We start from the raw sequence: 115343 nt of genomic DNA, 5'->3' as shown, positions 1-115343 counted from the left end.
TACCCTGCTGTCTTTGGTTGACTCCTCTGTTGGGGGAAAGACCGGCGTTAACCATCCCCTTGGTAAAAATATGATTGGCGCCTTCCACCAGCCCCGCCTTGTCCTTGCGGATACCGATACCCTTGCCACATTGCCTGCACGTGAATTTTCCGCAGGCCTTGCCGAGGTCATTAAATACGGATTGATCTGTGACAGCCCATTCTTCGAATGGATCGAGGAGAATTTACAAAAGTTATTAATGAGGGAGCCCGCAGCACTGGCTTACGCTATTGAGCGCTGCTGCGCCGACAAGGCAGATGTTGTTGCCAGTGATGAGCGCGAGAGTGGTCGTAGGGCGATACTGAATCTTGGCCACACCTTCGGCCACGCCATTGAGGCAGTGCAGGGGTATGGCAGTTGGTTACACGGTGAGGCCGTTGCCGCCGGCATGGTTATGGCGCTGGAGTTATCCAGGTTGCGCGGAGATATCGATGCAGAGCTGGTGGAGCGGTTGCGAGTGATGCTAGAGGCGGCTGATTTGCCGCAGCAGGCACCGCAAGGTATGACAACCGATGAATTCCTCCAAGTAATGCAGGTGGATAAGAAGGTGCTGGACGGAAAATTGCGTTTGGTACTGCTAAAGGCGCTGGGAGAAGCAATTATTGTCGATGATACCCCCAGAAAAATGATTATAAATGCACTGAAAAACTGTGGTGCCGAGTGATAACCCTGCTCTTATTGTCTAAAAAATAGGACTGAGTACCAGAAAGGGTAGCTGCTAGAAGATAAGTTTGGTTTTGTTTGATTTGACAGACTAATACACTGCTAAAAGTTGAAAATGTAGTGTTGGACAAGTAATATTGCGCCCCCCCGAAAGGAAAGGCGGGGCAAAAAACCGCCAATAACAACAAAAAAAGCCCCAGCAGAGGGCTTTTTTTATCTCGGGATCTTTTTCCAAGGGACCGCAGGAGAGCGTAGCGCGAAGCTTAAAGTGACATTCGCCCATAACAGGCACTTCTTTTTTTAAGCGCCAGTGGTCCCCCAATCGATAGCGACGAGGAATTCTATGGGTAGCAGTCTGTATCAGTTGGATGAGTTTAAGGACAACTGCGGTTTTGGTCTGATCGCTCATTTGCACGGTGTGGCAAGTCACAAATTAGTGCAGACGGCCATTGAATCCCTCACTTGCATGACCCACCGGGGTGGTATTGCCGCCGATGGTAAAACCGGTGATGGTTGCGGTCTTTTGCTGCAAAAGCCGGATGCTTTCCTCCGCGCAGAAGCCAAGACCCTGTTTGGTGCTGAGCTGACAGCAACCTACGCAGTGGGATCAATCATGCTCCCACTGGATCAAGCCGAAGCCGATAAAGCCCGCAAAATTATCGAAACTGAGTTGCAAGCTCAGGGCCTAAAGACCGTCGGCTGGCGCACCGTACCGACGAACCCGGAATGCCTGGGCCCTATTGCCCGGGATTGCCTGCCACACTTTGAGCAGTTGCTGATCAACAATGCAGACGAGCCCCTCGGCGAGGCGAAATTCAATGCCCGTCTCTATGTGGCCCGTCGCAAAGCCGAGTTGCGCTTAAGTAGCGAAGTCTATATCGCCAGCCTTTCAACCAGTGTCCTCTCCTACAAGGGTCTGATGATTCCGGCTGATCTGCCCAAGTTTTTCCCAGAACTGGCCGACCCGCGCCTGGAAACCGCGATCTGTGTTTTCCACCAGCGCTTCTCTACCAACACCATGCCCCGCTGGCCCCTGGCCCAGCCATTTCGCTTGCTGGCGCACAATGGTGAGATCAACACTATTACCGGCAACCGCAACTGGTCTGTTGCCCGCACCAGTAAATTTGCCACTGACCTGATTCCAGAGCTGAATGAGCTGGTGCCCCTGGTTAACCGTGAGGGTTCCGACTCCTCCAGCCTGGACAACATGCTGGAGATGCTGTTGGCGGGCGGCATGGAGCTGCACCGGGCCGTGCGCATGCTAGTGCCACCGGCCTGGCAAAATGTTGAAGGAATGGATGCGGACCTGCGCGCTTTTTACGAATATATCTCCATGCATATGGAGCCCTGGGATGGGCCGGCTGGATTGGTGATGACGGATGGCCGCTATGCCGTGTGTACCCTGGACCGCAACGGCTTGCGCCCCTCGCGCTGGGTGATTACCAAGGATGACCTGATCACTGTGGCATCCGAAGTGGGCGTGTACGACTATGCCCCTGAAGATGTTGTGGCTAAGGGCCGCCTTGGACCGGGGCAGATGCTGTCGGTGGACACCCAAGAGGGTAAGCTCTACCACACCGCTGACATCGATAATATGCTCAAGCGGGCACAGCCCTATAAGCGTTGGCTCAAGGATAAAGCACGCCGTATCCGCTCTACTCTGGTTACTGCGCCGGTGGACAACAACTTCTCCCACCAGCAATTCAAGGTTTACCAAAAGCTGTTCAGCTCCTCCCTGGAAGAGCGCGATAAAGTCGTCCGGCCCATGGCTGAGGCGGGCCAGGAAGCGGTCGGTTCAATGGGCGATGATACGCCGATGGCGGTTTTGTCCCGTTACAACCGCTCGCTCTACGACTACTTCCGCCAGCAGTTTGCCCAGGTAACCAACCCGCCAATTGACCCCCTGCGGGAAACCGTGGTGATGTCTCTGGAGACCTGCCTGGGTCGAGAGAAATCAGTATTTGAGGAAACTCCCGAGCACGCGGACCGGGTAATCCTGTCTTCGCCAGTACTTTCCCATATGAAGTACACGGCACTGTTATCCCTTGATCGCCCGGGCTTCGAAGCGGAGATCTTCGATCTGAACTACGACCCCGCTGAACAGGATCTCAAATCGGCGATTGAACAGCTCTGCGCCAAAGTTGAGGCTTCAGTGAGGGCGGGGGCTGTGATTGTAGTGTTGTCCGATCGCGACATTCGCGAGGGGCACCTGCCCATCGATGCTTTGCTGGCGACAGGCGCGGTGCACCACCACCTGGTACATGCGGGCTTGCGCTGTGATTCCAATGTTGTGGTGGATACTGCCAGCGCCCGAGATGCGCATCAGTTGGCCTGTTTGGTCGGCGTCGGTGCCACCGCAGTACACCCGTATTTCTCCTACAGCATTATCAATCACCTGATCGATACCGGTGAATTGCTGCTGGATGCCGCTGAGGCGCAGAAAAATTACCGTAACGGCATTATCAAGGGCCTGTTAAAGATCCTGTCCAAGATGGGCATTTCCACCGTTGCCTCTTATCGCGGCGCACTGCTGTTCGAGCTGGTGGGGATTTCCAAGGATGTGGTGGATCTGTGTTTCCCCGGAGCGCCCACTCGCATCGAAGGTGCCGGCTTCCCTGAACTGCAAGCCGATATGGCGGCCCGTGCCGATATAGCCTGGAAAGCCCGCAAACCTGTTTCCCCCGGCGGCCTGCACAAGTTTGTCTACGGCCAGGAGTATCACGCATTTAACCCGGATGTGGTGACTACCCTGCGGCGCGCTGCCAGTACCGGTGACTATGCCGCGTGGCGGGACTACGCGGAGCTGGTTAACCAGCGCCCCGTGGCGACATTGCGGGATATGCTGGACTTCAAGGAGAACATCGAACCGGTAGCTCTGGAAGACGTGGAGCCGGCAGAGCAGATTTTGCGTCGCTTTGATACGGCGGCCATGTCACTGGGGGCCCTGTCCCCCGAAGCCCATGAGTCTCTGGCCCAAGCGATGAATCGCCTGGGTGGGCGTTCAAACAGTGGCGAGGGCGGTGAAGATCCAGCCCGTTTTGGCACTGATAAAGTTTCCAAGATTAAGCAAATTGCCTCCGGTCGTTTTGGCGTAACACCGCACTACCTGGTAAATGCCGAGGTATTGCAAATTAAGGTAGCCCAGGGCGCCAAGCCCGGTGAAGGCGGTCAGCTGCCCGGTGGCAAGGTCAACGAACTGATCGCGCGGCTGCGCTATTCGGTGCCCGGTGTGACCCTGATTTCCCCGCCGCCCCATCACGATATCTATTCTATCGAGGATTTGGCGCAGCTGATCTACGACCTTAAACAGGTAAATCCCGTTGCCTTGGTATCGGTAAAACTGGTATCGCGGCCTGGGGTTGGCACTATTGCAGCGGGTGTTGCCAAAGCCTATGCGGATTTGATCACCATCTCCGGCTACGACGGCGGCACAGCGGCGAGCCCAATAACCTCGATTCGCTATGCCGGGTCGCCCTGGGAGCTGGGATTGGCGGAAACCCACCAGACCCTGCGTGCCAATGATCTGCGCGGCAAGGTTCGGGTACAAACCGATGGGGGTCTGAAAACCGGCCTCGATGTGATCAAGGCGGCAATTCTCGGTGCCGAGAGCTTCGGCTTTGGTACGGCACCCATGGTGGCGATCGGCTGTAAGTATCTGCGCATCTGCCACTTGAATAACTGTGCCACCGGTATCGCCACCCAGAAGAAGGACCTGCGTGACGAGCACTATATCGGCACCGCAGAAATGGCGATGAACTTCTTCCGTTTTGTCGCCGAGGAGACCCGCGAGTGGATGGCGCGTCTGGGCGTGCGGACCCTGGAGGATCTGGTGGGGCGTGTGGATTTGCTGCGCGTACTGGATGGCGAAACTGACAAACAGAAAAAGCTGGATCTCGCGCCTCTGTTGCATACGGATGAGCTGTTGGACAGCAAGCCGCAAACCTGTCAGTCCGCGACCAATGATCCGTGGGATAAGGGCGAACTGGCGGAGCGGATGGTGGCGGATATCCTGCCGACCATCGAAGGCTTTAAAGGTGGCGAGTTCAGCTACGACGTGACCAACTGTGACCGATCCTTAGGTGCGCGTCTGTCTGGTGAGATCGCCAAGCGCTACGGTAACCAGGGCATGGTTGAAGCTCCGGTGAAACTGCGCCTCAAAGGGGTCGCCGGCCAGTCATTCGGCGTGTGGAATGCCGGTGGTCTGGAAATGTACCTGGATGGCGATGCCAACGACTATGTGGGTAAAGGTATGGCTGGCGGCAAGCTGGTTATACGACCGCCGCAAGGTAGCTCGTTCGCCTCCCAGGAAACCAGTATTGTCGGCAATACCTGTCTCTACGGCGCCACGGGTGGCAAGTTATTTGCGGCGGGCTGTGCCGGTGAGCGCTTCGCTGTGCGCAACTCCGGTGCCTTTGCGGTAGTCGAAGGGGCGGGAGATCACTGCTGTGAATATATGACCGGGGGTATGGTCGCGGTTCTCGGGCGCACCGGATTTAACTTCGGCGCCGGTATGACCGGTGGCTTCGCCTATGTCCTGGATATGGAGCGGGATTTCTTTGATCGCTGCAACCATGAGTTGATCGAGCTGCGCCGAATCAGCAGCGAAATTCTCGAGCCACACCAGAGTCACCTGCGCGAAGTTATCGAAGAGTATGCGGCGGAGACCCAGAGCACCTGGGGCGCCGAGTTATTGGATAACTTCGATGATTACTTGAGCCGTTTCTGGCTGGTTAAACCAAAGGCGGCGAGCCTTGCAGATCTTCTTTCCGACGTGCGCAAGCGCGGCGAATAAAGGCGGGGTGGAGAAACAGTATGAAAGACAGACTGAACAATGACTTCCAGTTTATCGACGTAAGTCGCATCGATCCGCCGAAGAAGGACATCATCACCCGCACCGGCGAGTTTGTTGAAATTTATGAGCCGTTCAGTGAGCGGCAGGTGGCCAGCCAGGCGCACCGCTGCCTGGATTGTGGCAACCCCTATTGCGAATGGAAGTGCCCGGTACACAACTACATTCCCAACTGGTTGAAGTTGATCAGCGAGGGCAATGTTATTGAGGCAGCCGAACTCTGCCACGAAACCAATACCCTGCCGGAAGTCTGTGGCCGGGTTTGTCCTCAGGACCGTCTCTGTGAGGGCGCATGTACCCTCAATGATGGCTTTGGTGCGGTCACCATCGGCAATGCGGAAAAGTACATTACTGATACAGCCTTCGCCCTGGGTTGGCGTCCAGACTTAAGTCATGTTGAGAAAACGGGCAAGCGAGTGGCGGTGATTGGTGCCGGCCCGGCGGGTCTGGGCTGCGCTGATATTTTGGTGCGCAACGGCGTGCAGCCGGTGGTGTTCGACAAGCACCCGGAAATTGGCGGCCTGATTACCTTTGGTATTCCCGAGTTCAAGCTGGAGAAGTCGGTAATGCAGCAGCGCCGGGAAGTGTTTACTGAGATGGGCGTTGAGTTCTGTCTCAATACTGAGGTGGGTAAGGACATCAGTTTTGAGCAGCTGCTCAATGACTACGATGCTGTCTTTATGGGGATGGGCACTTACAACTACATGAGAGGTGGCTTCCCCGGTGAAGATTTGCCCGGTGTTCACGATGCTTTGCCATTCCTGATTGCCAACGTAAATCGCAATATGGGCTGGGAGCGCGATGCTTCCGAATTTGTTTCGGTTGAGGGCAAGCGCGTGGTGGTTCTCGGTGGTGGTGATACCGCCATGGACTGTAACCGTAGCTCGATTCGATTGGGCGCTAAGAGCGTAACCTGTGCCTATCGCCGCGATGAGGAAAATATGCCTGGCTCGCGTCGGGAAGTGGCCAATGCAAAGGAAGAGGGCGTACAGTTCCTGTTCAATCGCCAGCCGGTTGAGATCGTTGGGGATGGCAAGGTGGCCGGGGTTAAAGTGGTCACTACGGAGCTCGGTGAGCCCGATGAAAACGGCCGCCGTCGCCCTCAGGTGGTGCCCGGTTCTGAAGAAATTATCCCGGCGGATATCGTTCTGGTGGCCTTTGGCTTCCGTCCCAGCCCGGCAGAGTGGTTTCCGCAGCACAATATTGAAGTTGCCGACTGGGGTGGTGTCGTCGCTCCAGAAAAACAAAAATACAAATTCCAGACCTCCAATGAGAAGGTTTTTGCCGGCGGCGATATGGTGCGCGGCTCGGACCTGGTAGTGACAGCTATCTGGGAAGGGCGCCAAGCCGGTGAAGGTATTCTCGATTACCTGGATATTTAGTCGTTTCTGATTTGCAGTGGGGGCAGGGTCCCTCACTGCCCAATTATTCCGTGCACATTTGTGCCAGTCCCAATAGGCACCTCGCAATATCTTTGCCACCCTGTGTATAGCGGCCAAGCCCCTGTACAATGCCCGTTTTTTTAGCCCGCTCGGTGTGCCTATGTCTGATACCAAACCGTCCGAATTGAAAAACGACCGCTTTCTTCGCGCCCTGCTGCGCCAGCCAGTGGATCGAACGCCTGTGTGGATGATGCGACAGGCGGGGCGCTACCTGCCGGAATATCGAGCCAGCCGCGCCGAAGCGGGCAGCTTTATGGATTTGTGCCGCAATACCGAACTGGCCTGTGAGGTAACGCTGCAACCCCTGGAGCGCTACCCGCTAGACGCCGCCATTCTGTTTTCCGATATCCTGACTATTCCCGATGCCATGGGCCTGGGCCTCTACTTCTCTGAAGGAGAGGGCCCGAAGTTCCACAAGCCCCTGCGCACGGCGGCCGATATCGAAGCCCTGGAAGTGGTGAACAGCGAAAAGGATTTGGACTATGTGATGAATGCCGTGTCCACCATCCGCCGCGAGTTGAATGGTCGCGTGCCGCTTATCGGCTTCTCCGGCAGCCCCTGGACGCTGGCGACTTATATGGTTGAAGGTGGCTCCAGCAAGGATTTTGCCCGCTGTAAGGAAATGCTCTACAACCGCCCTGAGCTGATGCACCAGTTACTCACGGTGCTGGCCGACTCTATTACCGATTACCTGAACGCCCAGATTCGCGCTGGAGCCCAGGCCGTACAGATCTTTGATACCTGGGGCGGGGCACTCAGCCACAGTGCTTACCGTGAATTCTCCCTGAAATATATGCAGAGAATTCTCCAGGGGCTAATTAAAGAAGTCGACGGTCGTCGAGTGCCGGCCATCCTGTTCACTAAGGGAGGCGGTCAGTGGTTGGAAGCAATGGCTGATACTGGCGCTGACGCCCTGGGCTTGGATTGGACTACAGACATTGGCAGCGCCCGCGCCCGAGTGGGAGACAAGGTGGCTCTGCAAGGCAACTTGGACCCTGCTGTTCTCTATGCGAGTCCCGAACGAATTCGCACAGAAGTGGCGGCTGTTTTGAAGTCTTTTGGTCAAGGTAGTGGCCACGTTTTCAATTTAGGTCACGGAATTACCCCGAAGGTAGATCCCAAACATGCCGGAGCCATGATTGAAGCTGTGGTAGAGCTGTCAGCCCAATATCACGCCTAAACTAGCCACTGATCTCTGAGTCTGTGAATACAGTCTCACTTTGGGCGGGTGAACCTTAATATCTCTCCATGATATAAAGGTGAGCTTGCCCAGAGGACCGAGGATCTTACGCCACGGGGTCTTTCAGGGCAGCGTTTTAGCGTTAACTACAGTTGTCGGCACCTTCCCCAGTGGCAATCGAACAAGCAAAAATTTCTGTCGGTGATTTACAGCGCGGCATGTTCGTCTCCAAGCTTGACCGGCCTTGGACACGAACCCCATTTGCGCTGCAGGGTTTTTATATCCGCGATTTGGAAGAAATCCGCCAGCTACAGAAATACTGCCGGTTTGTTTATGTCGATATACACAAAACTGTCGGTAGTGCCGGTGTTACCCTGCGTCGATTGCTCGGAGGCAGCGACACTTCCGCAAGGGGTCGTTCTTCTGGCCGCACAGCGGTCACTATCCCTTGTAAGCCTGTCACTGTTTCCCATAAAAAATACCCCCCTCCGCAGCCGGCGCAGCGAGAAGCCAGTAACGCGCGCAAGCTTCACGGCCAGATCCTCTATGGTATGAGTGAAGTGATGGGGCTTGTTGCTAACAACAGGCCCATACCGGTACAGCAGGTCAACCAAGTCGTTGAGGATTTAGTAGAAAGTGTGCTGCGCAGTCCCGATGCGTTTGCCTGGCTGGCCCGTGTACGAGATAAGGATGAGCACACTTATAGTCACTCGGTACGTGCCAGTATTTGGGCGGTGCTATTCGGCCGCCATATCGGTCTTTCACGCAGTGATTTACTAAAGCTCGGGGTGGCTACTCTGCTGAAGGATGTAGGCAAGCTGGCTATCGACGGGGAAGTGCTGCAGATGAAGCAGCGCGATCCGCGCAGTGAATTAGAGTATCGAAAGTTTGTGCAGCATAGCGTCAAGATGCTGTCGGCAGACCCACAAATAGATCCGAAGGTTATCGAAGTCATTAGTGCCCACTGCGAGCGTCATGATGGTAGTGGTTACCCTGAGGGCTTGCGCGGTGACAGGATTTCAGTGTTGGCGCGCATGTGCGGAATAGTGACTTTCTATGATGAAGCCACTAACCCAAGAGGTTCCAGTGAGCCGGTAGCGCCATCCCGGGCAGTTGCCAAGTTATATGACCTGCGGGGTATTGCCTACCAGGAACAGTTGGTAGTGGAGTTCATTCAGGCTATTGGCCTCTATCCCACGGGTACTCAGGTAGAGTTGTCCACCGGAGAAGTCGGCGTGGTCGTGGAACAGACCTACGACCGGCGCTTGCGACCAAAGGTAATGATTGTTCTCGATGGGCAAAAACAGACGCTCAGCAAGCCTCGCCTGTGTGACTTAGCTGAAGTTGAGGATCGAGAACAGAAGCTTATCGAGCGTGGCAAGATGAGTGTCGAGGAAAAGGTCAGTATCCTCAGGGATATAGAACCCGGAGCTTACCCCCAGGTGGATGCGGCGAATATTCGCGACAATTATTTATTCCGCGGTGGCCGACTGGGGCAGCTGCTGACGCGCCTGACAAAATAACCTCCCTTTTTCAGAGGTGGCAGTTAAAACTGCCGCCTCTCCTTACTAATATCAGTCCTTGCCGGATAACAAATTACCGAAATGCTCACCCATGCGCACGGGCGACTCGGCTTCCAGCTGGTCGAGCCAGCTCACCTGGTCTGCGCCAAATAGCATGATGACGGTAGAGCCCAGCTTAAAGCGTCCCATCTCCTCACCTTTCTCCAGGTGGACAGGTGCCTTTTCCAGATAATCTGTGTTGATGACTTTACGCTGGATAGGAGCGACTTGTCCGGCCCAAACGGTTTCGATACCGGCGACAATCATCGCACCCACCAGGATCATTGCCATAGGGCCGGCTTCTGTATCGAATACGCAGACCAGACGCTCATTGCGCGCGAACAGGCGCGGAACGTTTTCTGCAGTTACCGTATTTACAGAGAAGAGTTGTCCGGGCACATAGGTCATGCTGCGCAGGGTGCCGGCCATGGGCATATGCACACGGTGATAATCCTTCGGTGACAGATACACAGTGGCGAAGTGCCCGTCATTAAATTGCGCCGCTACCTTGGGATCACCGCCCACCAGTTCCACCAAGCTGTAGTCGTGACCTTTAGCCTGGAAAATACGGCCGTTATGGATCTGGCCCAGCTGGCTGATGGCGCCGTCGGCAGGGCTGGCGAGGGTGTGTTGCCCTTCGATAATGGGGCGGGCTCCGTCTACCAGCTCGCGGGTAAAGAATTCATTGAAGGTGCGGTAGGCAGTGCAGTCGCTCTCTTTGGCCTCCTGCATATCCACGCCGTACTTCTCAACAAACCAGCGGGTGAAAGGATCTTTGATCCACTTGAGCTCTGTATTCGCCAACCAGCCGGCAGCGCGGGAGAGTGCGTGTTGCGGCGTTAGGTATTGCAGGGCGGCAAAAAGTTTAGGGTTCATAAATCTACGTCTTTTCTCAATGTATCTACTGCTGTACCGGAGTATTGGGCAAATTGCCCCACTCACTCCAGGAGCCTGGATAAGCGCGAATATCCAAGCCCAGGGACTTGCCCACTAACCAGGTAAAAGCGGAGCGGTGATGGCTCTGGCAGTGGGTGACAATCTTGTGTGAGCTATCAATTCCCTGTGCAGCGAGGAATTCGCGGGCATCCGATCTAATGCGCAGATCTTTTTGCGGATCCATCAATTGGGTCCACTCGCAATTGATTGCTCCCGGTATATGACCGCCCTTCATGGCCAGGACCCGCTCACCGCGATATTCCTGGGGTGAGCGAGCATCCCAAACTAGGAATTCATCATTGCCCAGTTGATCCTGGATTTGCTGGGCGTCCATTGCAGCTGTGCTGTTGACTGTGATTTGAATATCACTTGGCTCGATATCTGGAGCCTCGGTAGTGAGAGGAAGGCCGGCACCTCGCCAGGCCAACATGCCACCATTCAAGTAGCTGTAATTGCGGTGGCCTATCATTTCCAGGGTCCACAAAAAGCGCCCAGCCCAACCACCGCCCTCGTCGTCACAGGCGACCACATGTTGTTCCGGCTTCAAGCCAATAGCTTGAAACACTTGGGTCAGCTGTTCGATACCGGGCAGTTTTCCCGGTGCGGGCGCGGTGCCAGCCACCAGCGCCTGGAACGGCATGTGAACGGCTCCTGGGATATGGCCGTTGAGGTAATTGTGGGGTGAGCTGAGGTCTACAATCAGCAGTTCTTCGCGCTCAAGCTGAGTCGCGAGCTCATCCGCTTCGATGATCAGTTTCAAAACTTGTTCTCCGATTCCAGGCTGTTGCGCAAATGCAGAAAACTATTCATGCGGCGCTCGCTAATTTTTCCATCGGTCAGTGCCTCTTGGATAGCGCAACCGGGTTCGCCCTGATGGCGGCAGTCGCGAAAGCGGCAGTGCCCGATAAATGGTCGGAATTCGACAAAACCTTCCAATAGGGCGGACTCCTCCATATGCCAGAGTCCAAACTCGCGAATCCCGGGGGAGTCTATCAGATCACCCCCACTGGGCAGGTGAAACAGTTCCGCCGCAGTGGTGGTGTGAGTCCCCTTTTGGGTTGCCTCTGACAGAGCACCGGTGCGGGCGCCGGCACTGGGAAGCAGTGCGTTGACCAGGGATGACTTGCCTACTCCGGACTGCCCTACAAAAACGCTACATCCTTGCGCAAGGGTTTCCAGCAGCTCCGGCAGGCCCTCGCCAGTTTTGGTGGATAACCGTAAAACCGGATAGCCGAGCTCCGGGTAGGGGGCGAGTAGCTCCTCCAATGAATCGTGATTGCGTTCATCAATCAGGTCGGTTTTGTTGAGCAGCAGCATGGGTGCTATGCCGGTGGTCTCTGCGGCTACCAGGTAGCGGTCGATGGCATTGGCAAAAGGTTCGGGGTAAGGGGCGATAACGATCAATATGCGATCGATATTGGCTGCGACAGTTTTGAGGTCGCCGTAGCGATCGGGTCTTTGCAGCTCGGAATTGCGCGGCAGGCGCGCGCCGATAACACCAATGCCCCCATCGCTGTCTTCGCTGGCAGGGTGCCAGGCAACGCGATCGCCGGTCACCAGGGTTTCGATATTGGCGCGCAAATGGCAGCGCTGGCGCAGGCTCGGATCACTCTCGCTCTCCACTAAAACCTGTGTGCCATAGTTGGCGATAACCAGGCCGATCTGTTCCTGCTCCAGTTGCCCCTCTTCCAGGGCCTCTTCGGCAGATTGCTCGCGCTTGCGGGCGCGGGCTTCGCGTTCCTGCTGGATTTTGTTGATACGCCACTGTTGGCGGCGATTTAATTTGCGTTTACTCATGCACTAGCACCTGGAGACTAGCGGCGGATTATAGCTATTGCAGGGTAGTTGCGGTAACTTGCGCGGAAAGTTTGAGGAGACCCGTTGTGGATCAGAACAACCTGATCTGGATTGACCTGGAGATGACAGGCCTGAATCCGGACAAAGAGCGCATTATTGAAATTGCCACAATCGTGACGGATTCACGCCTGGAGATTCTCGCCGAGGGTCCCTCAATGGTCATCCACCAAAGCGATGCCTTGCTAGATGCAATGGATGAATGGAATACGGAACAGCACGGTGGTTCCGGGCTGGTAACGCGGGTTAAAGAGTCCAGTATTTCCGAACGGGATGCGGAAAGGGAGACCCTGGAGTTCTTGCGGCAGTGGGTCCCTGAGGGAGCATCTCCCATGTGTGGCAACTCTATCGGCCAGGATCGCCGCTTCCTGGTGAAATATATGCCGGAGTTGGAATCCTATTTCCACTATCGCAACCTGGATGTCAGCTCGGTGAAGGAATTGGCTCGTCGCTGGCGCCCAGAGGTTTTGGATGGAGTTAAAAAACACAGCAGCCATTTGGCGCTCGACGATATCCGCGATTCTATTGAGGAATTGCGCCACTACCGCGAGACTTTTTTCCGCCTCTGACCCCCACTCCCGATTAGCCAGCGGGCTTGCGTTTGATTTTACGCTTGCGCCTGCGCCCGCTGCGCAACCGCTCCAGCGCCCAATCGATATGCTCCAGAACCAGGGGCGTGGCGTCGACGCGCGCACTCTCCAGGGTGTTGATGACTTCGGGCGTGGCCTCCCCATTGCCCAGGGCTACAGCTAGGTTGCGCAGCCAGCGCTCGTGGCCGATTCGGCGAATCGCCGAACCTTCAGTCTTGCGCAGGAACTCCTCTTCGCTCCAGGTAAACAACTTCAATAGCTCACCATTGTCCAGTCCGTGTCGGGGATGAAAATCTTTTTCCTTGGTGGGCTTGGCGAACTTATTCCAAGGACACACTATTTGGCAGTCGTCGCAGCCGTATATTCGGTTGCCGATGGGCTCGCGAAATTCCTCAGGGATTGGGCCTTTGTTTTCAATGGTGAGGTAGGAGATGCAGCGCCGCGCATCCAGGGTGCGGTCATCGATAAAGGCATCGGTGGGGCAAACCCTGAGGCAGGCGACACAGTCGCCACACTGATCATGCTCCTCGCTGATATCTATGGGGAGTGGCAAGTTGGTGTAGATTTCGCCGAGGAAAAAGTAAGAGCCGGCGGTCGAATTCAGTACCAGCGTATTTTTACCAATCCAGCCCAGGCCGGCCTTGGCTGCCAGGGCCTTCTCCATTACCGGGGCGCTGTCGGTAAAAGCCCGACCTTTCGATTCAATGCCCCGCTCGGCGCAATAGGTATCAATTTGCTTTGATAGATTGGCCAGGCGTTTGCGGATCAACTTATGGTAATCGCGGCCATTCGCATAGCGGGATACATAGGCCTTACTCGAATCCTTCAACACTTTAATCGGCTGGGTGTCCGGCGGCAGGTAGTCCAGACGCACGCTGATTACCCGCAGTGTTCCCGGCTCCAATAATTCGGGGCGCCAGCGTTTCTCACCGTGAGCGCCCATCCAGTCCATATCAGCCTGATAGCCCGCATCAATCCAGGCGCGCAGGCGTTCCCCTTCCTCCTCCAGCTGGCAATCGGTAATACCCACTTGTTGGAAGCCCAGTTCTCTGCCCCAAATTTTGATCTGTTGGGCTAAGTCGGCGAGCAGTGATTCGGTCATAGATAAAGCGGCTCGATATTCCCTGCAAGCACAATGCCTGGCCGGGGCGGTATACTTTGCGGTTGGCGCAAACGATGGCGATGTAATTGCCTATTTTGCCACAGATGAATTCTTGACCACATCGCGGGAGCTGCATGGACACGCCTCAACCTCTATACAGTGCCGAGTCGGTACGTGAGCTGGATCGACAGACGATTGCTGCACTGGAAATCCCCTCCATTCAACTGATGAAGCGCGCCGGTCGCGCGGCTTTTTCACATCTACGCAGGCACTGGCCGGAGATCGGCCGCCTCCAGGTTTTCTGCGGTGGTGGGAACAACGGTGGGGATGGCTATGTGATTGCCGCCCTCGCCGCGCAAAAGAAAATCCCGGTCACCGTCTATGCGTGTACCGATCCTCAGCACCTGAGCGGCGATGCCCGGGAGGCCTATGAGTACGCCTGCCGGGAAGGTGTCCAGGTGGTGAACTCTCTCGCAGAACTGGATACGGCGGATGCCAATACACTGATTGTGGATGCATTGCTGGGAACGGGCTTTAGCGGTGAGCTGCGCTCCGGCGTGGCGCATGCGGTTGAGCGAATCCGCAAAAGCCCCGGCCCGGTGTTGGCTGTGGATATCCCCTCCGGTCTGAGTGCCGATACCGGCAGTGCCGGCGAGGCGGTCAGTGCCGATATAACGGTGACTTTTATCGGCCGCAAAATGGGGCTCTACTGCGGTCGCGGCCCGGCGCTCTGCGGAGAGGTAATTTTCGAAGGCTTGGGGGCACCTGAGGCTGCCTACCGAGCAGTTGAGCCTTTGGCTATGCGTTACGAGGCTGATGCCATCCGTCGCCTGCCAGCGCGTGCCGCCGATAGCTTTAAAAACCAGTTTGGCCATATTTTGGTTGTCGGCGGTGATACCGGATTTGGCGGTGCTGCATTGATGGCTGCGCAATCCTCAGCGCGCTGTGGAGCCGGGCTGATTTCCCTGGCGACCCGCCCTGAGCATTTGTCCGCAGCGTTAACTCGCAGTCCAGAAGTGATGGCCCATCCGGTGATTTCCGGGCAGGAGCTGGAACCGCTGCTCGAAGGCCCCAGCGTAATTGCAGTGGGCCCCGGTTTGGGACGCTCCCCCTGGAGTGAGCAGCTGCTGGCGCGAGCCGGCCGAGCTGAGGCGCCCTTGGTTGTAGATGCCGATGCATTGAATATTCTCGCCGAGGGCCGGGTTCTGGCCGGGGTCCGGCGGGATGACTGGGTGTTGACCCCACATGTGGGGGAGGCCGCCCGCCTCCTGGGTTGTGATACCGCCGAGGTGCTCGCCGATCCTCGCGCCGCTGCTATTGCAGTTCAGCAAAAATTCAGTGGCGTGGTGATATTAAAAGGCGCCGGTACCCTGATTGCACATGATGGTGGTGTTGACCTTATCAACAGCGGTAACCCGGGTATGGCTTCCGGTGGTATGGGAGACCTCCTCACCGGTATTGTTGCAGCATTGATTGGCCAGCACTTGCCGCTGGTGGAGGCTGCCCGACTGGCGGTGTGGTTACACGGAGAGGCGGGTAATCGCGCTGCCGAAGAGGGTATGCGGGGATTACTCGCTACGGATTTATTGCCCTGGATTAGACGTTTGGTAGATTGATGGCGAGTGAATTGAAATTACATTTGGCCGATGAAGCAGCCACCGTATCCGGCGGCAGCTCGCTCGGGCAGGCCTGTCTCGCGGCGGGCCTGCAACAGGGACTGACGCTGTATTTAAATGGTCAGCTGGGCGCGGGAAAGACAACTTTTTGCCGGGGGGTACTGAGGGCCTTTGGGCACGAGGGTGCGGTAAAGAGCCCCACCTACACCCTGGTGGAACCCTACGAACTTGAGGCTCACCGGGTTTACCACTTCGATCTTTATCGTCTGGGTGACCCGGAAGAGTTGGAGTTTATGGGGGTGCGGGATTATTTTTCTGCGCAGAGCTTGAGCCTTGTAGAGTGGCCCGAGCGGGGTGAGGGCATATTGCCGGCTCCAGACTTGGAAGTTGAGTTGGAAGTACCGGAAAGTGGCCGCCAGCTCAGGTTAATTGCGCACTCGCCCCAGGGTGAGCGCGTAATAGACCTGCTGCAAAAGCTGCTGCGAGCATCCTGAAAACGCCTGAACACAGGGAAATACTGATACCAATAAGCAAAGGGGCTGGGAAGTAATGAGTTTTATGTGGCGGTCTCTGTTAGTTGTCGCGCTGTGGCTGGCAGTTTTCCTGCCAGCTTCTGCGACGCAAGTGGAAGGTGTGCGCGTCTGGCGAGCACCCGACCATACGCGTCTGGTTTTTGATTTGAGCGGCCCGGCAGAGCACAAGTTATTCACCCTCAAGAGTCCCCACCGGGTGGTTGTCGACCTCTCTGATACCGAGTTGAAGGCCGAGCTGGACAAGCTGGACCTGGATAAGACGCCGATCGCGCGGGTGCGCCACGCCCGTCAGAATAAAAAAGATCTACGGGTTGTATTGGACCTAAAGCAGCAGGCCAATCCGCGCAGCTTTGCTTTGCGGCGCCATGAAAACCTGCCGGATCGATTGGTGATTGACCTTTACGACGAGGTTAAAGGCAGCGAAAAGACGCTGGAGCAGGTCAGTAGTGAACGCAATATCATTGTCGCTATTGATGCAGGGCACGGCGGGGAAGACCCTGGGGCTTCCGGTCCCGGTCGCTTGCGGGAAAAGGATGTGGTGCTGGCGATTGCCAAACAGCTGCACAAAAAGATAAACGGTGAGAAGGGCTTTACCGCCAAACTGGTGCGCACAGGGGATTACTATATTCCTTTGCGGGAACGGGTAAAAATTGGGCGAAATATGCGTGCGGACCTTTTTGTGTCGATCCACGCCGATGCCTTTACCCGTAAAGATGCCCGTGGCGCCGGCGTCTACGCGGTCTCCTCCCGGGGCGCAACCAGTGAAACCGCCCGCTTTTTGGCCGCGCGGGAAAACGAGTCCGATCTTATCGGTGGTGCCGGCAGTTTGAGCCTGGGCGATAAAGATGACACCCTGGCTGGCGTATTGCTCGACCTCTCCATGACTGCCACCATGAATGCCAGCCTGGATATTGGCGCCAGTGTGCTGTCACAGATTGGCACTGTCACTCATCTGCACAAAAAACAGGTGGAGCAGGCCAATTTCTCGGTGCTGCGTTCGCCGGATGTGCCTTCAATTTTGGTGGAGACGGGTTTTATTACCAATCCCCAGGAAGCGAAACGCCTGCGCGATCCCAGTTTCCAGCGCAAGCTGGCGCAAAAGCTCAGTGACGGTATAGTGGCGCACTTTAAGAGCCGCCCCCCGGCGGATACCTGGCTCGCCGCCAACCAGAGCGATAAGTCTCGCAACCACGTTATCGCCCGCGGGGAGACCCTGTCGGGTATCGCTGCGCGATATAATATCTCCGTCGCCGCCCTGATGAGAGCGAATGGCATCAAGAACTCCGTGATTCGAGTGGGGCAGACCCTGAGTATTCCTTCCGGCTGAGACCTCAGTGTCGAGCGGTCCTTGCAGCATTAACAGGCCAGATTCATGCACGATAAAATCCAGCAACTCTCTCCCCGCCTCGCCAACCAGATTGCAGCTGGTGAGGTAGTTGAGCGCCCGGCATCAGTAATCAAGGAGTTGCTGGAAAACAGCCTGGATGCGGGCGCTACACGGCTAGAGGTCGATGTGGACGGCGGTGGTAGCAAGCGCATGAAAGTGCGCGATAACGGCAAGGGCATAGAGCGGGAAGACCTGCCAATGGCCCTGGCCCGCCACGCGACTTCCAAGATTCATGCATTGGAAGATCTGGAGGCGGTGGCCACCCTGGGCTTTCGCGGTGAGGCCCTCGCCAGTATTTCCTCGGTGGCGCGCCTGGCATTGACCAGCAGCCGCGATGAAAGTGGCAAGGGTTGGCAGGTAAGTGCGGAGGGCCGCGACATGCAGGCGCAGCTCGCGCCCTCGGCTCACCCCCGTGGCACCACGGTGGATGTGCGCGACCTGTTCTTCAATACGCCTGCTCGGCGGAAATTCCTGCGCACAGAAAAAACAGAATTCAATCGCATTGACGAGACGATTAAGCGCTTGGCGCTGTCCCGATTTGATGTCTCTATCAGCCTGCGCCACAACGGCAAGGGTGTCCACAACCTGCGCGCGGGCACCGGGCGGGTGGAAATGGAGCGCCGTGTGGCCCAGGTGTGTGGGCCGGCATTTATGCAGAATGCGCTGCATATCGATGTGGAGCGCAGCGGCCTTCGCCTGTGGGGGTGGGTTGCGGAGCCCGCATTCTCGCGCTCCCAGGCCGACTTACAATTCTTTTACGTCAATGGTCGTGCTATTCGCGACAAGGTGGTCAGCCATGCGGTGCGCCGGGCGTTCGCCGATGTTTTGTACCACGGTCGCCATCCGGCATTTGTACTTTATCTGGAGCTGGACCCGGCTTCCGTCGATGTGAATGTGCACCCGACCAAACACGAAGTGCGTTTTCGCGATAGTCGCCTGGTACACGACTTCCTGTTTGGCAGTTTGCACCGGGCCCTGGCGGATGTGCGCCCGGGGCAGAAAGAGGAAACAGAAAGCGAGCCAGAGCAGGAGCGCCAGGAACAGGTCACGGGTTTGCAGGTCGGTGAATTTGCCGGGCAGCATAAAATGCCACTCAGCAATCGCCCCTCGCCCTCAAATTTGCGCGAGCAGATGAATGCTTACGGCGCTCTGCACCAACCGTATCAGGACTCATCCCCGGCGACACAACAGCCGCAGGATGCCCCTACCAGCCGGCCAGTGCCCGTGCCCCAAGCATCTTCCGGCACGACCATAGGGGCCGGTGCGGGCATTGAAAGCGAATCCGAAGTGCCGCCGCTGGGCTTTGCTCTGGCGCAGTTGCATGGAATCTATATTCTCGCGCAAAACGAGCACGGGATGGTTGTTGTCGATATGCACGCTGCCCATGAGCGCATTGTCTATGAGCAGATGAAAGTGGCTTATGCGGCCGGTGGAATTCAGGCTCAGCCCCTCCTGGTTCCAGTGAGTCTGGCTGTCAGCCAGCGGGAAGCGGACTGCTTCGAGGAGCGCAGCGAGGTGTTTACCGCGCTTGGTTTCGTATTGCAGCGGGCTGGCCCGGAGACTTTGCTGGTGCGCCAGGTACCCACAATGCTACACGGCGCTGAAGTGGAACAGCTGGTGCGCGATGTACTCTCGGATCTGCTCGGCGAGGGCGACAGCGCCCGTATTGGTGAGCGTATCAACGAAGTGCTGGGGACAATGGCTTGTCACGGTTCTGTTCGCGCAAATCGACGTCTGACAATCCCGGAAATGAATGCTCTGTTGCGGGACATGGAACGCACGGAGCGCAGTGGCCAGTGCAACCACGGTCGCCCGACCTGGACCCAGGTTAAACTGGCAGATATGGATAAGTGGTTTATGCGCGGCCAATAGGTACGCGGCAGAAGTGGGTGGTAGTTTGAATAACAGCTTGCCGGGTGATAAGCCCCGTGTAATTTTCTTGATGGGTCCAACGGCCTCCGGCAAAACGGATCTGGCCATGGCGCTCGCCGATCGTTTGCCTGTGGAATTAATTAGTGTTGATTCTGCTCTCGTATATCGAGGCCTTGATATCGGCTCGGCCAAGCCCTCAGTGGAAGAGCTAGCTGCATACCCTCACCGTTTGATCGATATCTGTGACCCGTCTGAGTCTTATTCGGCAGGTCGTTTCCGCAAAGATGCGCTGGAAGCTATGGCAGAAATTACCGCTGCTGGTAAAGTGCCATTACTGGTTGGCGGAACTATGTTGTATTTCCGCGCTCTGTTGGAAGGCATGGCAAAATTGCCTGAGGCAGACGCAGCGGTGAGAGCAGAAATTGAAGCTCGCGCAGAGCGTGAAGGGTGGCCTGCATTGCATGCGGAGCTGGCCCAGGTGGACCCGCAGTTGGCGGCTGAGCTACATCCCAACCATTCGGTACGTATCGAAAGGGGGCTGGAAGTTTACCGCCTCACCGGTGTTCCGCTTTCGCAGTTGCGTCGCGAGCAGGAAGCTGGGGGAATACAGGAGCAGTACCAAGTGTGCCAGATGGCCATTATGCCCCGCGATCGATCCCTGCTTCACCAGCGTATTGAACTGCGTTTTCGCAAGATGCTCGCGGCGGGCTTTATTGATGAAGTCCAGGGCCTGCTGGACCGGGGAGACCTGCACGAGGACTTACCGGCAATTCGCGCGGTGGGATACCGGCAAGTTTGGCAACACTTGCAAGGCCAAACCGATTACGATGATATGGTGGCCGCTGGAATTGCGGCGACGAGGCAGCTTGCCAAGCGCCAGTTAACCTGGCTGCGGCGCTGGCCAGACCTGCTAACTTTGTATACTCAGGATGAGCAAGGTGGGGTGCGTGAGAATGACGAAATATTGGCTGAAGCCTTGAAATTTCTCGCTTAAGCATCCATAACGTGGTTGGGCTATTAAACGACAAGCCCGTTCAGTCAGTTTTCACAGAGTCCGGCCTTTTCCGGCTCGCTACTACACTACTTATACGCGTATTCAACCTCAGTCGTTTTTTGATCCGCGCTCTTCGCGGGTGCGATTGCGGCCTGCATACCGCATTCAGCTTTTTGACAAGGAGAAAAAAGATGTCAAAAGGGCACAGCTTACAAGACCCTTACCTCAACGTATTGCGCAAAGAGCGTATTCCGGTTTCTATCTATCTGGTAAACGGCATCAAGCTCCAAGGGCAAATTGAATCCTTCGACCAGTTCGTGGTGTTACTCAAAAATACTGTGAGCCAAATGGTGTATAAGCACGCCATTTCTACGGTTGTTCCGTCGCGTGCAGTGCGCGTACCGCTATTGAATCCCGCAGCCCAGCACGGCGGCGAGGGTAATGGTGAAGGCGGTGAGCGCGAATCCTTTAGCTAAAAGATCCGTATCAATTTCACCTGCACCCCGTTTTGCCGGGGCGCCAGCAGCTCGGTGAGCCCCTTGCAGGGCTTGCCGGTTGTCACCTCAGTCAGGGCTTATCGCGCCCTTTTCGCAATAGAGAATTCCCATTGTTTTTCGATCGACCGGAATCCGGTGAGCTCGCAGTACTGGTACACCTAGAACTCTCCGCTATCGACAGTCCCGACGACCCTCGTGAATTTGAGGAGTTGGCCCTATCTGCCGGAGCAGATCCTGTCAGTTTTATTTTCGGCCAGCGCGCCACTCCAGACCCAAAGACCTTTGTTGGCCGAGGTAAGTTGGAGGAGATTCGCCAGGTGGTCAAAGATCAGGAAGCCGCCCTGGTTATCTTTGATCACATCCTGTCTCCGAGTCAGGAGCGCAATATTGAGCGCGAATTAAAGTGCCGGGTGCTGGATCGCACAGGACTTATTCTGGATATTTTTGCCCAGCGTGCGCGAACTCACGAGGGTAAGCTTCAGGTGGAATTGGCCCAGCTGCGCCATATGGCAACGCGGCTGGTGCGAGGTTGGACCCACCTGGAGAGGCAAAAGGGTGGTATCGGCTTGCGTGGGCCCGGAGAAACCCAGTTGGAGACAGACCGGCGATTGCTGCGCGCGCGCATAGACTCCATCGAGAAGCGGCTGGAAAAGGTACGCCGCCAGCGGGAGCAGGGGCGCCGCGCGCGTTCCCGGGCAGAAATGGCCACAGTATCTCTGGTTGGCTACACCAACGCGGGCAAGTCGACCCTGTTTAATCGCCTGACCGATGCAGATGTCTATGTCAGGGACCAATTGTTTGCCACCCTCGACCCGACCATGCGCAGGGTTGAATTACCCAATGTTGGCGCCATGGTATTGGCTGATACGGTGGGATTTGTCTCTCACTTGCCGCATAAACTGGTAGAGGCATTCCGCGCAACCCTGGAAGAGGCCGCCAGTGCGACGTTGCTTCTACATGTGGTGGACGCTGCTGCAGATGACCGATTACACCTGATGGAAGAGGTGCAAACGGTTCTGGAGGAAATTGATGCTTCGGAACTGCCGCAACTGGTGGTTTATAACAAAATTGATCTGCTGGCAGATTTTGAACCGCGTATAGACCGGGATGATCAGGGTGTACCCCGGGCAGTTTGGCTCTCTGCGGTAACAGGTGCGGGTTGTGAACTTTTGATTGAGGCTATTGCCGAGCGCCTGGGCGAGCAAATGGTGCGCGGGCAACTGGTAGTGAAGCCTCATCAGTCCAGGCTGCGAGCGCAGCTATTTGAAATTAATGCGGTGCAGTCGGAAGTCTACCGCGACAATGGTGACTGCGAATTACAAATATTATTGCCGCGTAGTGATTTCCAGCGTCTGCTGGCGCCACATATTGCTGGCAATGACGCGCCGGAATGGGTTTTGGAAGAACCCATTGCTGAGTAGTTGTCGTATAAACATTGATTTTAAAATTCAGGTCATATTACGACCTTTAGTCGAATTTGTTCGGGGTTGGTCTCCGCAGACTGCCCACTTGCCTCAGGCTAGGGCCTGTCGGCAATATTTTGTCGGCAATGGATGCTAGAATCCGCCGAAGTAAAAGATTAAGTGATCATAGTTGGAGTAAGTTAAATGGCCTGGAATGAGCCGGGTGGTAACAATAAAGACCCCTGGGGTGGTGGCGGTAACCGCAATAACGGAGGCCCGCCCGATCTCGATGAACTACTGCGAAAAATTCAGCAGAAACTAGGTGGCCTGTTTGGTGGTGGCAGCGGCAGCCCAAGTGGCGACTCTGTCAAATTTCCCTGGGTACTGGTTATTGGTCTCGCCGTATTGATTTATGGCGGCCTGGGGATTTACCAGGTCAACGCCAACGAACAGGCGGTTGTTTTGCGCCTGGGCAAATACCACTCCACGGAATCTGCCGGCCTGCACTGGAATCCGCCGCTTATCGATAACGTCACCAAGGTCAATATGACTGAGGTGCGTACCGAGCGCACTACCGGTCAGATGCTGACCGAAGACGCCAATATCGTAGAAGTGGTACTCACTGTGCAGTGGCAGGTTGGGGATGCTGAGTCTTTTGTACTGCGTGTTCGCGATCCGGTGAAGAGCTTGCAGGAAGCCACCGACAGCGCCCTTCGTCACGTGGTGGGCTCTCTCACTTTAAACGGTGTGATTTCCCAGAACCGGACCCAAGTATCTGCCGATACGCAGGAGCGATTACAGGAATACTTGGACCTGTACCAGACCGGTATACGCATTGATGTGGTTAACCTCACTGATGCTAAGGCGCCGCGCGAAGTGCAGGATGCGTTTGACGATGTGACTAAAGCCCGTGAGGACGAGGTGCGTCTGCAAAATGAAGCTCAGGCTGATGCTAACCAGATAATCCCGGTTGCCCGTGGTCAGGCTCAGCGCATTATCGAAGAGGCCGAGGCATACAAAGCCCGCGTCATCGAGAGTGCCCGAGGTGAAGCTGTACGCTTTGAGAAACTGCTGGCTGAATATGAGCGTGCCCCGGAAGTTACCCGCGAGCGTCTCTACCTGGATGCGGTACAGGATGTGATGGCCAACACCTCCAAGGTGATGGTGGATGTAGAGGGTGGCAATAACATGATGTACCTGCCGCTAGATAAATTGGCGCAAGGCGGCGCTGGAGCAGCGCGAGCAGCCCAAAGCCAGGACACCTCGCCTGTAATGATTGAGGAAGTCTATCAGCGTGTTATTGAGCGCCTTCGTCGGGATGACGCCAGCACCCGTCGCAGTCAGACTATTCGCTAGGAGGGGATGATATGAATAACAAAACACTGGGTATCATTGTTGTCATCCTGGTTGGAGTATTGGTACTTTCTTCCAGCGCCTTTGTAGTGAAAGAGACTGAAAAAGCCGTGTTACTGCGCTTTGGTGAGCTGGTGCGCACCTACACCGAGCCGGGTCTCTACTTCAAAATCCCTTTTGCGGAAAGGTTGCGCAAGTTTGATGCGCGTATTCAGACGGTGGATTCCAGCCCCGTTCGTATGCTCAACAGTGAAAACAAATTCATGATGGTTGATTCGTATGCCAAATACCGAATCTCTGATGTGGATAAGTTTTATATCGCCACTCGTGGTGACGATCGCAATGCGGTGCGCCTGCTGTCGGAGCGGATCAATGATCAGCTCCGGAACGAGTTTGGTGTGCGTGATCTGCATGAGGTAGTCAGTGGCGAGCGCGATGAGTTGATGGCGGAGATCACTAAAAACCTGAATAAGGTGGCTCAGGATGACCTGGGAGTGCATGTGATTGATGTGCGCGTCAAGCGGATTGACCTGCCGCCGGAAGTCTCCGAGTCTGTGTTCCAGCGTATGCGCGCTGGTCGTGAGCTGGAGGCGCGGGATCATCGCGCCAAGGGTCAGGAGGCCAGTGAGCGTATCAAGGCTAATGCCAATCGCCAAAGAGTGGTGATTGAGTCTGAGGCCTACCGCCAGGCGGAAGAGTTACGCGGTGCGGGTGATGCAGAGGCGGCAGCTATTTACGCTGCGGCCTACAGCAAGAATCCGGAGTTTTACCGCTTTACCCGCAGTTTGCAGGCTTACAAGGAGTCCTTCCGGAGCAAGTCAGATATGATGCTGGTCGATCCAGATAGCGAATTCTTCCGCTACCTGAAAGACCCGAAAGGAGAGTAGGGCTGAAAATGCTATGTAGCACTGGGCAATTGGTGCTACAGGCGCCGGGTTAGATTCGATAACCCTACCTTCCTGTTAGCACTTGATGCTAAAATCACGCAAACCGGGCCCAGCCCGGTTTTTTTGTGGGAAGTGCTGCGGCTTGTTTGTGGCAAGCGCTGTGGCACCGCAATTTCTTCGCTGACGAATTCATTTCATCATGACTCAAGCCGATCGCTGGATGTTACCGGATGGCATTGCAGAAATTCTGCCTGCGGATGCCGTGCAATTGGAGACTCTGCGCCGCCAACTACTGGACCTCTACCACTGCTGGGGGTACGAGTTGGTGATACCGCCGATGTTGGAATTCACCGAGTCCCTCCTGATCGGGATGGGCCATGATGTAGATCTGAGCACCTTTAAGGTCACCGACCAGATATCTGGACGCACTTTAGGTATACGCGCGGATATGACTCCGCAGACTGCCCGGATTGATGCCCACAGTTTTCCCCGCAGAGGCGCCAACCGCCTCTGCTACGCCGGTCAGGTGGTGTACACCAAGCCGCGAACCCCGATGGGCTCGCGAGCGCCGATACAGGTTGGTGCGGAGCTGTTTGGAGTGGACAACCTCGGTGCAGACCTCGAGGTGATCTCGCTGATGCTGCAAAGCCTTCAGGTAGCGGGTGTCAGCCAAGTGCACCTGGACCTGGGCCACGTCGCGATTTACCAGAGTCTGGTTGAAGCGGCGGGCCTCAATGACGAGCAGCGCAGCGCCCTGTTGGCAATGTTACAGAGCAAGGCGACTGCTGATCTGTGCGAGTGGGTTGAGGAGAATGTTGGCGACCAGAAGGCTGCCGAGTGGCTGAAGGCGCTCCCGGGGCTGGTTGGGGGACGGGAATGCCTGGATAAGGCCCGCGAACTCTTTTCTGGAGCCCCGCAAAATTTGCTGGCGGCAGTTTCCGATTTGAGGCAGGTAGCTGAGGCTCTGAATGAGCGCTATCCAGAGGTGACACTGTTCTTCGATTTGAGTGAAGTACGCGGCTACGACTATGAAACAGGTCTGGTATTCGCCGCCTACACACCGGGCCACGGCCAGGCATTGGCCAACGGTGGACGCTACAACGGTATCGGGGCCGTGTTTGGGCGCGATCGCCCAGCAACAGGCTTTAGTAGTGACCTGGTGGCATTGAGTAATCTGGGCAGCGCCGCCGTTGAAGAGGGTGCTGCGATATTGGCACCAGATGTCAGAGGCTCCCAGGGCGCTGAACTGTGGAAGGCGATTCACGAGCTGCGGGCTCAAGGCGAAGTGGTCATCACAGCCCTCGCTGGTGGTGCCGATAGTGAACTGGATTCCCGCTGTGACCGCGAGTTGGTTGCTGAGGGTGATTCGTGGGTAGTAAAACCACGAGACTGATTTTTCGGGCGCAGTGGATGTGCCTATTATCGCGCGGGCCTACCCGCAGACATCCATTTATGTGGGGCCCCGGCTCCCGCAGAGAAAAACCTGAGTTTAGAGATTTATACAGATGGGCAAGAACGTAGTAGTACTGGGTACCCAGTGGGGCGATGAGGGCAAGGGCAAGATTGTCGATTTGCTAACCGAGAAGGTCTCGCTGGTAGTGCGTTTCCAGGGTGGTCACAATGCGGGCCACACCCTGGTTATCGATGGCGAAAAAACCGTACTGCACCTGATTCCCTCCGGTATCCTGCGCCCCAGCGTAACCTGCTTGATCGGCAATGGTGTGGTGCTCTCCCCGGAGGCGCTGCTGAAAGAGATGGCTGAGCTGGAAGAGCGCGAAGTTCCTGTGCGCGAGCGCCTGCGTCTTTCCCCGGCGTGTCCGCTGATCTTGCCTGTGCATGTTGCCCTCGACCAGGCCCGTGAAAAAGCACGCGGCGCCAAAGCGATCGGTACTACAGGTCGCGGTATTGGTCCTGCTTACGAAGATAAAGTTGCTCGTCGCGGTCTTCGCCTGGGTGATCTGTGCAACTGGGATAACTTCTGCCACCAGCTGAAAGAGCTGATTGATTACCACAACTTCGCTCTGACCGAATACTACAAAGTTGACCCGGTCAGTTATGAGGACACCGTTGAGCAGGCCAAGATCTGGCGCGAGCAACTGGTGCCGATGATCACCGACGTTGCCGATCACCTGCACAAAGCGCGCGAGAACGGAGAGCATATCCTGTTCGAAGGCGCCCAGGGTTCCCTGCTGGATATTGACCACGGTACCTACCCGTTCGTAACTTCCTCTAATACCACTGCTGGCGGTACTGCAACTGGTTCTGGTTTTGGTCCTCTGTACCTGGATTATGTATTGGGCATTACCAAGGCCTACACCACCCGCGTTGGCGGTGGTCCTTTCCCAACTGAGCTGGACTGCGAAGTTGGTCGTCACCTGGGTGAAAAAGGTCACGAGTTTGGCGCTACCACTGGGCGCCAGCGCCGCACCGGTTGGTTTGACGCTGTTGCTGTGCGCCACGCGATCCGAATCAACAGTATTTCTGGCCTGTGCCTGACCAAACTGGATGTTCTCGATGGCCTCGAGGAGGTAAAGGTTTGTGTGGGCTACCGCAACAGCGCTGGTGAAGAAGTCCCAGTACCATTTGATGCTGCAGGTTGGGAAGGTGTCGAGCCGGTTTATGAGTCTATGCCCGGTTGGACAGAGAACACTGTCGGTGTGCGTCGTGAAGCGGATTTGCCGGCCAATGCACGCGCCTATATCGCTCGAATCGAAGAGCTGGTGGGCGCTCCGGTAGACATTGTTTCTACAGGCCCAGATCGCAACGAAACTATTGTTCGCGAATCTTCCGCTTTGTGCGAAATGGGTATTCACAACGCTAGCGTTTAAGCCCTAACCGCCCGGTTGTGAATGTGCAGTCTGGTGATGGCCTTGCTATTTTAAGTGAGGCCTCTGATCATTAGACCTGTTCCAAGTTATTGGTCGTGCACTACACGCAGGCTTATGACCTGAATTTAACCGGGCTAATTTATGTCATCTTCCGTTTCCGTTGCCAGTCGTTACAGTTTTGCTGAAGAGATCGCCAACAGTGTGACACATGGTGTTGGAGCTCTTCTGGCGATTGCCGGTCTGGGTGTATTGACCGGATTTGCTGCCCTGCGCGGGGACGCTTGGCATATTGTCAGCTCCAGCGTCTATGCCTCCACCCTGATACTCTGTTTCCTAGCCTCCACGCTGTACCACGCAGTCAGCCATATCGGCGCCAAAGCGATACTGCGGACCCTGGACCACTCGTCAATCTTTCTATTGATTGCTGGAACCTATACTCCCTTCACTCTGGTTACCCTGAGGGGCCCTTGGGGTTGGTGGCTGTTCGGTATTATTTGGGGGCTCGCGCTGATCGGGTTGATTATTCAGTTCACCCCGCTGAAGAAGATTCGAGCTCTGTCTATCACTCTCAGTGCCTTGATGGGATGGGTCGTGGTGGCTGCTATCAAGCCGCTGTCGGATAGCCTGGAAACTGGCGGTTTGTGGCTGTTGGTTCTCGGTGGTCTCTGCTACACCGGCGGAATCGCTTTTTACCTCTGGCGCAGCCTGCGCTTCCACCATGCAATTTGGCATCTCTTTGTGCTGGCGGGCGGTATATTGCACTTCTTTGCGGTGCTGTTTTACGTCATTCCCTAATCTTCCCGTTTTGCGGCAGAGCTCACCCTAAAGGTGAGCAGCACGAACTTCCCTCTCATGTGACTGTCCAGTTTAATAGCAGGTGGGAAGTTCAACGGTTACCGGCCAATCCACCTTTCGGATAAGAGTGGCTCGTTCTACCCTTGAGCGAGCAAAAGTTGTGTCGAAGGTAACTCCATGCCCAAATTGCAATGGTTTCAATATCTGTCTGCCATCCTCGCGATAAGCGCGGTTCTCCTGGTTTCCAGTACCCATGCACAAGAGAAGGCCGATCCGGCCTTCGAACAGTGGGTAAAGGAGTTCCGTAAAACCGCGATCAAGAGTGGAATCTCTGCGGAGGTTTACGACCAAGCCTTTAAAGGAATCACTTCTCCAGACCAATGGGTTCTGGATCGCGCAGCCTATCAGCCCGAATTCAAAGCACCGGTGTGGCAGTACTTTGATAATCGGGTGCAAAAGAGAGCGATTGAACGAGGCAAGCGGGAAAAAGAAAAAATGAAGCCCTGGTTGGACAAGATCCAGAAGCGCTTTGGGGTGGACCCCAATATCCTGCTTGCGATCTGGTCTGTGGAATCCAGTTTTGGCGGCATCCTCGGTAATGACAAGGTAATGCGCAGTGTCATTCGCTCACTGGCAACACTCGCCTACGCGGATCCCCAGCGTAAAAAGTTTGGCCGTCAGCAACTGCTGGCCGCGCTAAAAATATTACAGGCAGGAGATATCGAGGGTGAGCACTTGTTGGGCTCATGGGCTGGAGCTATGGGGCATACCCAATTTATTCCCACCAGTTATCAAGCCTATGCGGTGGATATCGATGGTGATGGTAAACGGGATATCTGGAACTCCATTCCGGATGCGCTCGCGACTGCCGCCAACCTGCTATCCAGTAACGGTTGGCAGCGAGGAAAACCCTGGGGTTATGAGGTCAATATTCCCGCTCGTAAAATGCCTGCGGGAAAGATGTCGGTAGCCGAATGGGAAAAGCTTGGTGTCAAACGGGCTAATGGTGAGCCCTTTCCCAGCAAGAAAGCCATTGCCGAATTAAAGTTACCAGACGGCCGCAATGGCCCGGCATTTTTAGTGTTCAAGAACTTCTTTGTCCTCAAGCGTTACAACAATTCAGATCGCTATGCGATAGCTATAGGCCTGCTGGCAGACCGGATTGGCGGCGGTGCGCCTTTGGTAAATGATTGGAAGCGTCCATTTACTCCACTGGATAGTGTTCAAGTGGAAGAGTTGCAGAAGTTACTCAAACAGAAAGGGTTTTACACCGGAGAAATTGATGGCAAGGCAGGTCCGGGTACCCGCAAAGCGGTAAGTGAATTTGAAAAGAGTGCCGGCGTTGAAGTTCAGGGCTACCCGAGCAAGGAAGTTCTGGAGTTGTTGAAGAAACAATAGGGAGTCCCTAAAAGTTCTCATCTGGTAGGAGCGTATCCTGGAGTAGTTCCAGGTTCTCGACAACACCCTCGGGTTCACGGAAGTAGGCGATGTGGTACATCGCCTCGCCTTCCTGGACCAGGGGGATATTCTGTCGCCCAATAATGATTCCATCCTCATTACAGATCAGCTGGTCCAGTTCCTGGCCGTATGGATCTGCAATGGTCGCCAGCAGGTCGCCCCGGTAGACTTGATCCCCGAGTGCCTTAAGATGATTGGCGATGCCGCTATCCCCCGCGCGAAGCCAACCGCTGCGTCGAGCAACAAATGGCTCTATCACATTTGTCTTTCGGGTTTGCGGCAACATCTCCAGGTGTTTCATCACATTGATCACACCTTTAACACCCGCGCGGATACTGAGTTCATCAAAGCGCAGGGCTTCACCAGCTTCATACAGTAATACTCTTACCCCAAGATCCGCGGCTGCTTGGCGCAGGGATCCATCGCGAATAGAAGCGTTGAGTAGCACGGGAACACCAAAGGCCTTGGCGAGTTTTCGGGTTTGCTCATCGTCCAAGTTAGCGCGAATTTGGGGGAGGTTACTGCGATGTACGGCTCCTGTGTGTAAGTCGATGCCATAGTCGCATTTGGTGACTATTTCCTTGAGGAAGACGTGAGCCATACGTGCGGCGAGAGACCCCTTTGCCGAACCTGGGAATGAGCGGTTTAGGTCGCGCCTGTCAGGTAGATAGCGAGTGTGCTGCAGTACCCCGTAAACATTAACCATTGGAACTGCAACCAGGGTCCCGCGCAATGACTTCAGGCGGCCGCTTTGGATAAGCCGGCTTATTATTTCAATGCCGTTGAGTTCGTCACCGTGTATGGCGGCACAAACGAACATCTTGGGGCCATCTTTTTTACCGCGCTGCACATAAACTGGGATTGCCATTTCTGTGCTTGTGTACAGCCTTACAACAGGTAGGTCGATATGGCAGGACTCGCCCCTGGCGACATGGACCCCTCCGATCTCAAAATCCGAGCGCTCTTCCATAACACTCACGGGCAAATAGATATACCCATAGTGTATAGGCAGATAAGAGTTGACCAGGGCAGCAAATGTTGATGCAGCTGCCCGAGTATTTCGTTACAGCTGCCCGATTGATTGGGCAGAAGTCGTCAGGTTATGAGAGCGGTCCCCGTTTAGCCAGATACCGAGGGCAGGGCTCCAGTAGCCTGAGGGGTGGTACCACAGCCCAGTCTCTACATCCGCGAGCAAGTTAGTTCCCCGCCAGGCACTCGGCCCTTGATTGTGGGGGTCTTTTCCTTTTTCTCCAGCCTCCCCACCTTGTGACCACTGAGCGGCACCTTGAGTATCAAAAATCGCGAGTGGCTTGCCGTCGGGGTTGGAAAGGTAATGCTCGATATTGTCGGCAGTCCATTGGCAGAGAATGGCATTGGTTTGGGGTTGGTGAATCCAATGGCTTAAACCTCGGGACTTGCCGTCAATATTGTGAATTTCCCCCCAGATACCCAGGCTGCTCCAAATAGTGACAACGCGGCGTTGCCGGGTTGATTTTCGGTGGGTACATGTCTTGCTTAACCGCCGACCGAAGGGGTCGTAGCGGAAATGGGTTTTAAATTCTCCGCACTCCGCGTGGCTCATCAGGCCCCAGCCGTCGTACTGGTATTGATAATCCTTGCGGCCTGGTATGTTGCTTTCGCTAATAATATTGCCGCGCTTGTCACTTTTTGTTTGAGGTTGAGTCGGACTTTGCTGTGCCCGCAGCGGGTTGGTCATTTGCAGGGGAGGGGATTTATCAAAGTGCCAGGAAAGTGCTTGACCGGACTCCATGCCTACCAGGCGCCCAAATAAATATTTGTGATTACTGCGAACCTCTCCTTGAACCTGGAGGATATCTTGGCCTTTGGATTCGGTGCGAACAATGGCTTCACCATTGGCATCGATTCCATACAGGGCTCCACAAGGAGCGAATGTATAAGACAAGTCGAGATTGTCGGAGCTGGCACTCTTTAACCAGCCGCGTTTGTCATATTGATACTGAAGACTGAAATCCCGGATATCTGCACTGTCGTGATGCTCTGCGGTTACCCGACCGCGGCTGTCGTATTTAAATCGCACCGAAGAAAGGGCATTGTCTGCCTGTACTAGCCTGTTATGTTGGTCGTAGTGGAACTCACTATTTTGGCCACTGTTATTGCGAATACCGGTTAATACACCGCTGTCGTTATAATTGAAGTACCAGCGAGAGTCATTATCACAATATTCATGCAGGCTGCCGTCTATATTGTAATGCCAACGCCAAGTTCGATCCTGTGGTGCCTTGTGGCTAACTAATTGCCCGAAGCAGTCATATCCCCAAGTGTAGTTTCCTGCGGGACATTCCAGGCAGACTAGCTCACCGATTGGGTTATAGCTGAGGTCCCAATTGTTGCCGTCGGCAAAATTGATATGACAGAGTCTACCGGCGTTATCATGGTCGCAAAGAATACTTTGGCCGCTATCTCCGTGAATAGCGTTGGTAAGGCCTCGTTCGGAATAGTCCAGGCCGTATTGGTGAATGCCTAGGCGAGCTTCTCGTAGTTCACCGGCACTACCATAGCTCCATTCACGCCACAGTTCGCCATTCATTTTCAGCGAAATGACTCGTTGCCAGTGGTCGTATTCCAGGCCTAGGAGCTTTTTATCTCTACATATCGATTGCAGCTGCCCCTGCCCATCCCAGCTGAAGTCTACCTTGCCACCTTCGGGGTCCCGGATCTGTGTGAGCTGACCCCGATCCGTATAGAGAAATTTCCAGACTTGTTTTGCTGGATCAATGATACGTTCTGGGCGGCCTTTTGCATTGAACTGGAATTGCCACAGAGTCTCATCGTTGATAGATGCCGCACGCAGGTAACCTCGGTCATCGTAAAAGTATCGATTACTCACATCGTGAGAAGTGGTGCGAACCAGTCGGCCGAATTCATCGTGTCGAAAGAAAAGTCTACGGCCATCAGCCTTAATCTCTTCGCAGAGGTTGCCGTAGGAGTCATACAGCCAAGTACAGATACGTGATTCTTGCTGTTCAGAGACTCTCTGACCGAACTTGTTAAAGCGTATATGAATCGGGCCGGATAATTCTGATTCGACTGTGCAGCTATTGTTACTCGCAAGCCAACTTAAGCTAGTGAATAACTCATTTGAATTTAATGAGCAGCATCGATTGTGTTCATCATATATAAATTGATAGCTTCCAGACTCGCTGCTGTGCAGATGAGCCAGTTGAGAATTGTCATATTGATATTTTTCCCTTTTAAGCCCACAGCAGCTTTCGACTAATTGCCCTTCCTTATAGTTGTAAGCGCAGAGGTTATTTTGCCCTTCTACAGCGTGACCGTTCACTAGATTGAAGATATGACCATCTTGGCAGTTAAATTCAATAACCCGGCCCCAAGAGCTGACTATTTTTTTAGGTAAACCTTCTTGATAATCGATAGTTAAGGCGTTTCCAAATTGATCCCTAATTTCTGCAAGTGGTAAAGCGCTGTTCACGCCGTCGGCGCGAAAAATCTTATGATATTGATCGAATGTCGTTAAACGATAACTGTGTAGGCTTTGCCGAAATAACATTAACCGTTCAAAACGATTGTAACAACCATGACCTATAGCGGGTAAATTAAAGGTTACAGATCTGCCCTCGGCAGTGAATAGCTTGACGAAGTGGTCGTGTACAACAAGTTTTTCACTTAAGGAGTGTCGCCAGCCCGCGCCAATGCCAGTGTCCTCGTTGAGGGAAGAGCGGAAATACCTTTTCCATTCAAATGGCAATGGCCCTGGAATAATGACGTCTGTTCGCTCAAAAGCGACTTCCCCTGTATTGCTGACGACGTGTTCAGCGATCTGATGGCTGCGTTCCAGAGCTGGAATTACCTTATTTGCTGGATTGACCCCTGGGAGGTTAGTCAGTTGGGTTGGGCTGCCGTCTACCTCATGCAAGAGGGGAACCATAGGTGCCGAATCGATACTATATCGATTGGCTTCAATGCCTGGCAGCTTTGGCCAAAAATCTTCTCTCCGTAAATTGAGAGAGATGTCTTCTGGTGTTCGCTCAATTTGGGAAAGCCAGCGTATAACTGATGCGGGGTTCTCGTGAGAGAGTTTAATTGTTGGGGGGGTAAGCTTATTGAGTAAGTCGGGTATTAGCTGGGTAAGACGTTCCGGTGTCATTTTGTAGTGTCCGATAAATCAAATCAGCGGTGTAACTTTCGGATTGTTACGTCGGGGGAGCTGGGACGTTCGGTAACACTTTGTTCGTGGGGTAGAATTTGACGCAATGATTGTGAAGAATATTCCAATATTCCTGCAGTAATATTGTCGCGCCCTCCTAGGCGATTAGCATCGTCAATAAAACGATATACACACTCTAATGCCGGACGATGAGTGGCCAGTACGCGCTCTATCGCATGATCATCAAGATATTCAGTGAGCCCGTCGCTACATAACAAAAGGAGTGCGTTTTGCGTGAGTTTCCAGCTATTTATATCCGCCTCTACACAGCTGGAAACCCCCAAGGCACGGGTAATATGGTTGCGAACATTGGACTCTTTGGCTTGCTCGGGGGTTAATTGACCTGAATCAATCATCTCCTGTACAACGCTGTGATCTCGTGTAAGGCGCTGCAATCCATAATTGTTCCACAGGTATGCGCGAGAATCGCCAATATGTGCAACGATTAAAAAGTCGCGCCACATGACCGCGGCAACCAAAGTTGTTCCCATATTGGAAAACTGGGGGTTCAGGTTTTTGGTGTTGATTAGAGCTGTATTTGCGCTGTTGACTGCGTCGATAAGGGTGGCGCGCAATATAAGCTGTTGCTGTTCAGACGTGCAGGAGAAAAAAGTGTGTTTCAGCAGGTCATCGAGGTGGGCTTGAACCGTCTCAGCTGCAATTTTACTGGCGGTTGCGCCACCGGTGTAACCGCCCATGCCGTCGGCCACCACTATATAGGCAAAAGGCTGTTCCGCAGATGCGTACCAGCGAATACTATCTTCGTTTTCCTCACGAACCTGACCAATGTCAGTACGCCCGTTGACCGCCAGACTAATTTGATCCATGTCTGGTGCAACTCCCCTTTAATAAAAAGCAATACAATGCGGCGCAATATTATTACAACCGATCACCGAAGGTAATGTTAACTTGCTCGCATGCCAAGTTTGAAATACTTTTCACTGATTTGCGATAATAAGAGCTTTACCTCTCTACAGAAAAGGCTTTTAGCCAGCTAAAAAAGGACCCATAGGCAAAATGCCCCGTTTGCCCAGGCTCAATTTGATAAACGTTCCTCAACATATTGTGCAGGTAGGTCACAATAATCTGCCCTGTTTCTTTGATGAGGAAGATTACCAATATTATTTGATTAGTTTGCGTAACGCGTCAGACCAATATGGCGTTGACGTTCACGCATATGTTTTATTACCCAATATGATTCAGATCATAGCTACGCCCACGATACCGGATGGGATATCATCTATGATGCAATCCCTTGGACGTCGCTATGTTCAATTTGTTAATCACCGTTACAAGCGCTCAGGAACACTATGGCGGGGGCGTTATAAGTCCAGCTTAATTGATTCTGATGCGTACTTACTGACGTGTTACCGGTATGTGGAGTTACGTCCCCTCTATTTGGGGTTAGCTGATTCTCTTGAAGACTATGAATGGTCAAGTTTTAACCATCACACAAACATTAAGAAAGATAATTTGATTAAGGATCACCGTTTGTATCTTTCTTTAGGGAATACCGTGATGGAGAGGGCACAATCTTACAGGAAGTTATTTCAGTATAGCTTTGATCGAAAGTTGCTCGACTATATCGCTGAAACGATTAAGTTAGGCCATGTGCTTGGCGGGGATGCGTTTAAAGAGAAAATTGAGCAGATTGTTAACCAAAGAGTGCGACCGCTTAAGCGTGGTCGCCCTAAAAAAGCAAATAAAGTCGAAAAAGAACCAAAAGAAACTGCCTAGCTAAAACCTAATGTCGGGTTGAGGGCGTTAAAAGGCCATAAGAAGTAGGGTAATTAAGCCCTGTCAGCAGGTGACAAATTGTGAGTAGGCCCAGCATTTCAACGGGATTTCAGATCCTTGGCGATAACAATAAGGAAAAACCAGTTATGGATTTTGGCACTGATAGATTGAAAGTTGCGATCCTGGGTGATTTCAGCGGGAGAGCGAGTCGCCGCCAGTGTGAACCCGAAACGATTTCCAGTCGAAGGGTATACCTGTTGAACCGCGATACCTTTGAGGGCGTTTTTTCTGATCTAGGTGTGAGTTTGCAGTTACCCGTACTGGATCGCCCGCTGGGATTACCATGCTTTGATGATTTGCACCCAGATTACCTTTATAGCCGTTTGCCACTGTTTAAGAAGTTTATTGAGCTGGAGCGCAGGCTGCTCGATCCGCGTCAGTTCCAGCAGGCTGCTGAGGAAATTCAACAGTGGAAACCAGAGTTAGCCACTCAGCAGGGCTTGGCTCAGCGCGATAGCGAGCAGTCGATATTGGATGAAATCCTGGCTGCAGGTCGAGAGCGTAATGCAAAGGAAGGTCAAAATACTTTCCAGGTTGACCAGCTAATCAAAGATATTGTCGCTCCTTACGTGCAGAAAAGTGAGGACCCTCGCCAGGGTGAATATCTAAATGCCCTGGCTGAAGCTACGTCTGATGCGATGCGTAAACTGATGCATCACAGTGATTTTCGTCAGTTAGAGGCTAGTTGGCTGAGTCTGCAACTTTTACTGAGACGTGTCGAAGAGCACGGGAACCTGGATTTTTACTTAATAGACGTTAGTAAAGAAGAGCTTCTAGCTGATTTTGCTGAAGCCGAAAGCGACTTGGAAAAGTCGCAGACATTTAAGTTACTGGTTGAGCGTGAAACAGCTTCTGGAAATATCCCCTATAACTTAGTCATAGGGGATTACTTTGTTACTGATGAGGAGCGAGACCTTCACCTGCTGATAGATTTATCCACGATTGCAGAAGCTGCGGGAAGTGCACTTTTATTGGGTGGGGATCCAAAATTAGCAGGCTGTCCAAACTTGTCAGGTTCAGTAGATCCTGATGATTGGTACTATCCGTTGAGCGATCAGTTTGCGGAAAGTTGGCAGGCGGTCCGTGAATACTCTGCTAGTGAGCATGTTGCGTTGGCTGCTCCCAGATTTATGCTCAGACTCCCCTTTGGGAAAAATACCTCTACAACAGAGTATTTCAATTTTGAAGAATTAACCCCAGAGCAGGGTCATGAATATTATCTTTGGGGTAATAGTGTTTATTTGTTGGGTTTAGCTGTTTGCCAAGGTTTTTCTCAAACTGGAAAATTACAGCCGCCTTCGTCTGCAAGCTATGAAGACCTACCCCTTCATTTACGCAAGTTACCCAATGGCGAATTATTGACGCCCTGTGCAGAAGCGCTCCTGACAGATAGGGCAGCTGCAAAATTTATGCAGGCTGGCATTAGCACTATGCGTTCGGTGCAAGGGCGGGATCAAGTCATTCTTCCGAGCTTTAGTTCTCTGAGTGGCGGTACACTCAAAGGCCCTTGGGTGTAAGTGTAGGGGTTGGATCTTTACAGGAATATGCAGGCAAAAATCTACCTGAAGACTATGAATAAACCACTATTGTGAGTCAGGAATAAATGGATCTAATTCTATCAGTATTGGCCGACCCTTCTGGCGCCAATATGCTTAAACATACAAAACTGTTCACGAAAGCTGGTGGCAGTTTGGGTCGCTCTGCCGATAATTATTGGGTTTTACCCGATCCAGATCGAGTGGTTTCCTCAAAACACGCACAGATTTCCTTTACCGATAATCAGTTTTTTCTGGTAGATACTAGTACTAATGGAACCTATTACAATGATTCAGAAAATCCGTTAGGAAAGGGAAATCAAGTCCCATTAAAAGAGGGCGACATGATCGTTCTCGGGGAATATAAATTAAAAGTTTCACTGCGACAGCCTAAGGAAGAGGGAGATCTTCCCAAAGGTCTGGGAAGTGCAGATTTTCTCGATACCTCGGATCGAACAACATTCAGCGCGGATGCCATGGCAAAAATGCAAAGCCAGGCAGAAGCGAAAGAATTGGATAGTTGGCTTGAGCCGGGTTCCAGCCCGCAGCCAGATGTGGCTCAAACTGGGGAGTGGGGCTCGATTGGGCTGGGTAATCAGGCTAATACCCCAACTAGCGATAGTCTTCTCACCTCGGAATCGGGCCCTCTGGACCCACTTGCAGCCTTTGGCCAATCTGACCCGTCTGGTCTTGTTGGTGCTGCTCCTGAGATGTCACCCGTCGGTGGCTTAGTGGGTTCTACGGGTCAGCAGCAATCCAGTAATCAATGGTCTGATGATGAGTGGTGGAAAGATGGTAGTGACGATGATCATGTGCCAGCTGACCAGCACTCAATGCAAATAAATCCCCAGCCGGTACCGGAACCTGTCGTTGAGACGGTTGCGGTGCCTGAATCTCAAGTGGTATCTCCGCAGCCGCAAGTTCCTATGGGTGCTTTCCAGGGGATTTCACAGCAACCTGTCGCAACTCCGATACCACAACCTCAGGCTATGCAGCCACAGCCACAGCCACAGCCACAGGCAATGCAATCTCAGCCGTTAGGGCAGCCCCAGGGATTTAATCAGCAGCCAATTTCTCCGCCTGCTCAAGATAACCCCTTTGCAGACTCTTTCGCTGCTATGCAGGGGCAACAAGTTGATGGCGCTCCAGGGTTTGGTTCCGGGCAATCGTCCTCGCAACCGCAACCGCAACCGCAACCGCAACCGCAACTACAGCCAAAACCAAATCCACAACCGGATTTGGCTGCCCAAGCTCAGCAGTTTTCGCATTTACAGCAATCCCCAGTAACTCAGCCCACAGGTTCTTCAGGGGGGAGCGTTTTTGCATCTACTCTCGGCCTGAATATGAACCCGGTCCAGTTGCAACAGGCGGACCAGCAAGCAGCTGAAATTGTCCGGGAAACAGTAGCTCGTCTTATTGACCTTTTGCGCGCAAGAAACAGCATTAAGAATGAGCTGCGTGTGCAGCGAACCATGATTCAAACGGAAGCTAATAATCCGCTGAAATTTAGTGCTACGGAACGGGATGCATTGGAAGCCATGTTTGCGGGTACCGGTGCTTTTATGAATCCCGCTGAGGCAGTGAAGGATAGTTTTGATGATTTGTCAGATCATCAAGTTGCAGTTTTGGCTGGAATGAGAGCAGGTTACAACGCCATGCTCAAATTCTTTAGCCCGGAAAATATTGAGCGCAGACTGGGGAATACTTCCGGCGTTTTTGGAAACAAAAATGCAAAAAAATGGGAAGGATTTACTGCAATTTACAGGGAGCTAGTTGGTGATCCGGATAATTGCTATCGCAAATTGTTTGGTGATGAATTTGCAGTTACTTATGAAAATCAATTATCAGAGTTAAAAAATGCGCGAAGCATTAAAAATTAATAAGTTGACGGAAAAGAAGGAATTGCTTGTGTCGATTAAAAAATTATTTCAGGTCAGTTTAATCACTGTTTTGGCAGTTGCAGTTGTTGGTTGTCAAACAACGAGGCGGACTCTAAATCTGGATACCAGTCTCGAGTTGGTTGTAGAGACACAGAATGACGTGAACCCAGATGATGATGGTCGAGCTTCTCCCGTTGTTATACGAGTGTTTATGCTCGCGGACGAGCGCCAGTTTGCCCGTGAAGATTTTCTTAACCTTTACGAGAATGCTCAATCCCGCCTCGGCAAGGATTTGATTGATACTGTAATCCTTAAAGAGTTTGCTCCAGGGGAACAGCGTATAGAAGAGCTGGCTTTAACGCCGGACGTAAAATATATCGGGCTTCTAGCTGAGTTTGTACAGTATCAGGATGCAGAGGCACTAATGGTGCTGCCAATTACAGACCACAAAAAAAATGAATATGAAGTATCGCTGGCCGATGTGCGAATTGGTTCGCCAGATGATATTGCCAAGCGTCGTCGAGCAAAATTGACTACTCGTGGCAGTGAAGATGATAGTGGGGAAACAGTAACAATCTCCAAAGAAGATTATGAAAGAATGAAAAAAACGCTCCCGGATATGCAGCGGTCTCAATAGGGCAGAAATTATTGCCCAGGCATTAAAAATTGCTGCCCTGGAAATATTACGAGAGCTTTTTAAGGAACATTTATGTCGGCAAACAATAAAGTGATCTGGAGCGAGGGCATGTTTTTACGCCCTCAGCATTTTCAACAGCAGGATCGCTATCTCGAACAGCTTGTCGAAGCGCGCACAGCTCCGCTCGGGCCTTATACCTGGGGGATTGTAGAGCTGGCGATCGATAGTGAGCCATTATCGATGGGAAAAATTTCTCTATCGAGAGTGAAAGCTGTTTTTCCCGATGGTACCCCGATACTTGCCCCTGAAAATGAGCATTTGCCGGATGTTCTGGATGTTCCGGTTAATACTCGTGATGAAATAGTCTACCTATGTGTGCCGATGAAGCGCCCAGGTAGTCAGGAGTCGATTCGAGATCAAGAGGATTTCCCGCAGGCACGTTATCAGGCTTCGAACTTTGATGCCCGTAATAGTGCGGCGTCTTCTGGTGAGTCTGCGCGTATCCAAGTCGGAAAGTTAAGAGCTTGTCTCAAATTAGGTAGTGATGATTTGAGTGGCTATGCTGCGGTTGGGGTTGCTCGAATTAAAGAGCGCCAACCGGAAAAGCCGGTAGAGCTTGATTCTGACTATATCCCACCGCTGTTAAATGCGGAGACTTCTGCAGTTATCAATGCATATATTGAAGAAGTAAAAGGATTGCTCGACCATCGAGGCTCGGCTTTGGGTCATCGTTTGAGCGACAGCGGAAGAAGCGGATCTGCAGAAATTGCTGATTATTTGTTACTGCAGGTTATTAACCGCTTTGAACCCTTATTAAAGCAGATCACGGCTCAGCCCCGATTACATCCGCACAACTTATTTCTTGAATTATTGCAGTTGGCAGGCGAACTTTCGACGTTTACTGCTCAGTCTAAGCGCCCTCCAGAAATTCCAGTGTATGCACATGAAGACCTGCAAGTAAGCTTTGCTGGGCTGTTTTCAGCGCTTAGGCAGTCGCTCTCCACAGTGCTGGAGCAAACAGCGATTGCAATGGAATTGGTGCAGCGCAAATTTGGGATATATGTTGCGCCGGTTACTGATCCTTCATTATTAAAATCAGCCAGTTTTATTATGGCCGCAAAAGCGGATATGCCTGGCGATCTATTGCGCAGCCGCTTCCCCACGCAGGCAAAAGTTGCCCCTGTCGAGGCGATTAGAGAACTTATCTCTGCACAGTTACCCGGCTTGACTCTGCGCCCCCTTCCCGTGGCTCCTCGACAAATCCCCTATCACGCAGGGTTTACTTACTTTGAGGTGGAGCGTAGTGGAGAGTTATGGCAGGCCATGACTCGCTCGGGTGGTTTTGCAGTGCATCTGGGCGCAGAGTTCCCTGGATTAACTATGGAACTCTGGGCCATAAGGAATAATTAATATGAGTAATGACAGCTTTACTCCTCCACGGGCCCCTAATGCTGGGGATAGAACGGTTTTGATACCGACACCCGGTGCCGCAGCGGCACCGGCAGCAGCTCAGGCTCAGCCACAGTTCTTTGCCAGCCAAGATGCCCCGGTCGAGGCTCAAGTCCGCAACAGTCTTAATCCATTGGTGTCTGCGGCTTCGAAATTGTTAGGCGTAATTATCAAATTGCGCACAACGATGAATCACGCCAACGTACCTGATTTGCACAAGCGACTTACTACGGAAATCCAAAGCTTCGAGCGTGAGGCAAAGCAACTGGCTTTAACACCTGAATCAGTGCTAACAGCCCGTTACTTACTATGTACTGTCGTGGACGAGGTTGTTTTGACCACGCCTTGGGGTACAGCTAGCGGTTGGAGCCAGCACTCTCTACTTAGCCTATTTCACAAAGAGACTTTTGGAGGGGAGAAGTGTTTTGTCATTTTGCAGCGCATGCTGGAAACTCCCGCAAGTCATTTGGAACTCCTTGAGCTTTTTTACCTGTGTTTGAGCTTGGGCTTTCAGGGTAAGTATCGGCTCGTACAGCGTGGACACGAACAAATAGAACAGATTCGTGATGAGCTCTACAGAACAATTGAACAGCATAAGCAGCCAATGGACCGAGATCTTTCGCCGCGTTGGCAAGGATGCGTAGAGCGAAAATCCCGGCTGATTCACTATATACCCCTCTGGGTGATTATGAGTGTTGTCCTGGGATTGTTACTTGCAACTTATAGTGGTTATCGCTGGTGGCTCTATGAAACGACGACACCGGTCGCAGACCAGATTTTAGATTTGTCCAAAAGTGATGATGAGTCTCCGCAAGGAGAAGGGTAACACTCGGGCTGATATTGATCCTGGGTATGGTCGATACCCTGGAAGACGGAGCAATTCATGAAACGCTTGCGTAACTTTTTTACCAATAAGTGGGTGTTGGGGCTCATAGGGCTCTCAGCTCTTTCCCTCCTCATTTGGTTTGCGGCTGATTACATTAAGTTTGGTAGTGATAATGCCACGCTTTCTCACTCTGTCCGACTAACTATTATTGTTTTTATTTTTGCTATTTGGCTTGTGTGGAATATCAGCCAATGGTTGGTAGAGAGACGCCAAAACCAGGCTTTAATGAAAGGCATTGAGGAATCACAAGAAGCCGATTCTACAGATCCAGACGAAGAACGCTCGCTGGAAGAGTTGAATGCTCTTTCTGGTCGCTTCCGTGAAGCGATGGGTGTATTACGTAGTGCTCGGTTTAAATCTGACAAGGGACAAGTTTCCCTTTATCAGCTTCCCTGGTACATCATTATTGGGCCTCCCGGTTGTGGTAAAACAACAGCCCTGGTGAACTCCGGGTTGGAATTTCCTCTGGCGCAGAGTCATGGGAAGGAAGCCCTGGGTGGGGTAGGGGGCACCCGTAACTGTGATTGGTGGTTTACCAATGATGCAGTTTTAATTGATACCGCAGGGCGTTATACGACTCAGGACAGTCACCGGGTTTACGATAATAGCGCTTGGAAAGCTTTTCTGAGCTTATTGAAAAGATACCGCCGCCGCCGCCCGATCAATGGTGCTCTGGTTGCAATTAGCTTGCAAGATTTAATGGTGCAAACTGAAGAGCAGCGCCAACACCAGGCAAAAATTATCCGCCAGCGTGTAAATGAACTGCAACAAGAGTTGGGTATTCGCTTCCCGATTTATCTCACTTTCACAAAATGTGACTTAGTTGCAGGGTTTACAGAGTTTTTCGACAACCTCTCTCAAGCTGAGCGTGAGCAAGTTTGGGGAATGAGTTTTCCCCGTGAAGCTAACGCCACTGTAGGGGCCCCTCTCGATAATTTCAAAGCAGAATTTGAGCAGCTGATAGAGCGTTTGAACCAACGCGTATTGTGGCGTGTTCATCAGGAGAGGAATGTAGAGAAGCGGGCGTTGTTGCAAGGTTTTCCTGCCCGAATGGAAAGCCTTACAGATATTTTGACAGATTTTGTAAAGCAGACTTTCGGTCCAAATCGTTACGAAACCGTCCCTATGGTCAGAGGGGTCTACTTTACTAGTGGCACTCAGGAGGGCAGTCCTGTTGACCGTATGATGTCCTCCGTAACTGCTGATTTTGGACTAGAGCGTAGCGTCGGGCCAAAATTCCAGGGTGTTGGTAAGAGCTTTTTCTTGCATCGACTATTGAAGGATGTCGTTTTCCCTGAGGCTGAATTAGTGGGCGTTAATCGCCGGATTGAGTCAGCTAACCTTTGGTTACGCCGGGGAGTTTTTGCTACTTTGGCGGGAGGCTTTGTCGGAGCTATTTTCTTATGGAGTGGCAGTCTCGCACAGAATAAATTATCCATGGGAGAGGTTAGCGATAATCTCAGCGCATACCAAGGAGCAGAGAGTGAGCTGAAAGGCAAAAATATTACGCCCATCAGTGCCTTAAATTTGTTAGAGCCTTTAAAGCGGGCTAGTGCGGTCTACGACCGTGAGGAACATCCGTGGATTGGCAATTTGGGGCTTTATGACACCAGAATTGATACTGCGGCAAATGATCTCTATCGCCATAAATTAGAAACTATTTATCTTCCCGCTTTACTTCGTGATATAGAGAGTGACTTAAGTCGTCTCGGAAGTAATGATCCCGCTTTGGTAAGTACTCTCAAAACCTATTTGATGTTTTTTAATCCAGATAAAATGGATTTGAAAACCATAGAGGCTTATTACACTGCTCGCTGGGAGCGTCAGTTACCCGGTGAAGCCGGGAGGCAGGAAGAGCTGCGCTACCACCTGGATCAACTATTTATTCAGCCTCTCCCCAATTCAATTGAAGAGAATGAGAGGGTGGTAGCTCGCGCGCGACAGCAACTGCGTCGTATCCCTGTACCTCAGCGGTTATTTGCTCAACTACAAAATAGTGACTTCGGATTGACCCCTGTAGATCTCTACCAGGAAATTGGTGGAGACACTCAGCAAATTTTTGGTATGGGAGCCAATAATCCAAACTTCACGATTCCCTTCCTTTATACAAAGGCGGGTTATAAAGAACTGGACTTTGGAGCGGACTCTCAGCTGATGACAAATATGGCTGAAGAGCGCTGGATTTATGGTGGAGATCTGAGTGGCGAGGACTTTACCGAAGCCGATCGTGAAAAGCTTGGTGAGGAAGTAAAACGAATCTATCTTGGGGAGTACTTACAGCGTTGGCAGGGTTTCCTTGGCGGGTTCAAAATTCAGAGATTTGGTAGCACTTCACAGGCATTGGATGTGTTGTCAAAGTTGTCTGATCCTATTTACTCACCCCTGCTTGCGATTACTGAGATAACTTCAGATAACACTCGTCTGACTCTTCGTCCTGAGGTTCCAGTCGATGCTTCTGGGGTACCGCTACCTGTATCCAGTACTACTCGAAAGTTGGGACAAGCCGCACTGGGTAGTGCAACCAGTGCCTTGCAGGATCATTACAAGCCAAACATTGTTGATGTTAGGTTTGAGGAGGTCCAGCGAATCACTCAGAGTGAGAAGGGGCGACCAGCGCGTATCCAAGAATACCTGGATACTATTAATAAAATTCAGGAATACCTCACCGAGATCGACAGCGCTCCCGATTCGAATCAAGCGGCCTTTGGACGTGCCAAAGCGCGTTTTGCCGGCGGTAGCGATGCGATTAAACAGTTAAGGGTTAAGGCTGCTAATGCGCCAGCACCTTTTGACCAGTGGCTGACAGATATTGCTGACAGCGCTTGGGGGCTGGTAATGGCCAAGACTAAGGCGCATATCAACCGTGTCTGGCGTGAAGAGGTGTATCAAAGCTATAGCAATAGCCTGGCAAACCGGTACCCACTGCGTAGCGACCGTGATCAGGAAGTGCCGGTGATGGAGTTTAACCAGTACTTCAAGCCAGGTGGTATTGAGGAGAAATTTGTCAATCAGTATCTGAAGCCATTTGTGGATACCAGAAATTGGAAAATCAAATACGTTGAAGGGCAGGGCATTAGCCTTTCAAGGGAAGCTCTTTCCCAGTTGCGTCGAGCTGAACGTATTCGCAAAACTTTCTTCAGTGCTGGCGAAGGAGCTTCTTACTCCTTCCGTATTGAGCCTACGAAACTGGATTCCAGTGTTCGTTTGTTTGAACTTGAACTTGGAGAGCAGCGAGTTCCATACTCCCATGGCCCTAAAACCACTAAAAAGCTGACTTGGCGTGGTGGTGAAAGTAATCGTGTCCGCATTATCTTTGAAGATCTGAATGAGACTGTTCATCGCAAGCATTTTGAAGGGGACTGGGCATGGTACAGACTGCTAGCGAGCTCAGATTTGGAAGCCGGGCGAAGTAATGCAGAGCACTTTGTCACTTTCTCTGAGGAAGGGCGAAAGGCTCAATTTAAATTGATTGCATCTAATGTAAACAATCCGTTCGACCGCAGTTTACTGCGCGGATATCGATGCCCTGAGACCCTGTAGACGGAGTAGATGATTTGCAAAATACAGTTGGTATTTTTGGTAAGTTGCCGGGTCACGGGGACTTTGTTCAGCGGCAGCTGCCGGGTAGTTTTGTCACTGTATGGGATGGCTGGTTACAACGAGCGGTATTTGGTTCTCGTGAACTCGTAGGTCAAGAGTGGTTGGACTACTACTTGACCAGTCCTGTTTGGAGGTTTGTCCACAGCAAAGGCATCATTGATGCCAATGCGTGGGCCGGAATTTTAGTGCCTAGTGTGGATAGTGTTGGGCGCTATTTTCCGTTGACATTTGCTGCTCCTCTATCCCCGGTAGTGGATGCATTTGCTTTTATGTCTGATGCTAAGAGCTGGTTCCAGAGCTTGTCGGAATTAGCAATTACATCGCTACAAAATATGCTACATGCAGACCAATTATGTGAGGCGTTTAGTGCTCCCCCTGACAGAGCGGGCATTATCTCTCTGCCTCCAGCACAGGGGGACTTTGTCGTCTCCACAGGCCAATCGAATAGTCTGGAAAGAGGCTTTGCAGGTCTTTTAGGGCAGATGAGCAAAAGTAGCTACTCCGCATATAGTCTGTGGTGGAGCGAGGGGTCACAGCACTTGGCCCCGACAACTTTGTTATGCCCGTCATTGCCGAGCCCAGAACTGTACAGTTCAATGCTTGGTGTACGATTGCAGCAAAATATGAATTAGGGTGTGGGGGCGCAATGTGAAACAGTGGGTCGTGTTGGATAAGAAAAAGCATCGTAATGTTAGATTACTTAAAAGCGATCTTTCCCACAGTAAAAATTTACATGTTTGTTCAATTCTTTTGACTGAGTTTACACCGGTAGCGCATGCATGCCCTATCATATTTGCTAAGTCAAAAGACTCTGGGAAGCTTGAAAGTAGTGCATTGCTTGGTGTGAAACCAGGTGAAAATCTTTTCTGGCAAGAAGAGCAGTGGCAAGGGGAATATGTTCCTGAATCTGTTCGTAATTATCCTTTTTGTTTGAAGTATAAACAAAATGATTTTTCCAGTGCATATATTTGTATCGAATCTTCGCTCCTATCCGCCGGTAAATGCACTTCTCCTAGTGTTAGTTTATTTGAGGTAGATGGAAAGGCAAGCAAAGACCTCTTAGAAATACAGCGCCGGCTAAAAAAAAGCCACTTTAATAGGATGCAGGTCTGGAAATTTGTTGATATTTTGCAGAAGTTCAATTTGCTAGAAGAAAAGATAATTAATATAGATTTGGCTGATGGCCTTAAACATAAATTTACAGGGGTATATTGCATTTCTGAATCGAGGCTACAAAAGCTTGAAGCGGAAAAATTTTTAAAGTTACGAGAGTTGGGTTACCTCCCATTTATTTATTCTCATTTATTTTCCTTACAGAAAGCATCAGCTTTAAGTGCGTTGTACCAGAAGTATAAAGTAAAAGTGCTTCATTGATTTAGAAGAAAACAACCTACATCTAATTAAGTGTTATTGCCTCAGAGCGTCAGTTTAATGAAGCGAAAGGGCAGAATGAAACCAGAAGGAAGGAGCAAAGGCTCTGGTTTGTCAAGAAGGTATCAGAGCAGGAAGCGAAGGTTGCTGATATGTCTTACGGAATAATTTTTACTGGGGAGAAAAGAAGTTCTGTGGAGCGACGCTATGCAATAGCTGCATTAGGACGCGAATTTGGCTTGAATTTTAGTCAGATAAAGGGGCTTCTGACAGGTGTAAAATCACAAATCAAATCTACGGATGATAGAGGGGAAGCCCGCCAGTTAGTGAATAAATTCTGGTTGGCTGGCTGGCACACTCAGCTCTATCAGAATGATCAGTTGATACACTGTACTGCAAAGTCTAGTAATTATGGTGAATCTCCTTTGCCCCCGACTCTTACCTTCTTAGAAGATAAAGAGGGAACGATTTCTATAGGGGTTCCTTCGGGGTGGCAAAAGTTTGATAGCTTGAATCGGGAAGCGGTAATTCAGGCGGGAAGTCCAGAGTTGAGTCGCTACTTGATTGTATTGAGACAGGAACGAAGTCAGCTCCCCCAAGGTTTGTTACTTGACCATTTTGGAAAAGCCCAAATACAGCAATGCCTGACCAGAGTGGAGAATGGTGTTCTTATATCAGGACCAGAAGTGTTGAGAGGGGGTAACCATAGTGGACATATTTATGAGATGTCTGCTGATATTACAGAAACGCCAGTTCACTACTTAGTCACATTTTTTCAATGTCAGGACAGTTTCTATTCCGTGTTTTTGTGGTCATCTATTCAAGATTCTGAGAGAAGTAGAACTGAATTTTTGCATATTTTTACCACATTTACACTTGTAGCTAATACGGCCAGTTGCGATCCAACATTAGTTCCGATGTAATAGCTTGGAATAAGAAGCCAAAATCTAACAAAAATAAATAGCGTAAAATTGTCAACTGAACATGTTTTTTAAAGTAATAGGTACCAAGCGCATTATTTGCCTTGATTAGATATCTACAACGTGTACTCTTCTCAGAATTCTGATTAAAGGATTTGATTCGGTATAAGGGCCTTTTTTGATGGCATTCCCAAACACGATAAATATCGATGAATTAGTTGCTCCAATCTCAGAGGATAATCCCGTAGGGGAAGATATCCGAGAGGATCGTTCGCCAACTTCTGATTATTACTCGATCAAAGATGCTCGCAACAGTGCAAGGGCTGCTGAACGCTCCGCAATGTTCGATGATGCAGACACAGACCTACTCGCACCTTGGAGGGATGTAGCAAAAGCTGCAGAAAATATCCTAGGGAAAAAGAGTAAGGACTTGGAGGTTGCCAGCTGGTATACCGAGGCCTTGATTCGCTTACATGGCTTTATTGGCTTGAGAGATGGCCTGCAGGTGATCGACTCGTTAGTAGAGCAATATTGGGAAGGTCTGTATCCCTTACCAGACGAAGATGGCCTTGAGACAAAAGTAGCACCCCTGACAGGTTTGAATGGTGATGGTGGTGATGGCACCTTGCTAATGCCTATTCGCAGTGCCGGTATTACTCCCGAAGGGGATTATGGGGACTATTCATTCTTCCAATTCCAACAGGCTCGGGATGCTGACAGAATTGCAGATGACGATGCCAAGGCTGCTCGAATAGAAACGCTGGGTTACAACCTTGAGCAGATTGATCAATGTGTAAACAGTGCGAGCGGTGAATGGGCTCAAAACCTCGTCCAGACAATCGAGGCAGCGCTGGGGCACTTTAAGACCATAAATGATAGCCTGCGACAAAGCTGCGGCCATGATGCCCCCCCATCCACGAATATTTCATCTCTATTGGATGAGGTGTTGCGGACAAGCCGCTTTATTTATAAGACGCACTTGGAGTCTATGGAGCAGACTCAAGAAGATGTGGCGTCTGAATCATCAAAAGAGTCTGCTGGGGAAGTTCAAGCTGGAAATGCAGCTGCAGCAGCGGTTACTTCTGTGGCTGCCTCTGCTGTAGCTGTCCCTACCGGTCCGGTAGTGTCCAGAGAAGATGCCTTAAAATTGCTTGAGCAGGCGGCAAAGTATTTTCGTACCTATGAGCCGCATACGCCGCTGGCGCCCGGCCTGGAGAGGCTGATAGGCTGGGGACGAATGACCGTTTCACAATTGATGTCTGAATTGCTACCTGATGATCAGTCGAAGGCGCTTTACTCCCAGTTGACGGGAGTTCGTCTCGATGGCACGGATACACAAAAATATATAACCCCACCAGTGACTACAAGTGGCACGTCATCAGCTCCTGCGGTTGCCGCAGATACACCTACTGAAAGTGTATCCGCGCCAGTCTCTGATGAAGGTTGGGGTGAGCAACCGCAAGAAGAAGCCAGCACTGGTTGGTAATTAACTGAGAACAGCAGTCCCTAAAGTCGGAAAGGAGACCTTAGATGTCTGAAAGCATCCACAACAAACTTAAGCGCGTGCGTAAGCCGCGTGTACATATCACTTACGATGTTGAAACTAACGGAGCCGAAGTCAAAAAGGAGCTTCCTTTTGTGGCGGGTGTTATGGGTGATTACTCTGGTGATAATGCCGAGAATCGCAAAGCTCTGAAAGATCGTAAGTTTATCCAAATTGACCGCGATAACTTCAACGACGTAATGGGTAAAGTAAACCCAAAGTTGAACTTGCAGGTTGAAAACACCCTGACTGGTGACGGTAGCAAGATGGCTGTTGATCTCGACTTCAACAACATGGACGCCTTCTCGCCGGAGCAGATTGTTGAGCAGGTTGAGCCACTAAAGCAATTGCTTGAAGCCCGTAGCAAGCTGCGTGATCTGCTGAGTAAAGCTGATCGCTCTGAGGAGCTTGAAAAAGTACTTGAGGATATTCTCAAGAGCACAGAAAACGTCAGCGCTATCTCTGACCAGTTGGGCTTGAATGAGGATAAAGGAGAGGACTCAGAATGAGCACTGAAGTAGAAAATGTTGCAGGAAGTGAAGCTGAAGAGCAATCGGCGAGTCTCCTAGACCAGGCGATTGCGGCAACTAAACAAACTGAGCCTCAAGAAGCACAAGACTTGCTTGCGAATTTGACAGAGCAAGTAATGAAAGGGACGGTCACCTGGGATCGCAACCTGACCCAGACCATCAAGAAAGCTGTTAGCGCGATTGATAAGGCCATGTCCCAGCAGCTGTCTGCGATTTTGCATGACGAGAAATTCCAGAAACTGGAAGGATCATGGCGTGGTCTGAATCACCTGGTCATGAACTCGGAAACTGGCGCTACCATGAAAATCCGCATGCTCAATTTGAGCAAGCGTGAGCTCTTCCGCGACCTGGATAAGGCAGTTGAGTTCGACCAGAGCCAGACCTTCAAAAAAATCTATGAAGAAGAGTTTGGTACTGCGGGTGGTGAGCCCTACGGCGTAATGATCGGGGATTTCGAGTTCACCAGCCACCCTGAGGATATCGAGCTTCTGAGCAAGATGTCTAATGTTGCTGCGGCTGGCTTCTGTCCGTTTGTTGCAGCTGCCGGTGCCGGCATGTTTGGTTTTGATGACTACACGGAGCTTTCCAAACCGAGAGATCTGGGCGGTATTTTTGAATCCGCCGAGTACATCAAGTGGCGCAGTTTCCGTGACAGTGACGACTCCCGTTTTGTCACCTTGGTAATGCCGCGTACCCTGGCCCGTACCCCTTATGGTGCTAACACCAAGCCGATTGAAGCTTTTGACTTCGAAGAATTTGAAGTGGATGAAGACGGCGTTTCCCGTCCAGCAGAGCACGATCAATACTGCTGGATGAATGCTTCTTATGTTATGGGCACCACCATGACTCAAGCATTCGCTGAGAATTCCTGGTGTACTGCAATTCGCGGTGCTGAGGGTGGTGGTAAAGTAGAAGGGCTACCATCTCACGTGTTCAAGAGTGACGATGGGGATCTCGATCAGAAATGCCCCACAGAGATTGGTATTACCGATCGCCGTGAAGCGGAGTTAAGCGCTCAAGGCTTCTTGCCTCTGTGTCACTACAAGAATACGGATTACTCGGTATTCTTTGGTGCTCAAAGTGCGCAAAAGGCAAAGGCATACGATGACCCTGACGCCACTGCTAACGCAGCTATTTCTGCCCGCTTGCCTTATTTAATGGCGACTTCCCGTATTGCACATTACCTCAAGGTAATGGCGCGCGATAAAGTGGGTTCCTTTATGGAAGCCGGTGATTGTGAGCGTTGGTTGAACAAGTGGATCTCCCAGTACACTAACTCCAATCCTGATGCGAGCCCTGAAATGAAAGCGAAGTACCCGCTTTCTGAAGCGCGTGTAGAAGTAAAAGAGATTCCGGGTCAGCCTGGATGTTACAGTGCGATTGCCTATCTGAAACCCTGGTTACAGATGGAAGAATTGACGACATCCTTGCGTATGGTGGCAAATATCCCATCTGCGGGATAAGGCTCCGGGCCCGCTCTTAGGGGCGGGTTCTCTCTTCACATGGCCTTGTTCAAGGCCAGCGTTTCACCATTATTTATTCAAATAATAATTCTTGTTGGAGTATACCGGTGCCCCGTGCAGCACATGACCAAATATCGGAAGATCAACCAGATGTTCTACCGGAGAAATTGGCGAGAGGGCAGCAGAGAGAGCTACATAAATTTCTGCAGGAACCGGATGACCTTTTTGCATTTGAATATTGGCTCACAGAATTATCCCCTCGTACAAATAGGGATAATTATTCCGTTCGCCAATATCTTGGTCGAATTGTCGCCGAGTTGGATGAACTAATCTGTGACCAGCTGAATTGCATAATTCATCACCAGAAGTTTCAGAGACTTGAAGCGAGCTGGCGGGGGCTATCCCTCTTAGTGTTTGATACGCCCCACGCTGAAAATATTAAAATAAAACTCTTGGATGCCAGCTGGAAAGAGCTGGCGAAGGATATGGAGAGGGCCCCGGATTTTGACCAATCTGGCCTGTTTCATCTTATATACAATGAAGAGTTCGGTACTCCAGGCGGTGAGCCATTTGGTTTGTTACTTGGAGATTACTATGTATCTCATCGGCCACTGCCTGATCACCCTTATGATGATGTCTTTACTTTGCAGGGCATCGCACATACTGCAGCCGCAGCCTTTGCACCGTTTGTTTGTGCATCAGCCCCACAACTTTTTGGCGTAGACAACTTTTCGGATCTAGCAAAGCCTATCAATTTTTCAGAAGTATTCCGTCAAAAGGAATACATTCGATGGAATGGCCTTCGGGACCTGGAAGACAGCCGATTTATTGCTTTAACACTTCCTCAAGTTTTAATGAGAGAACCCTATAATCAGGAGTTTTCATCCTATCGTGGTTTGAGGTTTCAGGAACAGGTACGGGCACCCCATAGCCAGAATTATTTATGGGGGAACGCCTGCTTTGCATTGGGTACCGTGCTATTAAGAGAATTTAGTGAAGTTGGCTGGTTTTCACATATTAGAGGAGTTGCTCGTGATCATTTGGGGGGAGGGTTGGTAACCCAGCTACCAATGGTGCCTTATAGGCCAGATAGTACTCCTGGCATGATCCGAATGGCCACTTCAATTTTGGTAACTGATTTTGCTGAGCGGGATTTAAGTGACTTAGGGTATGTATGCTTGAGTCATTGTTACGATACTCCTTACAGCGCCTTTAATAGTGTTCCATCACTTCAAAGGCCGAAGCAATTCACTTCTAAAGCAGCCACGGCTAATGCGCGTATTAGCTCCATGTTACAACAAATACTTTGCGCATCTCGATTTGCTCATTATATCAAGGTAATGATAAGGGATAAGGTGGGTGCTTATATGAATGCTGCAGATTGCGAGCGGCAGTTGCAGCATTGGCTGGATGAATATACAACGGGAAGGGATGACCTTTCCTGGGAAATGCAGGCTCGATACCCTCTACGGGAGTCCCGGGTGCAAGTAACGGATGAGCCAGGTAAAGCGGGTAGCTATCAAAGTGTGATTCATCTCAAGAGTCATTACACCGTTGACCATCTTGTATCCGAGCTAAAACTTACAACCGCATTGGCAACAATCGGCGTCGGAGCTACCTAATTATTATGGTTAGAGAAAAGCGACTATTGGCACCGGTATTGGATCGATTATTACAATCATCTAGTAAATTGGATGTACATCAATCCCATCAAGTGTTGAGACAGTTGCGTGAAGGGGTGCGTCGTGATTTGGAATACTTGTTCAATACAAGATTCAAATGTATTTCCGCACCTTCAACTCATGAAAGTTTAGAACAGTCGAATATTAACTATGGGTTGCCAGACCTATCAACAGTCAATCTTTCTTCTGCCGCTAGCCGAAAACAGTTTTGTCGAGATATTGAAAAAACAATTTTAAATTTTGAGCCCAGAATACGTTCGGTAAAAGTAACCACCCAAGACAAAGTGGATGTCGAAGATCCTAGTATACGCTTTCGTGTAGAAGCTGTATTACATGTAAATCCAGCATCGGAAGTTATTGTATTTGATTCGGCACTCAACCCAGTTACCCAGCTGGTGGATGTCTCTGAGATTATGTGATGAGTGAAAAGTTAATAGATCTCTACGAGCGCGAGCTCGCATTCATTCAGCAAACTTCTGCTGAATTTGCAAAGATGCACCCAGCTGCCGCATCCCGACTTCAGCTGGATGCAGACACAGTTGATGATCCTTTAGTAGGGCGACTGTTGTCCGGCTTCGCTTACATGAATGCTCGGGTGCAGCAAAAGCTGAGTGATGATTTTCCGGAGTTAACGGATGCAATGCTGGAAACTCTGTATCCTCATTATCTTCGTCCAATTCCCTCTTGTGCCATTGTTCAGTTTGAACCGGAAAAGGATTTGGATGCGATAACCCGGGTAGAAACGAAGACTTTACTCGAAAGTGACAGCTTTCAAGGGCAAACCTGCCGCTTTACAACTTGTTATCCAGCAGAAATTTGCCCATTTCAGGCGGTGAGTGCCACCCTGATGCCAAGGCCATTTATCGCTCCGGGCTGTAATGACATTCAGGGCGCTAATGCAGTTTTAAAATTATCCCTTAAAACTTTTAGCCCAAGCATAAAATTTTCTGAGCTAAACCCTGAGAGTCTCCGCTTTTTCCTTCGTGGCCAACCATCTCATATCTATAGTTTATATGACTTGCTACTAAGTAAGTGTGTCAGGTTGGTTGTTGCCAATGGGGAGAGTGATCCAAAGCCAACTTTTCTCTCTCCGGATGAAATATGTCAAGTGGGGCTAAGTCCAGATGAGGGTTTATTGCCATATCCTGATACCGCATTCGTAGGATATCGACTCCTAACTGAATATTTTGCTTTTCCGGAAAAGTTCCTTTTCTTGGATATATTAAAAGTTGGTGAAGCGTTAAACGAGAGCTTTGACGACACGTTAAATCTGTATTTTTATTTATCCGAAACTCATGAAGAGTTAGAAAAACAGATTTCTCCAAGTATGTTTGCTCTGGGCTGTGCTCCGGTCGTTAATTTATTTAAGCAAAGTGCAGATCCTATTCCACTTAATCACTCGCAGTATAGTTACCATGTGGTCCCTGATGCTCGTAGAAGTGATGGCTTGGAAATATACTCAGTGGATGAAGTTGCGGCAACTAATGGTGATGGAGAGACAACCAGTTACCGGCCTTTCTATGGAATTCGACACAGTCAACATCATGCTGATCAATCTGCATTTTGGTTTAGTCGTCGCAGAGATGTGATCGAAGGAGAGCATCGGAATGAACAAGCATCTGAGATTGATATAAGCTTAGTCGATCTGGACTTTAACCCGCATAGAATTAGTGATCAGACATTAGATATTAAGTTAACCTGCTGTAATCGAAATCTAGCCAAAAAATTACCTAGTGGTAGCGCCCAGCCTTATTTAGAGGTTGTTGACGGTGATTTGCCAGTTAGCCGAATTAGTTGTGTGGTTTCCCCAACGGCAACTATACGACCGCCTCGACGAGAGCGAGGGTATTGGAGGTTAATTTCCCACCTTAACTTAAATCATCTTTCTCTATCAGGTGCAGAGGGATGTAATGCGTTAAAAGAAATTTTTAGGCTTTATGACTTCCGTGACTCTGCTAGTACGCGTAATTTAATCGAGTCATTATTAAAGCTTAATACTAAACCGGTTACTGCTCCGATTCAGATTGATCAAAGTGTAGTTTTATGTCGCGGCACAGAAGTTGAGATTGAGCTTGATTCCATGATGTTAACAGGAACAAGTCCATTGTTATTTGCTAGCATCATAGAGCGTTTCCTGGGCTTATACTGTTCAATTAATTCATTTACAAAACTGATTGCCACTATGAGTGGTCGAGATGGGGAGTTGAAGCGATGGCCACCTCGCGCCGGCGAAAAAGCTTTACTGTAATTGAGCGTTTACGCCGAGAGCCTTATAACTTTGATTTTTTTCAAGCGGTAAGGCTGGTAGAGCGTGCAGTACATCTGGCAGGTACAGGTTTCAGTAAAGAACCTATAGCGAGCGCTGCCCCTCCGACTAAAGAGCTGATTCGGTTTAGTGCTCAATCTGGGTTGTCTTTTGTCAGCTCGGATGTTTTACGTCTAGAGAAGAAAAGCGTTGAACATGAAGAGCCCGATGAAAATGAGACTCATCAGTGGCATATGGAGGTGGGTTTTACAGGGTTAATCGGTAGTCAGGGGGTGATGCCCTATTACCTGACAGAGTTAGTGCAGAGGGAGCTTAGGGAGAACAATACGGCACTGCGTGATTTTCTGGATATGTTTAATCACCGAAGTATTTCCCTTTTTTATCAAGCTTGGCATAAATACCAGTTGCCTGTGAATTATGAGCGGCAACGCCTGCAGAATTCTCGAGAGCCAGACAAGTTTACCCAGGCTCTTGCATCCCTTGCAGGGCTTGGTACAAATGAAATGCGCTATCGAATGCCGATACCGGATGAAGCACTAGTTGGAATGGGAGGGCACCTTTCCAGTGGACGTTGTTCTGCTACCGCTTTATCCAGCATGATCAAGCATTATTTTGATTTAACGGTAAGTATTGAACAATTCCAGGGACAGTGGGATGAGTTACCGGATGATATCTTGTGCCGACTGCCCAGTGCTCAGGTGCCGAAGGGTATTAATAATTGCTTGGGAGTAAATACCATTCTGGGTACGCACTGCTTCCAAGCCCAGAATAAATTTCAGGTAATTATTGAGTCAATGCCTTATGAGCAATTTATGACTATTGCTCCGGGTACGAAAAAGTTGGAATCGCTTAAGGAGTTTATTCGCTTTAGTGCTGGTATTGAATTGGATTTTGAGTTGTCGGTGACACTTTCAACCAGCCAGGTGGTACCTATCCAGCTAAATAGAAAAGCTGAGAATGAACCTTTACTGGGATGGAATACTCACATGGCTAGTGAACAAGATGGTGAAAGGTTAGTACAAATAACTTTAAGTGCGGACAATATTTCACCTGATGAAGCTTTACCTGCTGCATAAGTAAAATTAACAACATTATTATTTAGGAAAGGATATTCAACGTGATCAATATCGATTTGAAGCGATTGGTTGATACCATGACTCCGCATATGCGTGACTCACTAGAGGGCGCTGCTGGGCTTTGTCTGTCACAGAACCAGTACAATGTTGAATTAGAGCATTGGTTACTGAAACTTTTGGATCAGTCTGATACTGACCTTTACCATCTGTTGGAAAAACACGACTGTAATCCAGCAAATTTTGCCAAGCAGCTGGCTACAGCGATTGCTGGATTTCGGGCCGGCAGCAGCCGTCCACCAGCCCTGTCCCCAACTATCGTAGAAGCAGCGAAGAATGCTTGGATGCTGGCTTCTATTGATTATGGACATAGAGCAATCAGTTCCGGACACTTTTTGACTGCGCTTTTACTGGAAGAAACTTCTCGTCGCCAGATTTTAGAATCCTGCCCAGAACTGAAAGAGATAGCTCCAGAATCGATTCGCGAAACTGCTCGTGCAATGTTTGGACAAAGTGGAGAGTCTAGCCATATTAGCGCTACGGCGGATATGGATGATGGCGCAGCTGCAGTTGCTGCAGCTGCTTCTAAAGCTCCAGCTTTGGACAAATATACAATCAACCTAACTGAAAGAGCGAAGAAGGGAGAGATTGACCCTGTACTTGGTCGTGATGAGGAAATACGCCAATGTATCGATATCTTAACTCGCCGGCGTCAAAATAATCCGATCCTGACTGGTGAAGCAGGTGTTGGTAAAACTGCCGTCGTTGAAGGCTTTGCTCTTCGAATAGCTAGTGGTGATGTACCTGAGCCATTGCGCGGTGTAGCCGTACGCACGCTTGACTTGGGACTTCTTCAGGCTGGCGCCAGTGTAAAAGGTGAGTTTGAAAACCGCTTAAAGTCTGTAATTTCAGAAGTGCGAGCATCTGCAACGCCAATTATTCTATTTATTGATGAAGCGCACACCATGATTGGCGCGGGCGGTAAAGAGGGGCAGGGGGATGCGGCTAATCTCCTGAAACCTGCACTGGCTCGTGGTGAATTGCGTACTTTAGCTGCCACAACCTGGGCGGAATATAAGAAGTATTTTGAACGCGATCCTGCTTTGACCCGTAGATTCCAGGTAGTAAAAGTGGAAGAGCCTGATGAGAGCAACGCGATTGATATGATGCGTGGTATCGCAACCTCGCTGGAGGAGCACCATAAAGTACGCATTCTGGATGAAGCTATCATAGCTTCGGTCAAGTTATCTCATCGTTATATTCCCGGGCGCCAATTGCCAGATAAGTCTGTTAGCTTACTGGATACGGCCTGCGCGCGCGTCGCTCTTAGCCAGTCTGCTACTCCTGGGGCGATTGAAGATGCTCGTATCAATATTGATCGCACTAATACTACCCTGGCTAAACTTGAACGTGAAAACGCAGCAATGGGTGAGCATGAGGAGCAACTGGCAGAGCTAAAAGAGTTTAAAGCTTCCGAAGAAAAGCGTTTGGAAGTGCTCGAACAGCAATTGCTTAAAGAAAATGAGCTAATCGGACAGATTCAACAACTCCGCGATCAGATCGATGTAGAGTTTATGAAGGCCCAAGGTGGTGAAGGTGAAGATACACCCGACGAGGCCTTATTAGCCGACTATCAGCAACAGCTCAAAACATTAACTGCGGACTTGGAGGTTATCCAGGGGGATACCCCGTTAATGCAGCCAGCTGTTGATGAACAGGCTATTGCCGCAGTAGTTGCCAACTGGACTGGAATTCCTGTCGGCAAGATGGTTAGCGATGAAATTATTGCTGTGAAAACTTTGGCAGAGCGCCTGAATAAACGTGTTATTGGTCAGCCCCATGCTATCGAGGCTGTAGCTCAGGCAATTCGCACTTCTCGAGCAGGCTTGACAGACCCGCGTAAACCGGTGGGTGTGTTTATGTTCTGTGGTACTAGCGGTGTAGGTAAAACAGAGACTGCCCTTGCCTTGGCTGATGAGCTGTTTGGTGGTGAGCAAAATATCACGACCATCAATATGGCTGAATTCAAGGAAGAGCATAAAGTATCTATGCTGTTGGGCTCTCCTCCCGGCTATGTAGGCTACGGAGAGGGCGGTGTTCTTACCGAAGCTGCACGCCGTAAGCCTTATTCGGTAATCTTATTGGATGAGATGGAAAAAGCTCACCCAGGTGTACAAGATGTTTTCTATAACCTGTTTGACAAGGGGACCATTAAAGACGGTGAAGGAAGGGATATCGACTTCAAGAACACCGTAATAATTATGACCTCCAATGCAGGGGAGGATGCAATTAGAGCTATCTTCAGTCAAGTAGAAGAAAAGCCTGAGCCAGACGTATTGATGGATAATATCCGCCCACATCTGCTACAAAAATTCAAGCCTGCTTTCCTCGGTCGAGCAAATGTGATTGCTTATTACCCTCTCGATGATGAGAATCTGGTAGAGATTTGCAGAATCAATATGCGTAAGATTGAAAAGCGCGTTCACGAGCATTACGGAGCTTCCTTTAGCTATGACGAGGATGTTTTGATTAATATCGTTGCTCGTTGTCACGAAGCTGATACAGGTGCTCGTAATATTGAAGTTATTCTGAACAAAACATTATTGCCGGAGTTGGCTAGTGAATGTTTGGATAAAATGGCGCGCGGTGAAGAGGTGAAAGCAATTAAAGTCTCCGCTGCTGAGGATGGGGGGTTTGCATATAGCGTAGTTTAATAATAGTGAAGGCTAGGTGGTGTAAAAGCCACCAAGCCTTCACTAGTATAAGTGTTGATTAAATTCTTTATTTTTAAATAAAAATATATTGTAAGTTTTCGCTCTAGTGACTTATAAGTTTATTCGTCTCTAAATATTGATCTTGCTGCTTTTTCGACAAGAAGATCAATTTTTTGCTTTAATGAGGTCAGAATGTATCGAATAAACTGATATGTTAGATTGATATCTTTTTTAACCTTCATTCCTAGCATAATCATTATCTTCTTGATCAAGTTATAAACCCAAGAAGATAGACTTTTAGAGAAATCAATCCCTTGTTGTAAAACATAAGCTAGCATGTCTAACAGTGTTACACCGGTGGCTATGCCGAATTGTATAGCTATTCCGGTTAGCTTAAGAATCTTCAAGATCACATAAGATATGGCCTTATTGATCATTTCCATTGTGTTAATTGTGAAGCTTATTGGACTATCAGATTTTAGCCAATTTTCAATTTCTGATGGAGAGGTGGGTGGCTCTAGTTCATACATGGTATCCCAAGAGCTAGCTTTATTTACACTCTCTATATATCTAAACATTTTATGATATTCACCTGAAGGTGAGTTACCCGGGCTGTTCAGACAATATACTTTCTCCCCATATGGTAAATGATAAAAGGGCCACATTGGCACCATAGGAACAACATCAGTTTTATGATACACTCGATATATATCTTTACCTTTATTTAATTCGCTGGTAACAAGTTTAACAAAACTTAAAGCCCCAACTCTTGGGCTGCCGAAAGTATATAGTTTTATGTTGTTAGTCGGAGATAGCCCTGATTTTTTTAACCATTCACTGGTAAGTGTTGCTAGAGCCCCTCCAAGGCTGTGTCCAACACAGTGGATTGTTCTAACATTATGACCTAGGGAAGAGATTTTTTCTTTTAACTCTGGCAAGATGCTACCAAAGCATTTATTGAAGCCAGTATGCACAAGCCTATTTGTTTCTGAAGGAGAAAATCCAACAGTTGCATCCGTTGCCCAGTCAAAGTAATTGTCTGTTCCTCTCAGGAGGACGAGTACATCATTTTCAAACTCTCCCTTGCCGTTTGCTACGATACCAAAACCGGTTCTTTTCTTTATAACCCATAATGTCCCTGAATTGCCGTCAATGACATCGTCGTGATTTGAAAAATCCCATTGGTTTTTAAAACGATCAATAGTTGGCGGGGTGAATTTATCGCTTTGAATTTCGTAAACTGAGCTTGCTAATAATGCAGCATCTTTATGCGTAATTGTACTTCCCATCCTAATCCTCCTAACCGTGATATGAAATACCTCGGTGGTTTGTTGCTAATTAACTCCGATAAATAAGTATGAAATACAACATATCTTAACCAGATGGTTTTCTGATCATGATTAAGTGTTAATACGTAGCACACGTGCTGATTATTAGGCCTTTATTGTTAAAGGCTTATTATTTTTATGAGTGGTAGATGTTATGTGGGTAATTGATTAATACTTTAGGGTTGTTAACTGTCTTGTGTTTTAAGTTTGCAGTTGGTGCCCACAGAATTGAATGTCAAATGAATAAATTTGTATTCATCTGTTATTTCGCATTGGAAATCTAGTTTTTTACCCTCAAGTTCAGAGTTCAGTTCTTCGCTTCTCTTTACTGTTTCCCAAATTAAATAATCTTTTCCATTATGGTTAACTATTATTTTTTGATGAGAAACGAACTCTTTGGGAAGCAAATTTCTCTCTAGTTTTGTGAGTGGTTCAAAAGAAAAGTGGCCGTAACTATCAGTTATAGTAATATCTTCATAAGTTTTTCCATCACATTCCACTACTCTTTTTACTGATGTATTTTGAGTTGGGGAGTTTTCATATGTTAAATAGCCATTAACGGGAGAAAAAAGGAAAACCTCATCTTTTGTGAAAATTGACATAGATACTCCGCTAGTGGATGAAAGTATTATTACAATAAATAAAAGAAATCTAGACATTTTCAGCCGCCAATTAATACCGTCGGGCAACCAATAACTATTTTTCCACCATGCCCTGTGGTGTCTCCCATTCTTGCTGCGGGTTTCTTTTGCAACATTACCGTTGTACTTCCCATGGCGACCGTATCGGGCGGTCCAACACAGGTACAAGTGCTACCAACGGTTGCTGAAGGCATCCCACCGATGATAACGGTGGGTGCTCCTGGGCTTACTACTGGGCCACCCACATGAGGTACTGTGCCGGTGACCATTGGGCATACATGCATATCACCAATACGGGAAGCTGGCTTACCCATAGTTTATCCCTCAACCCTACCGTTTCCGCCTCGTGCTAGATCGAGACCTTGCTCCATATAGCGCATGAACCTTTTATTTGGATCGACTGGGTCAGATAGCACGGCAGCAAGGGTAACACTGCCTGCGACTGCATGAGCATAAAGGTGTTCTGGCGGCTCTACTACCGGCTCGCCTTCGGCTGCTAAGCTCCCATGACACCAACTCGCTGCCGTAGCCGCCCAGCTCGCTGGAGTTTTATGTTTTGTTTTATCGCCGAATAGTTTGCAGCGTAAGCGGGCTTCCTCACTGGGCTTTTTTGCCCAAGTCTCAGCTGCATTAAGCGCATTCACATTGTCATCGTCAGTTTGAGGGCCTTGGATATCTCGGGCCGCGAGGCAAGCCCACCACACGGCTTCCCGCTTTGGTAGGCCATGAGCAAGCAACTTGATCGCATCTGGAAATAGGCCTGCTTCCACAAGGCGGTTTATGCTGACTTCTGGTGCTGTATCCGGTACCAGATGATCTTCTGCCTCGTCACTAACTTCAAAATTCTTAAGTAGCTCATCTGCGGTGAGAGCTTCTACTTTAATGAGGTCTGTCATTGATATATCCCCATCAGTTAATCATGGTTACGCCGCCTTTCAGGGTCAGCATTCCGCCACCTTTAACTTCTGCAGTAGCGTCGCCCTTACAGGAAAGCATTGTTCCTTTGATGGTGATACCAGCTGGAGTCAGTTTAATACTGCTACCGCCGACTTTTAATTCAATGGATGCTTTGGAGGAAATCTTAATTGCGCCCATTGCATCAGTAGTTTGAGAACCTTTACTGACCTTGAGTGTGTGATTTCCTGACCCGATAGTGACAACTTGATTGCCTTTACTGACATTGAGTTTCTGATCACCTTTTGAGATGGTGACAACTTCACTGCCATCGGTAACCGTAATAGTCCGGTCTTGTTTAACCTCAAGGGTTTGTTTGTTTTCTATCTTTCCTGTTTGATCATTATGGACGACAAAGTTATGGTCTTTGCCGGCTTCCATATAAAGCTCTTCGCTTCCGCCTTTATCATCAAACCGAAGTTCGTTAAAGGCGCTACCTTCATATTCAGTTTTCCAGCCACTTTGGGTCGCAGTGTAATTGGGGCCCGGATTATCACCGTTATATACGGCTCCGGTTATCAGCGGTCTATCCGGATCACCATTAATATAAGTAACAATAACTTCTTGATTGACTCTGGGGACAAAGTTCGCACCCCAGTTTTTTCCGGCAAATGACTGCATCACCCGTACCCAACAGCTGTTCTGTTGCGAATTCCATGGGAATTTCACTTTGATTTGGGTGTAGGGGTCTTGTGAACTATCAGAAGTGGTTGCTTTAACTTCAAGAACGCGTGCGACTTGCGGAGAGTGTACTTTCTTCGCAAAAATATTTGGCTCAGGTCTTGGAGTTACTGATGATGGGATACAACTGAAAGTATTGTGGAAATGTGTTTCCGCACTATTGCCGTCTGTAGCAGAGATATGTACGGAAGTAATCAGGTACTTCCCTTTCTCTGACGATAATGTGTGGTCAAAATTAAAACGGCCGCCAGCTGTGAATGAGGGGCAGTCACTGCGCCCATGGCTCACATCAAATAAAGCTTCTTGTGCTTCCATTGAGCGCTCGGCTAGTGCCTTGTGGTAGCTATCTGTAAATTTATGCTTATTTTCACCGTCAGCCTGGAAATGATTTAGCCCATAAAGGCCGCGCATGTAATTGCTGACATCATTTAGTTGGCTGGTGGTTTTAACTTGCTGCTTATTATCTTTTGTTGCGGTGAACTCACAATAATCTTTCAGTTCAAAGCCGCCACCATGATAATTGAAATTTCGCTGCCAGCTACTTACGGTATTTTTTGTCGGATAACTGCCGCTCCCATCGTATTCTATCTGTTCGCTTTCGCAGTCATAGAAATCCTGGCTATCATCACAAAGTACAAGTTCGTGTTGCCCATTTGAGTGCTTGAAGTAATAGGAGATACCCTCTTCAGCCATAAGGCGATTGATGAATTCAAAATCACTTTCATCAAACTGCACACAATATTCACGAGTTATATATTCAGCATTTAATTTAACGCTTAGCTTTACAACTTTGCTGTACTCGCCCAAAACTTCTTCAAGAATCTGTTTAGCAGATTTCTTTTCAAAAATTCTGTTGGAGCCCCCGAGGCTGGTAAACCAAAGGCCAGGTTGAATTGTGGCGCTATAACTTCGCACTCCCTCAGCGTTAACATCGCGCAGAGACAGTTGAGTAACGTAACCATTGATATAGCGAGGAGTTTCTGAGTGGTGTACAGAAACGGTAACAGCCTTGCCGACGATATCTTTCTGGCTTATTGCATGGTCATCGGACAGGAGCTGAAGTTCATAGCGGAAGAGTTTGGATATGTGCTCTTCGCCTTGCAGGCTGGTAGCGATTACCGCATCCGTGCCGAGCGGGCTGTCGACTTTAATCAGTCTTCTATCTTGATTTAATGTAGTCATGGGCAGCCCCTACTATCCCTACGGTGCCTTGGAGAATAGTACTAGTTATTATACATTCAGTTATTTAGCTGAAAACTCAATAAGCGCTCAGCTAAATAACTGCAAAATAATGGTCTGCAGAAATTCCTGCAGACCATTGTATATGCAGATCAGATTCTGCTGGCTTACAGCGGCTTGGCTGTTTCCAGGTCGTATCCAACACGCATATTTTTGGGGTTCTTATTGGTCTTGTCTGCGTGGTTGAGATCTGCTTCGATTTTAGCGTAGCTCAGGGATACAGACTCAGCCGGAGCGCCACCAGCGGAAGCCCCGATGCTGTAGGAGGAAATCAGGGTGTTTTCCAGTTTGTAAACAGCGTACTTCTCTACAGAGTTAGCACCGGTTTGTACTACGTGGATCTCAACGGTAACACCTTCGTCACCGGTTACAGAAGATTTGAACAGACCGCCGGAAGCAGCGTCGATGCGCTTGGTGAAGCTTACTTCGCTCAGGCTTGGACGAGAAGCTTCGCGGTTTGACATGGCGCCAGCTTCCATGGTAATGCCGCGGCCAACGCCGAAGTTGAAGCTGTCAATTTCGATCCAGTCCTCGTAGCCGGAAGCAGTAACATTGCCTTTGATGGCTTTGTTGTTGTAGTTCATGTAGATAGCCATGGGATGTCCCTCATTAGTTGGCGTGTGATGTTGGTGGTTAATCCCTTACCACCGCGATTCGCAGTAGTTCAGGTGGTCGTCGCGGTGGCAACTGTGATGATTTAAACAAAGAGAAAGCTAAAAACAAACTAATTTTCGAGTTATTTAATCGACTCTGGCACTAATTTCGAGAGGCAATTTTATGCTGTTACGATTTATGCCTGTTTGCCCTAATTGACTCTGACACTAATTTAATATTGCTAAAAAGTAATAAATCTCTAACGGGGATAAATAAGTGGTTTGAGTCATGGATATTGATTGACAGTTAAATATCTATTTGAAAGCATTTACTGGTATTTTTTTGATAAGCTTGCTTTGTAATAATATGTAATTCAGCCTTATATCGGAGCGATACTCAGTGTTTTCGGGGGCTGGATCAAAATAATAGTTTGATGGCGTGTTAAGGCAAATTTATTTGAATATTGATTCATTGTTGCCACATAGGCTGTTCGATATACTTCGCACCCTACTTTATTGCCTTGCCCATTAGATCAATAACAAAGTTTTTGCGGATTTGGATGTGTCGTAATGGTTTCCCATGGAGGCGGAATTGAACGATAAGACGCGTATTGTTCGGCCGAGTGGCACTCCGCCGGGCTCAGGCCAATCAACCAGCGGGCTGACAGAAGATGGTGATATCACCGTTGTTGTACAGCAGGATAAGACTGGAGCAAATGATCACCCCCCGGTTAAAGGTGCCCAACCGGTAATCCCTTCAGCTGCTGCCAGCTTTAGCTCAGATGCTACTGTCTTTGCGCCTTCCCCTAATCCCAATCGGGTGGGAAGTGGGGCTGGGGGCAATGAGGTTTTGGGTGGGGTTTCCGCCGATTCGGCAGTAATGCCTGAGCCCTTTGAAGCTTCCGGCTCAAATGCAGTGACTAAAACTGTAATCAAAGGTCGATTTGAGCTTGACAAGCTCCTGGGCGTTGGGGGGATGGGGGCAGTTTACAAAGCTCTTGACCGCCGTAAATTGGAAGCCAGTGACAGCGAGCCCTATGTCGCTATCAAGCTGCTTAATGATGATTTTCAAAAGCATCCCGATGCTTTTATTTCCCTCCAGCGGGAAGCGCGCAAGTCACAAACGCTTGCACACCCTAATATCGTAACGGTATACGATTTTGACCGTGATGGTGATCGCGTATTTATGACAATGGAGTTCCTTGAGGGTGCTCCATTGGACAAGTTGTTGCGTGACCATGCCGATGTTGGGTTGGAGCCCGAGCGTGCCCGCTCGGTATTTTGGGATATCTCCCAAGCCCTGATATATGCCCACTCCCACAAAATTGTTCACTCGGACTTTAAGCCAGGCAATATCTTTGTCACCAATAAGAAAGGTGCAAAAGTATTTGACTTTGGTATTGCCCGAGCTGTTTCTGAAGGGGGGATCGCAAATAAAGCTGGCGAAACGACAGTATTTGACGCGGGCACTCTTGGAGCCCTGACTCCGGCATATGCGAGCCTTGAGATGCTCAAGGGAGCTGAACCGGCACCGAGTGACGATGTGTTTGCGTTGGGGTGTGTTGCCTATGAGCTCTTCTGCGGGCGTCATCCTTATGACAAGACCCCCGCCGATAAAGCCATGGAGCAGGGCCTACGCCCCAAGCGGATCAAAGGGCTTAATCGCAGGCAGTGGCGCGCACTTGAGTCAGCACTCGAACTAAAGCGCGAAAACCGCACTAGTACCGTAGAGAAGTTTGTACAGGCGTTCTTTGTTAGCCATACGTGGAAGTGGGCCCTGGGAAGCGCGTTTGTGTTGGTCTTAGGTGGAGCTGTAGTGGGCTATAGCCACTTGCAGCAGCAGAATGCAGTAGAGCAGGAGCGAGTCAGGATAGAGCTTGAACGCAAACATGAGCAGGAGTTGTTGGAGCGCCGTACTGCGGACAAAAAAGAGGCAATATCTAGGCTAATCGCACTGAGTATTCTGACTCCTGCCTGGGAGGAGGATCTCAGGCTTGAATTGGCAGAGTACGCTGAGTTGAACCCTGCTGATAAAGAGTTTCAAGATACTTCGCGTCGCCAGATATCAGAGCTATTTTTGGCAGCCGCTACAGGTCAATTGAATCTAGGCAATCTTGATCAGGCAGATGTGATGCTCAAGGGCGTGGCTAATTGGTATGGTGATTCCAGTGAAGCGGCGGCGATCAAGTCGCAGCTAGCTGCAGATAGAGAAAGCTTGCGGGAGAGGCTAGAAGCTGAGCGAGTAGCAGCAGAACGAGAGGCTGAGCAACTTCGTCTGGCTGAGGAGAGGGCCGAGCGCCGTCGTGTAGCCGCCGCTAAGCAAAAAGAAATTGATGCGGTGCTCGATGATATGGAGGTTGCACTGACTTGCAGCTTTGAAATGAGCGTTCCAGGTGTTGGTGCACAGCTTTCCCGGCTTGCGCGCCTTGATGCGGTAAAAGCGAGAAAAATTAGACCTGTCGTCGGCGCTGAGTTGGCGAAATGTGCGTCAACCTTGGGTGCGAGGGACCCAGTTCAAACGGAGTCCTTAGTCGATCAGTTCAGAGCTCTTGTACCTACTTATCAACCTTTGAAGGAGTTTCGCTTGGATTTCTGCGGCCACCTCCCGCCGGGCAGTGGTGGGCGAGGTGAGCGATACAGTTGTCGTGATCGCTTGGCAGATGGAACTCAAGGCCCGGCGATGGTCGTTATCAAGGGAGAAGGTGGGCGCCATTTGGCTGTAGGGAAATATGAGGTGAGTAATGGAGACCTCCAAATTTATTGTGACACCATTGGCGGTTGTGGGACATTGCAGCTGGGTTTATCAGCGTTGCCAGCAAATAATTTACCCATTGAGATAGCTGAGGCTTATCTGAACTGGTTGAGCGATGAAACCGGGTATGAATACCGCTTGCCCACTGAGCAGGAATGGTTCGCGGCTGCGAGTGCTAATGGGCAGGGTGAAGTTGCAGACCGCAACTGTCACTTGAAGTATGGGGGTATTGAAAAAGGTGCTGAGCTAGTACCGGTGAGCTCTGGTTCCGCAAACGGGTTTGGTCTGGTAAACCCTGTGGGGAATGTTCAAGAGTGGGTTCGTGGCACTGGCGAAGAGATAATGGCACTTGGCGGTAGCCGAGAGGACCCTATGAGTCGTTGTTTGGCAATAACCAAGAAGCACCATACTGGCGAGCCAGATCGATTAACAGGGTTTCGTATTGTTAGGGATGTAAATTAATAATCTGTTTTTGACCGAGACTGAAATAAGTACACAACAGCTTGGCATACTGAAATTTCTTAAATTAATTGTCTGGGGGAAAAATGCTCGGGCTTAAAAAAAATAAGCTGGCATTCGCGGTGGCTGCTAGCTTTTTACTGTTTCAATGTCCTGGTTATGCTCAGGATGAAGGTTCGAGTTTTAGAAGTCAGGTTAGAGAGGCTTTTGATCAAGATACAGCCACAGTTAATGAGGCTGATGTAACTAAGGATTTTTTGCAGCGCACTTACGAAGCAAAAGCCCCTAATCTGGATACTGAAATTCCAGAAGTATCTCAAAGGAATCAAGGACCGCGAATTACAATCAAAAAATTTCATTTCCACCGTCTGGAAGAGTACCCAGAATTTGGTATTGATCGTGAAACGGTCGAGAAGATGGCTGAGGATCTGCGTATTAAGTTCATGAAGGAGGACAAAATCCTTTCTAGTGGCTATACAGTGGAGAATCTGGAAGAACTAGCAGTATTGCTGGATGGTATGGATGCCCAGTTCAATCCAGGCGGATTGGGTCCTTCGGAATTGCGAAAATTAATTAGTGTTATCGAAAAGCAAAATAAAGAACGTGGTATTAGTTATGCGGACCTTGAAGAAATAGCCGCGGAACTCACTAATTTCTATCGTCGCCAAGGCTTATTTCTTGCGCAAGTTCAAATTCCTGCACAGGAAGTTGAAAACGGTGTGGTTACTCTCACGGTTCAAGAAGGTTTGTTAGGGCAGGTTGTTGCGGAAGACAATAAGGGATATGCATTAGAGCAGTTAGCAGAGCCTTTTGAGGGGCAGCGTGGAAAATTAGTTAATCATGAGAGTATTGAGGAGGGGCTTTATCTACTAAATGACTTGCCGGGCTTAAATGTTACTGGCTATTTTAGTGCAGGAGAAAATCCAGGCGAAACACGGCTTAACTTAAAGGTTCGAGATGCAAAAGGTTGGAAAGCCACCTTCAGAACCGATAACCATGGCTCAGCTTACACAGGCGACCAACGTTTCTATACAACCATTGACTGGCTAAATCCCTTAGGGATCGGTGATGCTCTTTCCGTTGGATATTTAAAATCGACTAGCTTAACTAATTATGAATCAAATTTTGGTTCAGATTTGGGGCAGTTTAAGTATAGTTTTCCAATTTTTGGTCCCCGCACTCGAGTTCAATTCTCGGCTGCTCACAATGAATTTATTTTAAAAGACGTAGAAGACCCAGATAATACAGTAAATAAGCTGGATATACATGGTGATAACAAAAGTTATGCGATTACTTTAGATCATAAATTCCGAAGATCTAGGGATTTTAACCTTACCGGTTCTTTCAGTTTAACAGAGAAAAAGTCTAATCTTTTGGCCATCACTTCTTTTGATGAGCCGGGCGATCACGTATATGGTGGAGAGCTGGGCCTTTACTTTGATCATCTCTCTAGTGGTGTGATTCCCATGCTTAATATATTGAGTACAAATGTTCAATATGGAGAGCATCGAAGAGAGCTAGAGGAGTCTCTGCAAGAGGACCGCGGTGATAATTTTGCTAAGTTTTCTTTGAGTGGCAGTTCCCTCCTGTTTTTACCTATGCCATTTAGCGATGATCAATCACGTCTGATACTCAAGGCCCGAGCACAATATAGTGATAGTGCTTTACCAGCTTTTGAACAGTTGTCGCTCGGTGGGGCCAATGGGGTGCGGGCGTTTGATGTAAGGGATTTTTCAGCTGATACCGCAGGACTATTATCTGCTGAATGGTATATGACTTTTCCAGATATGATAAATCCGATCCTATTTGATCAGCGTCTAAATGATATGTTTCAAATGGCGTTATTTACTGATTTTGGCTATGGCATCGTAAATAACTATAAAGAAGGCAAACAAGATGATTGGGCGAGATTTGCCGGTGGAGGTTTACTCTTTAAGTTTAATTGGAATGAATTTTTTGCCAGTAAACTATCGGTAGCCTGGCCGATTAAGACTGCCTCATCAATTGAAGGCACGGGGCTCGATATGGATGAGCCGACGGTATATGCGGATTTTTCTGTATTTTATAACTAATTAGTTAAAATTATTTATTAGCTGAAGTCGAGCAGGAGCTCTACGAAAGGTGCTGGTATGAAAAGCAATAAACATTCTCTGAAGTTAACTAAGCTGGCCTCAGCAATCAGAATGTCAAATCTGACATGTTTTGGAATGGTAGCTGGAATACTAAGCCCTTTGGTTCATGCTGCGCCACAGAATGGTGTAATTACCGTCGGCGCTGAAGATAGCAGTATAACTACGGTTGGTAATGTAACCACCATTACTCAAGGCCAAGATCTTTTAGCGATTGATTGGGATTCGTTTGATGTTGAGGAAGATGAGATAGTTAGTTTTCTGCAGTCAGAAAGCGATATTGCTATCAATAGAATTCTTGACGAAAGCGCAAGTACGATTCACGGGTCAATACAGGCAGATGGTCATGTTATTTTGGTGAACCCTCGGGGGGTTCTCTTCACGGAAACAGCGACAGTAAATGTAGGCGCACTCACTGTTTCTGGGCTTGCTATTGACCCGAGTGAATACTCGGATGATGAATTTTTAAACTCGGACTTCGTACTTGAAAGTGCCGGCGTTGATGGTCAAGCGGGCTTTGTTATTAATAGAGGCGTTATTAACGCATCTAGTGCAGTCCTCGTAGGTAAGTACGTAGAGAACAGCCTTGGAGATACCTCTCTCGCTGACACAACCGGACTGATTCAAGCTGAGTTAGTGGTTTTAGCAGCAGGGGATGCAGCTGCTTTAACCTTTGACTCCGATGGGTTGATCGGAGTTGAGGTGACATCTGCTGTAGCGGAAAATACGCTAGGTGTTGAAAGTGCGGTGCTTAATAGTGGTTCTATTGAGTCTGCAACTGTCTTAATGGAAGCGAATGTATCTAGTGATTTATTCACTGCTGCCGTAAATAATGAAGGCTCTATTCAGGCTAGAGGTATTGATACCAGTGATGGAAAAATTCGTCTTTTTGGTTCTGGTGGGAGTGTTATTAACAGTGGAGATCTAGAGGTTTCTCTTCTATCTGACGGAGTAATTGAAGATGTCAATGCGCAACTTGAGGTTAACACGACAGATTCATTTGTTAATACTGGTTCTATCGAGGCTACTAATTTTTCATTCTTAGTGGGGCAGTCTGGCGAGGGCTCAGAAAACGAACTTGGTGATATAGAATTTTCTGGAACTGCGGTAATCACCGGTGGTGAAGGAGAAGATAAATATACGCTTTCATCCGAAGCTGAATATATTAGCTCCGGGGCTGTAGAGCATAGTTTTAGTGTTTCCAAGAGTGAGGATGATTCCGCCACTAGTATATCTTTTAGCGATATAGAAGTAGTAGATGCCGGCTCTAATAGTGGCGTTACTGATAAGTTAATTACCGCCACCCAGGCAGATTTAACCGGTGCTGAAAAAGAGCTTGTTAATAATGGGACTACTTTTCAGAATTTGGATGCGGTAGATTTTAGTAATACCACAACCGGCATTATTGCGGGTTCCAGCAGTAGTGATACTTTCGAGATCGTCAGCAGCTCGGAACTTATTGCTAACGATATCACTTTTACCGACTTTAAAAGCACCATCGATGCGGGCGTCGAGTCGGATGCCAGTGATGCGGATATCCTGACTACCGCAACACAAGTAAATCTCACCGGTACTGCCAAAGAACTAATTAATACCGGTATCACTTTCCAAAATATGGATAGTGTGACGTTTACTGATAGCATAACAGGGGTAATCGTTGGTTCTGAGGAGAGTGATACCTTTACTCTGGTGAGTGACAGTGAAATCACTGCGAATGAGATTGCGTTTACCGGCTTTAATCGCGCTATTGATGCTAATAGCAAAGGGGATGGTTCAGATACCGATATCCTACTGGGCACCGATGGAGTAGATGAGTTTGCCATTACCGATAGCGGTGATCTAGAAGTTGGTGGCAACCTTGTCTTTAGCAACCTGGAAATTGTTGATGCCGGTGCTGATAGCGGTGTTATAGATACTTTAACTACCGCAACACAAGTGGACCTCACCGGCACCGCCAAAGAGTTGATTAATACCGGCATTACTTTCCAAAACTTGGACAGTGTGGCGTTTAGCGATGCCACAACGGGCATTATTGCGGGCTCCAGTAACAGTGACACTTTCGAAATCGTCAGCAGCTCGGAACTTATTGCTAACGACATCACTTTTACCGACTTTAATAGCACCATCGATGCGGGCGTCGAGTCGGATGCCAGTGATGCGGATATCCTGGCTACCGCAACACAAGTAGATCTCACCGGTACTGCCAAAGAACTAATTAATACCGGTATCACTTTCCAAAATATGGATAGTGTGACGTTTACTGATAGCATAACAGGGGTAATTGTTGGTTCTGAGGAGAGTGATACCTTTACTCTGGTGAGTGACAGTGAAATCACTGCGAATGAGATTGCGTTTACCGGCTTTAATCGCGCTATTGATGCTAATAGCAAAGGGGATGGTTCAGATACCGATATCCTACTGGGCACCGATGGAGTAGATGAGTTTGCCATTACTGATAGCGGTGATCTAGAAGTTGGTGGCAGCCTTGTCTTTAGCAACCTGGAAATTGTTGATGCCGGTGCTGATAGCGGTGTTATAGATACTTTAACTACCGCAACACAAGTAGATCTCACCGGCACCGCCAAAGAGTTGATTAATACCGGCATTACTTTCCAAAACTTGGACAGTGTGGCGTTTAGCGATGCCACAACGGGCATTATTGCAGGTTCCAGTAACAGTGATACTTTCGAGGTCGTCAGCAGCTCGGAACTTATTGCTAACGACATCACTTTTACCGACTTTAATAGCACCATCGACGCGGGCGTCGAGTCGGATGCTAGTGATGCGGATATCCTGACTACCGCAACACAAGTAGATCTCACCGGTACTGCCAAAGAGCTAATTAATACCGGTATCACTTTCCAGAATATGGATAGTGTGACGTTTACTGATAGCACAACAGGGGTAATCGTTGGTTCTGAGGAGAGTGATACCTTTGCTCTGGTGAGTGACAGTGAAATCACTGCGAATGAGATTGCATTTACCGGCTTTAATCGCACTATTGATGCTAATAGCAAAGGGGATGGTTCAGATACTGATGTCTTACTGGGCACCGATGGAGTAGATGAGTTTGCCATTACTGATAGTGGTGATCTAGAAGTTGGTGGCAGCCTTGTCTTTAGCAACCTGGAAATTGTTGATGCCGGTGCTGATAGCGGTGTTATAGATACTTTAACTACTGCAACACAAGTTGATCTCACCGGTACCGCCAAAGAGCTAATTAATACCGGCATTACTTTCCAAAACTTGGACAGTGTGGCGTTTAGCGATGCCACAACCGGCATTATTGCGGGCTCCAGTAACAGTGATACTTTCGAGATCGTCAGCAGCTCGGAAATCACTGCAAACGAGATTAGCTTTACGGGCTTTAACAGCACCATCGACGCGGGCATCGAGTCCGATGCCAGTGATGCGGATACCCTGATTACCGCTTCTCAGGTAGATCTTACCGGTACTGCCAAAGAGCTAATTAATACCGGCATCACTTTCCAGAATATGGACAGTGTGGCGTTTAGCGATGCCACAACCGGCATTATTGCAGGTTCCAGCAACAGTGATACTTTTGAGGTCGTCAGCAGCTCGGAACTTATTGCTAACGACATCACTTTTACTGACTTTAACAGCACTATCGATGCGGGTACCGAATCCGATGCCAGTGATGCGGACACCTTGATTACCGCAACACAAGTAGATCTCACCGGTACTGCCAAAGAGCTAATTAATACCGGTATCACTTTCCAGAATATGGATAGTGTGACGTTTACTGATAGCACAACAGGGGTAATCGTTGGTTCTGAGGAGAGTGATACCTTTGCTCTGGTGAGTGACAGTGAAATCACTGCGAATGAGATTGCATTTACCGGCTTTAATCGCACTATTGATGCTAATAGCAAAGGGGATGGTTCAGATATCGATGTCTTACTGGGCACCGATGGAGTAGATGAGTTTGCCATTACTGATAGCGGTGATCTAGAAGTTGGTGGCAGCCTTGTCTTTAGCAACCTGGAAATTGTTGATGCCGGTGCTGATAGCGGTGTTATAGATACTTTAACTACCGCAACACAAGTTGATCTCACCGGTACTGCCAAGGAGCTAATTAATACCGGCATCACTTTCCAAAATATGGACAGTGTGGCGTTTAGCGATGCCACAACCGGCATAATTGCGGGCTCCAGTAACAGTGATACTTTCGAGATCGTCAGCAGCTCGGAAATTACCGCAAACGAGATTAGCTTTACGGGCTTTAACAGCACCATCGACGCGGGTATCGAGTCGGATGCCAGTGATGCGGATACCCTGATTACCGCAACACAAGTAGATCTCACCGGTACTGCCAAAGAACTAATTAATACCGGCATCACTTTCCAGAATATGGACAGTGTGGCGTTTACTGATAGCACAACAGGGGTAATCGTTGGTTCTGAGGAGAGTGATACCTTTGCTCTGATGAGTGACAGTGAAATCACTGCGAATGAGATTGCATTTACCGGCTTTAATCGCACTATTGATGCTAATAGCAAAGGGGATGGTTCAGATACCGATATCCTACTGGGTACCGATGGCGTAGATGAGTTTGCCATTACTGATAGCGGTGATCTAGAAGTTGGTGGCAGCCTTGTCTTTAGCAACCTGGAAATTGTTGATGCCGGTGCTGATAGCGGTGTTATAGATACTTTAACTACTGCAACACAAGTAGATCTCACCGGTACTGCCAAAGAGCTAATTAATACCGGCATCACTTTCCAAAATATGGACAGTGTGGCGTTTAGCGATGCCACAACCGGCATTATTGCGGGCTCCAGTAACAGTGATACTTTCGAGATCGTCAGCAGCTCGGAAATCACTGCAAACGAGATTAGCTTTACGGGCTTTAACAGCACCATCGACGCGGGTATCGAGTCCGATGCCAGTGATGCGGATACCCTGATTACCGCAACACAAGTAGATCTCACCGGTACTGCCAAAGAACTAATTAATACCGGCATCACTTTCCAGAATATGGACAGTGTGGCGTTTAGTGATGCCACAACCGGCATTATTGCGGGCTCCAGTAACAGTGATACTTTCGAGATCGTCAGCAGCTCGGAAATCACTGCAAACGAGATTAGCTTTACGGGCTTTAACAGCACCATCGACGCGGGCGTCGAGTCCGATGCCAGTGATGCGGATACCCTGATTACCGCAACACAAGTAGATCTCACCGGTACTGCCAAAGAGCTAATTAATACCGGCATCACTTTCCAAAATATGGACAGTGTGGCGTTTAGCGATGCCACAACCGGCATAATTGCGGGCTCCAGTAACAGTGATACTTTCGAGATCGTCAGTAGCTCGGAAATCACTGCAAACGAGATTAGCTTTACGGGCTTTAACAGCACCATCGACGCGGGCGTCGAGTCCGATGCCAGTGATGCGGATACCCTGATTACCGCAACACAAGTAGATCTCACCGGTACTGCCAAAGAGCTAATTAATACCGGCATCACTTTCCAGAATATGGACAGTGTGGCGTTTAGTGATGCCACAACCGGCATTATTGCGGGCTCCAGTAACAGTGATACTTTCGAGATCGTCAGCAGCTCGGAAATCACTGCAAACGAGATTAGCTTTACGGGCTTTAACAGCACCATCGACGCGGGCGTCGAGTCCGATGCCAGTGATGCGGATACCCTGATTACCGCAACACAAGTAGATCTCACCGGTACTGCCAAAGAGCTAATTAATACCGGCATCACTTTCCAAAATATGGACAGTGTGGCGTTTAGCGATGCCACAACCGGCATAATTGCGGGCTCCAGTAACAGTGATACTTTCGAGATCGTCAGCAGCTCGGAAATTACCGCAAACGAGATTAGCTTTACGGGCTTTAACAGCACCATCGACGCGGGTATCGAGTCGGATGCCAGTGATGCGGATACCCTGATTACCGCAACACAAGTAGATCTCACCGGTACTGCCAAAGAACTAATTAATACCGGCATCACTTTCCAGAATATGGACAGTGTGGCGTTTAGTGATGCCACAACCGGCATTATTGCGGGCTCCAGTAACAGTGATACTTTCGAGATCGTCAGTAGCTCGGAAATTACCGCAAACGAGATTAGCTTTACGGGCTTTAACAGCACCATCGACGCGGGCGTCGAGTCCGATGCCAGTGATGCGGATACCCTGATTACCGCAACACAAGTAGATCTCACCGGTACTGCCAAAGAGCTAATTAATACCGGCATCACTTTCCAGAATATGGACAGTGTGGCGTTTAGTGATGCCACAACCGGCATTATTGCGGGCTCCAGTAACAGTGATACTTTCGAGATCGTCAGCAGCTCGGAAATCACTGCAAACGAGATTAGCTTTACGGGCTTTAACAGCACCATCGACGCGGGCGTCGAGTCCGATGCCAGTGATGCGGATACCCTGATTACCGCAACACAAGTAGATCTCACCGGTACTGCCAAAGAGCTAATTAATACCGGCATCACTTTCCAAAATATGGACAGTGTGGCGTTTAGCGATGCCACAACCGGCATAATTGCGGGCTCCAGTAACAGTGATACTTTCGAGATCGTCAGCAGCTCGGAAATTACCGCAAACGAGATTAGCTTTACGGGCTTTAACAGCACCATCGACGCGGGTATCGAGTCGGATGCCAGTGATGCGGATACCCTGATTACCGCAACACAAGTAGATCTCACCGGTACTGCCAAAGAACTAATTAATACCGGCATCACTTTCCAGAATATGGACAGTGTGGCGTTTAGTGATGCCACAACCGGCATTATTGCGGGCTCCAGTAACAGTGATACTTTCGAGATCGTCAGTAGCTCGGAAATTACCGCAAACGAGATTAGCTTTACGGGCTTTAACAGCACCATCGACGCGGGCGTCGAGTCGAATGCCAGTGATGCGGATACCCTGATTACCGCAACACAAGTAGATCTCACCGGTACTGCCAAAGAGCTGATTAATACCGGCATCACTTTCCAAAATATGGACAGTGTGGCGTTTAGCGATGCCACAACCGGCACAATTGCGGGCTCCAGTAACAGTGATACTTTCGAGATCGTCAGCAGCTCGGAAATCACTGCAAACGAGATTAGCTTTACGGGCTTTAACAGCACCATCGACGCGGGTATCGAGTCGGATGCCAGTGATGCGGATACCCTGATTACCGCAACACAAGTAGATCTCACCGGTACTGCCAAAGAACTAATTAATACCGGCATCACTTTCCAGAATATGGATAGTGTGACGTTTACTGATAGCACAACAGGGGTAATCGTTGGTTCTGAGGAGAGTGATACCTTTGCTCTGGTGAGTGACAGTGAAATCACTGCGAATGAGATTGCATTTACCGGCTTTAATCGCACTATTGATGCTAATAGCAAAGGGGATGGTTCAGATACCGATATCTTACTGGGCACCGATGGAGTAGATGAGTTTGCCATTACTGATAGCGGTGATCTAGAAGTTGGTGGCAGCCTTGTCTTTAGCAACCTGGAAATTGTTGATGCCGGTGCTGATAGCGGTGTTATAGATACTTTAACTACTGCAACACAAGTTGATCTCACCGGTACTGCCAAAGAGCTAATTAATACCGGCATCACTTTCCAAAATATGGACAGTGTGGCGTTTAGCGATGCCACAACGGGCATTATTGCGGGCTCCAGTAACAGTGATACTTTCGAGATCGTCAGCAGCTCGGAAATCACTGCAAACGAGATTAGCTTTACGGGCTTTAACAGCACCATCGACGCGGGTATCGAGTCCGATGCCAGTGATGCGGATACCCTGATTACCGCTTCTCAGGTAGATCTCACCGGTACTGCTAAAGAGCTGATTAATACCGGTATCACTTTCCAGAATATGGATAGTGTGACGTTTACTGATAGCACAACAGGGGTAATCGTTGGTTCTGAGGAGAGTGATACCTTTGCTCTGGTGAGTGACAGTGAAATCACTGCGAATGAGATTGCATTTACCGGCTTTAATCGCACTATTGATGCTAATAGCAAAGGGGATGGTTCAGATACCGATATCCTACTGGGTACCGATGGCGTAGATGAGTTTGCCATTACTGATAGCGGTGATCTAGAAGTTGGTGGCAGCCTTGTCTTTAGCAACCTGGAAATTGTTGATGCCGGTGCTGATAGCGGTGTTATAGATACTTTAACTACTGCAACACAAGTAGATCTCACCGGTACTGCCAAAGAGCTAATTAATACCGGCATCACTTTCCAAAATATGGACAGTGTGGCGTTTAGCGATGCCACAACCGGCATTATTGCGGGCTCCAGTAACAGTGATACTTTCGAGATCGTCAGCAGCTCGGAAATCACTGCAAACGAGATTAGCTTTACGGGCTTTAACAGCACCATCGACGCGGGTATCGAGTCCGATGCCAGTGATGCGGATACCCTGATTACCGCAACACAAGTAGATCTCACCGGTACTGCCAAAGAACTAATTAATACCGGCATCACTTTCCAGAATATGGACAGTGTGGCGTTTAGTGATGCCACAACCGGCATTATTGCGGGCTCCAGTAACAGTGATACTTTCGAGATCGTCAGCAGCTCGGAAATCACTGCAAACGAGATTAGCTTTACGGGCTTTAACAGCACCATCGACGCGGGCGTCGAGTCCGATGCCAGTGATGCGGATACCCTGATTACCGCAACACAAGTAGATCTCACCGGTACTGCCAAAGAGCTAATTAATACCGGCATCACTTTCCAAAATATGGACAGTGTGGCGTTTAGCGATGCCACAACCGGCATAATTGCGGGCTCCAGTAACAGTGATACTTTCGAGATCGTCAGTAGCTCGGAAATCACTGCAAACGAGATTAGCTTTACGGGCTTTAACAGCACCATCGACGCGGGCGTCGAGTCCGATGCCAGTGATGCGGATACCCTGATTACCGCAACACAAGTAGATCTCACCGGTACTGCCAAAGAGCTAATTAATACCGGCATCACTTTCCAGAATATGGACAGTGTGGCGTTTAGTGATGCCACAACCGGCATTATTGCGGGCTCCAGTAACAGTGATACTTTCGAGATCGTCAGCAGCTCGGAAATCACTGCAAACGAGATTAGCTTTACGGGCTTTAACAGCACCATCGACGCGGGCGTCGAGTCCGATGCCAGTGATGCGGATACCCTGATTACCGCAACACAAGTAGATCTCACCGGTACTGCCAAAGAGCTAATTAATACCGGCATCACTTTCCAAAATATGGACAGTGTGGCGTTTAGCGATGCCACAACCGGCATAATTGCGGGCTCCAGTAACAGTGATACTTTCGAGATCGTCAGCAGCTCGGAAATTACCGCAAACGAGATTAGCTTTACGGGCTTTAACAGCACCATCGACGCGGGTATCGAGTCGGATGCCAGTGATGCGGATACCCTGATTACCGCAACACAAGTAGATCTCACCGGTACTGCCAAAGAACTAATTAATACCGGCATCACTTTCCAGAATATGGACAGTGTGGCGTTTAGTGATGCCACAACCGGCATTATTGCGGGCTCCAGTAACAGTGATACTTTCGAGATCGTCAGTAGCTCGGAAATTACCGCAAACGAGATTAGCTTTACGGGCTTTAACAGCACCATCGACGCGGGCGTCGAGTCGGATGCCAGTGATGCGGATACCCTGATTACCGCAACACAAGTAGATCTCACCGGTACTGCCAAAGAACTAATTAATACCGGCATCACTTTCCAGAATATGGACAGTGTGGCGTTTAGTGATGCCACAACCGGCATTATTGCGGGCTCCAGTAACAGTGATACTTTCGAGATCGTCAGCAGCTCGGAAATCACTGCAAACGAGATTAGCTTTACGGGCTTTAACAGCACCATCGACGCGGGCGTCGAGTCCGATGCCAGTGATGCGGATACCCTGATTACCGCAACACAAGTAGATCTCACCGGTACTGCCAAAGAGCTAATTAATACCGGCATCACTTTCCAAAATATGGACAGTGTGGCGTTTAGCGATGCCACAACCGGCATAATTGCGGGCTCCAGTAACAGTGATATTTTCGAGATCGTCAGTAGCTCGGAAATCACTGCAAACGAGATTAGCTTTACGGGCTTTAACAGCACCATCGACGCGGGCGTCGAGTCCGATGCCAGTGATGCGGATACCCTGATTACCGCAACACAAGTAGATCTCACCGGTACTGCCAAAGAGCTAATTAATACCGGCATCACTTTCCAGAATATGGACAGTGTGGCGTTTAGTGATGCCACAACCGGCATTATTGCGGGCTCCAGTAACAGTGATACTTTCGAGATCGTCAGCAGCTCGGAAATCACTGCAAACGAGATTAGCTTTACGGGCTTTAACAGCACCATCGACGCGGGCGTCGAGTCCGATGCCAGTGATGCGGATACCCTGATTACCGCAACACAAGTAGATCTCACCGGTACTGCCAAAGAGCTAATTAATACCGGCATCACTTTCCAAAATATGGACAGTGTGGCGTTTAGCGATGCCACAACCGGCATAATTGCGGGCTCCAGTAACAGTGATACTTTCGAGATCGTCAGCAGCTCGGAAATTACCGCAAACGAGATTAGCTTTACGGGCTTTAACAGCACCATCGACGCGGGTATCGAGTCGGATGCCAGTGATGCGGATACCCTGATTACCGCAACACAAGTAGATCTCACCGGTACTGCCAAAGAGCTAATTAATACCGGCATCACTTTCCAGAATATGGACAGTGTGGCGTTTACTGATAGCACAACAGGGGTAATCGTTGGTTCTGAGGAGAGTGATACCTTTGCTCTGATGAGTGACAGTGAAATCACTGCGAATGAGATTGCATTTACCGGCTTTAATCGCACTATTGATGCTAATAGCAAAGGGGATGGTTCAGATACCGATATCCTACTGGGCACCGATGGAGTAGATGAGTTTGTTCTTACTGATAGCGGTGATCTAGAAGTTGGTGGCAGCCTTGTCTTTAGCAACCTGGAAACTGTTGATGCGCTTGGCGGAGCAGATACGCTCGAAGTCGATGAAGCTTATATAGACGACGGTGAAATTAATGGCATTCTATTCCTTAATTTAAGTGACATCGCTGCGAGCTACCTGTCGATTGGAGCAGATCAGTCAGGTGACTTTCATGTTCTTGGGAGTGGTCATATCGCATCAGATACCGATGGTGATCTGAGCAATGGATATGAATACAACTTCACGAGTGTGGAAAATGTAATAACTAATGGGTTTGCAAATAGTGTTACAGGCTATACAGGTGAGGATTGGATTGTTACAGCAGAAAATGCAGCAACCAATTACGAGATAAATTTTGAAGGTGTAACCCTTCTAATTGCTGACGATGCTGGAGTAATAGGCTTAGATGGTTATGGCTGGGCGCTGGCAAGTAGTGATAATCAGGTGGTCCATGCTGGAATTACTATTGCTGATGCCGGCACTGTGAGTGGCGGCAATGGTGCCCTCAGCAGTATCTATGATGACCACTACATCTTTAATGATGACGCCGACGAAGTGACCGTCGACAGCATGGTCTTCGCCGACCTCAGCAGCATCGCCGCCAGCGGCAGTGCCGACAGTGTCAGCGGCGGCGCCAACTACGGCTGGAGCCTGACCGCCACCGACAACCAAGTGGTGCACAACGGCGTCACCATCACCGGCGCCGAAGCCCTGAGCGGTGGCGACGGCAGCCTGAGCAGCAGCGAAACCGACAGCTACAGCTTTAATGATGACGCCGACGAAGTGACCGTCGACAGCATGGTCTTCGCCGACCTCAGCAGCATCGCCGCCAGCGGCAGTGCCGACAGTGTCAGCGGCGGCGCCAACTACGGCTGGAGCCTGACCGCCACCGACAACCAAGTGGTGCACAACGGCGTCACCATCACCGGCGCCGAAGCCCTGAGCGGTGGCGACGGCAGCCTGAGCAGCAGTGAAACCGACAGCTACAGCTTTAATGATGACGCCGACGAAGTGACCGTCGACAGCATGGTCTTCGCCGACCTCAGCAGCATCGCCGCCAGCGGCAGTGCCGACAGTGTCAGCGGCGGCGCCAACTACGGCTGGAGCCTGACCGCCACCGACAACCAAGTGGTGCACAACGGCGTCACCATCACCGGCGCCGAAGCCCTGAGCGGTGGCGACGGCAGCCTGAGCAGCAGCGAAACCGACAGCTACAGCTTTAATGATGACGCCGACGAAGTGACCGTCGACAGCATGGTCTTCGCCGACCTCAGCAGCATCGCCGCCAGCGGCAGTGCCGACAGTGTCAGCGGCGGCGCCAACTACGGCTGGAGCCTGACTGCCACCGACAACCAAGTGGTGCACAACGGCGTCACCATCACCGGCGCCGAAGCCCTGAGCGGTGGCGACGGCAGCCTGAGCAGCAGTGAAACCGACAGCTACAGCTTTAATGATGACGCCGACGAAGTGACCGTCGACAGCATGGTCTTCGCCGACCTCAGCAGCATCGCCGCCAGCGGCAGTGCCGACAGTGTCAGCGGCGGCGCCAACTACGGCTGGAGCCTGACCGCCACCGACAACCAAGTGGTGCACAACGGCGTCACCATCACCGGCGCCGAAGCCCTGAGCGGTGGCGACGGCAGCCTGAGCAGCAGCGAAACCGACAGCTACAGCTTTAATGATGACGCCGACGAAGTGACCGTCGACAGCATGGTCTTCGCCGGCCTCAGCAGCATCGCCGCCAGCGGCAGTGCCGACAGTGTCAGCGGCGGCGCCAACTACGGCTGGAGCCTGACCGCCACCGACAACCAAGTGGTGCACAACGGCGTCACCATCACCGGCGCCGAAGCCCTGAGCGGTGGCGACGGCAGCCTGAGCAGCAGTGAAACCGACAGCTACAGCTTTAATGATGACGCCGACGAAGTGACCGTCGACAGCATGGTCTTCGCCGACCTCAGCAGCATCGCCGCCAGCGGCAGTGCCGACAGTGTCAGCGGCGGCGCCAACTACGGCTGGAGCCTGACCGCCACCGACAACCAAGTGGTGCACAACGGCGTCACCATCACCGGCGCCGAAGCCCTGAGCGGTGGCGACGGCAGCCTGAGCAGCAGCGAAACCGACAGCTACAGCTTTAATGATGACGCCGACGAAGTGACCGTCGACAGCATGGTCTTCGCCGACCTCAGCAGCATCGCCGCCAGCGGCAGTGCCGACAGTGTCAGCGGCGGCGCCAACTACGGCTGGAGCCTGACTGCCACCGACAACCAAGTGGTGCACAACGGCGTCACCATCACCGGCGCCGAAGCCCTGAGCGGTGGCGACGGCAGCCTGAGCAGCAGTGAAACCGACAGCTACAGCTTTAATGATGACGCCGACGAAGTGACCGTCGACAGCATGGTCTTCGCCGACCTCAGCAGCATCGCCGCCAGCGGCAGTGCCGACAGTGTCAGCGGCGGCGCCAACTACGGCTGGAGCCTGACCGCCACCGACAACCAAGTGGTGCACAACGGCGTCACCATCACCGGCGCCGAAGCCCTGAGCGGTGGCGACGGCAGCCTGAGCAGCAGCGAAACCGACAGCTACAGCTTTAATGATGACGCCGACGAAGTGACCGTCGACAGCATGGTCTTCGCCGGCCTCAGCAGCATCGCCGCCAGCGGCAGTGCCGACAGTGTCAGCGGCGGCGCCAACTACGGCTGGAGCCTGACCGCCACCGACAACCAAGTGGTGCACAACGGCGTCACCATCACCGGCGCCGAAGCCCTGAGCGGTGGCGACGGCAGCCTGAGCAGCAGTGAAACCGACAGCTACAGCTTTAATGATGACGCCGACGAAGTGACCGTCGACAGCATGGTCTTCGCCGGCCTCAGCAGCATCGCCGCCAGCGGCAGTGCCGACAGTGTCAGCGGCGGCGCCAACTACGGCTGGAGCCTGACCGCCACCGACAACCAAGTGGTGCACAACGGCGTCACCATCACCGGCGCCGAAGCCCTGAGCGGTGGCGACGGCAGCCTGAGCAGCAGTGAAACCGACAGCTACAGCTTTAATGATGACGCCGACGAAGTGACCGTCGACAGCATGGTCTTCGCCGACCTCAGCAGCATCGCCGCCAGCGGCAGTGCCGACAGTGTCAGCGGCGGCGCCAACTACGGCTGGAGCCTGACCGCCACCGACAACCAAGTGGTGCACAACGGCGTCACCATCACCGGCGCCGAAGCCCTGAGCGGTGGCGACGGCAGCCTGAGCAGCAGCGAAACCGACAGCTACAGCTTTAATGATGACGCCGACGAAGTGACCGTCGACAGCATGGTCTTCGCCGGCCTCAGCAGCATCGCCGCCAGCGGCAGTGCCGACAGTGTCAGCGGCGGCGCCAACTACGGCTGGAGCCTGACCGCCACCGACAACCAAGTGGTGCACAACGGCGTCACCATCACCGGCGCCGAAGCCCTGAGCGGTGGCGACGGCAGCCTGAGCAGCAGCGAAACCGACAGCTACAGCTTTAATGATGACGCCGACGAAGTGACCGTCGACAGCATGGTCTTCGCCGACCTCAGCAGCATCGCCGCCAGCGGCAGTGCCGACAGTGTCAGCGGCGGCGCCAACTACGGCTGGAGCCTGACTGCCACCGACAACCAAGTGGTGCACAACGGCGTCACCATCACCGGCGCCGAAGCCCTGAGCGGTGGCGACGGCAGCCTGAGCAGCAGCGAAACCGACAGCTACAGCTTTAATGATGACGCCGACGAAGTGACCGTCGACAGCATGGTCTTCGCCGACCTCAGCAGCATCGCCGCCAGCGGCAGTGCCGACAGTGTCAGCGGCGGCGCCAACTACGGCTGGAGCCTGACCGCCACCGACAACCAAGTGGTGCACAACGGCGTCACCATCACCGGCGCCGAAGCCCTGAGCGGTGGCGACGGCAGCCTGAGCAGCAGCGAAACCGACAGCTACAGCTTTAATGATGACGCCGACGAAGTGACCGTCGACAGCATGGTCTTCGCCGGCCTCAGCAGCATCGCCGCCAGCGGCAGTGCCGACAGTGTCAGCGGCGGCGCCAACTACGGCTGGAGCCTGACCGCCACCGACAACCAAGTGGTGCACAACGGCGTCACCATCACCGGCGCCGAAGCCCTGAGCGGTGGCGACGGCAGCCTGAGCAGCAGTGAAACCGACAGCTACAGCTTTAATGATGACGCCGACGAAGTGACCGTCGACAGCATGGTCTTCGCCGGCCTCAGCAGCATCGCCGCCAGCGGCAGTGCCGACAGTGTCAGCGGCGGCGCCAACTACGGCTGGAGCCTGACCGCCACCGACAACCAAGTGGTGCACAACGGCGTCACCATCACCGGCGCCGAAGCCCTGAGCGGTGGCGACGGCAGCCTGAGCAGCAGTGAAACCGACAGCTACAGCTTTAATGATGACGCCGACGAAGTGACCGTCGACAGCATGGTCTTCGCCGACCTCAGCAGCATCGCCGCCAGCGGCAGTGCCGACAGTGTCAGCGGCGGCGCCAACTACGGCTGGAGCCTGACCGCCACCGACAACCAAGTGGTGCACAACGGCGTCACCATCACCGGCGCCGAAGCCCTGAGCGGTGGCGACGGCAGCCTGAGCAGCAGCGAAACCGACAGCTACAGCTTTAATGATGACGCCGACGAAGTGACCGTCGACAGCATGGTCTTCGCCGGCCTCAGCAGCATCGCCGCCAGCGGCAGTGCCGACAGTGTCAGCGGCGGCGCCAACTACGGCTGGAGCCTGACCGCCACCGACAACCAAGTGGTGCACAACGGCGTCACCATCACCGGCGCCGAAGCCCTGAGCGGTGGCGACGGCAGCCTGAGCAGCAGCGAAACCGACAGCTACAGCTTTAATGATGACGCCGACGAAGTGACCGTCGACAGCATGGTCTTCGCCGACCTCAGCAGCATCGCCGCCAGCGGCAGTGCCGACAGTGTCAGCGGCGGCGCCAACTACGGCTGGAGCCTGACCGCCACCGACAACCAAGTGGTGCACAACGGCGTCACCATCACCGGCGCCGAAGCCCTGAGCGGTGGCGACGGCAGCCTGAGCAGCAGCGAAACCGACAGCTACAGCTTTAATGATGACGCCGACGAAGTGACCGTCGACAGCATGGTCTTCGCCGGCCTCAGCAGCATCGCCGCCAGTGGCAGTGCCGACAGTGTCAGCGGCGGCGCCAACTACGGCTGGAGCCTGACCGCCACCGACAACCAAGTGGTGCACAACGGCGTCACCATCACCGGCGCCGAAGCCCTGAGCGGTGGCGACGGCAGCCTGAGCAGCAGTGAAACCGACAGCTACAGCTTTAATGATGACGCCGACGAAGTGACCGTCGACAGCATGGTCTTCGCCGGCCTCAGCAGCATCGCCGCCAGCGGCAGTGCCGACAGTGTCAGCGGCGGCGCCAACTACGGCTGGAGCCTGACCGCCACCGACAACCAAGTGGTGCACAACGGCGTCACCATCACCGGCGCCGAAGCCCTGAGCGGTGGCGACGGCAGCCTGAGCAGCAGTGAAACCGACAGCTACAGCTTTAATGATGACGCCGACGAAGTGACCGTCGACAGCATGGTCTTCGCCGACCTCAGCAGCATCGCCGCCAGCGGCAGTGCCGACAGTGTCAGCGGCGGCGCCAACTACGGCTGGAGCCTGACCGCCACCGACAACCAAGTGGTGCACAACGGCGTCACCATCACCGGCGCCGAAGCCCTGAGCGGTGGCGACGGCAGCCTGAGCAGCAGTGAAACCGACAGCTACAGCTTTAATGATGACGCCGACGAAGTGACCGTCGACAGCATGGTCTTCGCCGACCTCAGCAGCATCGCCGCCAGCGGCAGTGCCGACAGTGTCAGCGGCGGCGCCAACTACGGCTGGAGCCTGACTGCCACCGACAACCAAGTGGTGCACAACGGCGTCACCATCACCGGCGCCGAAGCCCTGAGCGGTGGCGACGGCAGCCTGAGCAGCAGTGAAACCGACAGCTACAGCTTTAATGATGACGCCGACGAAGTGACCGTCGACAGCATGGTCTTCGCCGACCTCAGCAGCATCGCCGCCAGCGGCAGTGCCGACAGTGTCAGCGGCGGCGCCAACTACGGCTGGAGCCTGACTGCCACCGACAACCAAGTGGTGCACAACGGCGTCACCATCACCGGCGCCGAAGCCCTGAGCGGTGGCGACGGCAGCCTGAGCAGCAGTGAAACCGACAGCTACAGCTTTAATGATGACGCCGACGAAGTGACCGTCGACAGCATGGTCTTCGCCGACCTCAGCAGCATCGCCGCCAGCGGCAGTGCCGACAGTGTCAGCGGCGGCGCCAACTACGGCTGGAGCCTGACCGCCACCGACAACCAAGTGGTGCACAACGGCGTCACCATCACCGGCGCCGAAGCCCTGAGCGGTGGCGACGGCAGCCTGAGCAGCAGCGAAACCGACAGCTACAGCTTTAATGATGACGCCGACGAAGTGACCGTCGACAGCATGGTCTTCGCCGACCTCAGCAGCATCGCCGCCAGCGGCAGTGCCGACAGTGTCAGCGGCGGCGCCAACTACGGCTGGAGCCTGACCGCCACCGACAACCAAGTGGTGCACAACGGCGTCACCATCACCGGCGCCGAAGCCCTGAGCGGTGGCGACGGCAGCCTGAGCAGCAGTGAAACCGACAGCTACAGCTTTAATGATGACGCCGACGAAGTGACCGTCGACAGCATGGTCTTCGCCGACCTCAGCAGCATCGCCGCCAGCGGCAGTGCCGACAGTGTCAGCGGCGGCGCCAACTACGGCTGGAGCCTGACCGCCACCGACAACCAAGTGGTGCACAACGGCGTCACCATCACCGGCGCCGAAGCCCTGAGCGGTGGCGACGGCAGCCTGAGCAGCAGTGAAACCGACAGCTACAGCTTTAATGATGACGCCGACGAAGTGACCGTCGACAGCATGGTCTTCGCCGACCTCAGCAGCATCGCCGCCAGCGGCAGTGCCGACAGTGTCAGCGGCGGCGCCAACTACGGCTGGAGCCTGACCGCCACCGACAACCAAGTGGTGCACAACGGCGTCACCATCACCGGCGCCGAAGCCCTGAGCGGTGGCGACGGCAGCCTGAGCAGCAGCGAAACCGACAGCTACAGCTTTAATGATGACGCCGACGAAGTGACCGTCGACAGCATGGTCTTCGCCGACCTCAGCAGCATCGCCGCCAGCGGCAGTGCCGACAGTGTCAGCGGCGGCGCCAACTACGGCTGGAGCCTGACTGCCACCGACAACCAAGTGGTGCACAACGGCGTCACCATCACCGGCGCCGAAGCCCTGAGCGGTGGCGACGGCAGCCTGAGCAGCAGTGAAACCGACAGCTACAGCTTTAATGATGACGCCGACGAAGTGACCGTCGACAGCATGGTCTTCGCCGACCTCAGCAGCATCGCCGCCAGCGGCAGTGCCGACAGTGTCAGCGGCGGCGCCAACTACGGCTGGAGCCTGACCGCCACCGACAACCAAGTGGTGCACAACGGCGTCACCATCACCGGCGCCGAAGCCCTGAGCGGTGGCGACGGCAGCCTGAGCAGCAGCGAAACCGACAGCTACAGCTTTAATGATGACGCCGACGAAGTGACCGTCGACAGCATGGTCTTCGCCGGCCTCAGCAGCATCGCCGCCAGCGGCAGTGCCGACAGTGTCAGCGGCGGCGCCAACTACGGCTGGAGCCTGACCGCCACCGACAACCAAGTGGTGCACAACGGCGTCACCATCACCGGCGCCGAAGCCCTGAGCGGTGGCGACGGCAGCCTGAGCAGCAGTGAAACCGACAGCTACAGCTTTAATGATGACGCCGACGAAGTGACCGTCGACAGCATGGTCTTCGCCGGCCTCAGCAGCATCGCCGCCAGCGGCAGTGCCGACAGTGTCAGCGGCGGCGCCAACTACGGCTGGAGCCTGACCGCCACCGACAACCAAGTGGTGCACAACGGCGTCACCATCACCGGCGCCGAAGCCCTGAGCGGTGGCGACGGCAGCCTGAGCAGCAGTGAAACCGACAGCTACAGCTTTAATGATGACGCCGACGAAGTGACCGTCGACAGCATGGTCTTCGCCGACCTCAGCAGCATCGCCGCCAGCGGCAGTGCCGACAGTGTCAGCGGCGGCGCCAACTACGGCTGGAGCCTGACCGCCACCGACAACCAAGTGGTGCACAACGGCGTCACCATCACCGGCGCCGAAGCCCTGAGCGGTGGCGACGGCAGCCTGAGCAGCAGTGAAACCGACAGCTACAGCTTTAATGATGACGCCGACGAAGTGACCGTCGACAGCATGGTCTTCGCCGGCCTCAGCAGCATCGCCGCCAGCGGCAGTGCCGACAGTGTCAGCGGCGGCGCCAACTACGGCTGGAGCCTGACCGCCACCGACAACCAAGTGGTGCACAACGGCGTCACCATCACCGGCGCCGAAGCCCTGAGCGGTGGCGACGGCAGCCTGAGCAGCAGTGAAACCGACAGCTACAGCTTTAATGATGACGCCGACGAAGTGACCGTCGACAGCATGGTCTTCGCCGACCTCAGCAGCATCGCCGCCAGCGGCAGTGCCGACAGTGTCAGCGGCGGCGCCAACTACGGCTGGAGCCTGACCGCCACCGACAACCAAGTGGTGCACAACGGCGTCACCATCACCGGCGCCGAAGCCCTGAGCGGTGGCGACGGCAGCCTGAGCAGCAGCGAAACCGACAGCTACAGCTTTAATGATGACGCCGACGAAGTGACCGTCGACAGCATGGTCTTCGCCGGCCTCAGCAGCATCGCCGCCAGCGGCAGTGCCGACAGTGTCAGCGGCGGCGCCAACTACGGCTGGAGCCTGACCGCCACCGACAACCAAGTGGTGCACAACGGCGTCACCATCACCGGCGCCGAAGCCCTGAGCGGTGGCGACGGCAGCCTGAGCAGCAGCGAAACCGACAGCTACAGCTTTAATGATGACGCCGACGAAGTGACCGTCGACAGCATGGTCTTCGCCGACCTCAGCAGCATCGCCGCCAGCGGCAGTGCCGACAGTGTCAGCGGCGGCGCCAACTACGGCTGGAGCCTGACCGCCACCGACAACCAAGTGGTGCACAACGGCGTCACCATCACCGGCGCCGAAGCCCTGAGCGGTGGCGACGGCAGCCTGAGCAGCAGTAATAGTGACGACTTCACTATTAGTAGTGAGGGTGGCGCTGCTTTGGTTACAGTCGACAATATGGAGTTTTCTGCGCTGTTTAGCATTGCAGCATCGGGAACCTCAGACTCGATTATTGGCACAGAAAGTATTAGTAGTGAGAGTTGGACCTTAGGTCAAAATCAGGGCGATATCGCTATCACGGGTATCGACTTCAGCGGCATTGAAATGGTGGATGCTGACAACGCAATTGTTGATGCAGCAACCTATGACCAGTCGGATGTATTTGAGCTAAGTAAGTTAGGGCAAGAACTGAAGGTTCGCGGAATTACTTTCAGCTCGGTTTCCCAAGTAGCTGCTGGCACAAGTGTTGGCGACCAAATTTCAAGTGATGCAACTAGTTGGCAACTCAGCGGTGTGAATGGCGAAGTCACAGTTAACGATGTTGAGTTTAGTGGTATAGATGCAGTTGCAACTAATAATGCTCAATTACTTGGTACTGGGGCTGATGACACTTTTGAGCTAACTGATAATGGGCTTGAGTCAGCGGGTATTTCTTTTACCGGAATTAATTTAGTTACAAGTTATGATGGTGCGGATAAGTTAATTGGTACTTCAGGTAATGATCAATTTACCCTCTCTTCTGAGGGGGATATCAGCGTTGCAGGTATCAATTTTACAGGCCTGGAAATACTTGATGCCGGGACTGGAGATGACACGGTAATCGCGGATGGAGCAACCTGGACTTCTAGCGTCAATGATAATTCGCTAGTAAGCGGCGGCGCTGTGGCTACGGTTAATAGTATTTCTGTCGAGTTTGATAATCTAGAACTTGTTGAGGGCGCCGGTGTTTATGTTGGCCAAGATGTTGCTAGTGAGTACGTATTTAGCAGCTTGGATACGATGACTGTAGGCGGGGTAACCTTTGCTGGTTTGGAGAGTTTATCTGCTGGTAGTGCTGAAGATTCGCTTTATGGCGCTAATGTGGATGCAAACTGGGATATAACGGCCTCGCAAAATAGTGTGTCGACAAGCGAGAAGTCACTTTCATTTAGCGGTATAGAATTTATTTATGCTGGTACTGGAGTGGATATCTTCAATTTGTCTGGGGGGCAGCTTAACGGTATAGACAGTGGAGAAGGCGACGATGCAGTAACGCTTTCTGGCACTACTATCGATAGTATTTCGCTAGGTGACGGTGACGACTATTTACAGGTGGATACTGCGGGAGATCGTGCTGTTGCACTTTCCGGTGGCTCTGGAAACGATTCCTTCCAGTACAATATGTCGGACGATGTTTGGCAGATTTTCTCTACAGGAAATAGTGTAGGTAATTACGATTTCTCTGAATTTGAGCTGCTTGATAACACCGCGAGTAATTTATCTCTGGAAACAGACTTGAGTTTTGATTTTGTCGATGGTGGCGATTACTCTGGTCCATTTAATAGTGACGGGGCGGGATTATCTTTCCATTCTAGTGGCATACGATTGGGCTACGATGGCACTGGAGATATTAGTGTGGTGAGCAGTTCGAGCGGCACTATCGGAGGTGTGCTGAAAGCAAATCGTGCAGAGCTTACCGTTGCTGGAGATGTAGATATTGAATCTGATGTTGGTGTTCTTGGGATAGCGACCTCTGGTCCTGATGTTGATATAACTGTACTGGCTCAAGAGGACCTGGTAATTGATGAAATCGATGCTGGGCGAGGTAACGTACAGCTGGCGAGCTTAGGCTTTGGGGCACTTACTGCTGAAACCTACGGAGATACACATATTACGGCAGCCAATGTCACTCTGGGAACGGATACAGAACTTTGGAGTGTGATTGGTAGTGAGTTGATACCTCTGCGTATGGATGCAACTCAGAACGTTGAAATCGTTTCTATTTCTTATTACGAACCGGAATTTATAAGCCAGGTGCCTAGCTTTACGAGTAAGGGTGATGAACTCCAATCTATCGCTGGCGCCCAAGCGGCTCAAGGCCTCAGGTCTGCGGTGCAAAATAGTGTGGAGGACTTCACGCAATTAGATCCTGCAATTTTCAGTGCTGTTAACCCATATACGAGTGGCGTGGATGCGGTAAATTCCCCGGAGATGCGATTGAAATCTGGGGAGCTGCAACCGGCGGCGGCAGCAGTAGAGGGTGTACCTGAAGCGAACTCTGATTTTGATGCGGTGCTAGATGAAGGAGCTTCAGACTCAACAGCAGATCAATCTGATCACATAGGGCTTTCGGGCAATGCGGGCATGTAATAAGGTTAATTGAGTTTAACTTTATTTAGAAAAAGCCGGCCCACGGGGCCGGCTTTTTTACATCGGGTGTTTTATCTTTTGAAGTAATCGAAAAGAAGCGGAGTGATCTTGGCAACTGTAAAATCCACAAACAAAAAAGGCCGACTCTTGCGAGTCAGCCTTTTTGGAATTGGTGCCCAGGAGAGGACTTGAACCTCCACGACCGTAAGGTCACTAGCACCTGAAGCTAGCGCGTCTACCAATTCCGCCACCTGGGCAATTCAACGTGTGCTCCGTTGAGGACGCGAACTATAGAGATCTGCCCCCCCTGTGTCAACGGCTGCGTTGCGCTTTTTTCAACATTTCTTTCTTGGGTCGGGAAAATCGGCGAAATCGCTTATAATGCGTGCAATAGCGGCGAATTATTGACCAGGAATCCACCATCGGCGCCGCCTTTCTTTATGGCCGGATAATCTCCGGAGGTTGCCAACCCTGGCAACTGCCCAACAACGGATGCTGTTTTGACTCAAAAAAATACCTCAGACCCCTTCAATGTTGACCCTCATGCCCAGCGCGAGGCGGAGAAATATGAAAAGCCCGTGCCCAGTCGGGAGTACTTGTTACAAGTCCTTGAGAAGCAGGCGGAACCTGTGCCCTGGGAAGCGGTGGCCGATTTACTGGAAATAACCGATGAGGATCGCCGCGAAGGGGTGCGCCGCCGCTTGATCGCCATGTCCCGGGATGGGCAGATTGCCAGCAACCGCGCCGGTGATTTTGGTGTTCTGGATAAAATGAGCCTGATACGCGGCCGGGTTATGGGGCACCGGGACGGTTTTGGTTTTGTTATCCCCAGCGATGGCGGCACCGATCTTTTTTTATCCCACCGACAGATGCGCAAAGTCTTTGATGGTGACGAAGTATTAGTGCGGGAAACGCCCGGAGGTTTTCGCGGTAAACGCGAGGGCGCTGTTGTTCGGGTGATCAAGCACAATACCGAGCAGCTGGCTGGGCGCCTGTACCGGGAAAACGGTATTTGTTTTGTGCGCCCGGACAATCCTCGTATTAACCTGGATATTATGGTGGCCTCTGAGGATACCGCCGGAGCCAATCACGGCCAGTATGTCGTAGTAAAAATTGTTACCCAACCGGGCCGGGATAAAGTGCCGCAAGGTGAGGTTAGCGAAGTTCTCGGTGACCACCTTGCCCCGGGTATGGAGATTGACGTTGCGATTCGCAATTACGGAATTCCCCACACCTGGCCCAGTGCACTGACGGCGGAGGTCAATGAAATCGCCGATGAAGTGCTTGAGGATCACAAAAAATCCCGGGTGGATCTGCGCCAGCTGCCGCTGATTACTATTGATGGTGAAGACGCGCGGGATTTTGATGATGCGGTCTATTGCGAACTTTTACTCGATGGCAATTGGAAATTGCTGGTAGCCATTGCCGATGTTTCCCACTATGTACGTCCGGGTAGTGCGTTGGATGAGGAAGCGCACGGCCGTGGAAACTCGGTTTATTTTCCGGATTTCGTTGTACCCATGCTGCCGGAGAAATTGTCCAACGGCCTTTGCTCCCTGAACCCCGATGTCGATCGGTTGTGTATGGTGTGCGAAATGCACATCAACCGAAGCGGTGAAATTCAGGATTATCGTTTCTTTGAGGCGGTTATGCGCAGCCACGCGCGCCTGACTTATACCCAGGTAGGGCAAATACTCGATGAGCGGGATAACCGCGACAGTGGTGCCCGCAAGCAATTTGCGACCCTGATTCCACACTTGGATAACCTGCACGATCTCTACCTGGCATTGCGAGGAGCGCGGGAGCGCCGTGGGGCCATTGATTTTGAAACGACTGAGACGAGGATAATATTTGACGCCCAGCGAAAAATTGAGCGGATTATCCCGGTGGTGCGCAACGATGCTCACAAGCTGATCGAAGAGTGTATGCTCGCGGCCAATGTCTGCGCGGCGAGTCTGATGGAGCTATCGGAACTGCCCGCACTCTACCGGGTACACGATGCGCCCAAAGAGGAAAAACTCAGTAATTTGCGCGAATACCTGGGTGAATTGGGATTGCGCCTTCCCGGTGGTGGTGAGCCCCAGCCCAAAGACTTCCAGGACCTGATGGAGCAGATCGAGGGCCGTGCAGATGCGCATATTATTCAGGTGATGCTGCTGCGCTCTATGAACCAAGCGGTTTACCAGCCGGAGAATCGCGGACACTTCGGTTTGGATTACCCAGCCTATGCCCATTTCACCTCCCCGATTCGCCGCTATCCGGATTTGCTCCTGCATCGAGCGCTGCGCTGGTTGATACGCAACGGCAGCGCCAACCAAGCTGCGGTGGCAAAAAAAGTTCACTCTGTGCCCGGTGCCAAACCGATAGCTCGCGAGCAGATTTTGCCCTACGACATGCCGGCCATGTTGCAACTTGGGGAGCAGTGTTCCCTGACCGAGCGGCGTGCCGATGATGCGACCCGGGATGTGCTCAGCTGGCTAAAATGTGAATACCTGCAGGATCATGTGGGCGAAACCTATTCCGGTGTTATCAGTGCGGTAACCGGCTTTGGATTATTTGTGGAGTTGGATGATCTCTACGTGGAGGGGCTGATTCATGTCACCGCCCTACCCAAAGACTATTACCGCTTTGAGCAGGCGCACCAGCGTCTTATCGGGGAGCGCAGTGGCAAGCGTTATCATTTGGGTGACTCTGTCACCGTGCAGGTTGCACGGGTGGATCTCGAAGAGCGCAAGGTGGATTTCACCTTGAATGAACTGGTCCCACGCGCAAAGCGTGAGTCGAAGAAAAAGAAAGAGAGTACGCGGGTGAGTGCCCGCGCTATGGAAATGGCAGTAGAACATCAGTTGGAACGCGAGCGCCGGGGCCGCGATAAAAAAGAAAAAACCAGCAATACCAGTGCTAACCCCTGGGCCAAGCATACCGAGACCACAGCCAAGTCCTCGCCTTTCCGCAAGCGCAAGGTGGGATCAGATGAGGCTGTGCCAGTGGAGGCCAGTGTTGAAGCCCCTGTAGCAAAACCGGAAAAAGAGCCGCTCAATAGGCGAGGTGAAGGCAGGCAAGGCGAAGATGCCCAGCCCAAACGCAAGATTAAAAAGCGTACCCCGACACGCAAGGGCGGAAAGCGGCCTGCAGTGGCTGCCCGTAAAGCCGCGCAAAAGGCTGAAAACGCCAAAACCCGTTCGGGTAAACTAAAAAAGAAGAAAAAGATTTCTTCTAGCAGTAAAAAGAAAAAGTGATCGAGGAATAAATTGAGTCAGGAAGTTATCTATGGCCTGCACGCGGTGCAGGCCCTCCTAAAAGGTTCTCCGCAGAATGTATCGGAGCTTCTGTTACTGCGTGGCCGCAAGGATCAGCGCCTGCAAAAAATAATCCAGCAGGCGGAAAAAAATGATATTGCCGTGCGCTTTATCGACCGGCGAGCGCTGGATGAGAAAGTAGAGGATGGCGCTAATCACCAGGGTGTCGTTGCCATCTGTTCTGGCAAAACAAAAGTCCACGATGAGAAATTCCTGTTCGACCTGCTGAAAAAACTGGATCAGCGCGGGGAAGCACCTTTCTTATTAGTGCTGGATGGAGTGACTGATCCCCACAACCTGGGTGCCTGCCTGCGCTCGGCAGAGGCTGCCGGAGTACATGCGGTGATTGCGCCGAAAGATAAATCTGCCGGGCTGACGCCAACAGCCCGCAAAGTGGCCTGCGGCGCTGCCGAAGTATTGCCCTTTGTCACCGTGACTAACCTGGCTCGCGCGTTACAGCAGCTGCAGCAGGCGGGAGTGTGGATTTATGGTGCAGCCGGTGAGGCGAAACAGGATGTATACCAAAGCCAATTAACCGGCCCCTTGGCACTAGTCATGGGGGCCGAGGGCAGCGGCTTGCGGCGTCTGACTAGGGAACATTGCGATCATCTGATCAAAATTCCTATGGCGGGAGAGGTAAGTAGCTTAAATGTTTCTGTTGCCACAGGTGTTTGCTTGTTTGAGGCCGTGCGTCAGCGCAACGGCTAATAGTTGATCTATTCTGCGCGTGCTAGGGATGATCTTCACTGGCCGTGCAATCTAGTGGTTATAACAAATCTGGCCTCTATAAAGCTTTCCAAATAACCTCTGGATGGTGATGAAAGTATCTACCATGACTTTTATTGTTAATTGGATTCTCGAATCGCTTAGTTATTCGGAGCCCCTTAGGGCTTTCTTATTAATATTTGCTGAGATAAAAAGCAGCAATTTGACACTGCTCTAAAAGTTAAAGTGTCATGGCACTTATATCAGAGGCATAGAATGATACTAGGAAAATAATATATTTCTGAGAATGAAAAGTATTTGTGGGTGGCTGATAGTAGTACCATTTGTTGTTCTGGTAGATGTTGCTAAGTGGGCAGGTTGGCAATCGAAATAAATAATGGTAACTGGCTCTTACCTAATAGAGTAATGGTTTCTTTAAACTCATCAGTTGGGTCGTATAAATATCTACAGCTAATTTTTCCCAATTTAAGATTTAGAGAATTGCTCAATATTTAAACTTGCGGTGTTCCCATATTAGGTTGGTGAGCGGAGATTTATTTAGTTCTTTCGAAACTTTGATCCACGGGGTTACTGCAAGTCCTTACAAGCCGGGTATAGAAATACTCGGACATAAAACTTCTTTCCACATCCTTTAAGTAAATGCAGAGTTCATAGTGCCGTAGTCCAACGCCTTACTAAACAAATTAGTGTCACTTTTAACCGCTGCCAGCTGTTTTAATGATTCGCTTAAATGGCCATAGACAGATTGGAATAAAGCTGGCCCGGTACTAAAGCGCTTTATGCCTGCGGCAAAAAACTCTGATATAGGAGCAATTCCCGGAAGCAGCATAATATTGATTGGCAGGTCGATACCCGCTGCCAAACTCCTTGCCTCCTCAACTGAAGAGAGCCCAGGCACAAAGCCGCAGTCAGCACCGGAACTCTTATAAAGCTCTAACCTCTCTATGCACATATTTACCGCTTTATCACCGCTTGCGAGTGCATTGAGATAAACATCGCTACGGGCATTAATAAAAAGCGGGCGGCCGTTCAGTGCATTACGAATAGCGCCGAGCTTTTCACTGAGAGATTCGGGCGTGCCGTTACCATCTTCAATATTGATACCCACTACGCCCAGCTCCACCATTTTACAGGCCAGCTCAGCTACCTGTTTGGGGTTTTGGGAATATCCATCTTCAATATCCACACTCAGAGGTAATGAGGTCACCCGGGCAATCCGTGCGATAGCGTTCAAGTGTTCCTCAACGGGTAGCGCGCCGCCATCGGCATAACTCAGTGACCAGGCGACGGCGGCACTGCTGGTACCTACCGCTTGGGCGCCTGTGTTTTGGCAGATTAAAGCGCTGGCAGCATCCCACGCATTTGGCAGGATCAATGGGGCTGCGGCACGATGCAATTGGGTGAAGGTATTGAATGGGCTGTTGTTCATCGGGATAACCTACTTTAGCGATGTCGTTTGAGTGGTGAATTTACCGCTCAAGAGATTGGTTCACTGGCCACAATCGGAACTGAACCGTGAAAACCGGAAAGACAAATAAGATTGTTGGCTGCGATGTGGGAGGGAGGTGGAGCGGGCAGTTTTTATTAATACATGGCTAAGAAAGCTGTGAATTGCTTTCTTGGCCATGCAGGAAAGACAGAAAAAAGGAATCAGTTGAGAGCGGGATCTTTGTGTAGCCACTGCTGTACTGCCTCAACTACGGGGGCGGGATTCTTGATCCAGCTGAGGTGAGGGTTGCCCTTGGGATAAGTGGGTTTCATCTCCCGGGTTTCGCCGCCGACGATCGCCGCTAATTTACGGGCGGCCTGAATAGGGGCGAAGGGGTCGCCGTCCAGCGCAATATGCAGGGTGGGCTGGCTTGTCTTTTCCATTTGCCCAAAGCGATCCTCTGGAGCAAAGCGGCCGCTAAATATGGATCGGGCCCAGTCTTTCATTAGCCTGCGCGCTTCGCGCCAGCCGAATCCCATGCGCGCACCGGGGAAATAACCCAGCAGGCTTGAGGTCACACTGGCAATTGAGGCGAAGAGCAGGATGGCGTATTTGTGCAGACCACTCCAGCTGCGATGGTCCACATGGCCGGAGGCGATGCTGACAACCTTGGCGTTGCCAGTGAGGCCGGCGCGGGCTGCCAGGGTGCTGGTTTGACCGCCGATACTGTGGCCGAGAATCAGTGCTGGCCCCTGAGGGAATTGCTGTTCCAGCAGTTGGATTAACTGTGGGATAAACGAAAACACCAGATCGTTGTAACCGTAGTCGGCATTTCGGTGGGGGCGCGGCAGGCTCTCCCCGGTGCCGGGCAATTCGCTGATGGCGGTGTTGTAACCGAGCTTTTGCAGCTCTTCCAGAAGCAGGCGGTAGCGGTTGGCCGGTACGCCCATCGCGGGAAGTACCAATACCAGGGGGCCTTCGCCGTTGTGTACTGTGGTTACTGGTACCTGGAAGGCGCCAAATTCTAATTGGTGGGTTTGTTGGGGCATGGTACTTCTCCCTTTAACAGTCCGGCATCATAGGCGAAGCCAGCTTGCCAAACCCATGACCAGACCGAGCAGTGCTGTGTCCCAATCCGCCAAATCTCAGAGACAAGGCGAGTGGCAGGGTAGTCATTTTGATCAGCTTGCAACCGGGTGGGCGAAGGCACAGGGCCTGATGCAACTGGTTAACTTGCAACCAACCCCACAACTGCCTAGAATACGCCGCCCGCAATGGGCCCGGTTTATCCGTGCCCGTTGTACTCCTTGCCTCATCGGACTGTCCGAGAGGCTGATTAACCCGTAAGGAGCTAAAATGCGTCATTACGAAATTGTATTCCTGGTTCACCCGGACCAGAGCGAGCAGGTACCTGGCATGGTGGAGCGCTACACTGCGTCCATCAAGGAGAGCGGTGGACAGGTTCACCGTCTGGAAGACTGGGGCCGTCGCCGTCTGGCTTACCCGATCAACAAGATCCACAAGGCTCACTACATTCTGATGAACGTAGAATGTTCTGAAGAAGCCCTTGAGGAACTGACTACCAACTTCCGTTACAACGATGCGGTTATCCGTAATCTGGTAATTCGTGAAGACGAGGCGATCACTGAAGAGAGCCCGATCATGAAAGCGGAAAAAGAAAGCCGTGAGCGCAAAGCTGCCCGTGCAGAGCGCACCGAGCGTCGCGAGCGCGCCGGAGAAGAGAAAGCTTCTTCCGACGCTGCAGAAGCTTCTTCCGATAACGCTGAAAGCGAAGAGTAAGGGGATTATCAGATGGCACGTTTTTTCCGTCGTCGCAAGTTCTGCCGTTTCACCGCTGAAGGTGTTAAGCGTATCGACTACAAAGATCTCGATACCCTGAAAGCCTACATCTCCGAGACTGGCAAAATTGTTCCTAGCCGTATTACCGGTACCAAAGCCAAGTATCAGCGTCAGCTGGCCTCTGCGGTCAAGCGCGCTCGCTACCTGGCCCTGCTGCCGTACACGGACAGCCACGAAGCCTAAGCCGCAGTTTGCTTAGACTCATTAATAGAGAAGCTATCTAGATATGCGCGCCGTAGCTGAATTTATTATGCGCGGACGCGTCAGGGCGGTAATCCTCACCATGTTGGGGATTCCGCTGATAAGCCCGGCAATTCTCGCTCTGGTGAGTTTGCGCCGAGGCAGCAGTGACGGCCTGATGGTTTTGGCCTGGGCTCTGTTGCCGATTGTCGTTATGGGTATGAGTGGTCATGTACCACCACTGGTGACTGGTATATCCGCAGGCCATTTTGTTGCAGTTTTTTGCGGCGCCATGGCATTGCGCAGCAGTCGCTCCTGGGCCGCTGGCCTGGTGGCTGTAACGGCGGCATCGGCAGCAGGCATATTGCTGACCTCTCTCTTCAGTGGAGGACTGATGCAAGGGTTCTTGCAGGCAGTCGAGAATGCAGCGGAACAGCCCAATACTGTTCCAATGGATGAACTGAAGCAGATATTTTCGGGTGAATTGCAAATTACCGGTTACCTGGGCCTGATATCGGCGATGAGCGCCACATTGGCTCTGGTACTGGGGCGTTACTGGCAGGCCCTGCTGTACAACCCCGGCGGTTTCCGCCAGGAGTTCCACCAGCTGCGCCTGCCCCTGTGGCTATCAGCGACAAGCATGTTGTTGTGGGTAGTCAGCTTGGTAACCCCAGGCTACGCATTTTGGGGAGCTGTGATTGCGTTCCCGATGGTGGTAGCTGGTATTGCCCTGGTCCACTGGCTGGTTGCCAGTCGCGGTTGGGGAGTAGGTCCCCTGGTGGCGATGTACATCATGCTGGTGATTGGAGGGCTGCCCCTGGCGGGCTTCCTCTGCGGCCTGGCCCTGGTAGATAGCTGGATAGATATTCGCGGACGCTCTTCCAAATAAGCGCGCCCGCACAATACAGAAATTGAGGAAACCGAGATGGAAGTTATTCTGCTCGATAAAGTAGGCAAACTGGGCAACGTGGGTGACCGCGTTGATGTTAAAGCCGGTTTTGGCCGCAATTTCCTGCTGCCGACTGGTAAGGCAATTGCTGCTACCGCCGCAAACATTGCTGAGTTCGAAGCTAAGCGCGCTGAACTGGAAGCCGCTGCTGCCGCTAAGCTGGCTGAAGCTGAGAGCCGCGCTACCAAGCTGGCCGATCTGGTTGTTACCATCGCTGCTAACGCTGGCGACGAAGGCAAGCTGTTCGGTTCTATCGGCACTCGCGACATCGCTGAAGCGATCTCCGCTGGTGGCGTTGAAGTAGCTAAAGCTGAAGTTAAGCTGCCGGAAGGCGCGCTGCGCGAAGTGGGCGAGTACGACGTAGACGTACAGCTGCACTCCGACGTAATTGCTGCAGTTAAAGTCGTTATCGAAGCCGAGTAAGGTTTTGTTGACGAACGGTTGGTGCTTCGGGCGCCAGCCGCGCTACAATCGGGCGCTGCACCCTATCGGGTCCAGCGCCTGTTTTGTTTTTACTATCCAGTAAAGTCCCATGATCGACGAATACGCCGCCCCTGAAGAAGAGATCCACAGCGAAGAGAGTTCACCCCTGCCGCATTCGGTAGAGGCGGAGCAGTCTGTGCTCGGCGGCCTGATGCTGGACCCGGGCCGTATTGATGCCGTTGCCGAACAGCTGAGTGAAGAGGACTTCTTCAGTGCCAGCCACCGCAAGATCTTTGCGGTTATGGGCGAGCTGAGCAATGGCGAACAGCCCCTGGATATCGTTACTCTCGCCGAAGGCCTCGCCAGCCGCGACTTGCTCGGTGAAGTGGGTGGCCCTGCCTACCTGGCGGAATTGGCCGAAAATACCCCCTCCGCAGCGAATATCGTCGCCTACGCCAAGATCGTGCGTGAGCGCTCTATGCTGCGCCAGTTGATCGCCGCCGCCGGTGAGATCAGCCGCACCAGTTTTAATCCCGGTGGCCTCGCTTCCGCCGATCTGCTGCAGATGGCCGAGCGCCGCGTGGCGGAAATTGCCGAGGGGCGCGCCAAAGAGGGCGGCTTTGTCGGCGTGGATACCCTGCTGAAAAAGACCGTCGAGCGCATCGATGAGCTGTTCAAGACCGAGGGTGATATCACCGGTATCAGCACCGGTCTGAGCGAACTGGACCAGCGCACCTCCGGCTGGCAGCCGGGCGAACTGGTTATTCTCGCCGCACGTCCCTCCATGGGTAAGACCGCACTGGCATTGAATTTTATCGAGAGCGCCATGCTCTGCCAGGAGAGCCCGACTCTGGTCTTCAGTATGGAGATGCCCTCGGACAGCCTGGTGATGCGGATGTTGTCCTCTATTGGTCGTATCGACCAGGGGCGCATCAGGAACGGCAAGCTGCAGGAAGAGGATTGGCCCAAGCTATCCAGCGCCGTGCAGAAGATGAAAGGCAAGTCCCTGTATATCGACGATACGCCGGCACTGAGTCCCAGCGAGGTGCGCGCCCGTACCAAGCGCACGGTGCGCGATCACATCAACAAATTGATGCGCGAGAACCCCAAGTTAAGCCGCGAAGACGCCGAGGCCAAGAGTATGCCCGCCATGATTATGGTGGACTACCTGCAGCTGATGCAGGTGAAGGGGTCTACTGAGGGCCGCACCCAGGAGATCTCCGAGATCTCCCGCTCTCTCAAGGCGCTGGCGAAAGAATACGAGTGCCCGGTGATTGCCCTGTCGCAGCTCAACCGGGGAGTAGAGCAGCGCCCCAACAAACGGCCGATGAACTCGGACCTGCGGGAATCCGGGGCGATCGAGCAGGACGCTGACGTGATCCTGTTTATCTACCGCGATGAATACTACAACGAGGACAGCCCGGATAAAGGGATGGCCGAGTTGATTATCGGCAAGCAGCGTAACGGTGAGATCGGCACCTGCCGCGCAGCCTTTGTGGGCAAATACACTCGCTTCGACAATCTGGCGCCAGAATACTACCAGGGCGAATAAGCCTTTCTGCTAGGTTCGCGGCTGTCGAATATCCGAGCCTAGGGGAGCCACTTCTTGTTATCCGAGCAAAAGATCCGCGCACTGGTGCTGCAACGCCAATTTATCCACAGCTCTTGGACTGAAGGATTGTCGGGGTTGTTGCAACATCTTGGCGCCCTACAGTTGGATGCTATCCAGCGAATTACCCGGGCCCACCACCACCAGCTCTACAATCGCCTGCCCCGTTACCGCGAGTCACACCTGGCTGAAGCTGAAGAGCACCGCGAAATTTTCGAGTACTGGTCCCACGCCGCTGCCTACCTGCCAATGGCCCACTACCCCTATGCGCGGGTGCGTATGGATCGTATCCGCGCCGGTCAGCGCCACTGGTTTGAGAAGAATGCCAAGCTGTGTCGCTATGTTCTTGATCGTGTGCGAGAGGAGGGCGCTCTGCGGGCCAGTGATTTTGTGCGCACCAAGAGTGGATGGTGGGAGTGGTCCGATGAAAAGAAAGCCCTGGAGCAGTTGTTTCATGAAGGTGAGCTGATGGTCAGCCACCGGGAGGGCTTTCAAAAAGTCTTCGATCTCCCGGAGCGGATACTGCCAGCAAGAATCTCGACCAATGCCGCCTCGGAAATTGAGTACGGCAGCCATCTGGTGCGAACTTTTCTGGGGTGCCAGGGGATTGGCCGAGTGGAGGAAATTGCTTACCTGCGCAGGGACGACAAACCCCTTATCCAGCTGGCAATTAAGCGCATGTTGGCAACCGGTGAACTCACTCAGTGGGGGAAAGAGCTGATGCTCACCGAGCATCTGGATTGGGGGCCGGTACGACCATCGCGCAAAGTGCGCCTGTTATCCCCATTCGACCCAGTGATATTGCAGCGCAAACGCCTGCGCCGGCTGTTTGATTTTGAATATCAATTGGAGTGCTATGTACCGGCGGCCAAGCGCCGCTATGGCTATTTTTGCCTGCCGATTTTATACGGCGATCAATTCGTGGGGCAGGTGGATTTGAAGGCTGATCGGGATGCGGGTGTATTGCGGGTAGAGGCCCTGCACTGGGACAAGAAACCCGGTGTCTCGCTGGAGGCGAGTTACCACCGGGCTCTGGGGCAGTTTGCCCGTTTTCACGGGCTGGAAAGCGAAGCCGCGCTTACAGCTTGACGACTACGTAGACTTCCTGGCCATCGCGCTGGGTCGGCATAAAGTAATTGCCGCCATAGCGGTAGTACTGGATGCCATTGATAATTTCAGCGGCGTAGCCATTGGGTAGGGTTTCCACCACTTGTCCGGGCTGGAAACCCTCAGGGCCCGGGTTCGGGGTTGCAGGCACAGTAGCGGGAGCTGCTGCCGTTGCAACAGGAACGGCGACAGCCGGCGCAGGCGCTGGAACAACGGCTACGGGTGCTGGAGCTACAGCCACTGCAGGTGGTGCTACTACGACATAAGTTCGAGTAGCCGGGTGCCACTGATAGTAGGCATCGGCGTACTGGTAATAAGTAATTCCGCCTACATGGACTCTGACAGCACTAGTTGGCAGGGTGACTACCGAGGCGCCCAGAGGGGCAGCGACAACGACGTAACCACGGGGACCGTGGCGGTAGAAGTGCCCGCCATGGTAGTAAAAAGGACGTCCGCCAACTGCGACACGCACATGGCCAACGGGTAGTACGGGCGCAACAAATCCGATCGAAACACGTGGTCCGCGATAAACACCGCCACGGTGGTGGTGGCGATGATCTCCCCCGCGCTCATAACCGCGCGCATCGGCCGGTGGGCTAAAGGCAAAAGCGGCCAGCGCCAGGAACGCACTGGCGCCAATTACGACATTCAGTTTATTCACAGTCTCTCCAGCGAAGTGATTACTCACATTTGACATACTAACCCTTATCCTGACATTAAAGACAGGTTAATTGGTTAAGAATTGTCAAAGTGCCGGAGGCTGGATCAGTGGTCAGCGGTTGCGCTGAATGATTCCCATCAGCTTATACATCAGCTGTGCGGCGGCAAAATCATAGGCGTGAAAGCCCTCGATCGGTGCAAATTCCAGCAGATCGAAGCCGATAATCTCTCTTTGTCGCGCAACGGATTCGAATAAGTTGAGGGTCTGGTACCAGCCGAGACCACCGGGTACCGGGGTGCCGGTGGAAGGGAAGACCGATGGGTCCATACCGTCCACATCCAGTGTAAAGAAGACTTTCTTGGGGAAATTCTCCGGTAACTGGAATTCCTGCACATTGTTGGGCACCAGTTGGTGGGCATCCAGATAGCCCACGTTGTGGTCCTTGCGGGCCTGCACTTCCTCTTCGCAATAGGCGCGGATACCCAGCTGGAACAAGGGGACACCGGCTTCTACCACTAGACGCATCACGCTGGCGTGGCTGTGTTTGTGGCCCTCATAGCGATCGCGAAGGTCGGCGTGGGCATCGATCTGCACCACGCCAAAATCGGTTTCGCCGGCGTCCAGTAGCCCCTTGATAATACCCCAGGTCACCGAATGCTCACCGCCGATACCCACCGGCATCTTGCCAAGCGCCAACACATCTTTGGTGGCGGCGGCGATATTCTCCATCACCTGTTCTGCAGGGCCGGAAACCGAGACCGGCGAGCGGGTGTAGATGCCCAGGTCACAGGGGTTGGAGAAGTTGTCAAAAGTTTCCAGTTGCCAGGATGCCTCCAGGATGGAGGCCGGGCCCTTGCCGGTGCCGCCACCGTAGGAGACGGTTTCCTCATAGGGGATGGGGATAATGTGAAAGAGGGCGTCTTCCGGCTTCGGCTGCTCGATTTCGGAGCCGAGAAAAATGGGGTATTCGTTTTCTGACAACATCTACTGGTCCTCTGGCGGAGGCAATAACTCATTGCCTGCCGCATCTATCTCTATCGGCACTGTTTAGGAGAGGCGTTCCTTAAAATCTTCGTAGCCGAAAGTTTTGATCATCTTCAGGTCGTCGGTATCCGAATTCCACAGGGCGATAGCCGGTAGGGGGATACCGTTAAAAGTATTGGTTTTCACCATGGTGTAGTAGGCCATTTCCTCGAACACCAGTCGCTCGCCAATCCGCAGTGGTTGACTGAAGCTGTATTCGCCGATGCTGTCGCCGGCCAGGCAACTCTGTCCGCCCAGGCGATAGGTGTGGGGTAAGTCACCGGGGCGAGCGGCACCGGTAATTTCCGGTCGGTAGGGCATTTCCAGCACATCAGGCATATGGCAGGTGGCAGAGGCGTCTAGGATGGCTTGGTTTTCACCGTTCCAGGCGATATCCACTACCTCAGCCACAAGGACTCCGGCGAACAGGGAGATGGCCTCACCGGGTTCCAGGTAGACCTGTACATTGTGCTTGTCGGAAAAGCTACGCACTGCTTCGACCAGCTCATCCACCTGGTAATCCCGGCGAGTAATATGGTGGCCGCCGCCGAAATTAATCCACTCCATTTGTGGTATCAGATCGCCAAACTTCTCCTCCACGGCAGCGATCGTGCGCTGCAGAGGTTTGAAATCCTGTTCACATAACGTGTGGAAGTGCAGGCCGCTGATGCCTTCGAGGGACTCCCCTTCAAACAGCGAGCGCACGATGCCCAGGCGCGAACAAGGGGCGCAGGGGTCGTAGAGATCGGTGTGGCCCTCGGAGTGCTCAGGGTTGATACGCAGGCCAAAACGCAGCTCTGGCCGCTGCTGTTGCATATCCAGGCACAACTCCCGAAAACGCTTCCACTGGGAGAAGGAATTGAAAATTACATGGTGGGCAAATTGCAGTATTTCCCGCAGTTCCTCATTCTTGTAAGCCGCACTGAAGACATGAACTTCCTTGCCTTTGTCGCGACCGCCGTACTCTTCGAACCCCAGTTTGGCTTCGTGCAGGCCACTGGCACAGGTCCCGGATAGATATTCAGCCACGATGGGCCCGGTGCTGAACATGGAAAAGGCCTTGAGCGCTGCCAGTACCTTGGCACCGCTGCGTTCCTGTACATCGGCGAGCAATGCCAAATTATTGCGCAGGGCAATTTCATCGATCACAAAACAGGGAGAGGGAACGCGGTAGGGATCGAAGCTGCCGAAATAGTCAACGGGGGGAGTGAGGTCCATGGTGCGTTATATCCTGGTGCGGCGGGGCGGGCACTGGAGTCCGCCCCGCTAGGTCGGGAAAGAAGCGATTTACTGGAAGGGCTTATCCAACCAGGTTTCCTGCCAGGGCAGGCCGTACTTGTTCAGGTCATCCATAAAGGGGTCTGGATCCATCTGCTCCATATTCCACACGCCGGGCTTCATCCACTTGCCTTCCAGCATCATCTTGGCACCGATCATGGCCGGTACGCCGGTGGTGTAGGAGATCGCCTGGGATTGAACTTCCTGGTAGCAGTCCTGGTGGTCGCAGGTGTTGTAGACGTAGTAGATTTTCTCTTCGCCGTCTTTGGTGCCACGGATAATGTTGCCGATGCAGGTCTTGCCTTTGGTCAGCGGGCCGAGGCTGGCGGGGTCTGGCAGCAGCTCTTTAAGGAACTGGATAGGTACAATTTGCTGGCCCTGGAATTCCACCGGCTCAATGCTAGTCATTCCGACGTTTTGCAGAACTTCCAGGTGTTTCAGGTAGCTCTCGCCAAAGGTCATCCAGAAACGCGCGCGCTCAATTTCCGGGAAGTGCTTGGACAGGGATTCCAGCTCTTCGTGGTAGAGCAGGTAGATATCCTTATCGCCAATGCCTTCGGGGAAGTTGAATACGCGTTTCTCTTCCATCGGCTTGGTGGTAACCCACTGGCCATTTTCCCAGTAGCGACCGTTGGCGGTGATCTCGCGGATATTAATTTCCGGGTTGAAGTTGGTGGCGAACGGCAGGCCGTGGTCGCCGGCATTACAGTCGAGAATATCCAGGGTGTGGATACGATCGAAGTGGTGCTTCTTGGCGTAGGCGGTAAATACGCTGGTGACGCCGGGATCGAAGCCGCTGCCCAGCAGTGCCATCAGGCCGGCTTTCTCAAATTTCTCCTGGTAGGCCCACTGCCACTTGTACTCGAACTTGGCCTCTTCCGGCGGCTCGTAATTGGCGGTATCCAGGTAGTGCACGCCGGTTTCCAGGCAGGCATCCATAATGTGCAGATCCTGGTAGGGCAGGGCCACGTTGATGACCAGGTCCGGCTTCACTTTTTCGATCAGCTTCACCAGTTCAGGCACATTGTCCGCATCTACTTCAGCGGTGTCGATTTTGCGCGGCAGCATAGCGGCAATCTTGTCGCACTTGCTTTTGGTGCGGCTTGCCAGGGTGATATTCTCAAATACCTCAGCAACCTGTGCGCACTTGTGCGCAACCACCTGGCCGACACCGCCGGCGCCGATGATCAGTACGTTGGCCATAAAGATCTCCTTAATCTGCGGCTTTTATTGCCGCTATCTTTTCAAAGGCGCTGGCGCCTTATTATTCAAACTTACTTTTCGAAATAGGTGTAACCGCTCATGCTGGCGGTATAAGTCTGCAGAATCTGCTTGCGCTGGGCAGCGGTAATCAGCCCCTGTTTCACGGCGCGTTCCGCCAGGCGGCGGAAGCGCTCGAACAGCGCCTTGGGTTGATATTCTACGTAACTCAGTACATCGGAAATACTGTCGCCGTGAATCTCGTGGCTGAAGTCGATGCTGCCGTCTTCCTGAATGCGTACGCTCACGACATTGGTGTCCCCAAACAGGTTGTGCAGGTCGCCCAGGGTTTCCTGGTAGGCGCCGATCAGGAAGGTGCCGAGGATATAGTCCTCGCCATCTTTTAGTTCGTGCAAGGGCAGGGTTTTCTGCTCTTTTTCCCGGCCGATAAAGCGGTCGATCTTGCCGTCACAGTCACAGGTGATGTTGGCGATGATGGCGGAGCGCGTCGGCGCTTCGTCGAGGCGGTGGATCGGCAACAATGGAAATACCTGGTCGATAGCCCAGATATCCGGCACCGATTGGAATACGCTCACATTGGCGTAGTAGATATCCGACAGTACCTCCGGCAGAGCTTGCAGATCTGCGGGAATCTCTTCGGCCTCATCGAGTAATTTGCGAATATCCTGGGCGCCCTGCAGGAACAGGTTTTCCGCATTGGCGCGTTCGCGCAGGCTCACCTGGCCGTGCAGATACAGAGAGCGCACTTCATCGCGGTAGTAGAGGGCGTCGTTGTAGCTCTCCTGCAGGTTTTTGGGGGTGATACTGCGCACTGCGTCCTGCAGGTTGAGCAGCATCTGGTGGTCGCCTTCGCTGATCTTGGTGTGCTCCAGCTCCACCGGCTCGAAACGGGTAGTGTCGAGAATATCGAATAGCAGTACAGAGGAGTAGGCTACAGTGGCGCGGCCGGATTCGGTGATAATCACCGGATGTTCGACTCCCTCGCTATCGAGGGTGCCCATAATGGCTTCCACTACATCGACACAGTACTCGTCCAGGGAGTAATTCTTTGAGTGGGTGTAATTGGTCTTGCTGCCATCGTAATCCACCGCCAGGCCACCGCCCAGATCCAGGTAGCCCATGGGTGCGCCTTCTTCCACCAGATCGGCGTAGTAGCGGCAGGCTTCCAAAACTCCGGTGCGGATGTCGCGGATATTCGGTACCTGCGAGCCCAGGTGATAGTGCAACAACTTGAGACAGTCGAGCATATCGTGGTTGCGCAGTTGATCGACCATGGCGATCAGGTCGTTACTGCCCAGGCCGAAAATACTGCGGTCGCCACTGGTCGCATTCCAGTAGCCGCCCACCTTGGAGGCGAGTTTTACCCGTGCGCCGATATTGGGGCGCACCTGCTCGCGCTCGGCGCAGCGGATAATGGTCTCCACTTCCGAGGGCGTTTCCACAACGAAGAAAACCTGTACGCCCAGGCGTTGGGCCTGCAGTCCGAGGTTGATAAATTCCTCGTCCTTATAGCCGTTGCAAACGATCAGGGATTCGGTGTTATCCAGAATGGACAGGGCAGCGATAAGTTCTGCTTTACTGCCCGCCTCCAGGCCGTGGTTAAAGCGGCGTCCGGCATTGGCAATTTCTTCAATGACCTGACACTGCTGGTTCACCTTAATGGGGAACACGCCGCGAAAAACATTGCCGTAGCCGCAATCGTCGATAGCGCGGGCAAAAGATTCGTTAATCCGGGCGATCTGCGCTTCGAGTAAATTCTCAATACGCAATAGCAGGGGCATACCCAGGCCGCGCTCGGTGGCGCCTCGGGCAATGTCCATCAGCGAAACACTGTGTGTTACCCCGTTGGGGCCGTCGACTTGCAGTGAAATTTCACCATTTTCGTTCAAATCGAAATATCCGGCGCCCCAATTGCGGATGCCGTAGAGTTCGGCCGAATCTTCGCAAGTCCAATCTTTTACTTGTTGCTTCTTCATGGCGCCTTTCTGTTGATATTTGGCGGGCGCGAATCTTGGGCCCAGCAGGGCCGGAAAGCAATAACTATAGATAAAAAAACGCTAATTTTTGCGCACTGAAAAGTAAATGGGAAGTGAGTGGGTGGCCAACTCTTTTGCACTCTGCGACAGGGGGCTGAAGAAGGTGATTGATCTGCGCAAATTTGAGTAAAAAAAGGCGGCCCGAGGGCCGCAGGGAGGGGGGATTGAGTAATCAGTAATAGGTCGGCTTGGGGACAACCCGGTAGCCGCGGTGGCTGTGGTCCCAAAGGTAGTAGGTGTCATAAGCCACGTAGTAATTGTGTCCACCGGCTGCCACGGTCAGTGCTGATGCTGGCAGGCTGTGCACGATAGCACCGTGGGGGGCCTGGGCTACTACGTAGCCGTGAGAAGCCGGGCGATAAAAAATTCCATCGCTATAGTAGAAGCCCGCTGTTCCGATACTGATACTGACGAAATTACGCGGCAGGTGGCGCCAGCGGTAGCCATAACCGTAGTGCGAGGGACGGTAGTGGGGGCGGTGGCCGCGATAACCGTGGCGGTAAACCGGTCTGTGTGCCGCGCGATATTCGTGGCGGTGGCCCTGCTTGTGGCCTTTCCTATGCCCTTTGTTATAGCCTTTGTTGTAGCCCTCTTTATAGGCGTGGCGAACTTCGCGGCGGTGCTGGCGCTCCTCTCTGCGTTCACGTCTGCGCTCTTCTTTCTTGCGCTCTTGCCTGCGGCGTTTCTTTTCCTGCTGGCGGTCGTGATGCTTGTCGTGCTGTTTCTTTAAGTGGCGCTGCTCGCGTTCGGCTCTTCCATATTTGTGGTGGTCGTCCATGGCGCGCTGGTGTCCGCGATGTGACTCGGACAGGGCGGGTGCTGCGATCAGCAGCAGACTTAGGGTGGCGATGGCAGTAGTGAGGTGTTTCATAACATCTCTCCCGAGCGTGGGGCTCTTTTCTTTCAGATCAGGTCTTTTGTGTATCTTGGCGTGAAGTTTGCCCTGGCGGGTCTGAACACTTCCTGAACTGAATGGGGTAAAATTCGGCGGCAATCGACGGCGTAGATTGTGACTAATAGTTCAGGTATGGGCAGAGATTGTCTGGCGGGGCCACAGGCTGGATTCTGCGGCGAAATCTTATTGAGAGCGGCAATTTTGCTATGTTGAGACACCTGGTCTCAGCGAGTATGATGCCGCGCTGATTCATAGTGAGCGGTAGCAAGATGCAAGTCTTCCACCACGTAGCAAGTCTGCGCGAGGCGCTGGCCCAGGCCCGCAAAGACGGCAAGACCGTCGGCTTTGTGCCAACCATGGGCAATCTGCACGATGCCCATATAGAGCTGGTCAAAATCGCCCAGCAACACTGCGATCTGGTTGTGGTATCCATCTTCGTCAACCGACTGCAATTCGGTTTGAATGAGGATTGGGATAAGTATCCGCGCACTATGGAGCGGGATATGGCCAGCCTGCGGGAAGCGGACTGTGACTTCCTGTTCCATCCGGATGAGAGTGAGATTTACCCCAACGGCATGGACCAGCAGACCCGCGTGGTTTGTCCGGCGATGACCGATGTCCTGTGCGGCGCCAGCCGACCGGGTCACTTTGAAGGGGTCACCACCGTAGTTTCGAAGCTTTTCAACATTGTGCAGCCGGATAAGGCTATTTTCGGGATTAAGGATTTCCAGCAGTTAGCAGTGATCCGCCGTATGGTGGAAGACCTGTGTATGCCGGTGGAAATTGTGGCGGCGCCGGTGCACCGTGAGGAAGATGGCTTGGCAATGAGCTCTCGCAATGGTTATATCACTGCGGAAGAGCGACCGAAGGTTGCTGTACTCAACCAGTTACTTAACTGGGCTAAGGATGAAATTGTGGCTGGACGCCGGGATTTCGCCGACCTCGAGACAGAGGCGCGCAAGCGAATTGAAGAGAGTGGCTTTCGAGTTGACTACTTCTCCATCTGTTACAGCAAGGATTTACAGCCAGCGGCAGATGACGATAAAGAAATCACGATCCTGGGAGCTATGTACACCAGTGCAGCGCGCCTGATCGACAATGTTTCCCTGGAACTCTGAGGGGCATCCAACTATGCAAATTGAAATGTTGAAGTGCAAGTTGCACATGGCCGCAGTGACTCAGGCCGAACTCTGGTATGACGGTTCCTGTGCAATTGATGAGGACCTGGTAGAACTGGCTGGCCTGCGCGAATTCGAGAAGATCGATATTTACAATGTGAGCAATGGTGAGCGCTTCCACACCTATGTGATCCTCGCCGAGCGCGGTTCCGGTATTATCTCCATGAACGGCGCCGCTGCACGTAGAGTGCAGGTGGGTGACCGCATTATTATCGCTTCCTATGCGCAGATGACAGAGGGCGAAGCCGATAACCACAAGCCCAAGCTGGTCTACCTGGATGAGAACAACAAAGTAGAGCGCAGCACTAATACGATTCCGGTTCAGCTAGCCGAAGCCTGACTCTTCTCGCTACAGGGCGTTGTGCCCTGTAGCACTCCCGCCACTTATTGACCAGACATTAATAACACTTCCTGATTAAACCTCTTTTCCAGGTAGGACTCGTCCAGGGTGTAGTGCCAGAGGTTTTTCTTTTGTCCTTTAGCTAAAGCGATTTCGCCGATTCTGCCAGGGTTATATTTAATCGGTTGGGCGAGTTGGTATTTGGCGATGGGGTCCCGATAGGCCTCCTCTAAAGGAATTATCCCCCAGCCTTCCTTCCTCAGTCGTTCAGCCAGATCACCAATAAACAGGGCTGAAATATCCATTTCATGCAACAGTATGACGTGCTTTGGGGAGCGCCCGAGATATTTAATTGCCATATCGTCGTAGTACTTAATGCTCGCCATAAGAACGTCGACATAAAAGTTGGAGAGTCTTTCCATATCAACTGCTTTCCCATCTTTTACTGCCGTTTGGAAAAGTTCTTCGATATACCAGTCGTAGTTATTTAAGGTGATATAGGCGTTTTGATAGTTATTTTTCTGTAGTAGATCCCGGATACCATCGCGTTTTTCGACAGTTTCTCCCTCGCGCAGATAGGGAAAGCGAAAATAGGGTTTAAAGTTGTCAAATTGTTGAAGCAGCTGGTGGGCCTGCAAAAAATCCGCTTGATAAGTGGATAGCCCTGTTTCCAGAAAATTGGGATGGCTATGGGTGTGATTGCCAATAATATGCCCAGCCTTATCGTAGCGGTTCATCCGCTCCAACCCTTCCTTATCGAAGGATTGAGTATTGGAAAAGAAGGCTACTTTGCCAACTTTATATTCTTCTAAGTTTTCAATTAACGTTTTAGCCCGCGTTGGTCCATCAAAATAACCATCGGCTTTACGTGGGGCATCATCGAAAGTAATTGCCAGTTGTTTGGCGCTAGTGACTGGGATTGCCAACAAGTAAATTATCAATAATATGACTGAACGCTGCATGGTTTATTACTCTAATGAGTTTATTTACGAGCTGTTCGCCAGGCTAGGATTTAGTTGTCCTTCTATTCAGGTTTTCTGTCTTAATTTACTGGTCAGAAAACCTGCGTTGTCCAGTAGCCTAGGCTCAGTTGCGGTAGAGTTCGGCTTCCTATTGTGTCCACTATAGCTTCAGATGTATATGGCCAAAATACTTGTTAGTTCCTGCCTTTTGAACTGCGCCGTGCGCTATGACGGTAGTAGTGTTGAGGCCAATAGCGATGATTTTGAGTGGCTTGTGGATACTCAGGAAATTGTTTCCTTGTGTCCGGAAGTGGCGGCGGGATTGCCTATTCCGAGGGTGCCGGCTGAGATCTATGGCGCAAATGGAACAGAGGTGTTAGATGGAACTGCTGGGGTTATAGGTAGTGATAGAACAGATCTAACTGAGCAATTTATGCTGGGGGCTAAACTGGCTCTCGAATTATGCAGGAAACACAATATCCAGTATGCAGTGCTTACGGAAAATAGTCCCTCTTGCGGAAGTAACTATATTTACGATGGCAGTTTTTCAGGGACAAAAATAATGGGCTCTGGTGTTGTGTCTGCGCTTCTTCAAAGGATGGGAATAAAAGTTTTTAGTCAACATACTGTTGGGCAACTTAGAGACTTGATAAGTGTATCCAGAGCTAACTAAGTTGTTAGCATCAATAAAATTAGATCGGTAAAAAGGGCATTGGTCACAGTTAGGCCCTATAGGTTGATTAATACCAGCGAAGCCGGTGGTTCTCAGATGTCAGTACGATTAGCGCAGTGTCCCTGAAAATTCTCCTTTTGTGACGTAGCACCCAGCCTGTTAGGTTTTGTCATTTTTAGGGTCCAGATTGGCAGTGACTGCTGTGGCAATAAACAGGTAAGACTGAATACCCTGTTGGCTATTTAAATGGCTGCAGGAGGCAGTGGTGGAAGGCAAGTTTTTTAAAGCCGATAGCAAGTTTATCAAAGCCGCATTGGTACTGGCGATCAGTTCCGCGTTTTATGGCTGCAGTGGTGGCAACGGTGGTGGTGAAGATCCTGCGCCTGTGGATACCATTCCGCCGAGCCTGACACTGACTCCCGCCAGCGGGGCCTCTATTGCAGCAACCGACACCCTACTGCTGGATTTTAGCGAAGCGGTGGCATTGGAGGATGTGTCCCTAAGTGGCGCCATGCAGGAAATGGGAGAGCTCTCTCAAGTCGATCAGGACACCCTGATCTTAACCCCGATAGCGGAGTGGGCAAAGGGGCTAGAACTCTCCCTGACAATTGCCGCGCAGGATGCAGCCGGCAACCAGATGGCAGAGGTTGATGCTCACTATACCGTGGATGAAATTGCCCCTTCCGTAGTCAGTGTATCCCCAGCACAGGAGCGTTTGGAGAAGGATGGCGCAATCACGATACAGTTTTCCGAGTCGATAGATCGCGACAGCCTGCAAATTAGCGGTTCCTTGCTGGATGATGAATACACTCTGACCTGGTCCCAGTCGCGCTTTAATGACGACACCTTGGTGATAGCTCCCAAGAGCCGCTGGCTGTCCGGGCAGGATCGCAGTCTGCAACTTGAAGCCAAAGACCTCGCTGGCCTGGATATCCCCGC

Annotated in this window: 74 protein-coding genes and 1 tRNA gene (2 of these 75 running past the window's edge); 52 read left to right on the top strand and 23 right to left on the bottom strand. The window is 51.7% G+C overall.

Annotated elements, in window-relative coordinates:
• The 5 genes from aroB to ACJJIN_RS16480 form a co-directional block, all read left to right on the top strand.
• On the top strand, nt 1-703 hold the 3' portion of the coding sequence (gene aroB / locus ACJJIN_RS16500) for a 3-dehydroquinate synthase (RefSeq protein WP_444895445.1). The gene continues 383 nt to the left of window position 1, outside the view; the window shows 703 of its 1086 coding nt (coding positions 384-1086); its start codon lies off the left edge, out of view; the stop codon is at nt 701-703.
• 342 nt (nt 704-1045) lie between these two features.
• Nucleotides 1046-5494 carry a glutamate synthase large subunit gene (gltB, locus tag ACJJIN_RS16495; protein ID WP_444895444.1) on the top strand — a complete coding sequence of 1483 codons (4449 nt, stop codon included), beginning with the start codon at nt 1046-1048 and terminating at the stop codon, nt 5492-5494.
• A 20-nt stretch (nt 5495-5514) separates the two neighbouring features.
• Nucleotides 5515-6933: a glutamate synthase small subunit GltD family protein gene (locus ACJJIN_RS16490; protein ID WP_282930294.1), complete on the top strand. Its 1419-nt coding sequence runs from the start codon at nt 5515-5517 to the stop codon at nt 6931-6933.
• Nucleotides 6934-7093: 160 nt separating this feature from the next.
• On the top strand, nt 7094-8173 hold the full coding sequence (hemE, locus tag ACJJIN_RS16485) for a uroporphyrinogen decarboxylase (protein WP_444895443.1): 1080 nt from the start codon (nt 7094-7096) through the stop codon (nt 8171-8173).
• Nucleotides 8174-8343: 170 nt separating this feature from the next.
• Complete coding sequence (locus ACJJIN_RS16480) at nt 8344-9696, top strand: cyclic di-GMP phosphodiesterase (protein WP_444895442.1); 1353 nt, start codon at nt 8344-8346, stop codon at nt 9694-9696.
• Nucleotides 9697-9747: 51 nt separating this feature from the next.
• On the opposite strand, the gene asd is transcribed toward ACJJIN_RS16480, so the two are convergent.
• Genes asd through rsgA form a run of 3 tightly spaced genes read right to left on the bottom strand, consistent with a single transcriptional unit; the run spans nt 9748 to nt 12468 of the window.
• Nucleotides 9748-10611, bottom strand: a complete 864-nt coding sequence (gene asd, locus ACJJIN_RS16475; protein ID WP_444892592.1) for an archaetidylserine decarboxylase — start codon at nt 10609-10611, stop codon at nt 9748-9750.
• 25 nt (nt 10612-10636) lie between these two features.
• Nucleotides 10637-11431: a sulfurtransferase gene (locus ACJJIN_RS16470; protein ID WP_444895441.1), complete on the bottom strand. Its 795-nt coding sequence runs from the start codon at nt 11429-11431 to the stop codon at nt 10637-10639.
• On the bottom strand, nt 11428-12468 hold the full coding sequence (rsgA, locus tag ACJJIN_RS16465; protein ID WP_444895440.1) for a small ribosomal subunit biogenesis GTPase RsgA: 1041 nt from the start codon (nt 12466-12468) through the stop codon (nt 11428-11430). The genes ACJJIN_RS16470 and rsgA overlap by 4 nt, the downstream gene beginning before the upstream one ends.
• Nucleotides 12469-12554: 86 nt before the next feature.
• Here rsgA and orn point away from each other — a divergent pair, with 86 nt between their 5' ends.
• A complete protein-coding gene (orn, locus tag ACJJIN_RS16460; protein WP_108731440.1) occupies nt 12555-13094 on the top strand; it encodes an oligoribonuclease in 540 nt (179 codons plus the stop codon).
• Nucleotides 13095-13107: 13 nt separating this feature from the next.
• Here the strand turns inward: orn and queG are convergent, their stop codons facing one another.
• Entirely contained in the window at nt 13108-14217 is a 1110-nt protein-coding gene (gene queG / locus ACJJIN_RS16455) for a tRNA epoxyqueuosine(34) reductase QueG (RefSeq protein ID WP_444895439.1), read from the bottom strand.
• Nucleotides 14218-14351: 134 nt separating this feature from the next.
• Here queG and ACJJIN_RS16450 point away from each other — a divergent pair, with 134 nt between their 5' ends.
• From ACJJIN_RS16450 to ACJJIN_RS16390, 13 genes are all read left to right on the top strand, one after another.
• Nucleotides 14352-15833 carry an NAD(P)H-hydrate dehydratase gene (locus ACJJIN_RS16450; RefSeq protein WP_444895438.1) on the top strand — a complete coding sequence of 494 codons (1482 nt, stop codon included), beginning with the start codon at nt 14352-14354 and terminating at the stop codon, nt 15831-15833.
• Nucleotides 15833-16327 carry a tRNA (adenosine(37)-N6)-threonylcarbamoyltransferase complex ATPase subunit type 1 TsaE gene (gene tsaE, locus ACJJIN_RS16445; protein ID WP_108731443.1) on the top strand — a complete coding sequence of 165 codons (495 nt, stop codon included), beginning with the start codon at nt 15833-15835 and terminating at the stop codon, nt 16325-16327. The genes ACJJIN_RS16450 and tsaE overlap by 1 nt, the downstream gene beginning before the upstream one ends.
• Nucleotides 16328-16382: 55 nt before the next feature.
• A complete protein-coding gene (locus ACJJIN_RS16440) occupies nt 16383-17693 on the top strand; it encodes an N-acetylmuramoyl-L-alanine amidase (protein WP_108731444.1) in 1311 nt (436 codons plus the stop codon).
• 45 nt (nt 17694-17738) lie between these two features.
• Entirely contained in the window at nt 17739-19625 is a 1887-nt protein-coding gene (gene mutL, locus ACJJIN_RS16435) for a DNA mismatch repair endonuclease MutL (RefSeq protein WP_444895437.1), read from the top strand.
• A gap of 70 nt (nt 19626-19695) precedes the next feature.
• A complete protein-coding gene (gene miaA / locus ACJJIN_RS16430) occupies nt 19696-20619 on the top strand; it encodes a tRNA (adenosine(37)-N6)-dimethylallyltransferase MiaA (protein WP_444898267.1) in 924 nt (307 codons plus the stop codon).
• A gap of 191 nt (nt 20620-20810) precedes the next feature.
• Nucleotides 20811-21095: an RNA chaperone Hfq gene (gene hfq, locus ACJJIN_RS16425; RefSeq protein ID WP_020413623.1), complete on the top strand. Its 285-nt coding sequence runs from the start codon at nt 20811-20813 to the stop codon at nt 21093-21095.
• 131 nt (nt 21096-21226) lie between these two features.
• Complete coding sequence (gene hflX, locus ACJJIN_RS16420) at nt 21227-22537, top strand: ribosome rescue GTPase HflX (RefSeq protein ID WP_413664097.1); 1311 nt, start codon at nt 21227-21229, stop codon at nt 22535-22537.
• 186 nt (nt 22538-22723) lie between these two features.
• Complete coding sequence (gene hflK / locus ACJJIN_RS16415) at nt 22724-23875, top strand: FtsH protease activity modulator HflK (protein ID WP_444895436.1); 1152 nt, start codon at nt 22724-22726, stop codon at nt 23873-23875.
• An 11-nt stretch (nt 23876-23886) separates the two neighbouring features.
• A complete protein-coding gene (gene hflC / locus ACJJIN_RS16410) occupies nt 23887-24759 on the top strand; it encodes a protease modulator HflC (RefSeq protein ID WP_413664098.1) in 873 nt (290 codons plus the stop codon).
• A 199-nt stretch (nt 24760-24958) separates the two neighbouring features.
• On the top strand, nt 24959-26152 hold the full coding sequence (locus ACJJIN_RS16405) for an ATP phosphoribosyltransferase regulatory subunit (protein WP_413664099.1): 1194 nt from the start codon (nt 24959-24961) through the stop codon (nt 26150-26152).
• A 112-nt stretch (nt 26153-26264) separates the two neighbouring features.
• Nucleotides 26265-27587 (top strand): adenylosuccinate synthase, encoded by a 1323-nt coding sequence (locus tag ACJJIN_RS16400; RefSeq protein ID WP_282930279.1) that lies wholly within the window; start codon nt 26265-26267, stop codon nt 27585-27587.
• Nucleotides 27588-27728: 141 nt separating this feature from the next.
• Nucleotides 27729-28382, top strand: a complete 654-nt coding sequence (trhA, locus tag ACJJIN_RS16395) for a PAQR family membrane homeostasis protein TrhA (protein ID WP_282930278.1) — start codon at nt 27729-27731, stop codon at nt 28380-28382.
• 177 nt (nt 28383-28559) lie between these two features.
• On the top strand, nt 28560-29780 hold the full coding sequence (locus tag ACJJIN_RS16390) for a lytic murein transglycosylase (protein WP_413664101.1): 1221 nt from the start codon (nt 28560-28562) through the stop codon (nt 29778-29780).
• Nucleotides 29781-29787: 7 nt separating this feature from the next.
• On the opposite strand, the gene ACJJIN_RS16385 is transcribed toward ACJJIN_RS16390, so the two are convergent.
• The 3 genes from ACJJIN_RS16385 to ACJJIN_RS16375 all read right to left on the bottom strand — a co-directional run bounded on the left by ACJJIN_RS16385 (nt 29788) and on the right by ACJJIN_RS16375 (nt 34874).
• Nucleotides 29788-30810 (bottom strand): succinylglutamate desuccinylase/aspartoacylase family protein, encoded by a 1023-nt coding sequence (locus ACJJIN_RS16385; RefSeq protein ID WP_444895435.1) that lies wholly within the window; start codon nt 30808-30810, stop codon nt 29788-29790.
• 93 nt (nt 30811-30903) lie between these two features.
• Nucleotides 30904-33987 (bottom strand): DUF6531 domain-containing protein, encoded by a 3084-nt coding sequence (locus ACJJIN_RS16380; protein WP_444895434.1) that lies wholly within the window; start codon nt 33985-33987, stop codon nt 30904-30906.
• Nucleotides 33988-34010: 23 nt separating this feature from the next.
• Nucleotides 34011-34874 carry a Stp1/IreP family PP2C-type Ser/Thr phosphatase gene (locus ACJJIN_RS16375; RefSeq protein ID WP_444895433.1) on the bottom strand — a complete coding sequence of 288 codons (864 nt, stop codon included), beginning with the start codon at nt 34872-34874 and terminating at the stop codon, nt 34011-34013.
• 190 nt (nt 34875-35064) lie between these two features.
• Here ACJJIN_RS16375 and ACJJIN_RS16370 point away from each other — a divergent pair, with 190 nt between their 5' ends.
• The 18 genes from ACJJIN_RS16370 to tssH all read left to right on the top strand — a co-directional run bounded on the left by ACJJIN_RS16370 (nt 35065) and on the right by tssH (nt 59393).
• Entirely contained in the window at nt 35065-35784 is a 720-nt protein-coding gene (locus ACJJIN_RS16370; RefSeq protein WP_444895432.1) for a transposase, read from the top strand.
• A gap of 146 nt (nt 35785-35930) precedes the next feature.
• The gene (locus tag ACJJIN_RS16365) at nt 35931-37361 is read left to right on the top strand and encodes a type VI secretion system contractile sheath domain-containing protein (RefSeq protein WP_444895431.1); all 1431 of its coding nucleotides are present in this window, start codon (nt 35931-35933) and stop codon (nt 37359-37361) included.
• 86 nt (nt 37362-37447) lie between these two features.
• On the top strand, nt 37448-39259 hold the full coding sequence (gene tagH / locus ACJJIN_RS16360; protein ID WP_444895430.1) for a type VI secretion system-associated FHA domain protein TagH: 1812 nt from the start codon (nt 37448-37450) through the stop codon (nt 39257-39259).
• Nucleotides 39237-39896: a type VI secretion system lipoprotein TssJ gene (gene tssJ / locus ACJJIN_RS16355; protein WP_444895429.1), complete on the top strand. Its 660-nt coding sequence runs from the start codon at nt 39237-39239 to the stop codon at nt 39894-39896. The genes tagH and tssJ overlap by 23 nt, the downstream gene beginning before the upstream one ends.
• A gap of 72 nt (nt 39897-39968) precedes the next feature.
• The gene (gene tssK, locus ACJJIN_RS16350) at nt 39969-41306 is read left to right on the top strand and encodes a type VI secretion system baseplate subunit TssK (RefSeq protein ID WP_413664108.1); all 1338 of its coding nucleotides are present in this window, start codon (nt 39969-39971) and stop codon (nt 41304-41306) included.
• 1 nt (nt 41307) lies between these two features.
• The gene (icmH, locus tag ACJJIN_RS16345) at nt 41308-42171 is read left to right on the top strand and encodes a type IVB secretion system protein IcmH/DotU (RefSeq protein ID WP_413664109.1); all 864 of its coding nucleotides are present in this window, start codon (nt 41308-41310) and stop codon (nt 42169-42171) included.
• Nucleotides 42172-42228: 57 nt separating this feature from the next.
• Nucleotides 42229-45771 (top strand): type VI secretion system membrane subunit TssM, encoded by a 3543-nt coding sequence (gene tssM, locus ACJJIN_RS16340; protein ID WP_444895428.1) that lies wholly within the window; start codon nt 42229-42231, stop codon nt 45769-45771.
• 14 nt (nt 45772-45785) lie between these two features.
• Nucleotides 45786-46463, top strand: a complete 678-nt coding sequence (tagF, locus tag ACJJIN_RS16335) for a type VI secretion system-associated protein TagF (RefSeq protein ID WP_444895427.1) — start codon at nt 45786-45788, stop codon at nt 46461-46463.
• Between the two features lie 16 nt (nt 46464-46479).
• Nucleotides 46480-47205, top strand: coding sequence for a SapC family protein (locus ACJJIN_RS16330; RefSeq protein WP_444895426.1), 726 nt, complete (start codon nt 46480-46482; stop codon nt 47203-47205).
• A 149-nt stretch (nt 47206-47354) separates the two neighbouring features.
• Nucleotides 47355-48125: a hypothetical protein gene (locus tag ACJJIN_RS16325; RefSeq protein WP_444895425.1), complete on the top strand. Its 771-nt coding sequence runs from the start codon at nt 47355-47357 to the stop codon at nt 48123-48125.
• Nucleotides 48126-48303: 178 nt separating this feature from the next.
• Nucleotides 48304-49608, top strand: a complete 1305-nt coding sequence (tssA, locus tag ACJJIN_RS16320) for a type VI secretion system protein TssA (protein WP_444895424.1) — start codon at nt 48304-48306, stop codon at nt 49606-49608.
• Nucleotides 49609-49652: 44 nt separating this feature from the next.
• Nucleotides 49653-50174, top strand: coding sequence for a type VI secretion system contractile sheath small subunit (gene tssB / locus ACJJIN_RS16315; protein ID WP_413664115.1), 522 nt, complete (start codon nt 49653-49655; stop codon nt 50172-50174).
• The gene (tssC, locus tag ACJJIN_RS16310) at nt 50171-51658 is read left to right on the top strand and encodes a type VI secretion system contractile sheath large subunit (RefSeq protein WP_444895423.1); all 1488 of its coding nucleotides are present in this window, start codon (nt 50171-50173) and stop codon (nt 51656-51658) included. The genes tssB and tssC (ACJJIN_RS16310) overlap by 4 nt, the downstream gene beginning before the upstream one ends.
• Before the next feature lie 107 nt (nt 51659-51765).
• Nucleotides 51766-53280, top strand: coding sequence for a type VI secretion system contractile sheath large subunit (gene tssC, locus ACJJIN_RS16305; protein ID WP_444895422.1), 1515 nt, complete (start codon nt 51766-51768; stop codon nt 53278-53280).
• Nucleotides 53281-53285: 5 nt separating this feature from the next.
• Nucleotides 53286-53759, top strand: a complete 474-nt coding sequence (tssE, locus tag ACJJIN_RS16300) for a type VI secretion system baseplate subunit TssE (protein ID WP_444895421.1) — start codon at nt 53286-53288, stop codon at nt 53757-53759.
• Nucleotides 53759-55588, top strand: coding sequence for a type VI secretion system baseplate subunit TssF (gene tssF, locus ACJJIN_RS16295; protein WP_444895420.1), 1830 nt, complete (start codon nt 53759-53761; stop codon nt 55586-55588). Before tssE ends, tssF begins: the two co-directional genes overlap by 1 nt.
• Complete coding sequence (tssG, locus tag ACJJIN_RS16290; RefSeq protein WP_444895419.1) at nt 55552-56682, top strand: type VI secretion system baseplate subunit TssG; 1131 nt, start codon at nt 55552-55554, stop codon at nt 56680-56682. The genes tssF and tssG overlap by 37 nt, the downstream gene beginning before the upstream one ends.
• Nucleotides 56683-56723: 41 nt before the next feature.
• Nucleotides 56724-59393, top strand: coding sequence for a type VI secretion system ATPase TssH (tssH, locus tag ACJJIN_RS16285; protein WP_444895418.1), 2670 nt, complete (start codon nt 56724-56726; stop codon nt 59391-59393).
• 119 nt (nt 59394-59512) lie between these two features.
• Here tssH and ACJJIN_RS16280 read toward each other — a convergent pair whose 3' ends face one another.
• The 6 genes from ACJJIN_RS16280 to ACJJIN_RS16255 all read right to left on the bottom strand — a co-directional run bounded on the left by ACJJIN_RS16280 (nt 59513) and on the right by ACJJIN_RS16255 (nt 64832).
• Nucleotides 59513-60682 (bottom strand): lipase family protein, encoded by a 1170-nt coding sequence (locus ACJJIN_RS16280; protein WP_444895417.1) that lies wholly within the window; start codon nt 60680-60682, stop codon nt 59513-59515.
• A gap of 224 nt (nt 60683-60906) precedes the next feature.
• Nucleotides 60907-61323: a DUF6795 domain-containing protein gene (locus tag ACJJIN_RS16275; RefSeq protein WP_444895416.1), complete on the bottom strand. Its 417-nt coding sequence runs from the start codon at nt 61321-61323 to the stop codon at nt 60907-60909.
• 59 nt (nt 61324-61382) lie between these two features.
• Nucleotides 61383-61676: a PAAR domain-containing contractile injection system baseplate protein gene (locus tag ACJJIN_RS16270; protein ID WP_413664124.1), complete on the bottom strand. Its 294-nt coding sequence runs from the start codon at nt 61674-61676 to the stop codon at nt 61383-61385.
• A 3-nt stretch (nt 61677-61679) separates the two neighbouring features.
• Nucleotides 61680-62258 (bottom strand): DUF6931 family protein, encoded by a 579-nt coding sequence (locus ACJJIN_RS16265; protein ID WP_413664125.1) that lies wholly within the window; start codon nt 62256-62258, stop codon nt 61680-61682.
• Between the two features lie 13 nt (nt 62259-62271).
• Nucleotides 62272-64179 carry a type VI secretion system Vgr family protein gene (locus ACJJIN_RS16260; protein ID WP_444895415.1) on the bottom strand — a complete coding sequence of 636 codons (1908 nt, stop codon included), beginning with the start codon at nt 64177-64179 and terminating at the stop codon, nt 62272-62274.
• Between the two features lie 164 nt (nt 64180-64343).
• Nucleotides 64344-64832: an Hcp family type VI secretion system effector gene (locus tag ACJJIN_RS16255; RefSeq protein ID WP_413664127.1), complete on the bottom strand. Its 489-nt coding sequence runs from the start codon at nt 64830-64832 to the stop codon at nt 64344-64346.
• 589 nt (nt 64833-65421) lie between these two features.
• Between ACJJIN_RS16255 and ACJJIN_RS16250 the strand changes: the two genes are divergently transcribed.
• The 3 genes from ACJJIN_RS16250 (at nt 65422) to ACJJIN_RS16240 (ending at nt 92555) form a co-directional block, all read left to right on the top strand.
• Nucleotides 65422-68043: a bifunctional serine/threonine-protein kinase/formylglycine-generating enzyme family protein gene (locus tag ACJJIN_RS16250; RefSeq protein ID WP_444895414.1), complete on the top strand. Its 2622-nt coding sequence runs from the start codon at nt 65422-65424 to the stop codon at nt 68041-68043.
• An 83-nt stretch (nt 68044-68126) separates the two neighbouring features.
• Nucleotides 68127-70112, top strand: coding sequence for a ShlB/FhaC/HecB family hemolysin secretion/activation protein (locus ACJJIN_RS16245; RefSeq protein WP_444895413.1), 1986 nt, complete (start codon nt 68127-68129; stop codon nt 70110-70112).
• A gap of 111 nt (nt 70113-70223) precedes the next feature.
• The gene (locus tag ACJJIN_RS16240) at nt 70224-92555 is read left to right on the top strand and encodes a filamentous hemagglutinin N-terminal domain-containing protein (RefSeq protein ID WP_444895412.1); all 22332 of its coding nucleotides are present in this window, start codon (nt 70224-70226) and stop codon (nt 92553-92555) included.
• A 170-nt stretch (nt 92556-92725) separates the two neighbouring features.
• Here the strand turns inward: ACJJIN_RS16240 and ACJJIN_RS16235 are convergent.
• Nucleotides 92726-92812 (bottom strand) — tRNA-Leu (locus tag ACJJIN_RS16235).
• Nucleotides 92813-93055: 243 nt separating this feature from the next.
• Here ACJJIN_RS16235 and rnr point away from each other — a divergent pair.
• On the top strand, nt 93056-95794 hold the full coding sequence (gene rnr, locus ACJJIN_RS16230; protein WP_444895411.1) for a ribonuclease R: 2739 nt from the start codon (nt 93056-93058) through the stop codon (nt 95792-95794).
• Between the two features lie 12 nt (nt 95795-95806).
• Nucleotides 95807-96562 carry a 23S rRNA (guanosine(2251)-2'-O)-methyltransferase RlmB gene (rlmB, locus tag ACJJIN_RS16225; protein ID WP_413664132.1) on the top strand — a complete coding sequence of 252 codons (756 nt, stop codon included), beginning with the start codon at nt 95807-95809 and terminating at the stop codon, nt 96560-96562.
• Between the two features lie 649 nt (nt 96563-97211).
• Here rlmB and ACJJIN_RS16220 read toward each other — a convergent pair.
• Together ACJJIN_RS16220 and ACJJIN_RS16215 are read right to left on the bottom strand one after the other, a co-directional pair.
• Entirely contained in the window at nt 97212-98009 is a 798-nt protein-coding gene (locus ACJJIN_RS16220; RefSeq protein ID WP_444895410.1) for an isocitrate lyase/PEP mutase family protein, read from the bottom strand.
• Between the two features lie 221 nt (nt 98010-98230).
• The gene (locus ACJJIN_RS16215) at nt 98231-99058 is read right to left on the bottom strand and encodes an alpha/beta fold hydrolase (RefSeq protein ID WP_444895409.1); all 828 of its coding nucleotides are present in this window, start codon (nt 99056-99058) and stop codon (nt 98231-98233) included.
• Between the two features lie 307 nt (nt 99059-99365).
• Between ACJJIN_RS16215 and rpsF the strand changes: the two genes are divergently transcribed.
• The 6 genes from rpsF to ACJJIN_RS16185 all read left to right on the top strand — a co-directional run bounded on the left by rpsF (nt 99366) and on the right by ACJJIN_RS16185 (nt 104119).
• A complete protein-coding gene (gene rpsF, locus ACJJIN_RS16210; RefSeq protein WP_282930240.1) occupies nt 99366-99809 on the top strand; it encodes a 30S ribosomal protein S6 in 444 nt (147 codons plus the stop codon).
• A gap of 12 nt (nt 99810-99821) precedes the next feature.
• A complete protein-coding gene (gene rpsR / locus ACJJIN_RS16205) occupies nt 99822-100052 on the top strand; it encodes a 30S ribosomal protein S18 (RefSeq protein ID WP_108731487.1) in 231 nt (76 codons plus the stop codon).
• A 43-nt stretch (nt 100053-100095) separates the two neighbouring features.
• Entirely contained in the window at nt 100096-100938 is an 843-nt protein-coding gene (locus tag ACJJIN_RS16200; protein WP_413664135.1) for a YybS family protein, read from the top strand.
• Nucleotides 100939-100974: 36 nt separating this feature from the next.
• Nucleotides 100975-101421, top strand: coding sequence for a 50S ribosomal protein L9 (gene rplI / locus ACJJIN_RS16195; protein WP_282930238.1), 447 nt, complete (start codon nt 100975-100977; stop codon nt 101419-101421).
• A 109-nt stretch (nt 101422-101530) separates the two neighbouring features.
• Entirely contained in the window at nt 101531-102973 is a 1443-nt protein-coding gene (dnaB, locus tag ACJJIN_RS16190) for a replicative DNA helicase (RefSeq protein WP_444895408.1), read from the top strand.
• A 54-nt stretch (nt 102974-103027) separates the two neighbouring features.
• On the top strand, nt 103028-104119 hold the full coding sequence (locus tag ACJJIN_RS16185) for a winged helix-turn-helix domain-containing protein (RefSeq protein ID WP_444895407.1): 1092 nt from the start codon (nt 103028-103030) through the stop codon (nt 104117-104119).
• Here the strand turns inward: ACJJIN_RS16185 and ACJJIN_RS16180 are convergent.
• The 6 genes from ACJJIN_RS16180 to ACJJIN_RS16155 all read right to left on the bottom strand — a co-directional run bounded on the left by ACJJIN_RS16180 (nt 104109) and on the right by ACJJIN_RS16155 (nt 111227).
• Entirely contained in the window at nt 104109-104798 is a 690-nt protein-coding gene (locus ACJJIN_RS16180; protein WP_444895406.1) for a DUF6515 family protein, read from the bottom strand. The two genes, ACJJIN_RS16185 and ACJJIN_RS16180, sit on opposite strands and share 11 nt — an antisense overlap.
• A gap of 111 nt (nt 104799-104909) precedes the next feature.
• Nucleotides 104910-105782, bottom strand: coding sequence for an agmatinase (gene speB / locus ACJJIN_RS16175; RefSeq protein ID WP_444895405.1), 873 nt, complete (start codon nt 105780-105782; stop codon nt 104910-104912).
• Nucleotides 105783-105845: 63 nt separating this feature from the next.
• The gene (gene nspC, locus ACJJIN_RS16170; protein ID WP_444895404.1) at nt 105846-107039 is read right to left on the bottom strand and encodes a carboxynorspermidine decarboxylase; all 1194 of its coding nucleotides are present in this window, start codon (nt 107037-107039) and stop codon (nt 105846-105848) included.
• Between the two features lie 69 nt (nt 107040-107108).
• Complete coding sequence (locus ACJJIN_RS16165) at nt 107109-108302, bottom strand: saccharopine dehydrogenase family protein (protein ID WP_444895403.1); 1194 nt, start codon at nt 108300-108302, stop codon at nt 107109-107111.
• A 71-nt stretch (nt 108303-108373) separates the two neighbouring features.
• Entirely contained in the window at nt 108374-110296 is a 1923-nt protein-coding gene (gene speA / locus ACJJIN_RS16160) for a biosynthetic arginine decarboxylase (protein ID WP_444895402.1), read from the bottom strand.
• Between the two features lie 232 nt (nt 110297-110528).
• Nucleotides 110529-111227, bottom strand: a complete 699-nt coding sequence (locus ACJJIN_RS16155) for a DUF6515 family protein (protein ID WP_444895401.1) — start codon at nt 111225-111227, stop codon at nt 110529-110531.
• 293 nt (nt 111228-111520) lie between these two features.
• Between ACJJIN_RS16155 and panC the strand changes: the two genes are divergently transcribed.
• Nucleotides 111521-112369, top strand: coding sequence for a pantoate--beta-alanine ligase (panC, locus tag ACJJIN_RS16150; RefSeq protein WP_444895400.1), 849 nt, complete (start codon nt 111521-111523; stop codon nt 112367-112369).
• A gap of 13 nt (nt 112370-112382) precedes the next feature.
• The gene (gene panD, locus ACJJIN_RS16145) at nt 112383-112769 is read left to right on the top strand and encodes an aspartate 1-decarboxylase (protein ID WP_413664143.1); all 387 of its coding nucleotides are present in this window, start codon (nt 112383-112385) and stop codon (nt 112767-112769) included.
• A 44-nt stretch (nt 112770-112813) separates the two neighbouring features.
• Here the strand turns inward: panD and ACJJIN_RS16140 are convergent, their stop codons facing one another.
• Nucleotides 112814-113731 (bottom strand): polysaccharide deacetylase family protein, encoded by a 918-nt coding sequence (locus tag ACJJIN_RS16140; RefSeq protein WP_444895399.1) that lies wholly within the window; start codon nt 113729-113731, stop codon nt 112814-112816.
• A 178-nt stretch (nt 113732-113909) separates the two neighbouring features.
• On the opposite strand from ACJJIN_RS16140, the gene ACJJIN_RS16135 reads away from it, so the two are divergent.
• Nucleotides 113910-114404, top strand: a complete 495-nt coding sequence (locus tag ACJJIN_RS16135; RefSeq protein ID WP_444895398.1) for a 2-thiouracil desulfurase family protein — start codon at nt 113910-113912, stop codon at nt 114402-114404.
• A gap of 265 nt (nt 114405-114669) precedes the next feature.
• Nucleotides 114670-115343: the beginning of an Ig-like domain-containing protein gene (locus ACJJIN_RS16130; RefSeq protein ID WP_444895397.1), read on the top strand. Its footprint extends 1135 nt past the window's final position; the window shows 674 of its 1809 coding nt (coding positions 1-674); it begins with the start codon at nt 114670-114672; its stop codon lies off the right edge, out of view.

The sequence above is a fragment of the Microbulbifer maximicatervae (SeqCode) genome, from assembly GCF_052467505.1.
The sequence above is the reverse complement of the archived record's forward strand: the minus strand, read 5'-3'. Positions and strand labels throughout refer to the sequence as shown.

Coding starts and splice junctions, on each gene's coding strand:
- gltB (WP_444895444.1), top strand. CDS start 1,046: ATGGGTAGCAGTCTGTATCAGTTGGATGAGTTTAAGGACAACTGCGGT.
- ACJJIN_RS16490 (WP_282930294.1), top strand. CDS start 5,515: ATGAAAGACAGACTGAACAATGACTTCCAGTTTATCGACGTAAGTCGC.
- hemE (WP_444895443.1), top strand. CDS start 7,094: ATGTCTGATACCAAACCGTCCGAATTGAAAAACGACCGCTTTCTTCGC.
- asd (WP_444892592.1), bottom strand. CDS start 10,611: ATGAACCCTAAACTTTTTGCCGCCCTGCAATACCTAACGCCGCAACAC.
- rsgA (WP_444895440.1), bottom strand. CDS start 12,468: ATGAGTAAACGCAAATTAAATCGCCGCCAACAGTGGCGTATCAACAAA.
- queG (WP_444895439.1), bottom strand. CDS start 14,217: ATGACCGAATCACTGCTCGCCGACTTAGCCCAACAGATCAAAATTTGG.
- ACJJIN_RS16450 (WP_444895438.1), top strand. CDS start 14,352: ATGGACACGCCTCAACCTCTATACAGTGCCGAGTCGGTACGTGAGCTG.
- tsaE (WP_108731443.1), top strand. CDS start 15,833: ATGGCGAGTGAATTGAAATTACATTTGGCCGATGAAGCAGCCACCGTA.
- ACJJIN_RS16440 (WP_108731444.1), top strand. CDS start 16,383: ATGAGTTTTATGTGGCGGTCTCTGTTAGTTGTCGCGCTGTGGCTGGCA.
- mutL (WP_444895437.1), top strand. CDS start 17,739: ATGCACGATAAAATCCAGCAACTCTCTCCCCGCCTCGCCAACCAGATT.
- miaA (WP_444898267.1), top strand. CDS start 19,696: ATGGGTCCAACGGCCTCCGGCAAAACGGATCTGGCCATGGCGCTCGCC.
- hfq (WP_020413623.1), top strand. CDS start 20,811: ATGTCAAAAGGGCACAGCTTACAAGACCCTTACCTCAACGTATTGCGC.
- hflK (WP_444895436.1), top strand. CDS start 22,724: ATGGCCTGGAATGAGCCGGGTGGTAACAATAAAGACCCCTGGGGTGGT.
- hflC (WP_413664098.1), top strand. CDS start 23,887: ATGAATAACAAAACACTGGGTATCATTGTTGTCATCCTGGTTGGAGTA.
- ACJJIN_RS16405 (WP_413664099.1), top strand. CDS start 24,959: ATGACTCAAGCCGATCGCTGGATGTTACCGGATGGCATTGCAGAAATT.
- ACJJIN_RS16400 (WP_282930279.1), top strand. CDS start 26,265: ATGGGCAAGAACGTAGTAGTACTGGGTACCCAGTGGGGCGATGAGGGC.
- trhA (WP_282930278.1), top strand. CDS start 27,729: ATGTCATCTTCCGTTTCCGTTGCCAGTCGTTACAGTTTTGCTGAAGAG.
- ACJJIN_RS16390 (WP_413664101.1), top strand. CDS start 28,560: ATGCCCAAATTGCAATGGTTTCAATATCTGTCTGCCATCCTCGCGATA.
- ACJJIN_RS16385 (WP_444895435.1), bottom strand. CDS start 30,810: ATGGAAGAGCGCTCGGATTTTGAGATCGGAGGGGTCCATGTCGCCAGG.
- ACJJIN_RS16380 (WP_444895434.1), bottom strand. CDS start 33,987: ATGACACCGGAACGTCTTACCCAGCTAATACCCGACTTACTCAATAAG.
- ACJJIN_RS16375 (WP_444895433.1), bottom strand. CDS start 34,874: ATGGATCAAATTAGTCTGGCGGTCAACGGGCGTACTGACATTGGTCAG.
- ACJJIN_RS16370 (WP_444895432.1), top strand. CDS start 35,065: ATGCCCCGTTTGCCCAGGCTCAATTTGATAAACGTTCCTCAACATATT.
- ACJJIN_RS16365 (WP_444895431.1), top strand. CDS start 35,931: ATGGATTTTGGCACTGATAGATTGAAAGTTGCGATCCTGGGTGATTTC.
- tagH (WP_444895430.1), top strand. CDS start 37,448: ATGGATCTAATTCTATCAGTATTGGCCGACCCTTCTGGCGCCAATATG.
- tssJ (WP_444895429.1), top strand. CDS start 39,237: ATGCGCGAAGCATTAAAAATTAATAAGTTGACGGAAAAGAAGGAATTG.
- tssK (WP_413664108.1), top strand. CDS start 39,969: ATGTCGGCAAACAATAAAGTGATCTGGAGCGAGGGCATGTTTTTACGC.
- icmH (WP_413664109.1), top strand. CDS start 41,308: ATGAGTAATGACAGCTTTACTCCTCCACGGGCCCCTAATGCTGGGGAT.
- tssM (WP_444895428.1), top strand. CDS start 42,229: ATGAAACGCTTGCGTAACTTTTTTACCAATAAGTGGGTGTTGGGGCTC.
- ACJJIN_RS16325 (WP_444895425.1), top strand. CDS start 47,355: ATGTCTTACGGAATAATTTTTACTGGGGAGAAAAGAAGTTCTGTGGAG.
- tssA (WP_444895424.1), top strand. CDS start 48,304: ATGGCATTCCCAAACACGATAAATATCGATGAATTAGTTGCTCCAATC.
- tssB (WP_413664115.1), top strand. CDS start 49,653: ATGTCTGAAAGCATCCACAACAAACTTAAGCGCGTGCGTAAGCCGCGT.
- tssC (WP_444895423.1), top strand. CDS start 50,171: ATGAGCACTGAAGTAGAAAATGTTGCAGGAAGTGAAGCTGAAGAGCAA.
- tssE (WP_444895421.1), top strand. CDS start 53,286: ATGGTTAGAGAAAAGCGACTATTGGCACCGGTATTGGATCGATTATTA.
- tssF (WP_444895420.1), top strand. CDS start 53,759: ATGAGTGAAAAGTTAATAGATCTCTACGAGCGCGAGCTCGCATTCATT.
- tssG (WP_444895419.1), top strand. CDS start 55,552: ATGGCCACCTCGCGCCGGCGAAAAAGCTTTACTGTAATTGAGCGTTTA.
- ACJJIN_RS16280 (WP_444895417.1), bottom strand. CDS start 60,682: ATGGGAAGTACAATTACGCATAAAGATGCTGCATTATTAGCAAGCTCA.
- ACJJIN_RS16275 (WP_444895416.1), bottom strand. CDS start 61,323: ATGTCAATTTTCACAAAAGATGAGGTTTTCCTTTTTTCTCCCGTTAAT.
- ACJJIN_RS16270 (WP_413664124.1), bottom strand. CDS start 61,676: ATGGGTAAGCCAGCTTCCCGTATTGGTGATATGCATGTATGCCCAATG.
- ACJJIN_RS16265 (WP_413664125.1), bottom strand. CDS start 62,258: ATGACAGACCTCATTAAAGTAGAAGCTCTCACCGCAGATGAGCTACTT.
- ACJJIN_RS16260 (WP_444895415.1), bottom strand. CDS start 64,179: ATGACTACATTAAATCAAGATAGAAGACTGATTAAAGTCGACAGCCCG.
- ACJJIN_RS16255 (WP_413664127.1), bottom strand. CDS start 64,832: ATGGCTATCTACATGAACTACAACAACAAAGCCATCAAAGGCAATGTT.
- ACJJIN_RS16245 (WP_444895413.1), top strand. CDS start 68,127: ATGCTCGGGCTTAAAAAAAATAAGCTGGCATTCGCGGTGGCTGCTAGC.
- ACJJIN_RS16240 (WP_444895412.1), top strand. CDS start 70,224: ATGTCAAATCTGACATGTTTTGGAATGGTAGCTGGAATACTAAGCCCT.
- ACJJIN_RS16220 (WP_444895410.1), bottom strand. CDS start 98,009: ATGAACAACAGCCCATTCAATACCTTCACCCAATTGCATCGTGCCGCA.
- ACJJIN_RS16215 (WP_444895409.1), bottom strand. CDS start 99,058: ATGCCCCAACAAACCCACCAATTAGAATTTGGCGCCTTCCAGGTACCA.
- rpsF (WP_282930240.1), top strand. CDS start 99,366: ATGCGTCATTACGAAATTGTATTCCTGGTTCACCCGGACCAGAGCGAG.
- rpsR (WP_108731487.1), top strand. CDS start 99,822: ATGGCACGTTTTTTCCGTCGTCGCAAGTTCTGCCGTTTCACCGCTGAA.
- ACJJIN_RS16200 (WP_413664135.1), top strand. CDS start 100,096: ATGCGCGCCGTAGCTGAATTTATTATGCGCGGACGCGTCAGGGCGGTA.
- rplI (WP_282930238.1), top strand. CDS start 100,975: ATGGAAGTTATTCTGCTCGATAAAGTAGGCAAACTGGGCAACGTGGGT.
- dnaB (WP_444895408.1), top strand. CDS start 101,531: ATGATCGACGAATACGCCGCCCCTGAAGAAGAGATCCACAGCGAAGAG.
- speB (WP_444895405.1), bottom strand. CDS start 105,782: ATGTTGTCAGAAAACGAATACCCCATTTTTCTCGGCTCCGAAATCGAG.
- nspC (WP_444895404.1), bottom strand. CDS start 107,039: ATGGACCTCACTCCCCCCGTTGACTATTTCGGCAGCTTCGATCCCTAC.
- ACJJIN_RS16165 (WP_444895403.1), bottom strand. CDS start 108,302: ATGGCCAACGTACTGATCATCGGCGCCGGCGGTGTCGGCCAGGTGGTT.
- speA (WP_444895402.1), bottom strand. CDS start 110,296: ATGAAGAAGCAACAAGTAAAAGATTGGACTTGCGAAGATTCGGCCGAA.
- ACJJIN_RS16155 (WP_444895401.1), bottom strand. CDS start 111,227: ATGAAACACCTCACTACTGCCATCGCCACCCTAAGTCTGCTGCTGATC.
- panC (WP_444895400.1), top strand. CDS start 111,521: ATGCAAGTCTTCCACCACGTAGCAAGTCTGCGCGAGGCGCTGGCCCAG.
- panD (WP_413664143.1), top strand. CDS start 112,383: ATGCAAATTGAAATGTTGAAGTGCAAGTTGCACATGGCCGCAGTGACT.
- ACJJIN_RS16140 (WP_444895399.1), bottom strand. CDS start 113,731: ATGCAGCGTTCAGTCATATTATTGATAATTTACTTGTTGGCAATCCCA.
- ACJJIN_RS16135 (WP_444895398.1), top strand. CDS start 113,910: ATGGCCAAAATACTTGTTAGTTCCTGCCTTTTGAACTGCGCCGTGCGC.